This window comes from Ensifer sp. 4252, from assembly GCF_050434565.1.
In the GTDB taxonomy this organism is placed as follows: Bacteria; Pseudomonadota; Alphaproteobacteria; order Rhizobiales; family Rhizobiaceae; genus Ensifer.
The window spans coordinates 55,574-167,039 of sequence record NZ_JBNDIU010000015.1; the positions used below are offsets into that span (position 1 = coordinate 55,574).

The 111,466-nt window shown below is 62.2% G+C and carries 109 protein-coding genes and 1 tRNA gene; 64 read left to right on the forward strand and 46 right to left on the reverse strand.

Translation table 11 applies throughout. The features are described 5' to 3' along the window. The first annotated feature begins 214 nt into the window (after positions 1-214). The 4 genes from ABIE33_RS23765 (at position 215) to ABIE33_RS23780 (ending at position 6,077) form a co-directional block, all read left to right on the forward strand. Positions 215-592, forward strand: coding sequence for a response regulator (locus ABIE33_RS23765; protein WP_429130257.1), 378 nt, complete (start codon positions 215-217; stop codon positions 590-592). 210 nt (positions 593-802) lie between these two features. Continuing rightward, on the forward strand, positions 803-1,906 hold the full coding sequence (locus ABIE33_RS23770; protein ID WP_429130259.1) for an efflux RND transporter periplasmic adaptor subunit: 1,104 nt from the start codon (positions 803-805) through the stop codon (positions 1,904-1,906). Then, positions 1,903-2,982 carry an efflux RND transporter periplasmic adaptor subunit gene (locus ABIE33_RS23775; RefSeq protein WP_429130261.1) on the forward strand — a complete coding sequence of 360 codons (1,080 nt, stop codon included), beginning with the start codon at positions 1,903-1,905 and terminating at the stop codon, positions 2,980-2,982. Before ABIE33_RS23770 ends, ABIE33_RS23775 begins: the two co-directional genes overlap by 4 nt. Next, positions 2,979-6,077 carry an efflux RND transporter permease subunit gene (locus ABIE33_RS23780; RefSeq protein ID WP_429130263.1) on the forward strand — a complete coding sequence of 1,033 codons (3,099 nt, stop codon included), beginning with the start codon at positions 2,979-2,981 and terminating at the stop codon, positions 6,075-6,077. The genes ABIE33_RS23775 and ABIE33_RS23780 overlap by 4 nt, the downstream gene beginning before the upstream one ends. Before the next feature lie 42 nt (positions 6,078-6,119). Here the strand turns inward: ABIE33_RS23780 and cysQ are convergent, their stop codons facing one another. Then, complete coding sequence (gene cysQ, locus ABIE33_RS23785) at positions 6,120-6,896, reverse strand: 3'(2'),5'-bisphosphate nucleotidase CysQ (protein ID WP_429130265.1); 777 nt, start codon at positions 6,894-6,896, stop codon at positions 6,120-6,122. Positions 6,897-7,124: 228 nt separating this feature from the next. Between cysQ and ABIE33_RS23790 the strand changes: the two genes are divergently transcribed. The 25 genes from ABIE33_RS23790 (at position 7,125) to ureG (ending at position 30,355) form a co-directional block, all read left to right on the forward strand. Further along, entirely contained in the window at positions 7,125-8,375 is a 1,251-nt protein-coding gene (locus ABIE33_RS23790; RefSeq protein ID WP_429130267.1) for a sarcosine oxidase subunit beta family protein, read from the forward strand. Between the two features lie 81 nt (positions 8,376-8,456). Then, positions 8,457-8,735 (forward strand): sarcosine oxidase subunit delta, encoded by a 279-nt coding sequence (locus tag ABIE33_RS23795; protein WP_429130269.1) that lies wholly within the window; start codon positions 8,457-8,459, stop codon positions 8,733-8,735. Continuing rightward, positions 8,732-11,689 (forward strand): sarcosine oxidase subunit alpha family protein, encoded by a 2,958-nt coding sequence (locus ABIE33_RS23800; protein ID WP_429130271.1) that lies wholly within the window; start codon positions 8,732-8,734, stop codon positions 11,687-11,689. Before ABIE33_RS23795 ends, ABIE33_RS23800 begins: the two co-directional genes overlap by 4 nt. Before the next feature lie 10 nt (positions 11,690-11,699). Beyond that, positions 11,700-12,254: a sarcosine oxidase subunit gamma gene (locus tag ABIE33_RS23805; RefSeq protein ID WP_429130273.1), complete on the forward strand. Its 555-nt coding sequence runs from the start codon at positions 11,700-11,702 to the stop codon at positions 12,252-12,254. Positions 12,255-12,497: 243 nt separating this feature from the next. Next, a complete protein-coding gene (locus ABIE33_RS23810; RefSeq protein WP_429130275.1) occupies positions 12,498-14,924 on the forward strand; it encodes a GcvT family protein in 2,427 nt (808 codons plus the stop codon). Positions 14,925-15,216: 292 nt separating this feature from the next. Then, on the forward strand, positions 15,217-16,119 hold the full coding sequence (locus ABIE33_RS23815) for a branched-chain amino acid ABC transporter permease (protein ID WP_429130277.1): 903 nt from the start codon (positions 15,217-15,219) through the stop codon (positions 16,117-16,119). 4 nt (positions 16,120-16,123) lie between these two features. Then, on the forward strand, positions 16,124-17,509 hold the full coding sequence (gene livM, locus ABIE33_RS23820) for a high-affinity branched-chain amino acid ABC transporter permease LivM (protein ID WP_429130279.1): 1,386 nt from the start codon (positions 16,124-16,126) through the stop codon (positions 17,507-17,509). Next, positions 17,509-18,396, forward strand: coding sequence for an ABC transporter ATP-binding protein (locus ABIE33_RS23825; protein ID WP_429130281.1), 888 nt, complete (start codon positions 17,509-17,511; stop codon positions 18,394-18,396). The genes livM and ABIE33_RS23825 overlap by 1 nt, the downstream gene beginning before the upstream one ends. Then, positions 18,393-19,118, forward strand: a complete 726-nt coding sequence (locus ABIE33_RS23830) for an ABC transporter ATP-binding protein (protein WP_429130283.1) — start codon at positions 18,393-18,395, stop codon at positions 19,116-19,118. The genes ABIE33_RS23825 and ABIE33_RS23830 overlap by 4 nt, the downstream gene beginning before the upstream one ends. A gap of 24 nt (positions 19,119-19,142) precedes the next feature. After that, entirely contained in the window at positions 19,143-19,487 is a 345-nt protein-coding gene (locus ABIE33_RS23835; protein ID WP_429130285.1) for a DUF6867 family protein, read from the forward strand. Positions 19,488-19,602: 115 nt separating this feature from the next. Continuing rightward, positions 19,603-20,721: a branched-chain amino acid ABC transporter substrate-binding protein gene (locus ABIE33_RS23840; protein WP_429130287.1), complete on the forward strand. Its 1,119-nt coding sequence runs from the start codon at positions 19,603-19,605 to the stop codon at positions 20,719-20,721. Between the two features lie 226 nt (positions 20,722-20,947). After that, positions 20,948-21,922: a 2-hydroxyacid dehydrogenase gene (locus ABIE33_RS23845; protein WP_429130289.1), complete on the forward strand. Its 975-nt coding sequence runs from the start codon at positions 20,948-20,950 to the stop codon at positions 21,920-21,922. 117 nt (positions 21,923-22,039) lie between these two features. After that, positions 22,040-22,873: an urease accessory protein UreD gene (locus ABIE33_RS23850; protein ID WP_429130380.1), complete on the forward strand. Its 834-nt coding sequence runs from the start codon at positions 22,040-22,042 to the stop codon at positions 22,871-22,873. Positions 22,874-22,898: 25 nt separating this feature from the next. Next, a complete protein-coding gene (locus tag ABIE33_RS23855) occupies positions 22,899-23,201 on the forward strand; it encodes an urease subunit gamma (protein WP_429130291.1) in 303 nt (100 codons plus the stop codon). Positions 23,202-23,213: 12 nt separating this feature from the next. Next, positions 23,214-23,468: a DUF1272 domain-containing protein gene (locus tag ABIE33_RS23860; protein ID WP_429130293.1), complete on the forward strand. Its 255-nt coding sequence runs from the start codon at positions 23,214-23,216 to the stop codon at positions 23,466-23,468. An 18-nt stretch (positions 23,469-23,486) separates the two neighbouring features. Beyond that, positions 23,487-23,792: an urease subunit beta gene (locus ABIE33_RS23865; RefSeq protein WP_429130294.1), complete on the forward strand. Its 306-nt coding sequence runs from the start codon at positions 23,487-23,489 to the stop codon at positions 23,790-23,792. Between the two features lie 8 nt (positions 23,793-23,800). Beyond that, the gene (locus ABIE33_RS23870; RefSeq protein WP_429130381.1) at positions 23,801-24,217 is read left to right on the forward strand and encodes a lysozyme inhibitor LprI family protein; all 417 of its coding nucleotides are present in this window, start codon (positions 23,801-23,803) and stop codon (positions 24,215-24,217) included. A gap of 2 nt (positions 24,218-24,219) precedes the next feature. Then, on the forward strand, positions 24,220-24,867 hold the full coding sequence (locus ABIE33_RS23875; protein ID WP_429130382.1) for a Urease operon accessory protein: 648 nt from the start codon (positions 24,220-24,222) through the stop codon (positions 24,865-24,867). Between the two features lie 4 nt (positions 24,868-24,871). Then, the gene (gene ureC / locus ABIE33_RS23880; RefSeq protein WP_429130295.1) at positions 24,872-26,584 is read left to right on the forward strand and encodes an urease subunit alpha; all 1,713 of its coding nucleotides are present in this window, start codon (positions 24,872-24,874) and stop codon (positions 26,582-26,584) included. A 31-nt stretch (positions 26,585-26,615) separates the two neighbouring features. Continuing rightward, complete coding sequence (locus tag ABIE33_RS23885) at positions 26,616-27,299, forward strand: TIGR02117 family protein (RefSeq protein WP_429130383.1); 684 nt, start codon at positions 26,616-26,618, stop codon at positions 27,297-27,299. A 194-nt stretch (positions 27,300-27,493) separates the two neighbouring features. Continuing rightward, positions 27,494-28,033, forward strand: a complete 540-nt coding sequence (locus ABIE33_RS23890) for a peroxiredoxin (protein ID WP_429130296.1) — start codon at positions 27,494-27,496, stop codon at positions 28,031-28,033. A gap of 142 nt (positions 28,034-28,175) precedes the next feature. Continuing rightward, positions 28,176-28,472 carry a putative quinol monooxygenase gene (locus ABIE33_RS23895; RefSeq protein ID WP_429130297.1) on the forward strand — a complete coding sequence of 99 codons (297 nt, stop codon included), beginning with the start codon at positions 28,176-28,178 and terminating at the stop codon, positions 28,470-28,472. Position 28,473: 1 nt separating this feature from the next. Next, positions 28,474-28,947 carry an urease accessory protein UreE gene (gene ureE / locus ABIE33_RS23900; RefSeq protein ID WP_429130298.1) on the forward strand — a complete coding sequence of 158 codons (474 nt, stop codon included), beginning with the start codon at positions 28,474-28,476 and terminating at the stop codon, positions 28,945-28,947. After that, positions 28,940-29,611 carry an urease accessory protein UreF gene (locus ABIE33_RS23905; protein ID WP_429130384.1) on the forward strand — a complete coding sequence of 224 codons (672 nt, stop codon included), beginning with the start codon at positions 28,940-28,942 and terminating at the stop codon, positions 29,609-29,611. Before ureE ends, ABIE33_RS23905 begins: the two co-directional genes overlap by 8 nt. A 132-nt stretch (positions 29,612-29,743) precedes the next feature. Beyond that, entirely contained in the window at positions 29,744-30,355 is a 612-nt protein-coding gene (gene ureG, locus ABIE33_RS23910) for an urease accessory protein UreG (protein ID WP_429130299.1), read from the forward strand. Positions 30,356-30,560: 205 nt separating this feature from the next. Here the strand turns inward: ureG and ABIE33_RS23915 are convergent, their stop codons facing one another. The 9 genes from ABIE33_RS23915 to ABIE33_RS23955 all read right to left on the reverse strand — a co-directional run bounded on the left by ABIE33_RS23915 (position 30,561) and on the right by ABIE33_RS23955 (position 40,910). Then, positions 30,561-31,241 (reverse strand): Crp/Fnr family transcriptional regulator, encoded by a 681-nt coding sequence (locus ABIE33_RS23915; protein ID WP_429130300.1) that lies wholly within the window; start codon positions 31,239-31,241, stop codon positions 30,561-30,563. A 233-nt stretch (positions 31,242-31,474) separates the two neighbouring features. Continuing rightward, positions 31,475-34,780, reverse strand: coding sequence for an efflux RND transporter permease subunit (locus ABIE33_RS23920; protein ID WP_429130301.1), 3,306 nt, complete (start codon positions 34,778-34,780; stop codon positions 31,475-31,477). A gap of 14 nt (positions 34,781-34,794) precedes the next feature. Further along, entirely contained in the window at positions 34,795-35,982 is a 1,188-nt protein-coding gene (locus ABIE33_RS23925) for an efflux RND transporter periplasmic adaptor subunit (protein ID WP_429130302.1), read from the reverse strand. A gap of 541 nt (positions 35,983-36,523) precedes the next feature. Further along, a complete protein-coding gene (locus ABIE33_RS23930; RefSeq protein ID WP_429130303.1) occupies positions 36,524-37,516 on the reverse strand; it encodes an ABC transporter substrate-binding protein in 993 nt (330 codons plus the stop codon). Positions 37,517-37,567: 51 nt separating this feature from the next. Further along, positions 37,568-38,437: an ABC transporter permease gene (locus tag ABIE33_RS23935; protein WP_429130304.1), complete on the reverse strand. Its 870-nt coding sequence runs from the start codon at positions 38,435-38,437 to the stop codon at positions 37,568-37,570. Continuing rightward, positions 38,434-39,318, reverse strand: coding sequence for an ABC transporter permease (locus ABIE33_RS23940; protein ID WP_429130385.1), 885 nt, complete (start codon positions 39,316-39,318; stop codon positions 38,434-38,436). Before ABIE33_RS23940 ends, ABIE33_RS23935 begins: the two co-directional genes overlap by 4 nt. Positions 39,319-39,320: 2 nt before the next feature. Beyond that, a complete protein-coding gene (locus tag ABIE33_RS23945; RefSeq protein WP_429130305.1) occupies positions 39,321-39,656 on the reverse strand; it encodes a hypothetical protein in 336 nt (111 codons plus the stop codon). Next, positions 39,653-40,129 (reverse strand): N-acetyltransferase family protein, encoded by a 477-nt coding sequence (locus ABIE33_RS23950; protein ID WP_429130306.1) that lies wholly within the window; start codon positions 40,127-40,129, stop codon positions 39,653-39,655. The genes ABIE33_RS23945 and ABIE33_RS23950 overlap by 4 nt, the downstream gene beginning before the upstream one ends. Further along, positions 40,119-40,910, reverse strand: coding sequence for an ABC transporter ATP-binding protein (locus tag ABIE33_RS23955; protein ID WP_429130307.1), 792 nt, complete (start codon positions 40,908-40,910; stop codon positions 40,119-40,121). Before ABIE33_RS23955 ends, ABIE33_RS23950 begins: the two co-directional genes overlap by 11 nt. 121 nt (positions 40,911-41,031) lie before the next feature. On the opposite strand from ABIE33_RS23955, the gene ABIE33_RS23960 reads away from it, so the two are divergent. Beyond that, positions 41,032-41,445 carry a cupin domain-containing protein gene (locus ABIE33_RS23960; protein WP_429130308.1) on the forward strand — a complete coding sequence of 138 codons (414 nt, stop codon included), beginning with the start codon at positions 41,032-41,034 and terminating at the stop codon, positions 41,443-41,445. Between the two features lie 98 nt (positions 41,446-41,543). Here the strand turns inward: ABIE33_RS23960 and hydA are convergent, their stop codons facing one another. Beyond that, on the reverse strand, positions 41,544-42,998 hold the full coding sequence (gene hydA, locus ABIE33_RS23965) for a dihydropyrimidinase (RefSeq protein WP_429130309.1): 1,455 nt from the start codon (positions 42,996-42,998) through the stop codon (positions 41,544-41,546). A gap of 82 nt (positions 42,999-43,080) precedes the next feature. Next, on the reverse strand, positions 43,081-44,331 hold the full coding sequence (locus tag ABIE33_RS23970) for a Zn-dependent hydrolase (RefSeq protein WP_429130310.1): 1,251 nt from the start codon (positions 44,329-44,331) through the stop codon (positions 43,081-43,083). Between the two features lie 283 nt (positions 44,332-44,614). Here ABIE33_RS23970 and rutR point away from each other — a divergent pair, with 283 nt between their 5' ends. Continuing rightward, positions 44,615-45,268, forward strand: a complete 654-nt coding sequence (gene rutR, locus ABIE33_RS23975; RefSeq protein ID WP_429130311.1) for an HTH-type transcriptional regulator RutR — start codon at positions 44,615-44,617, stop codon at positions 45,266-45,268. 12 nt (positions 45,269-45,280) lie between these two features. Here rutR and ABIE33_RS23980 read toward each other — a convergent pair whose 3' ends face one another. From ABIE33_RS23980 to ABIE33_RS23995, 4 genes are all read right to left on the reverse strand, one after another. After that, the gene (locus ABIE33_RS23980; RefSeq protein WP_429130312.1) at positions 45,281-46,210 is read right to left on the reverse strand and encodes a DMT family transporter; all 930 of its coding nucleotides are present in this window, start codon (positions 46,208-46,210) and stop codon (positions 45,281-45,283) included. 48 nt (positions 46,211-46,258) lie between these two features. Next, positions 46,259-47,935 (reverse strand): adenylate/guanylate cyclase domain-containing protein, encoded by a 1,677-nt coding sequence (locus ABIE33_RS23985; RefSeq protein ID WP_429130313.1) that lies wholly within the window; start codon positions 47,933-47,935, stop codon positions 46,259-46,261. 139 nt (positions 47,936-48,074) lie between these two features. Continuing rightward, complete coding sequence (locus tag ABIE33_RS23990; protein ID WP_429130314.1) at positions 48,075-48,446, reverse strand: VOC family protein; 372 nt, start codon at positions 48,444-48,446, stop codon at positions 48,075-48,077. 63 nt (positions 48,447-48,509) lie between these two features. Next, complete coding sequence (locus ABIE33_RS23995; protein WP_429130315.1) at positions 48,510-49,409, reverse strand: LysR family transcriptional regulator; 900 nt, start codon at positions 49,407-49,409, stop codon at positions 48,510-48,512. 105 nt (positions 49,410-49,514) lie between these two features. Between ABIE33_RS23995 and ABIE33_RS24000 the strand changes: the two genes are divergently transcribed. Further along, complete coding sequence (locus tag ABIE33_RS24000; protein ID WP_429130316.1) at positions 49,515-50,537, forward strand: zinc-dependent alcohol dehydrogenase family protein; 1,023 nt, start codon at positions 49,515-49,517, stop codon at positions 50,535-50,537. 162 nt (positions 50,538-50,699) lie between these two features. Here ABIE33_RS24000 and preA read toward each other — a convergent pair whose 3' ends face one another. Further along, positions 50,700-52,013: an NAD-dependent dihydropyrimidine dehydrogenase subunit PreA gene (gene preA, locus ABIE33_RS24005; RefSeq protein ID WP_025428109.1), complete on the reverse strand. Its 1,314-nt coding sequence runs from the start codon at positions 52,011-52,013 to the stop codon at positions 50,700-50,702. 20 nt (positions 52,014-52,033) lie between these two features. Next, positions 52,034-53,395 carry an NAD(P)-dependent oxidoreductase gene (locus ABIE33_RS24010; RefSeq protein WP_429130317.1) on the reverse strand — a complete coding sequence of 454 codons (1,362 nt, stop codon included), beginning with the start codon at positions 53,393-53,395 and terminating at the stop codon, positions 52,034-52,036. A 315-nt stretch (positions 53,396-53,710) separates the two neighbouring features. Here ABIE33_RS24010 and ABIE33_RS24015 point away from each other — a divergent pair, with 315 nt between their 5' ends. The 9 genes from ABIE33_RS24015 to ABIE33_RS24055 all read left to right on the forward strand — a co-directional run bounded on the left by ABIE33_RS24015 (position 53,711) and on the right by ABIE33_RS24055 (position 63,727). Continuing rightward, complete coding sequence (locus tag ABIE33_RS24015; RefSeq protein WP_429130318.1) at positions 53,711-54,664, forward strand: sugar-binding transcriptional regulator; 954 nt, start codon at positions 53,711-53,713, stop codon at positions 54,662-54,664. Between the two features lie 209 nt (positions 54,665-54,873). Beyond that, complete coding sequence (locus tag ABIE33_RS24020; protein WP_429130319.1) at positions 54,874-56,184, forward strand: ABC transporter substrate-binding protein; 1,311 nt, start codon at positions 54,874-54,876, stop codon at positions 56,182-56,184. Positions 56,185-56,327: 143 nt separating this feature from the next. Beyond that, complete coding sequence (locus ABIE33_RS24025; RefSeq protein ID WP_429130386.1) at positions 56,328-57,200, forward strand: carbohydrate ABC transporter permease; 873 nt, start codon at positions 56,328-56,330, stop codon at positions 57,198-57,200. A 5-nt stretch (positions 57,201-57,205) separates the two neighbouring features. Beyond that, positions 57,206-58,036 (forward strand): carbohydrate ABC transporter permease, encoded by an 831-nt coding sequence (locus tag ABIE33_RS24030; protein ID WP_034794097.1) that lies wholly within the window; start codon positions 57,206-57,208, stop codon positions 58,034-58,036. 11 nt (positions 58,037-58,047) lie between these two features. Beyond that, positions 58,048-59,049 (forward strand): ABC transporter ATP-binding protein, encoded by a 1,002-nt coding sequence (locus ABIE33_RS24035; protein ID WP_429130320.1) that lies wholly within the window; start codon positions 58,048-58,050, stop codon positions 59,047-59,049. Continuing rightward, positions 59,046-59,819, forward strand: a complete 774-nt coding sequence (locus ABIE33_RS24040) for an L-iditol 2-dehydrogenase (RefSeq protein WP_429130321.1) — start codon at positions 59,046-59,048, stop codon at positions 59,817-59,819. The genes ABIE33_RS24035 and ABIE33_RS24040 overlap by 4 nt, the downstream gene beginning before the upstream one ends. A 40-nt stretch (positions 59,820-59,859) precedes the next feature. Continuing rightward, positions 59,860-61,344, forward strand: coding sequence for a mannitol dehydrogenase family protein (locus ABIE33_RS24045; RefSeq protein ID WP_429130322.1), 1,485 nt, complete (start codon positions 59,860-59,862; stop codon positions 61,342-61,344). 109 nt (positions 61,345-61,453) lie between these two features. Continuing rightward, entirely contained in the window at positions 61,454-62,122 is a 669-nt protein-coding gene (locus ABIE33_RS24050; protein ID WP_429130323.1) for an HAD family hydrolase, read from the forward strand. 21 nt (positions 62,123-62,143) lie between these two features. Beyond that, positions 62,144-63,727, forward strand: a complete 1,584-nt coding sequence (locus tag ABIE33_RS24055; protein ID WP_429130324.1) for an FGGY-family carbohydrate kinase — start codon at positions 62,144-62,146, stop codon at positions 63,725-63,727. 314 nt (positions 63,728-64,041) lie between these two features. On the opposite strand, the gene ABIE33_RS24060 is transcribed toward ABIE33_RS24055, so the two are convergent. Continuing rightward, positions 64,042-64,836, reverse strand: coding sequence for a response regulator (locus ABIE33_RS24060; protein ID WP_429130325.1), 795 nt, complete (start codon positions 64,834-64,836; stop codon positions 64,042-64,044). 135 nt (positions 64,837-64,971) lie between these two features. Here ABIE33_RS24060 and ABIE33_RS24065 point away from each other — a divergent pair, with 135 nt between their 5' ends. From ABIE33_RS24065 to ABIE33_RS24075, 3 genes are all read left to right on the forward strand, one after another. Further along, a complete protein-coding gene (locus ABIE33_RS24065; protein WP_429130326.1) occupies positions 64,972-65,166 on the forward strand; it encodes a NepR family anti-sigma factor in 195 nt (64 codons plus the stop codon). Between the two features lie 8 nt (positions 65,167-65,174). Further along, a complete protein-coding gene (locus ABIE33_RS24070) occupies positions 65,175-65,729 on the forward strand; it encodes an RNA polymerase sigma factor (RefSeq protein WP_077503295.1) in 555 nt (184 codons plus the stop codon). A gap of 148 nt (positions 65,730-65,877) precedes the next feature. After that, positions 65,878-67,386 carry a sensor histidine kinase gene (locus ABIE33_RS24075; protein WP_429130327.1) on the forward strand — a complete coding sequence of 503 codons (1,509 nt, stop codon included), beginning with the start codon at positions 65,878-65,880 and terminating at the stop codon, positions 67,384-67,386. Positions 67,387-67,471: 85 nt separating this feature from the next. Here the strand turns inward: ABIE33_RS24075 and ABIE33_RS24080 are convergent, their stop codons facing one another. From ABIE33_RS24080 to hemP, 7 genes are all read right to left on the reverse strand, one after another. Then, positions 67,472-67,903 (reverse strand): hypothetical protein, encoded by a 432-nt coding sequence (locus tag ABIE33_RS24080; protein WP_429130328.1) that lies wholly within the window; start codon positions 67,901-67,903, stop codon positions 67,472-67,474. A gap of 81 nt (positions 67,904-67,984) precedes the next feature. Then, a complete protein-coding gene (locus ABIE33_RS24085) occupies positions 67,985-68,353 on the reverse strand; it encodes a hypothetical protein (protein ID WP_429130329.1) in 369 nt (122 codons plus the stop codon). 169 nt (positions 68,354-68,522) lie between these two features. Further along, complete coding sequence (locus ABIE33_RS24090) at positions 68,523-69,314, reverse strand: heme ABC transporter ATP-binding protein (protein ID WP_429130330.1); 792 nt, start codon at positions 69,312-69,314, stop codon at positions 68,523-68,525. Positions 69,315-69,323: 9 nt separating this feature from the next. After that, positions 69,324-70,448, reverse strand: a complete 1,125-nt coding sequence (locus ABIE33_RS24095; protein WP_429130331.1) for a FecCD family ABC transporter permease — start codon at positions 70,446-70,448, stop codon at positions 69,324-69,326. Next, entirely contained in the window at positions 70,435-71,385 is a 951-nt protein-coding gene (locus ABIE33_RS24100) for a heme/hemin ABC transporter substrate-binding protein (RefSeq protein ID WP_429130332.1), read from the reverse strand. Before ABIE33_RS24100 ends, ABIE33_RS24095 begins: the two co-directional genes overlap by 14 nt. A 10-nt stretch (positions 71,386-71,395) precedes the next feature. Next, entirely contained in the window at positions 71,396-72,457 is a 1,062-nt protein-coding gene (locus tag ABIE33_RS24105; RefSeq protein WP_429130333.1) for a hemin-degrading factor, read from the reverse strand. A gap of 10 nt (positions 72,458-72,467) precedes the next feature. Continuing rightward, entirely contained in the window at positions 72,468-72,695 is a 228-nt protein-coding gene (gene hemP / locus ABIE33_RS24110; protein WP_429130334.1) for a hemin uptake protein HemP, read from the reverse strand. Positions 72,696-72,863: 168 nt separating this feature from the next. Here hemP and ABIE33_RS24115 point away from each other — a divergent pair, with 168 nt between their 5' ends. From ABIE33_RS24115 to ABIE33_RS24135, 5 genes are all read left to right on the forward strand, one after another. Next, positions 72,864-73,298, forward strand: a complete 435-nt coding sequence (locus ABIE33_RS24115; protein WP_429130387.1) for a hypothetical protein — start codon at positions 72,864-72,866, stop codon at positions 73,296-73,298. A gap of 62 nt (positions 73,299-73,360) precedes the next feature. Next, positions 73,361-74,278 carry an energy transducer TonB family protein gene (locus ABIE33_RS24120; protein WP_429130335.1) on the forward strand — a complete coding sequence of 306 codons (918 nt, stop codon included), beginning with the start codon at positions 73,361-73,363 and terminating at the stop codon, positions 74,276-74,278. A 237-nt stretch (positions 74,279-74,515) separates the two neighbouring features. Then, entirely contained in the window at positions 74,516-74,932 is a 417-nt protein-coding gene (locus ABIE33_RS24125) for a DUF2325 domain-containing protein (protein ID WP_429130336.1), read from the forward strand. Positions 74,933-74,999: 67 nt separating this feature from the next. Then, positions 75,000-75,269 (forward strand): hypothetical protein, encoded by a 270-nt coding sequence (locus ABIE33_RS24130; protein ID WP_429130337.1) that lies wholly within the window; start codon positions 75,000-75,002, stop codon positions 75,267-75,269. A gap of 10 nt (positions 75,270-75,279) precedes the next feature. After that, positions 75,280-75,594 carry an antibiotic biosynthesis monooxygenase family protein gene (locus ABIE33_RS24135; RefSeq protein WP_429130338.1) on the forward strand — a complete coding sequence of 105 codons (315 nt, stop codon included), beginning with the start codon at positions 75,280-75,282 and terminating at the stop codon, positions 75,592-75,594. A gap of 30 nt (positions 75,595-75,624) precedes the next feature. On the opposite strand, the gene ABIE33_RS24140 is transcribed toward ABIE33_RS24135, so the two are convergent. Both ABIE33_RS24140 and ABIE33_RS24145 read right to left on the reverse strand, forming a co-directional pair. Further along, positions 75,625-75,993 (reverse strand): DUF423 domain-containing protein, encoded by a 369-nt coding sequence (locus ABIE33_RS24140; protein WP_429130339.1) that lies wholly within the window; start codon positions 75,991-75,993, stop codon positions 75,625-75,627. 7 nt (positions 75,994-76,000) lie between these two features. After that, positions 76,001-76,393 (reverse strand): group II truncated hemoglobin, encoded by a 393-nt coding sequence (locus ABIE33_RS24145; RefSeq protein WP_429130340.1) that lies wholly within the window; start codon positions 76,391-76,393, stop codon positions 76,001-76,003. A 139-nt stretch (positions 76,394-76,532) separates the two neighbouring features. Between ABIE33_RS24145 and ABIE33_RS24150 the strand changes: the two genes are divergently transcribed. From ABIE33_RS24150 to ABIE33_RS24165, 4 genes are all read left to right on the forward strand, one after another. Further along, the gene (locus tag ABIE33_RS24150) at positions 76,533-77,093 is read left to right on the forward strand and encodes a TetR/AcrR family transcriptional regulator (RefSeq protein WP_429130341.1); all 561 of its coding nucleotides are present in this window, start codon (positions 76,533-76,535) and stop codon (positions 77,091-77,093) included. Between the two features lie 17 nt (positions 77,094-77,110). Then, positions 77,111-77,452 carry an SMR family transporter gene (locus ABIE33_RS24155; RefSeq protein ID WP_429130342.1) on the forward strand — a complete coding sequence of 114 codons (342 nt, stop codon included), beginning with the start codon at positions 77,111-77,113 and terminating at the stop codon, positions 77,450-77,452. 120 nt (positions 77,453-77,572) lie between these two features. Then, the gene (locus ABIE33_RS24160) at positions 77,573-78,358 is read left to right on the forward strand and encodes a ThuA domain-containing protein (protein WP_429130343.1); all 786 of its coding nucleotides are present in this window, start codon (positions 77,573-77,575) and stop codon (positions 78,356-78,358) included. Between the two features lie 5 nt (positions 78,359-78,363). Then, positions 78,364-79,407, forward strand: coding sequence for a Gfo/Idh/MocA family protein (locus ABIE33_RS24165; protein ID WP_429130344.1), 1,044 nt, complete (start codon positions 78,364-78,366; stop codon positions 79,405-79,407). A 9-nt stretch (positions 79,408-79,416) separates the two neighbouring features. Here the strand turns inward: ABIE33_RS24165 and ABIE33_RS24170 are convergent, their stop codons facing one another. Then, on the reverse strand, positions 79,417-80,433 hold the full coding sequence (locus ABIE33_RS24170; RefSeq protein ID WP_429130345.1) for a substrate-binding domain-containing protein: 1,017 nt from the start codon (positions 80,431-80,433) through the stop codon (positions 79,417-79,419). 332 nt (positions 80,434-80,765) lie between these two features. Next, the gene (locus tag ABIE33_RS24175) at positions 80,766-81,971 is read right to left on the reverse strand and encodes an alpha/beta hydrolase (protein WP_429130388.1); all 1,206 of its coding nucleotides are present in this window, start codon (positions 81,969-81,971) and stop codon (positions 80,766-80,768) included. 352 nt (positions 81,972-82,323) lie between these two features. Between ABIE33_RS24175 and ABIE33_RS24180 the strand changes: the two genes are divergently transcribed. From ABIE33_RS24180 to ABIE33_RS24205, 6 genes are read left to right on the forward strand one after another with little or no spacing between them, the layout of a single operon-like run. Next, positions 82,324-83,379, forward strand: coding sequence for a dipeptidase (locus ABIE33_RS24180; RefSeq protein ID WP_429130346.1), 1,056 nt, complete (start codon positions 82,324-82,326; stop codon positions 83,377-83,379). Between the two features lie 49 nt (positions 83,380-83,428). Next, entirely contained in the window at positions 83,429-85,069 is a 1,641-nt protein-coding gene (locus tag ABIE33_RS24185; RefSeq protein WP_429130347.1) for an ABC transporter substrate-binding protein, read from the forward strand. Positions 85,070-85,111: 42 nt separating this feature from the next. After that, a complete protein-coding gene (locus ABIE33_RS24190; protein ID WP_429130389.1) occupies positions 85,112-86,155 on the forward strand; it encodes an ABC transporter permease in 1,044 nt (347 codons plus the stop codon). Next, entirely contained in the window at positions 86,152-87,084 is a 933-nt protein-coding gene (gene nikC / locus ABIE33_RS24195) for a nickel transporter permease (protein WP_429130348.1), read from the forward strand. The genes ABIE33_RS24190 and nikC overlap by 4 nt, the downstream gene beginning before the upstream one ends. Beyond that, positions 87,081-87,914 (forward strand): ABC transporter ATP-binding protein, encoded by an 834-nt coding sequence (locus ABIE33_RS24200; RefSeq protein ID WP_429130349.1) that lies wholly within the window; start codon positions 87,081-87,083, stop codon positions 87,912-87,914. Before nikC ends, ABIE33_RS24200 begins: the two co-directional genes overlap by 4 nt. Further along, a complete protein-coding gene (locus tag ABIE33_RS24205) occupies positions 87,911-88,675 on the forward strand; it encodes an ABC transporter ATP-binding protein (protein ID WP_429130350.1) in 765 nt (254 codons plus the stop codon). Before ABIE33_RS24200 ends, ABIE33_RS24205 begins: the two co-directional genes overlap by 4 nt. Positions 88,676-88,851: 176 nt before the next feature. On the opposite strand, the gene ABIE33_RS24210 is transcribed toward ABIE33_RS24205, so the two are convergent. From ABIE33_RS24210 to ABIE33_RS24240, 7 genes are all read right to left on the reverse strand, one after another. Beyond that, positions 88,852-89,589, reverse strand: a complete 738-nt coding sequence (locus ABIE33_RS24210; RefSeq protein WP_429130351.1) for a hypothetical protein — start codon at positions 89,587-89,589, stop codon at positions 88,852-88,854. Between the two features lie 61 nt (positions 89,590-89,650). After that, complete coding sequence (locus ABIE33_RS24215) at positions 89,651-90,883, reverse strand: methyltransferase domain-containing protein (RefSeq protein ID WP_429130352.1); 1,233 nt, start codon at positions 90,881-90,883, stop codon at positions 89,651-89,653. A 7-nt stretch (positions 90,884-90,890) separates the two neighbouring features. Further along, a complete protein-coding gene (gene rfbG, locus ABIE33_RS24220; RefSeq protein ID WP_429130353.1) occupies positions 90,891-91,949 on the reverse strand; it encodes a CDP-glucose 4,6-dehydratase in 1,059 nt (352 codons plus the stop codon). Continuing rightward, the gene (rfbF, locus tag ABIE33_RS24225) at positions 91,946-92,713 is read right to left on the reverse strand and encodes a glucose-1-phosphate cytidylyltransferase (RefSeq protein WP_429130354.1); all 768 of its coding nucleotides are present in this window, start codon (positions 92,711-92,713) and stop codon (positions 91,946-91,948) included. Before rfbF ends, rfbG begins: the two co-directional genes overlap by 4 nt. A 214-nt stretch (positions 92,714-92,927) precedes the next feature. Next, on the reverse strand, positions 92,928-93,704 hold the full coding sequence (locus ABIE33_RS24230) for a cephalosporin hydroxylase family protein (protein WP_429130355.1): 777 nt from the start codon (positions 93,702-93,704) through the stop codon (positions 92,928-92,930). Between the two features lie 41 nt (positions 93,705-93,745). After that, positions 93,746-94,546 (reverse strand): NAD-dependent epimerase/dehydratase family protein, encoded by an 801-nt coding sequence (locus ABIE33_RS24235; RefSeq protein ID WP_429130356.1) that lies wholly within the window; start codon positions 94,544-94,546, stop codon positions 93,746-93,748. Next, entirely contained in the window at positions 94,543-95,031 is a 489-nt protein-coding gene (locus tag ABIE33_RS24240) for an acyltransferase (RefSeq protein ID WP_429130357.1), read from the reverse strand. The genes ABIE33_RS24235 and ABIE33_RS24240 overlap by 4 nt, the downstream gene beginning before the upstream one ends. Before the next feature lie 177 nt (positions 95,032-95,208). On the opposite strand from ABIE33_RS24240, the gene rfbC reads away from it, so the two are divergent. Further along, positions 95,209-95,742, forward strand: coding sequence for a dTDP-4-dehydrorhamnose 3,5-epimerase (rfbC, locus tag ABIE33_RS24245; RefSeq protein ID WP_429130358.1), 534 nt, complete (start codon positions 95,209-95,211; stop codon positions 95,740-95,742). Between the two features lie 92 nt (positions 95,743-95,834). Further along, a complete protein-coding gene (locus ABIE33_RS24250) occupies positions 95,835-97,547 on the forward strand; it encodes an adenylate/guanylate cyclase domain-containing protein (RefSeq protein WP_429130359.1) in 1,713 nt (570 codons plus the stop codon). Between the two features lie 98 nt (positions 97,548-97,645). On the opposite strand, the gene ABIE33_RS24255 is transcribed toward ABIE33_RS24250, so the two are convergent. Further along, positions 97,646-98,389, reverse strand: coding sequence for an SDR family oxidoreductase (locus ABIE33_RS24255; protein ID WP_429130360.1), 744 nt, complete (start codon positions 98,387-98,389; stop codon positions 97,646-97,648). Positions 98,390-98,487: 98 nt separating this feature from the next. On the opposite strand from ABIE33_RS24255, the gene ABIE33_RS24260 reads away from it, so the two are divergent. Beyond that, the gene (locus ABIE33_RS24260; RefSeq protein ID WP_429130361.1) at positions 98,488-99,393 is read left to right on the forward strand and encodes an AraC family transcriptional regulator; all 906 of its coding nucleotides are present in this window, start codon (positions 98,488-98,490) and stop codon (positions 99,391-99,393) included. A gap of 156 nt (positions 99,394-99,549) precedes the next feature. On the opposite strand, the gene ABIE33_RS24265 is transcribed toward ABIE33_RS24260, so the two are convergent. From ABIE33_RS24265 to xylF, 7 genes are all read right to left on the reverse strand, one after another. Continuing rightward, positions 99,550-100,230 carry a hypothetical protein gene (locus ABIE33_RS24265; RefSeq protein WP_429130362.1) on the reverse strand — a complete coding sequence of 227 codons (681 nt, stop codon included), beginning with the start codon at positions 100,228-100,230 and terminating at the stop codon, positions 99,550-99,552. 36 nt (positions 100,231-100,266) lie between these two features. Beyond that, on the reverse strand, positions 100,267-101,019 hold the full coding sequence (locus ABIE33_RS24270) for a hypothetical protein (RefSeq protein ID WP_429130363.1): 753 nt from the start codon (positions 101,017-101,019) through the stop codon (positions 100,267-100,269). A gap of 94 nt (positions 101,020-101,113) precedes the next feature. Beyond that, complete coding sequence (locus tag ABIE33_RS24275; RefSeq protein ID WP_429130364.1) at positions 101,114-101,944, reverse strand: terminase gpA endonuclease subunit; 831 nt, start codon at positions 101,942-101,944, stop codon at positions 101,114-101,116. Positions 101,945-102,023: 79 nt separating this feature from the next. After that, a tRNA-Arg gene (locus ABIE33_RS24280) sits at positions 102,024-102,100 on the reverse strand. Between the two features lie 324 nt (positions 102,101-102,424). Then, complete coding sequence (locus ABIE33_RS24285; RefSeq protein WP_429130365.1) at positions 102,425-103,210, reverse strand: ATP-binding cassette domain-containing protein; 786 nt, start codon at positions 103,208-103,210, stop codon at positions 102,425-102,427. A 15-nt stretch (positions 103,211-103,225) separates the two neighbouring features. Then, complete coding sequence (locus tag ABIE33_RS24290) at positions 103,226-104,554, reverse strand: sugar ABC transporter permease (RefSeq protein WP_429130366.1); 1,329 nt, start codon at positions 104,552-104,554, stop codon at positions 103,226-103,228. Between the two features lie 338 nt (positions 104,555-104,892). Then, positions 104,893-105,930 carry a D-xylose ABC transporter substrate-binding protein gene (gene xylF, locus ABIE33_RS24295; protein ID WP_429130367.1) on the reverse strand — a complete coding sequence of 346 codons (1,038 nt, stop codon included), beginning with the start codon at positions 105,928-105,930 and terminating at the stop codon, positions 104,893-104,895. A gap of 577 nt (positions 105,931-106,507) precedes the next feature. On the opposite strand from xylF, the gene ABIE33_RS24300 reads away from it, so the two are divergent. Both ABIE33_RS24300 and ABIE33_RS24305 read left to right on the forward strand, forming a co-directional pair. After that, on the forward strand, positions 106,508-107,722 hold the full coding sequence (locus tag ABIE33_RS24300) for an ROK family transcriptional regulator (RefSeq protein ID WP_429130368.1): 1,215 nt from the start codon (positions 106,508-106,510) through the stop codon (positions 107,720-107,722). Positions 107,723-107,860: 138 nt separating this feature from the next. Continuing rightward, entirely contained in the window at positions 107,861-110,227 is a 2,367-nt protein-coding gene (locus ABIE33_RS24305; RefSeq protein ID WP_429130369.1) for a bifunctional diguanylate cyclase/phosphodiesterase, read from the forward strand. Between the two features lie 74 nt (positions 110,228-110,301). Here ABIE33_RS24305 and iolG read toward each other — a convergent pair whose 3' ends face one another. Beyond that, positions 110,302-111,294: an inositol 2-dehydrogenase gene (gene iolG, locus ABIE33_RS24310; protein WP_429130370.1), complete on the reverse strand. Its 993-nt coding sequence runs from the start codon at positions 111,292-111,294 to the stop codon at positions 110,302-110,304. Positions 111,295-111,466 lie beyond the last annotated feature (172 nt).

Here is a 111,466-nt window from a genome sequence, read left to right on the forward strand (position 1 = left end):
AATGCGGCTCTCAGCCGTCAATGCGCCGCTTTCTACTGAACGCCCCGCTGCGCGCCTTGTTCCTTCGCATGGCGTGGTGGAGATGCGGCAAATCGCTAGGGGCGGCGACATGTCTTTTTTAAATGCCGGGCGGGTTGGCGGGGGCTATAGATCAAGGTTGAATGCGGCGGTCCGTTCTGTGGCCGGCGCATGGTTCTCGCGAAAGGTGGACCTTATGCCAACGATCGAGATTCCACCGTCGATCAGAACTGTGCTCGTTCTGGAAGACAATTTCATCATCGCGATGGATGCCGAAGAAATCCTGAAATCCATAGGTATCAGCGACGTCCAGATCGCTACCAACGCCGATCAGGCGATGAAGCTGATTACCGCGCAGTCCTTCGATTTCATCATGCTCGATGTCAATCTCGAGGATGAGACGAGCTTTGCCGTCGCGGATGCGATCCTCGCCCGCGGCTTGTGTTTCGGTTTCACCAGCGGCTACGGCGATGCCGAGATCTTCCCGGCGCATCTTCGTGGCATCCCGAGGATCGACAAGCCATTCAACGAGAGTTCGATCGGCAACCTGATCGCTACGGCCACCAGGCGGTAAGGCGGGTAAAGCCGCCGTCCCCCGTTCCCTTCATCGCGTGTGTCGAGCGACACTGCCACCATCGGTCGCAGCGCCGTTTGCTATTGCGGCCTTCCAGATGACGGCCAAGTATGCGACTTTGCTGCCATCCTTGTGATGAAGGCGAGACGCATCTTGTATCTTGAAGGGCAATGAAAAAAGCCCGATCAACACCGGAGCCGGATGGAGCGTATGACGCAATTCACATGCAGGATGCGGCATGGTGGTTGGGGCATCATGGTCGCCTGCACCGTTTTCCTGGCCTCGTGCCAGAAGCAGGAGGCCGAGGCCGGTAGGCCGGAAACGACCGTCCGGATCGTCGAAGCGCAACTCTCCGACTACCAGCAGACCGTCACCTTGACCGGCGAGGTCGTGGCCCATGTGCAGGCGAACCTTGCCTTTCGCGTCAGCGGTCAGGTGACGCAGTGGTTTGCCGATATTGGCGCCCATGTCGATGAGGGCGAGCTGCTGGCGAAGATCGACCCGCGCGAGCAGGAAGCCGATGTCCAGGCGTCCGAAGCGGCGGTGAAGGCTGCAGAAGCGCAGTTGCGACAGGCCTCGGCGACATTGACCCGGCAAAACACCCTGATGACGCAGGGCTTTACGACACGCCGTGATCTCGACCAGGCCGAGACTGCCGCGCGCACCGCGGCAAGTGCGCTCGATGCCGCCAGCGCGGAACTGGAGGCTGCACGGACCGCTCTTTCATATACCGAGTTGCGCTCGAGCGCTGCTGGCATCGTCACGGTGCGACATGCGGAGGCGGGGCAGGTGGTGCAGGCGGCGCAAACCATGTTCTCCGTTGCCAAGGACGGACCGCGGGACGCCATCTTCAACGTTCACGAAGGCCTGTTGTTCATGAAACCGGCGAGCGAGGACGTAACGCTCGCGCTGGTCAGCGACCCCTCGGTCACGGCGATCGCGCGGGTGAGCGAAATCTCCCCGACCATCGACGACAAGGCCGGCACGGTGCGGGTGAAGCTGGCGATGCGAGAGACACCGGATCGCATGACGCTCGGCTCGTCGGTGACGGGCGTTGCCCGCTTCGAGCCCGCCAAGGTCATCGCGCTGCCGTGGACGGCGCTGACGGCCGCGGACGGCAAGCCGGCGGTCTGGATCGTCGATCCGAAGGACAGCACGGTCAGCCTCAAGCCGATCGAGGTGAAGACCTATGAGAGCGGCCGCGTGCTGGTCGCTTCCGGGCTTTCGGTCGGCGACAAGGTCGTAGCGGAGGGGGCCAAGTTCCTGCGCCCGGGCCTGGCGGTGCATGCGGTGGCAGAGGAGCAGGCGAAATGAGTTGGTCGACATTCACGCGCCTGGTCATGCCGGTGGCTGCTCTGCTGATGGCCGGCTGCCAGAAGGAAGAGGAAAAGGCGCCGGATGCTGTTCGCCCGGTGCTGTCGATGGTTGTCAGCGAGCGCATCGACGCGGCTGCGAGTTTTGCCGGAACGGTGCAGCCGAAGGTGCAGACGGAGCTTGGCTTTCGGGTGATCGGCCGGTTGGTCGCCCGCGATGTTACGGTTGGTGATGCCGTGGTCGCCGGGGCGGAGCTTGCTGCCCTCGACCCGACCGCCTTCGAACTGGCGCTGCGGTCGGCCAAGGCCGATCTGGCAAGTGCCGAGGCAACGCTTGCCAACGCGGCTGCAGCCGAAGAGCGCATGACGGCCCTCCTGAAGACGGACACGGCGACACAAGCCACCGTCGACAGCGCCCAGCAAAGCCGCGAGGCGGCACAGGCGTCCCTCATCCGGGCAACGGCGGGGCTGTCGAAGTCCGAGGAGCAGCTCTCCTACACCAAGCTGAAATCCAATTTCGACGGCATCGTCACGGCGACCGGGGCCGAGGTCGGCCAGGTGGTGTCGGCAGGCGAGATGGTCGTGACCGTCGCCCGGCCCGGGGAGCGCGACGCGGTCGTCGACGTGCCCGACGGCATCGCGCTGTTTCCGATCGGCACGCCGTTTTCAGTCTCATTGCAGATCAATCCGGATCTGCGGGTCAACGGAACGGTGCGCGAGATCGCGCCGGCGGCCGACCCGGTCACCCGGACGCGGCGCGTGAAGATCGCGCTCGACAACCCGCCGGTGGGATTCAGGCTGGGAACGACCATCACCGCGACGCGCCTGGGCGCCGAACACGAACGCATATTCGTGCCGTCGACGGCGGTATTCGAGCGGGAAGGCAAGAGCTTCGTCTGGATCGTCAATGAACAGGGCGGCAGCGTCGCGGCGCGCGAAGTCGACGTCGGTGCCGAGGTCGGCGGCTTGCGGCCGGTCAACGCCGGGCTCAAGCCCGGGGAACGCATCGCCACGGCGGGCGCGCACAGCCTTGAAGAAGGCCAGAAGGTGAAGATTTCCGACGGAGCGCGTTCATGAAGAAGTTCAACCTTTCGGACTGGGCGCTCGATCACAGCTCCATGGTCTGGTACTTCATGATCGTCTTCGTCTTGCTCGGCATCACCTCTTACATCGAGCTCGGCCGCGAGGAGGACCCGTCCTTCATCATCAAGACGATGACGATCTCGGCCGCCTGGCCGGGCGCTTCGGTCGAGGAAACGACGCTTCAGGTCACCGAGCGGATCGAGCGCAAGCTCGAGGAACTGGAATCGCTCGATTACACCAAGAGCATGACGACGCCAGGCCAGACGCTGGTCTTCGTCAACCTGAAACAGGAAACGAAGGCGCGCAATGTGGCGGCGACCTGGGTCACGGTCCGCAACATGATCGACGACATTCGCGGCGAGTTCCCGTCGGGTGTCGTGGGCCCCGCCTTCAACGACCGCTTCGGCGACGTCTTCGGCAATATTTACGCCTTCACCGGCGACGGTCTCACCCAACGACAGCTGCGCGATTATGTCGAGGATGCGCGCCGCGATATCCTGACGGTGCCGAACATCGGCAAGGTCGATCTGATCGGTGCACAGGACGAGGTGATCTATCTCGAGTTTTCGCCGCGCCAGCTCGCAGCGCTGGGCATCAACCAGCAGCAGGTGATCGAGACGCTGCAGGCCCAGAACGCCGTGTCGCCCTCGGGCGTCATCCAGACTGAAGGCGAGCGCGTCAGCATCCGCGTCGGTGGGCAGTTTTCGTCGGAAGACAGCATCCGTTCCGTTAACCTGCAGGTCAACGACCGCTTCTTCCGCCTGAGCGATATCGCCACGATCAGCCGCGGCTATGTCGATCCACCGTCCGCCTTGTTCCGCTTCGAGGGTAAGGCGGCGATCGGGCTGGCGATCGGCATGAAGCAGGGCTCGAACCTGCTCGATTTCGGCAAGGCGGTGGAAGAGAAGATCGAGCTCCTGGAGCAGCGGCTGCCTGTCGGCGTCGACGTTCACCTGGTGTCCGACCAACCGCTCGTGGTCGAGGAGGCGGTCTCCGGTTTTACGCAGGCGCTGTTCGAAGCGGTGATCATCGTGCTTGCCGTCAGCTTCGTCAGCCTGGGCATGCGCGCCGGCCTGGTCGTGGCGCTTTCCATCCCGCTGACGCTGGCGATCACCTTTGTCTTCATGTCCTATTGGGGCATTTCGCTGCAGCGCGTTTCGCTCGGCGCGCTGATCATCGCGCTCGGCCTGCTGGTCGATGATGCGATGATCGCGGTGGAAATGATGGTGGCGCGGCTGGAGGTCGGCGATTCCCTGCGGAAGGCCGCGACCTACGTCTATACCTCCACCGCCTTTCCGATGCTGACGGGCACGCTCGTCACCGTTGCCGGTTTCATTCCGATCGGCCTCAACAACAGCGCGGCCGGGGAATTCACCTTCACGCTGTTCGTCGTCATCGCGATTTCGCTGCTGGTCTCGTGGATCGTGGCGGTGATCTTCGCGCCGCTTTTGGGCGTCACGATCCTGCCGAAGACGATGAAGCAGCATGCCGGCGAAAAGGGGCGGGTCGGGCGGTTGTTTTCAAAGCTGCTCGACCTTTGCATGCACTGGCGCTGGACGACGATCATTGCCACGGTCGCGGTGTTCTGCCTTTCGGTCTTCGCCATGGGCTTCGTGCAGCAGCAGTTCTTCCCGTCCTCGAACCGGCCCGAGATCATCGTCGACTGGTCGCTGCCGCAGAATTCCTCGATCGAGGAAACCAATGCGCAGATGGCGAAGTTCGAGAAGGAGAAGCTTGCCGGCAATCAGGATGTGTTGCGCTGGTCGAGCTATGTCGGCGAGGGCGCCGTGCGTTTCGTGCTGTCCTTCGATGTGCAGCCGCCGCATCCCTCCTTCGGCCAGATGATCATCGTCACCAAGGGGCTGGACGTCCGCGACAACGTGCGCGCCGATCTGCAGGCCTATCTCAAGCAGACATTCCCGGGAACGGACGCCTATGTGAAGCTGCTCGACATCGGTCCGCCGGTCGGGCGACCGATCCAGTATCGCGTCAGCGGACCGGATATCGACCAGGTGCGCAAACACGCGCTCGACCTCAGCACCGTGCTCGGACGCAACCCGCTGCTGGGCGAGATCGTCTACGACTGGAACGAGCCGGCGCGCATGATCAAGGTCGATGTCCTGCAGGACAAGGCCCGCCAGCTCGGCGTCACTTCGCAGGATATCGCGACAGCCCTCAACGGCATCGTCGGCGGCACGACCGTCACCCAGGTGCGCGACGACATCTACCTGATCGATGTCGTCGGCCGGGCGCGTGAATCCGAGCGGCAGTCGATCGAGACATTGCGCGACCTGCAGCTTCCCGGCGCCAGCGGCAACTCAGTGCCCTTGGCGGCGGTTGCCAACTTCCGCTACGAGATGGAGCAGCCGGTCGTCTGGCGCCGCTCGCGCCTGCCGACGATCACGGTCAAGGCGGCGATCAACGGCGCGGCACAGCCCTCGACGGTTTCGGCGCAGCTGGAGAAGGACGTCGCGGCGTTTGGCGCCGGGCTTCCGGACGGCTACAGGATCGAGATCGGCGGCACCATCGAGGAAAGCACCAAGAGTCAGGCGCCGATCGTCGCCGTCGTGCCGCTGATGCTGTTTGCCATGGCGACGATCCTGATGATCCAGCTGCAGAGTTTCTCACGGCTGTTCCTCGTTTTTGCCGTGGCGCCACTGGCGCTGATCGGCGTCGTCGCGGCGCTGCTTCCAAGCGGTGCGCCGCTCGGCTTCGTCGCGATCCTGGGCGTGCTGGCGCTGATCGGCATTCTCATTCGCAACTCAGTCATCCTCGTTGTGCAGATCGAGGATCTGCGCAAGGAAGGGGTGGCGGCCTGGGATGCGGTGCGCGAGGCGACCGAACATCGCATGCGGCCGATCATGCTGACGGCGGCGGCCGCAAGCCTCGGGCTGATCCCGATTGCGCGGGAAATCTTCTGGGGGCCGATGGCCTATGCGATGATGGGCGGCATCATCGTCGGAACAGTGCTGACACTTCTGTTCCTGCCGGCACTTTATCTCGCCTGGTTCCGCATCAAGCCACCGGTCGAGAGCGGCAGCACCGAAGGAGAGCCGACACCGAGCGATGGTGAGGCAGTGCCTGTGTAGCGTTCTGCGGGCGATGCGGCTTGCTTGGGGTCGGTGTCGGCCTCAGATTTTGCCGCGCGAAACAAACCAGGGATTGGCAAAATCGCTGTCGCCTTTCTGGTTGCGCTTGCCATAGGTGAGCGGCGTGCCTTCCATCGTCAGCGTTTCGCCGCCCGCTGCACGCAGGATGGCATCGCCGGCGGCCGTGTCCCATTCCATCGTGCGGCTGAAGCGCGGATAGACGTCGGCCAGCCCTTCGGCCAGCAGACAAAACTTGAGCGAAGAGCCGACAGCCTCGTAGTCGGTGATGCCGTGTTCGGCGAGATAGGCGACGGTCTCGGCACTGTTGTGCGAGCGGCTCGCCAGCGCCACCAGCCGATCGCCCCGGCTGCGACAGCCGATCACGATTTCCGGTTCGACCAGAAAGGCTTCCGTGACCACCGCTTTCAGGGCCTTGCCGCCGCTTGCGGCGTAGAGGATTCCGAGGGCGGGAGCGTAGACGACGCCGGCAACCGGCGCGCCGTTTTCGATCAGCGCGATGTTGACGGTGAAGTCGTTGTGGCGGCCGATGAATTCCTTGGTGCCGTCGAGCGGGTCGACGAGAAAGAACGATTTGCCAGAGATGTCGGGGATGGAGCCGGCAGCGACCGATTCCTCAGCCACGACAGGAATATCCGGAAAGGCAGCCGCGAGATCGGCCAGGATGATGCGCTCCGCACACGCGTCGGCGTCCGTCACCGGCGAACAGTCGGGCTTGTAGGTCACTGCCGGGCCGGCGTTGTAGATGTCGAGGATGGCACGCCCGGCGGCGATCGCGGATTTTTGCAGAATGTCGAGCATTGCTTGTCGTCTTTCAGGCGTTTGTCGCGCCATAGCACACTCGGCGGCGGAAGTTGCCCATAGTTTTCAACGGTTCGCGCGAAATGTGCTGTCGCGGGCGCTTGGCTGTCAACTTTTCACGCCTTGCGGCAAAACGGCAGCTTGATTTTTGCAACTGCGAGAAGCTTGCATCTTTGCTCCTCGCGTCGGCTGTGCAAATGTGCCGACGCAACTGAACTGGATGCCTTCATGCGTTATTCCGCGTACTCGATCGTCAGGAACGCCCTTTCCGGAAACCTGAACTGGAAACCGCAATGGCGACAGCCGCAACCGAAATCCCATTATGATGTGATCATTGTCGGCGGTGGTGGCCACGGTCTTTCGACCGCTTACTACCTCGCAAAGGAATTTGGCGTGAAGAACGTCGCGGTGCTCGAGAAGGGCTATCTCGGATCGGGCAATGTCGGCCGTAACACGACGATCGTGCGCTCCAATTACATGCTGCCCGGCAACGAACCCTTCTACGAGTTTTCGATGAAGCTCTGGGAGGGGCTGGAGCAGGACCTGAACTACAACGTCATGCTCTCGCAGCGCGGCGTCATCATGCTTTACCACAGCGACGCCCAGCGCGACGCCTATGTCAGGCGCGGCAATGCGATGTGGATGGAAGGGGTTGCGGCCGAACTGATCGAGCGCGACCAACTGAAGAAGATGATCCCCTTCCTCAATTACGACCATGCGCGCTACCCGATCCTTGGCGGCCTTCTGCAGCGGCGCGCGGGCACCGCCCGTCATGACGCCGTCGCCTGGGGTTATGCCCGCGGGGCGGACCAGCACGGCGTCGACATCATCGAGCATTGCGAGGTAACCGGCATTCGCCGCGAGAACGGCGTCGTGACCGGGGTGGAAACGTCGAAGGGCTTCATCGGTTGCGGCAAGCTGGCGCTGGCAGCGGCCGGCAACTCTTCGCGCGTCGGCGAGATGGCGGACCTGAAGCTGCCGCTCGAAAGCCATGTGCTGCAGGCCTTCGTGACAGAGGGGCTGAAGCCCTGCATCGATCACGTGATCGTCTATGGCGGCGGCCATTTCTATATCTCGCAGTCGGACAAGGGCGGATTGGTCTTCGGCGCCGAGATCGACGGTTACTCTTCCTATGCCCAGCGCGGCAATCTGGCGACGGCCGAGCATGTGATGGAGGAGGGGGTGTCGATGATCCCCGGCCTGTCGCGCGTCCGGGTGCTGCGCGCCTGGGGCGGCGTCATGGACATGAGCATGGACGGCTCGCCGATCATCGACCGCACCTCGATCGACAATCTCTACCTCAATTGCGGCTGGTGCTACGGCGGCTTCAAGGCGACGCCGGCGTCCGGCTATTGTTTCGCGCATCTGATCGCGAGGAACGATACCCACCCGGTGGCGCGCGCCCTGCGGCTCGATCGTTTCGCACGCGGTTATGCGGTCGACGAGGCCGGTGCCGGACCGCAACCCAATCTTCACTAGAGCGGCGCCCGTCGGATGACGACCATCCGGCTGACCAGGAAGCATGAGCGAGCCGCGTTGGGCTCCAGAATACGGAAGACAATGGCAAGCCTGATCACCTGTCCCCATTGCGGGGTCCGCCCGAAGGAAGAGTTCGCAATCCGTGGCGATGCGTCGCTCATTCGGCCAGCACCTTCAGCCCCGAATGAAGCCTGGCATGACTATGTCTATGTGCGCGCCAACCCACGGGGCCGAACGGTGGAACACTGGCATCATGTTGCCGGCTGTCGCCGGTTCCTGGTTGTCGAACGCGACACGGTCACCCATGAGGTCTATTCGGTCGTCGACGGTGCGGCCGCGGCGCGGGAGGCCCAACGGTGACCGCCTATCGCCTGTCCTCCGGCGGTCTTGTCGACCGCAGCAAGTCACTGAGCTTCACCTTCGACGGCCGGCCGTTGCGCGGCTTTGCCGGCGACACTCTTGCGTCCGCCCTGCTTGCCAACGACCAGATGCTGGTCGGCCGCAGCTTCAAATATCACCGGCCGCGCGGCATCGTCAGCGCCGGCCCATCTGAGCCGAACGCGCTCATGACCCTCGGCTCGGGTGCCCGCAGCGACCCCAATACCAAGGCAACCGTTGCCGAACTCTATGCCGGTCTGACCGCGCGCAGTCAGAACCGCTGGCCGTCGCTCGGTTTCGACGTCGGAGCGGTCAACGGCCTGCTTTCGCCGTTTCTCGGGGCCGGCTTCTACTACAAGACCTTCATGTGGCCGCGGCAGCTCTGGGAGAAGCTCTATGAGCCGGTGATCCGGCGGGCAGCCGGTCTCGGACGGGCGGTTCTCGAACGCGATCCGGAGAGCTATGAGAAGTCCTGGGCCTTCTGCGATCTGCTTGTCGTCGGCGGCGGCCCCGCGGGTTTGATGGCCGCCTTGACCGCCGGTCGCGCCGGGCTTCGCGTTATCCTGGCGGACGAGGACTTTCGTCTCGGCGGATCGCTGCTGTCGGAAATTGAAACGGTCGACGGCGCGTCGGCGCCGGCATTTGCAGATCGGGCCATTGCCGAGTTGCAGTCGCTCGACAACGTCACTCTTCTGCCGCGCACCACTGTCTTCGGCTGGTACGACGACAATGTCTTCGGGGCTGTCGAGCGGGTGCAGAAACATGTGGCCGAACGATCCGCCCAGCTGCCGAGCGAGCGCGTGTGGCGGATTGCGGCCAAGCGCGCCTTGCTGGCGACGGGCGCTGAAGAGCGGCCGCTGGTGTTCGGCGGCAATGATCGCCCCGGCGTGATGATGGCCGGCGCGATTGGCACCTACGCCCAGCGCTATGGCGTTTCTGCCGGCAAGTCGGTCGCGATCTTCACCAGCGGCAGCAGCGGCTATCGCACGGCTCGCGACCTGTCGGCGAAGGGTGTGTCGGTCTCGACGATCGTCGACAGTCGGTCGGAGGCGAGCGACGCAGCACCCGATGGCGTGCGGGTGATCCGTTCTGGCTCGATCGTCGACACCAAGGGGAGGCAGCGGCTGTCGGGCATTGTCGTCGAGCGCTCGGGTTTCGAGGAACTGGTCGCTTGCGATGCGCTCGGCATGTCCGGCGGCTGGAGCCCGGTCATTCATCTCGCCTGCCAGCGCGGCGCCCGGCCGGTGTGGTCGGATGCGTTGAAGGCATTCGCAGCACCGGATCTCGGCGATGCCCTTCGGGTGATCGGAGCGGCCAATGGCGTCTACACGCTTGCCGGCTGCCTGCGCGACGGCGCCGAGAAGGCGACGGCGGTCGCCGCTGAGCTTGGCTTTAACGCCGCCGCAGCACCACTGCCGGTGGCGGAGACCGCGGCTGAGCCTTCGGTTGCTGCCCTTTGGTATGTGCCCGGCGCCAAGTCGAAAGCCTTCGTGGATTTCCAGAACGACGTGCACGCGAAGGATCTCGGTCTCGCGCTGCGCGAGGGTTTCGGCCATGTGGAGCACGCCAAGCGCTATACCACCAGCGGCATGGCCACCGACCAGGGCAAGCTTTCCAACATCAATGCGGTCGGCATTCTCGCCGGCATGCGCGGGGTCAGCCCGGCCGAGGTCGGCACGACGACGTTCCGGCCGTTCTACACGCCGGTCTCCTTCGGTGCACTGGCGGGCACGTCCCGCGACAGCCACGCGACGCCGACCCGCAAGTCGCCGCTGCATGAATGGGCGAAGAAGAACGGCGCGACCTTTGTCGATTCCGGTCTCTGGTTCCGCTCGGCCTGGTTCCCGCGCGCCGGCGAAAAGACCTGGCGCGAAAGCGTCGACAGGGAGGTCCTCAACGTTCGTGCCAATGTCGGGCTCTGCGATGTGTCGACGCTCGGCAAGATCGAGGTTTTCGGGCCCGATGCGGCGGAGTTTCTCAACCGGCTCTATTGCAACGCCATGCTGAAGCTGCCGGTCGGCAAGGCACGATACGGGCTGATGCTGCGCGAGGACGGCTTCGTCTTCGACGACGGCACAGTGAGCCGACTTGCGGACGACCACTTCTTCGTGACGACGACCACCGCCATGGCCGGCGCCGTCATGTCCCATATGGATTATTGCGCCCAGGTGCTGTGGCCCGATCTCAAGGTGCGGTTCTGCTCGGTGAGCGATCAATGGGCGCAGATGGCGATTGCCGGCCCGAAGGCGCGCGACGTGCTGCAGCAACTGATCGACGAGGATATCTCGGAAACGGCCTTCCCGTTTCTGTCGGCACGCGCAACGGCGCTTCGTGGCGGCATCAATGCCCGGCTGTTTCGCATCTCCTTTTCCGGCGAACTCGCCTTCGAGCTCGCCGTTCCCGCCGGTTACGGCGAAGCGGTTGCCGAGCAGATCATGGAGGCGGGGCGTGCGCATGATATCTGCGCCTACGGCGTCGAGGCGCTGAACGTGCTGCGGCTTGAAAAGGGGCTTCTGACCCATGCGGAGTTCGATGGCCGGGTGACGCCAGACGATGCCGGGCTCGGGCGCATGTTTTCGGCGCAGAAACCCGACTTCATCGGCAAACATCTGTCCGCACGCTACGGCCTGACGGCGGCAGACCGTACGCAGCTTGTCGGGCTGAAGCCGGTGGACAAGGACAAGGATATGCGTGCCGGCGCTCATCTTCTGAAAGAAGGCATGAAGCCATCGACGCTCAACGATCAGGGCTGGGTCAGTTCCGCCGGCTATTCGCCGGTTCTCGGACACCACATCGCGCTTGCCTTCCTCAAATCCGGGCGCGAGCGCTATGGTGAGAAGATCGTCGTCTGGGACAAGCTCCGCGATCACGAGGTCATCGCGGAGGTCTGCGACCCGGTGTTCGTCGATCCCGAAAACAAGAAACTGAAAGCCTGAGGAGGCGTGGATGGTTCGCGACTACAACAACCGCCATGCGCTCGACCAGAAGCTGCGCGGCACGCCGAAGCCCGCGAATGCGGATCACCTTGAGGTCGGCCATTGGCGGGCGATTGCGACGGTGCTCGCCCATGTCGGGCTTGAAGCGGCGGTGCAGCGGGCGCTTTCGTCGACGCCTGAGCTGTCGTTGCGCTATTGCGGTCCGGGCGAGTGGCTGGTGGTGTCGGAGGTCGACACACCAGTCGGTCTCATGCGCCGTCTTGACATGCTTTGCGGCACGCAGGCGCATGTCATCGACCAGAGCGACGGCCGTGTTCTGCTGCGCCTCTCCGGGCCATCCGTGCGGCAGATCCTGGCCAAGGGCATCGGTGTCGATCTCCACGCTGCAGCCTTCGCACTCGGTGGCAGCACCAATGTGCTTTGCGGCCATATCGCCATCAACCTGGCGCGCACCGGCGAGGATGCCTTCGAGTTGATTGTTTCGCGCAGCCTTGCCGAATCGCTCTTCGACGACCTGATGGCGATGGGCCGCGCGTTCGACCTTTCGTCCGCTTTTTCCGACTAAAATCAAATGCGGCATCGAATGCCGCATTTGGGTCGCCGATCCGCCAACAGATGGCGGGAACGGACAAGCGTTCTTCGCAGCCACGTCTTTATCGCAGCCGTCTTTCTGACTAGGCTTTTCCCTGCTCGCCACTTGCCGTTCCCGTGCCGGAACAGACCTGGGCGGGCGACAGTCGTGCCTGATCCTTTTTCCTGAAAACTGAGCCGCGCTTCACCCGGATGCGTGGGAAAGCGGAGTGTGCGCATGAAAAGCCATGCCAGAGTCGTCGTGATCGGTGGCGGCGTTGTCGGTTGCTCGATCCTTTACCACCTGACGAAATTCGGCTGGACCGACGTGGTGCTGCTGGAGCGGTCGGAGCTGACCTCCGGTTCGACCTGGCACGCGGCCGGCGGCATGCACACGATCAATGGCGACCCCAACGTCGCCAAGCTGCAGAAATACACCGTCGAGCTCTACAAGGAGATCGAGGAATACTCCGGACAGGATATCGGCCTGCACATGACGTCGGGCATGATGCTGGCTGCGACGAGGGAGCGCTTCGACTGGATGAAGTCGATCCTCGCCAAGGGCCGCTACATGGGGCTCGAGGCCGAGCTGCTGACGCCCAAGGAAGCACACGACCTGATGCCGCTGCTGGATCCCGGTCAGTTCGTCGGCGCGGTGTTCGACCCGGTCGAGGGCCATCTCGATCCCTATGGAACGACCCATGCCTATGCCAAGTCGGCCAAGAAGAATGGGGCCGAGATCTATCTGCACACCAAGGTCGAGGATCTGGTACAGCGCGAGGACGGATCCTGGCGCGTCATCACCACTCAGGGCGAGATCATTGCTGAGCATGTGGTCAATGCCGCGGGCCTCTGGGCGCGCGAAGTGGGCCGCATGGTAGGGCTGGAGCTGCCTGTTCTTGCGATGGAGCATATGTATCTCATCACCGAGGATATGCCCGAGGTCATCGAGTTCAACCAGACGCGTGGCAAGGAGTTGATGCACTGCGTTGATTTCGACGGCGAGATCTACCTGCGCCAGGAGCGCAACGGCATGCTGATGGGCACCTATGAGAAGGCCTGCCGCCCCTGGTCACCGGTGACGACACCCTGGGATTTCGGCCATGAACTGCTGGCCGAGGACATCGACCGCATCTCGCCGGAACTCGAGGTCGGCTTCCGGCATTTCCCGGCATTCAACAAGGCGGGCATCAAGAAGGTCATCAACGGCCCCTTCACCTTTTCGCCGGATGGAAACCCGCTGGTCGGGCCGGTGCGGGGCCTGCGCAATTTCTGGTCGGCTTGTGCCGTCATGGCCGGCTTCAGCCAGGGCGGTGGCGTCGGTCTGGCGCTCGCCAACTGGATGATTGAGGGCGATCCCGGCTTCGATGTCTTTGCCATGGACGTGGCGCGCTACGGTGATTTCGCGACGCTTGCCTATACCAACGCCAAGGTGCGCGAGAACTATTCGCGCCGGTTCTCCATCCGTTATCCGAACGAAGAGCTGCCGGCCGCACGACCGCTGCTGACGACGCCGATCTATGACCGGTTGAAGGCGGCCGGTGCGGTGTTCGGCGCTTCCTACGGTCTGGAAACGCCGCTGTGGTTCGCGCCGCCCGGTATCGAGGATCACTTCTCCTGGCGCCGCTCGACCGACTTCGACGCCGTCGGCGATGAAGCCCGCGCGGTGCGCGCCGCTGTCGGGCTGATGGAGACTTCCGGCTTTGCCAAATACGAGATCAAGGGGGCGGGGGCGGAAGCTTGGCTCGACCGGATGCTCGCCTGCCGCATTCCGGCAACCGGCCGGATGTCGCTGGCACCGATGCTGAAAGACGACGGCAAGCTGATTGGCGACTACACGCTCGCCAAGCTCGGTGAGCAGGACTTCCTTCTCATCGGCTCCGGCATCGCCGAGGATTATCATATGCGCTGGTTCGAGGCGCACCTGCCGCAGGACGGCTCGGTCTCGATCCGTCCGTTGAAGCTGGAGCTGGTTGGCCTGTCGATTGCCGGACCGAAGGCGCGGGACGTGCTGGCGGCGCTGACACATCTCGACGTCGGTGATTCGGCCTTTGCGTTCATGGATATTCGCCGGATGGACCTGGGTATGGTACCGGCGATCGTCGGTCGGGTCAGCTATACCGGCGACCTCGGCTACGAGATCTGGATCAAGCCGGAATACCAGCGCTATTTGTTCGACCTGATCCTGGAGAAGGGGGCGGCTTTCGGTATCCGGCTGTTTGGTCTTCGCGCCCTCAATGCGCTCAGGGTCGAGAAATCCTTCGGCAGTTGGTCGCGCGAGTATCGGCCGCTCTACGGCCCGCTGGAGGCGGGCCTCAGCCGGTTCGTGGCGCTCGGCAAGCCGGCGGACTTCATCGGAAAGGCCGCGGCAATCGCCGAAAAGGCCGAGGGCGGGCAGCTTCGTCTGCGTACGTTCCTGCTGGAAGCGCGCGATGCCGACGTCATCGGCGACGAACCGATCTATTTCGACGGCGCCGTGCGCGGCTGGGTGACATCAGGCGGCTACGCCCATGCCAGCGGCGTGTCGGTGGCGCTCGGTTACGTGCCCAAGGAGATCGCCGATCAGGAGGAAGGTTGGGCGATCGAGCTGCTCGGCGAGATCCTGCCGGCGCGATTGCAGCCCTATCCATTGTTCGATGCAAGCGGTGCGCGCATGCGCGCCTGACGTGGGCGGATTCGGCACGCTGGTCTTGTTGCTTGCCGATTCATCCACAGCCGGGATTGCACGCGGTTTTAGACTAAAGTTGACTATGACGCAGGCGAGACGTGCATTTTTTTTGTTTTTTATGACTGCAAAAGCGTCAAATCGATTTTATCGGCGAAGATTTTGCCGCTCCCACGTTTTTTAGCTTTTCTTTTCGTTTGAAAGAGGTATGGAATCGATCAAACAGAACGCTCAACAATGAGCTCAAAAAACAAGAGACCGGACCTTAGGGATCTGGTCCAGGGGAAGATTGATGGAGTATTTCGTCCAGCAGCTCGTCAACGGGCTGACTCTTGGGTCTATTTATGGTATGATCGCAATTGGTTATACCATGGTCTACGGCATCATTGGCATGATCAACTTCGCCCACGGCGATATCTTCATGCTCGGCGGTTTTGCCGCTTTGATTGTCTTTCTGCTTCTCACAACATTCATGGCTGGCATACCGGTTGTACTTGCCCTCTTGCTGATGATGGTCGTCGGCATGCTGACGGCGGCGCTCTGGAACTGGACCATCGAGCGGGTGGCTTACCGGCCGCTGCGTGGCTCGTTCCGGCTGGCTCCGCTGATCACGGCAATCGGCATGTCGATCGCCCTGTCGAACTTCATCCAGGTCACGCAGGGGCCGCGCAACAAGCCGATCCCGCCGCTCGTTTCCTCGGTTTACGAGGTGTTCGGCATCACGATCTCGCTGAAGCAGATCATCATCATCATCATCACGGCGATCCTGTTGTCCGTGTTCTGGTACATCGTCAACAAGACGCCGCTCGGGCGCGCCCAGCGTGCAACCGAACAGGACCGCAAGATGGCGGCACTCCTCGGCGTTGACGTCGACCGCACCATCTCGGTAACCTTCATCATGGGCGCAGCGCTCGCTGCTGTCGCCGGCACCATGTACTTGATGTATTATGGCGTGGTCGTCTTTACCGACGGGTTTGTTCCGGGGGTCAAGGCTTTTACTGCGGCCGTTCTTGGCGGCATCGGCTCGTTGCCGGGCGCTGTTCTCGGCGGGCTGCTGATCGGCCTCATCGAGTCCCTTTGGTCCGCTTATTTCACCATCGACTACAAGGATGTTGCGACGTTCTCCATTCTCGCAATTGTCCTGATCTTCAAGCCGTCTGGCATACTCGGACGACCGGAAGTCGAGAAGGTATAAATCAATGGCAAACATTGCTTCTACATCTGCAAGCGCCGGCAGTGATCTGACGGCGCGGGCCCTGCGCGAGGCTGTCTTCGCGGGCCTGATCTCTCTCGGCCTCTTCGTGTTGTTCGTTGGCTTGAAAACCGACCAGAACATCCGCAACGAGTTGGTCCTCAATCAGCGCTGGGGTCTGCTCTCGATCTTCGTGATCGTTGCCGCCGTCGGCCGGTTCCTGATGGTCGCTTATATCCAGCCGGCGATGGCACGCCGCAAGGCCGCCAAGGCGGAAGCCGAGGACGTCGTCAAGGAAGAGAGCTTCTTCACGCGCAACTTCTCGAAGATCGCGATCATTGCGCTCGTTCTCTATCCGCCTGTGATCGTGGCGCTCGTCGGTGCGCAGGGGTCGCTGAAGTGGGTCGACAATTTCGGCGTCCAGATCCTGATCTACGTGATGCTCGCCTGGGGCCTCAATATCGTCGTCGGCCTCGCAGGTCTGCTGGACCTCGGCTATGTCGCCTTCTACGCGGTGGGTGCCTATTCCTACGCGCTGCTGTCGACTTATTTCGGGCTCTCCTTCTGGGTTCTGCTGCCGGTTGCCGGTATTCTCTCGGCCTGCTGGGGCATGATCCTCGGCTTCCCGGTCTTGCGGTTAAGGGGTGACTACCTGGCGATCGTGACGCTCGCCTTCGGCGAAATCATACGGCTTGTCCTCATAAACTGGACGGAAGTGACCAAGGGCACGTTCGGCGTCTCGGGCATCGCCAAGGCGACGCTGTTCGGCATCAAGTTCGACGCTTCCAAGGATGGTTTTGCAGCGATGATGGGGCTTCCCATGTCGTCGGCCTACTACAAGATCTTCCTTTTCTATTTGATCCTCGGCCTTTGCTTGCTGACAGCCTTCGTCACCATCCGCCTTCGCCGGATGCCGATCGGCCGCGCCTGGGAAGCGCTGCGCGAGGACGAGATCGCCTGCCGCTCGCTCGGCATCAACACAGTCACGACAAAGCTTACCGCCTTTGCCACGGGCGCCATGTTCGGCGGCATCGCAGGTTCGTTCTTCGCCGTGCGCCAGGGTTTCGTCTCGCCGGAATCCTTCGTGTTCCTCGAATCTGCGGTCATTCTGGCGATCGTGGTTCTCGGTGGCATGGGCTCGCTCACCGGTATCGCCATCGCCGCGGTGGCGATGATCGGCGGCACGGAAATCCTGCGCGAGCTTTCCTTCCTGAAGACGATCTTCGGACCGGACTTCACGCCTGAACTCTACCGTATGCTGATCTTCGGCCTGGCGATGGTCGTCGTCATGGTGTGGAAGCCGCGCGGTTTTGTCGGCTCACGTGAACCGACAGCGTTCCTGCGCGAACGCAAGGCGATCTCCGGCAGCTTCACCAAGGAAGGGCATGGCTGATGGCCCTCGAGACAACGACAATGACAAAAGACCCCATTCTCTCGGTTGAGCACCTGTCGATGCGCTTCGGCGGTCTCATGGCCATCAATGACTTCTCCTTCGAGGCATATCGCGGTGACATCACTGCCCTGATCGGCCCGAACGGAGCCGGCAAGACCACGGTGTTCAACTGCATCACCGGCTTCTACAAGCCGACGATGGGCATGATCACCATGAAGCAGAAGTCCGGTAAGGAGTATCTGCTGGAGCGCCTGCCCGATTTCGAGATCACCAAGCACGCCAAGGTCGCGCGCACCTTTCAGAACATCCGGATGTTCTCCGGTCTGACGGTGCTGGAAAACCTGCTGGTTGCGCAGCACAACAAGCTGATGCAGGCATCGGGTTATACCTTCCTCGGGCTGTTCGGTTTTCCCGCCTACAAGCAGGCCTCGAAGGAATCGATCGAGCTTGCACGCCACTGGCTGGAGAAGGCGTCGCTGATCGAGCGCGCCGACGATCCCGCCGGCGATCTGCCCTACGGCGCCCAGCGGCGGCTCGAAATCGCCCGCGCCATGTGCACCGGGCCAGAGCTTCTGTGCCTCGACGAACCGGCAGCCGGCCTGAACCCGCGCGAGTCGCTGGCGCTCAACGAGCTGCTGCGGGGAATCCGCGGCGAAACCGGTACCTCGATCCTGCTTATCGAGCACGACATGTCGGTGGTCATGGAGATTTCCGACCACGTGGTCGTTTTGGAGTACGGCCAGAAGATTTCCGACGGCAACCCGGACTTCGTGAAGAACGATCCGAGGGTCATTGCGGCCTATCTGGGTGTCGAGGATGAAGAGGTTGAAGAGGTGATCGAACAAATCGAGCAAATCGAAGGCGGGCAGGGAGGCTCCAAGCCATGAGCGCGCCTCTCCTGCAAGTAAAGGCCGTCGAGACCTACTACGGCAATATCCGGGCGCTGAACGGCGTCGACGTCGAAGTGCATCGCGGTGAAATCGTCTGCCTGATCGGCGCCAACGGCGCCGGCAAGTCGACGCTGATGATGACGATCTGCGGCAGCCCGCAGGCGCGTACCGGCGCGGTCATGTTCGAAGGTGCGGAAATCACCCGCATGCCGACGCACGAGATCGCGCGTCTTCGCATCGCTCAGTCACCGGAAGGCCGTCGCATCTTCCCGCGCATGACCGTGTTCGAAAACCTGCAAATGGGCGCGAGCCTCGATAACCTCAAACACTTCGACGAGGACCTCGAGAAGGTGTTCACGCTGTTCCCGCGGCTCAAGGAGCGCCAGGCTCAACGCGGCGGTACGCTTTCGGGCGGCGAGCAGCAGATGCTGTCGATCGCCCGCGCGCTGATGGCGCGGCCGAAGCTTCTTCTGCTGGACGAGCCGTCACTCGGCCTGGCGCCGCTGATCGTCAAGGGCATCTTCGAAGCCATCAAGAAGCTGAACAAGGAAGAGGGGCTGACCGTGTTCCTCGTCGAGCAGAATGCTTTCGGCGCCTTGAAGCTTTCCGACCGCGGCTACGTCATGGTCAACGGCCGCGTGACGATGAGCGGCTCGGGCAAGGAACTGCTCGCCAATCCGGAAGTCCGCGCGGCCTATCTCGAAGGCGGCCGCCATTGATGCGTCGCATCTGGAGTTTGTGACATGCAGGGTATTCTCTACGAAGAAGTGTCGATCTGGCAGTTTCTTTTCATTACCTGTGTTCTGGGCGGCTGGACCGCGTGGAGAACGGGAAAGAGCGTCGCCGAGGGCTGGGAGGAGCTTCCGCGCCTCTTCGTCTACGTGGCGCTGCTGGGGCTTGGCATCCGCTTCGTGCACCACGCCCTGTTCGAAGGTACGATGTTCAGTCTGCATTACTATATCGTGGACACGGTCGTACTTTTGTTGTTTGCTACCGCAGGTTTCCGGTACTACCGGACCAAGCAAATGACCAATAACTACTATTGGCTCTATGAGAAGGCTTCGCCTTTCTCCTGGAAAGCCAAATAAAGGGAACAGCGCGCGCCGGCCGCCGCGGCCGGTGCGAAAGAAACACCGGCGCAACTTATGGTGGGCATTGCGCAGGTTTGTAACGAGACCCGCTCGAATATTTGGGAGTAACAAGATGAAAAAGTCTCTTCTGTCGGCCGTTGCGCTGACGGCAATGGTCGCTTTCAGCGGCACCGCATGGGCTGATATTCTCGTTGGTGTCGCTGGCCCGCTGACCGGCCCGAACGCCGCCTTCGGCGCACAGCTGCAGAAAGGTGCCGAACAGGCCGCTGCCGACATCAATGCTGCCGGCGGTATCAATGGGGAACAGATCAAGGTTGTACTCGGCGACGACGTTTCCGACGCCAAGCAGGGCGTATCGGTCGCCAACAAGTTCGTTGCTGACGGTGTGAAGTTCGTTGTCGGCCACTTCAACTCGGGCGTGTCCATCCCGGCTTCGGAAGTCTATGCCGAAAACGGCATCCTGCAGGTAACGCCGGCCTCCACCAACCCGCAGTTCACCGAGCGCGGCCTCTGGAACACCTTCCGCACCTGCGGTCGTGACGACCAGCAGGGCGCAGTTGCCGGCGCCTTCCTTGCCGCCAACCACAAGGACGCCAAGATCGCCGTCATTCACGACAAGACCCCTTATGGTCAGGGCCTTGCCGACGAAACCAAGAAGTCGATGAACGAAGCCGGCCTCAATGAAGCCCTCTATGAAGGCATCAACACTGGCGACAAGGATTTCTCGGCCCTCATCGCCAAGATGAAGGAAGCCGGCGTTTCGATCGTCTATTACGGCGGTCTGCACACCGAAGCTGGCCTGATCATGCGCCAGATGAAGGACCAGGGCCTCAAGGCGACCCTGATGTCGGGCGACGGTATCGTTTCGAACGAACTGGCCTCGATCGCAGGCGACGCGGTTGACGGCACGCTGATGACCTTCGCTCCGGATCCGCGCAAGAACGCGGCTGCCAAGGAACTCGTCGAGAAGTTCCGCGCTGCCGGCTTCGAACCGGAAGCCTACACGCTCTATGCCTACGCCGCTCTGCAGGTCGTGGCTGAAGCTGCCAAGGCTGGCGGTACGACCGATCCGCAGGCCGTTGCCGAAGCGATCAAGGCCAAGGGCCCGTTCAAGACTGCAATTGGCGAACTCGGCTATGACGAAAAGGGCGACATCACCCGTCCGGACTACGTCATGTACACCTGGAAGAAGGGTGAAGACGGCAAGTACAGCTACTTCGAAAACGAGTAAGTCTCGCTTCGAGGTTCGCTGAACCACGTCAGAACTTCGAATGCCCGGCGAGCGATCGCCGGGCTTTTCGTTTCCGGGCGGGTGTCAACGGCGGATGGCGACGCTTCTCGTCGGACTTCGCCTCGGCAAGCATTGCACAGGACCTCTTTCGTGTGTCCGCGCCGGGCTGTCCCCCGCGGCCATTTCGTGCACTATCGCCGAACGATTCTGTTTCGGAGGTTGCCCCATGAGTTCCAAGCCGCGCATTCTCGTCACCCGCCGTTGGCCCGAAGCGGTGGAGCGCGTGCTGGCCGAGCGGTTCGACGTCGTGCTGAACGAGAAAGACGTACCGATGTCGGCCGATCAACTGGCACAGGCGCTGCGCGACTTTGATGCCGTGCTGCCGACGGTTTCCGATCGACTGCCGTCAAGCCTGTTCGACGGCGGCGGCATCAGGGCAAAGATCCTCGGAAACTATGGTGTCGGCTACAATCATATCGACGTTGCCGCCGCCAAGGCCGCCAATATCGTCGTTACCAACACGCCGGGCGTTCTGACCGATTGCACCGCCGACATCGCCATGACGCTGCTGCTTTCGGTCGCCCGGCGTGCGGGCGAGGGGGAGCGTCAGATCAGGGCCGGCGAATGGACCGGCTGGCGGCCGACCCACATGGTCGGCAGCAAGGTGACCGGCAAGACGCTCGGCATCATCGGTTTCGGTCGCATCGGCAAGGCCGTGGCAAAACGCTGTCATTTCGGGTTCGACATGGAGGTGGTGTTCTATAACCGCTCGCGTGTCGATGTGGCGGAAGCCGCACGCTATGGCGCACGCCAGCTCGATACCGTCGACGATGTGCTTGAGGTCGCCGACTTCGTCTCGCTGCATTGCCCAGGCGGCGGCGAGAACCGGCACCTCATCAATGCCGAGCGGCTGGCGATGATGAAAAAGGGCGCCTACCTCGTCAACACCGCGCGCGGCGATGTGGTCGACGAGTCCGCGCTGATCGAAGCGCTGAAGAACGGGGTGATCAAAGGCGCCGGCCTCGATGTTTTCGAGGCGGAGCCGAATGTACCGGAGGGCCTGAGGGCGCTCGAAAATGTCGTTCTGCTGCCGCATCTCGGCAGTGCGACCGAGGAAACGCGCGTTGCGATGGGCATGAAGGTGGTCGACAACATCACCGCGTTCTTCGATGGCCGAGAGCCGCCTGACCGCGTGGCGTGAGCACTTGGTCGCTCGGTGGGCATCGGCTGCTCATAAAGCAGTCATCCTGATGATTTTCTTTGCAAAACAATAGCTTGACTTCACGCCTCGAGATCCAGACGATATCGGCGCATGAACATGAACAATGCGGCCATCATCGCCCCCCAGCGGGCGTTCGGAAGAGGACGGCTGGTCGCGAAAGTGGCCGCCGGCCGCACGCGCATTGCCGAGCTTTACCAGGAAGGCTGCGCCAAGATCCGTCTGCCCAAAACCTTCGATGGTTCGATGGAGGCCGTGCTGATCAACTCTTCGGGCGGGCTGACCGGCGGCGACCGCATGCTCTGGGAGATCGAGGCCGGTGCGGCGACGGAGCTCACCGTCTCCACGCAGGCCTGCGAGAAGATCTACAAGGCGAGTGCCGGCACGGTCGATGTCGCAACACGCATCGCTGTTGCGGCCGGGGCACGGGTCGACTGGCTGCCGCAGGAGACGATCCTGTTCGACCGCGCGTCGCTGACGCGCTCGCTCGACGTCGAGCTTGACGACCGCGCGACATTTCTTGCCGTCGAGGCTGTGCTGCTCGGCCGCAAGGCGATGGGTGAAGCGATGCAGACGGGGCTCTTTCGCGATCGCTGGCGCATTCGTGTCGGCGGCGGGTTGCTGCACGCTGAAAACCTGACCTTTGCCGACGATATCGTCGCCCTTGTCGCCCGAGCTGCCGTCCTTGGCGGCAGCGTGGCATTTGCGACGCTGTTCTACACCGGACCCGATTGCGAATTGCTGCTGCCGCGGCTGCGCGCACTCGTCGAAACGCAAGCGGGGGCGGGCGTCAGCCACATCAAGCTCGGCGATCGCGACAAGCTGGTTGGACGCTTTGCGGCGGCCGACGTTTTCTCGCTCAGAAAAATCCTCATCCCAGTCATTTCGCACTTGCGCAAGCAAACGGCAGTGCCGAAAGTCTGGGTCCTCTAATCCGCAATCAAACCGGTGGCGACGCATGAATCTTACCCCGCGCGAAAAGGACAAGCTGTTGATTTCCATGGCTGCGACGGTCGCCCGCCGCCGCCTGGAGCGCGGCGTCAAGCTCAACCATCCCGAGGCGATCGCGCTGATTACCGACTTCGTCGTCGAAGGCGCGCGTGACGGCCGATCGGTCGCGGAGCTGATGGAGGCGGGCGCGCATGTGATCACCCGCGCGCAGGTGATGGAGGGGATCGCGGAGATGATCCACGACATCCAGGTCGAGGCGACCTTCCCGGATGGCACCAAGCTCGTCACCGTGCACGAACCTATCCGCTGAGGAGGCGAAGACATGCTGGCACTGCGCCCGAACTGCGAATGCTGCGACAAGGATCTGCCGCCCGAAAGCCTTGAGGCGATGATCTGCACGTTCGAATGCACTTTCTGCGTCGGTTGTGTCGAAGGCAGACTCGGCGGCACCTGCCCGAACTGCGGCGGCGAATTTACCCGCCGCCCGGTGCGCCCGGCCGCGCTGCTGGCGAAATATCCGGCATCGACCGAGCGGGTGTTGAAGCCACTCGGCTGCGCCGACGCCAACGCGGCCTGACAGGGAGAGGGAACTCGGATGATCCCAGGCGAAATCATTGCCGCAAGCGGCGATATCGAACTCAACCACGGACTTGAGACGGTGACGATCGAGGTCTCCAACACCGGCGATCGGCCGGTGCAGGTTGGCAGCCACTATCATTTTGCCGAGACCAATGCCGGGCTCGACTTCGATCGCCATGCGGCCCGCGGCAAGAGGCTCGACATTCCCGCCGGCACCGCTGTCCGCTTCGAGCCGGGACAGAAAAGACAGGTCACGCTCATCCCGCTTTCGGGCAAGCGTGAGGTCTTCGGTTTCCGCCAGCAGGTCATGGGAAAGCTTTAGGGATGACGATGCGAACGACGCTTATCGCGGGCACCTTGCTGCTCGCGGCCATCCCTGCCTTCGCGCAGGAGGACGATGTCGATTGCGCCAATGCGATGACGCAGGCGGATATGAACATCTGCTCCAACAAGGACTATGAGGCAGCCGACGCCGAACTCAACACGGTCTACAAGCAGACCGTTGCGGCGATGCGGGCCAAGGACAAGGAACTGGGTGACATCAGCGCCGACTATGTCGGTGCGGAGGAAGCGTTGAAAAAGGCGCAGCGCGCCTGGATCGGCTACCGCGACGGCCAGTGCGAACTCGCCGGCTTCGAAGCGCGCGGCGGATCGATGGAGCCGATGCTGGTGTCCGGTTGTCTGGCGCAACTGACCGCGGCCCGCACCACGGAACTCAAAGAGTTGCTCGAGCCGACGGAAAACTAACACTGATGTCTGGTCGCACTATCATGATCGTGGGGAATGGAGAGGCGCCCGAAGGCGCTGCCGCAACCATCGATGCGGCCGATGTCGTCATTCGTTTCAACGATTGCCGTTCCGCTGGCGCCGGCGGGACGAGAACAGATATCGTCGCCGTCTGCAATACGGGCCGGCCAGCGCTTGCCATGCTCGGCGGCGGGCACTGGAAGAACAGCGCCGCAATACGCCAGGCGCGCGAGATCTGGAGCGTGCGGTCGGCTGAAAAGTTTGCCGGCATGCGCGCGGCATTGGCCGAAACGCACCCCGATCTCGACGATTTCTGCGACGATTACACGGCCGGCTTCGAGAGTTTTACGACGGCAACCGGTCGGGTGCATCGGGTCATCTCCGTCGCTGCGCACGAGCAGTTGGACCGGGATTTGGCGCGGTTTGCGCCTACGCCTTACGTCGTTCCGTCGAGCGGCATGGTGGTGATTGCCGACGTTATTTCCGGTTTCGCCTCGGCCGACGACCACATTGTTCTGGCCGGTTTCGGTCACGCCGGTTGGGCGCTGCATCCCTTTGGCGCCGAGCGTCGGTATGTCGACGCACTTGTGGCCGAAGGCCGGCTTCGTCGTCTTCCCTCATCTTTTTCAGACTTGTCCCAAGGAGCCTGAACCCATGCCCTACAAGATGTCGCGCGCGGCCTATGCCAACATGTTCGGCCCGACGGTCGGCGACAAGGTTCGGCTCGCCGACACGGAGCTGTTCATCGAGGTGGAGAAGGATTTCACCACGTACGGCGAGGAAGTGAAGTTCGGCGGCGGCAAGGTCATCCGCGACGGCATGGGCCAAAGCCAGGTGACGCGGGCGGCGGGTGCCGTCGACACGGTGATCACCAATGCGCTGATCGTCGACCACTGGGGGATCGTTAAGGCGGATATCGGGCTCAAGGACGGGCGCATCGCGGCAATCGGCAAGGCCGGCAATCCCGATATGCAGCCCGGCGTGACGATCATCGTCGGCCCAGGCACCGAGGTGATTGCCGGTGAGGGCAAGATCGTTACCGCCGGCGGCATGGACAGCCACATCCACTTCATCTGCCCGCAGCAGATCGAGGAAGCGCTGATGAGCGGGCTTACCTGCATGCTTGGCGGCGGCACCGGACCGGCGCACGGGACGCTCGCGACCACCTGTACGCCCGGGCCCTGGCATCTCGCCCGCATGATCGAGGCGGCGGACGCCTTCCCCATGAACCTTGCCTTTGCCGGCAAGGGCAATGCCTCGTTGCCGGGCGCGCTGGTCGAGATGGTGCTCGCGGGCGCAACGTCTCTGAAGCTGCACGAGGACTGGGGCTCTACGCCGGCTGCCGTCGACTGCTGCCTCAGCGTTGCCGACGAATACGACGTGCAGGTGATGATCCACACGGATACGCTGAACGAGAGCGGCTTCGTCGAGGACACCATTGCCGCAATCAGGGGCCGCACGATCCATGCTTTTCACACGGAAGGGGCAGGGGGCGGCCACGCGCCCGACATCATCAAGATCTGCGGCCAGCCGAACGTCATCCCGTCGTCGACCAACCCGACCCGGCCCTACACCAAGAACACGCTGGCGGAACACCTTGATATGTTGATGGTCTGCCATCATCTGTCGCCATCGATCCCCGAGGATATCGCCTTTGCCGAAAGCCGGATCCGCAAGGAGACGATCGCCGCCGAGGACATCCTGCATGATATCGGCGCCTTCTCGATCATCTCGTCCGACAGCCAGGCGATGGGGCGCGTCGGCGAGGTGGCAATCCGCACCTGGCAGACGGCCGACAAGATGAAGCGCCAGCGCGGCGCGCTGCCGCAGGAGACCGGCGACAACGACAATTTCCGGGTCAAGCGCTACATCGCCAAATACACAATCAACCCGGCGATCGCCCATGGCCTCAGCCATGAGATCGGCTCCCTCGAAGTCGGCAAGCGCGCCGACCTCGTCCTCTGGAATCCGGCCTTCTTCGGCGTGAAGCCCGATATGGTGCTGATCGGCGGAACGATCGCCGCAGCGCCGATGGGCGACCCCAACGCCTCGATCCCGACGCCGCAGCCGGTGCATTACCGGCCGATGTTCGGCGCCTATGGCAAGAGCCGCACGAATTCCTCCGTCACCTTCGTATCGCAGGCCTCGCTCGATGCGGGGCTTGCTGCAAGGCTCGGCGTTGCCAAGCAGCTCGTCGCGGTCAAGAATACCCGCGGCGGCATCGGCAAGGCGTCGATGATCCACAACAGCCTGACGCCGCATGTCGAAGTCGATCCGGAGACCTACGAGGTGCGCGCCGATGGAGAGCTGCTCACCTGTGAGCCGGCGACCGTGCTGCCGATGGCGCAGCGCTATTTCCTGTTCTGAGCGGCAAACGGCATTGTCTCGAAGAAGCGGTATCTGGCGGGGGGTGAAGTGGACCGCCTATGGGGTGTTGGCGTTTGTCCTGGCCGCCGTTCTCGGGACGGTCGTCCCGCGACCGCTGCTACCGAAGACGGCTACAGCCGCCGCGGTCGCGTCGGTTGTCGCCGGCGAACGTATCCTGATCCTGTCTGGCCCGATCCACACCGATATCGCCATTCCGCTCAACGATGAAACCCGGGCGCGGTTTGCCTTTGCCGGCGAGGCAGGCGTGCCTTTGGACCACCCGGAGGCGCGATGGCTGATCTTCGGCTGGGGTGGCCGCTCGTTCTACCTGGAAACGCCGACATGGTCGGAGCTGAAACCGATGCCGGTCTTGCGGGCGCTGACGCTCGACCGCTCGGTCATGCATGTCGATATCGCCGGCCGGATCGTCGAGCCCCAGCCGTCGGTCGCGAGTGTGGACCTGGAACGTGCCGAGTTCGAAAAGCTCATGACTTTCATCTCCGGCAGCTTTGCCAGGAACGGGGGCGCCGTCGTTCCGGTCGAGCGTTTTTCCTATGGCTATGCGGATCGCTTCTTCGAGGCGGAGGGCAGGTTCAATGCACTGTTCGGATGCAACACCTGGACGGCGCGGGCGCTGAGAGAAGCCGGATTGCAGACCGGGTTCTGGAATCCCTTGCCTTCCACGCTCAGCCTGTCCTTGCGGCTCCACAATTGAGGCCTTGCCGGGTCTGATACGACACCGCCGCAGGCATGCGCCGGTCGCATGCCTGCCATGCATGGGCGTGAATCGAAGCCTTTCGTGCTGCACCGCAGCGGAATTTCCGGTAGGAAGCGGGCTGATATTTTCCTCGATTGCGACTGTCCCCCAAGGCTGCTCGCGATCGAGTGCCTGCACTGAAGGAGATGACCATGCTCGGCAGAAAAGTACCCACCGTAACGTTCCGTACCCGCGTTCGCGATGAAGCCGTCGGCGGCTCCAACCCGTTCCGTTGGCAGGACGTTTCCTCCGACGACTATTTCGCCGGCAAGCGCGTCGTCTTGTTTTCGCTGCCGGGCGCCTTCACGCCCACCTGCTCGACCTTCCAGTTGCCCGACTTCGAAAAGCTGACGGCCGAATTCAACGCTGAAGGCGTTGACGAAATCTACTGCATCTCTGTCAACGACGCTTTCGTGATGAATGCCTGGGGCAAGTCGCAGAACCTCGAAAACGTCAAGCTGATCCCGGATGGTTCAGGCGAGTTCACCCGCAAGATGGGCATGCTCGTCGCCAAGGACAATCTCGGCTTCGGCATGCGCTCCTGGCGCTACGCCGCCGTCGTCGACAATGGTGTCGTCGTGCAGTGGTTCGAGGAAGAAGGCTATTCCGACAACTGCGACAGCGACCCCTATGGCGTTTCCTCGCCGCAGAACATTCTCGAAACGCTGAAGTCGCAGAAGCTCGCAGCCTGATCCGGCCGACGGACTGACCGTCTTTTGAAGCCCCGGTGCGCGTGCCCGGCCCATGGAAAATCCAGCGGACTTTCGGGCTCGGTGCTAGCATCGGGGTTTTTTCTTGCTACACTGCCGGCCGGAAAAAGATGTCGAGGGTTCAATGGTTTACATTATCGCATATCTGACGGCTCACCCGGGTAAGGGCGCGGACGTGTTGTCGCTCGCCGGCCCTTTGATCGAGGGAACGCGGCGGGAGGCGGGGTGCATCAGCTACGAGCTCTATCATAAGCCAGCCGAGCCCGACGCGCTGGTGTTTGTCGAAACCTGGAAGGACAAGGCTGCGGTCGACGCGCATTTCGCCGAGCCGCATCTGAAGGCTTTCCAGGCCGCAATGGCAGACTTGCTGATCGAAGCGCGCATCGAACTCGTGCATCCGGAAAAGGTCGAGGTGCTCTGACATGCCCTATCGTTCGACCGAGGTGCTCTCGCCTGGACCCAAGGACCAGGCGCCGCTGCACAGCATCACCTTGGCGCATGATGCGCGGCATCTGCGCCGCAAGCTGCTGCATCTCGAAAACGACGATGTCGTCATGCTTGACCTGAAGGAAGCGGTGATGCTGGCCGACGGCGATCTGCTGGTGCTCGATGGCGGCGGCTATATCGGCATCGTCGCGGCAGCCGAGGCGCTCTACGAAATCCGGCCGCGCGATCCGCTGCACCTTGTCGAACTGGCCTGGCATCTGGGTAACCGCCACCTCCCGGCACAGATCGAGACAGGCCGTATCCTGATCTCCCGCGATCCGGTCATTCGGGCGATGCTTGAGGGGCTGGGTGCCACGGTCGTCGACGTTTCCGAGCCGTTCCATCCGCTGCGCGGTGCCTATCACGCGGCCGGGGGCCATGATCACGGCCACCACCATCACCATGGCTGAACGGGCCGACACTCAGGCGCTGCTCCGCCTCGTGACCTGGCTATCGCCGGCCTTCCCGGTCGGCGCCTTCTCCTATTCGAATGGCTTGGAGCAGGCGGTTCACGATGGTCATGTCACCGATGCCGAGAGCATGCGGCTGTGGCTGGAGACGCTTCTTTGCCACGGCTCCGGCTGGAACGATGCGCTGCTGTTTGGCGAGGCCTATCGGGCCTTCGATGCGCCGGCGCAGCTTCAATCCGTGATCGAGCTTGCCGAGGCGATGGCGGCAAGTCGCGAGCGGCACATGGAAACCATGCTGCAGGGCGAGGCTTTTCTGGCGGCAGCGCGGCATTGGCCGCATCCCGTACTTGATCGGTTGGGAGAAAGAACCGCCTATCCGGTCGCGGTCGGTGCGGTTGCCGGTGCCCACGCCACAGGCCTCGAGCCGGCGATTGCCGCCTATCTGCATGCGTCCGTGTCCAACGCCGTATCGGTGGCCATTCGCTGCGGGGTCAGCGGCCAACGCGACGGTGTGGGCCTGATCGCAACCCTTGAGCCGACCATCGCTGCAGTGGCGCGAAAGGCGAGCGCCGCATCGCTAGAAGACCTTGGCTCGGCCACGATCACCGCCGATATTTCATCTCTCAGACACGAGACCCTGCATTCGCGGCTTTTTCGCTCCTGAGCGTGCGTGCCGCCCTAGAGCGTTCCCGGTTTAAACGCAGCCGTAAAACCGCTCTATCTATTTGTTTTTACATATTCCTAACGGAAAACCGCTTCGCACTTTTCCTGGAAATGCTCTAGAAAGGAACGTTACATGGCATCAAAAAATGGCCCTTTGCGCGTCGGCATCGGTGGGCCTGTCGGTTCCGGGAAGACCGCGCTGACGGACAAGCTCTGCAAGGCGATGCGGGAGAAATACTCGATCGCTGTCGTTACCAACGACATCTACACCAAGGAAGATGCCGAGGCGCTGGTGCGCATGCAGGCGCTGCCGTCCGATCGCATCGTCGGCGTCGAGACCGGCGGATGCCCGCACACGGCGATCCGGGAGGATGCGACAATCAACCTGCAGGCGATCGCCGATCTCAATCGCCGTTTTCCCGATCTTGATGTCGTCTTCATCGAATCCGGTGGCGACAACCTGGCCGCCACCTTCTCGCCTGATCTGGCCGACCTGACGATCTATGTCATCTCCGTCTGCCAGGGCGAAGAGATTCCACGCAAGGGCGGGCCGGGCATCACCAAGTCGGATCTGCTTGTCATCAACAAGCGGGATCTTGCGCCCTATGTCGGCGCCGACCTCGACGTCATGAACCGCGACGCAACCCGGATGCGGGCGGAGAAGCCCTTCGTCTTCACCGACATGAAACGCGGCGAGGGCGTCAACCGGATCGTCGATTTCCTGACGTTGCATGGCGGGCTCTAGAGCAATTCCAGGAAAAGTGTGAAATGGTTTTCCGTCCGGAATTGCGTCATTTCAAAGAGTTAGATCATTCCACTGTTTCAACGAAACAATGAAATGATCTAGCTCGAGGTAGCGGCCGCGTCGAGCCGGGGCCTAGCGAGGGATGATCGTCCTTCGTGATCGCAGGCGACGAGATCCGCTTTCGCGTTGAGCCCTGTTGCGACCGCTAGAACCGTTCCAGCGCCTGACGGTCGTGGATTTCGATCATGCGTCCCTTGACGGTGACGCCGGAGCGGCGAAGAGCCGAGAAGGCGCGCGAAAGTGCCTCAGGCGCCAGGCCCAGCTTGCCGGCCAGCACATTCTTCTGGAACGGCAGCCGGAACGAGAAGGTCGTCGAGCCATCGGGGCAGTGGCCGAGAATGTAGCTCGCCACGCGTTGCGGAGCGGTCAGCAGACGATCTTCTGCCAGGCAATCCTCGGCCATCTGGCCATGTCGGCAGAGCAGCTCCATCAGCGACTGGGCGATATCCGGATGCTGCTCGGCGAGCTTGCGCAAATTGCGGCTGTCGAGGCGCGCGATCGTCGAGGACCCGATCGCCTGCGCGTTGGCGGTAGCGCGGTTGCCGAGGAACATGGCGCTTTCACCGAAAAGCTCTCCCTTGGGGAAAACGGCGATGTCGGCCTCGCGTCCATCCTTACCGAGCCGATAGACGCGAACGAGACCAGACAGGACGCAGAAGACGCTGTCGACGGGCTCGTCCTGGTGAAACAGGATGTCGTGTTCCTCGTGGTTCGAAACCACGGCGCCTTCGAGAATGGCATCGGATGCTGCCGCTGACAGTTTCTCGAAAAAGCGGGAGCCCAGCAGTACCGCTCTGTCATTCGAGTTCAATCGCAAGGTCTTCATCACACCGGCCCTGAGTAAAAGTCTAGAGCGTTTCCGCCTTAGAGGGAGCACGAAAACGCTCCGGCTCCTTGTTCTTACGCATCTCACGGAAAAACGCTTCGCACCTTTCCTGGATATGCTCTGGTGTCAGGGTAACCGGGCTTTTGAAACGTGAATTGACCTCGATCAAACAATTCTGACAAAAAAGCCCGCACCGGTGGGTGCGGGCCCGATTGCTAGCTGATTTGTGACGGCTATTCGGCGGCGAGCGCCGGATGATTGATCACCTTGCCCGTTTGCTTGCCTTTCGGCTGGGCGTCCTCGATCGTCTTCAGGCGCTCTTCCAGGCCCTCGATGGTCTTGCCCTGGTCGTTGACGAGTTCGGTCAGCGCCTCGCGGTCGAGCGGCAGGTTCTCCTCATCCTTCTTGCCGACGAAGCGGCCGAAAATCCGGGCAAGCAGGCGTGACAGGTCGTCCATGATCAGGAAGAAGGATGGCACGACGACAAGGCTCAGGATCGTCGAGACGATGATGCCGCCGATCACTGCAATCGCCATCGGCGCACGGAACGAGCCGCCTTCGCCGACGCCGAGCGCGGAGGGCAGCATGCCCGCCGACATGGCGATCGAGGTCATGATGATCGGGCGGGCGCGCTTGCGGCCGGCTTCGATCATCGCCAGCGTCCGGTCCATGCCGTGATGCATCATCTCGATGCCGAAATCGACGAGCAGGATCGCATTCTTCGTGACGATACCCATCAGCATCAGAATACCGATCAAGACTGGCATCGACAGGGCGTTCTGGGTGAGGATCAGCGCACCTGCCACGCCGCCGATGGCAAGCGGCAGCGAGAACAGGATGGTGAAGGGCTGGATCACGTCCTTGAACAACAGGATCAGCACCACCAGCACCAGCATCAGCCCGAGCAGCATGGCATTGCCGAAGCTCTGCTGCATTTCGGCCTGCACCTCGGCGTCGCCGCTTTCGAGGAACTGCACTGAAGACGGAAGCTCGGCGCCATCGGCGATCTGCTTGAAGCGGGCGGATGCCGTGTCGAGGGCAACGCCGATCGGCAGGTCGGCGCCCAGTGTGACCACGCGATTGCGGTCGTAACGTTTAATCGAGCTTGGGCCTTCGGAGTAGTTGATGTCGGCAACGCTGGACAACGGCACCGTCGAGCCCGAGGCCGTCTGGATCTTCAGATTGCGGATCGCGGCGATATCCGTGCGGAAGTCGCGGTTGATCTGCACGCGGATCGGGATGAGCCGACCATCGAGCGCGATCTTCGTCAGCGCGGCATCGATATCGCCGATGGTGGCCACGCGGATCACTTCCGAGATCTGCGCCGTCGTGATGCCGAGGCGCGACATCTGCTCGTCACGCGGACGGATCTGCAGTTCCGGACGGGGCAGGGCACCATCCGGGCTGACATTTGCCAAAAGCGGATCGCTGCGCAGCTTGGCTTCGAGTATTGCAACGGCCTGGTCGAGGTCTGCCTCGTTGTTGGAGAGCAGGTTGAACGCGAGATCTCGCTGGCCGCGGTCGTTGAGCTTGATGACCCGCACATCCGGGATCGCGCCGACGCGCGCGAAGATTTCCTTCTCGATTTGCGACTGCGGAATGATGCGGCCGGCCGGCGGTAGCTTCGGCAGGTACTGGCCGATGACCGGCAAGCCGCCGATGACGTCGTTGACGACCTTGTTGAGCAGCGAGTGGTCGAGCTTCTTCAGAAGCACGGTGACCGAAGCGCGACGCAGTTCGAGGTCGCCTTTCGGTGAAGCGCCGCCGAGCACAAAGACGCTCTCGACGCCTTCGAGATCCTTGACCCGTTTGTAGATCTCGGCGGTCGTCCGATCGGTATCCTCGAGCATCGCATCCGGCGGCAGCTCGATCGACAGGCTGACGCGCGAGGCGTCTTCCGGCGGCAGGAAGCTGCCCGGCACCTGGAACAGGAAATAGACGGAGATCACCAGGCTGGCGATGGCGGCAAGCAGCGTCGTGTAGCGCCAGCGGGTCGTCACCCGTATCAGCCCGACATAGAGCTTCATCAGGCCGCTGTCTTCGTCGCCGTGGTGGCTGCCCACATCAGACGCGCGCATCATATAGGCGGCCATCACGGGGGTGATCAGGCGAGCGACGAGAAGCGAGAAGAACACCGAAACGGCGACCGTCAGGCCGAACTGAATGAAGTACTGGCCCGGAATGCCCGGCATGAACGACACAGGCACGAACACCGCGATGATCGTGAAGGTGGTGGCAATAACGGCAAGGCCGATTTCATCCGCCGCTTCAATCGCCGCTCGATAGGGCGACTTGCCCATGCGGATGTGCCGCTCGATATTCTCGATCTCGACGATCGCATCGTCGACCAGAATGCCGGTAGCGAGTGTCAGAGCCAGGAAGCTGACGAGATTCAGCGAGAAGTCGAGCATGTCCATGATCCAGAAGGTGGGGATCGCGGATAGGGGCAAGGCGATGGCAGAAATCAACGTGGCGCGCCAGTTGCGCAGGAACAGCATGACGACGATGACGGCGAGCAGCGCGCCTTCGATCAGCGTGTGCAGCGCCGCTTCGTAGTTGCCATAGGTGAAGTAGACGGAATCGTCGACCAGCTCGATGGTGACGTCAGGGTTTGCCGCCCGGATCTTTTCCAGCGACTTGGCCACGGTCTCGGCAACGCTGACTTCGCTGGCGCCCTTGGCGCGGAAGACCGCGAAGGTCACGCCGGGATTGCCGTTGAAGCGCGAGAAGGAGCGGGGCTCCTCATAGGTATCGGTGACGGTTCCGAGTTCGGAAAGGCGCACGAAGCGCCCGCTCGGGACCGAGATCATCGTGTTGGCGAGCTGGTCGACATTGCGAGCGTCACCGAGCGTGCGGATCGCCTGCTCGCTGCCGCCGACCTGGCCACGGCCTGAACCCAAGTCCATGTTCATGCGGCGAAGCTGGCCGTTGACGTCGGCGGCCGTGATGCCGAGCGAGTTCAGTCTGTCCTCGTTGAGCTCGACGCGGACTTCCCGTTCGGCGCCGCCGTAGCGGTCGACGCGGCCGATGCCGCTCTTGCCCTGGATTTCACGCTTGATGACGTCATCGACGAACCAGGAAAGCTCTTCCAGCGTCATGCCGGGCGAGGAGACCGCAAAGGTCTGGATCGCCTGGCCTTCGACATCGACCTTGGAAACGATCGGTTCTTCGATCGAGGTCGGCAGATCGCCACGGATACGGTCGATCGCGTCCTTGACGTCCTGCACGGCCTGGGTCGTCGGCACTTCCATGCGGAAGATGACGGCCGTGGTCGAGGTTCCGTCGTTAATCGTCGATTCGATATGGTCGACACCGGTGATGCTGGCGACCGCGTCCTCGATTTCCTTGGTGACCTGCGTTTCGAGTTCGGCCGGCGAGGCGCCGCTCTGCGCGACGTTGATCGATACGATCGGGACGTCGATGTTGGGGAAGCGGGTAATCGGCAGGCCGACGAACGACTGATAGCCGAGAACCAGCAGCACGAAGAAGGCGAGGATCGGAGCAATCGGATTTCGGATGGACCAGGCTGAGAAGTTCATGGTCACGTTTCCTGTCAGTTGGTCGCTGGTTGCGCTGATTTGACGGGGTTGATGCGGTCGCCGTCGCGCACATAGGCGCCGGCCCTTGCCACGACCTGTTCGCCGGCTTTCAACCCGTCGACAACCTCGACGAACTTGCCGTCGGAGATGCCGGTCTTGACCGGCACGATGTTCACCACGCCATTGTCGACCTTACGGACGATGGTTTTGCCGTTCTCATTGGTAACTGCCGTTTGCGGCAGAACGACAGCCTGCTTCTCCTCGGCGGTGATGATGGCGTTGGCATACATGCCCGAGCGGGCCTTGGTGGTGTCCTTGAGGCTGATGAAGACGGTGCCGAGGCGCGAGACAGGGTCAACCGTTGGCGCGATCAGGCGAATGGCGCCCTCGACCTTGGTGTCTCCGCCCGCAAGCGTAATCGTCGCCGGCTGGCCGACCGCAAGCTTGATGATGTCGGCCTCGGCGACGTCGGCCTTCATTTCGATGGCGCCGTCGCGGATCATGGCAAACAACGGGTCGCCGCTGCCGTTGGCGATCGCGCCGACCTTGGCGTTCTTGGCGGATATGACGCCGGCGACCGGGGCCTTGACCTCGGTGCGGGTGAGGCGAAGATCGATGTCGTCGATCTGGGCCTGCGCCACCTTGATATCGGCCTTGGAGACGACAACGGCCTGTTCGGCCGAGCGGACGCGGGCACGGGTGGCCGCAGCAAGAGCGCGGACACGGTCGGCTTCTGCGGTCGAAACGGTACCGTTCTTGGCAAGCTCTGCGTTGCGGTCACTGACGCGTGTCGCTTCCTCGGCATTGGCCGTGGCCTCGCTGAGCTGGGCGTTAAGCTGCGCAAGCCCGGCTTCCGCCTTGGCGAGTGCTGCCTCGAGCTGGCTCTTTTCAAGCCGCAGCGCGTCGTCGTTGAGAACCACCAGCACGCTGCCTTCTTCGACCTTGTCGCCGATGTCGACATTGAGCGTGCGGATCGACAAGCCCTCGACCAGCGGCGCGACATAAATCTGCTCAACCGCCTGTATCGTCCCGGTTGCAACGACGCGATCGCTGATCGACTGATCGACTGCCTCGGTGACGACGATCGATGGCAGGCTCTGCGCGGGCTGGGCCTTGGTTGCTTCCTCGGCAAATGCACTTGAAAACGGGGCAATGATCATCGCAGCGCAAACGCTGAGAGCAGGTATTACTTTGTGAGCCATCGGCTTTACAATCCTGGCAACGGAAACGACATAAAAAGGATCTGCGCCTGCAAAGGCCGATCCCAATGCAATCAAGCGATTTTCAGTTTCGCCGACGCTTGTTTTCGCGGACAAGACGAAACAAGGCATAGGCGCACGGCCATTGTATTTCCTGCGCCGCTCGCACGGTATCAGACCGTGAGCACGGGCAGGACGGGGAGAGGCTCCCGCAGGCAAACCAATCGGAAAAATGAACTCCTCCGTGTGCTTGCCTCCAACAAACATCGGGGCCTATGTAATCTTCACATCATGTGCTTACAAGTGCAGTGAAGTGATGGTTCCTCAATATTTCCTCCGTTCTGCAATCTTGGTTGCAATCTCGACACGATCTTGACAATCGGGGTGCATCAACGCCCCGTTCGCCTCGAATTGCCACCCCCACGCCCGGAAATTCGAGGCAACCCTGGCGGGCGATGAACAGCCCTACGGAAATGGGAGAGGGCCGCGCGACGACTGTCGCACGACCCTCTTCTGCTGTTGCGTTATTTCATTTTATTTTATTTTATTTCAGAGCGGCGTCAGTGATCTCGTGCGTCCAGGCGCCTTCCGGCTCCTTGGAGATGACCGGATCGGAACCGCCGGAAAGCAGCGACTGCACGGTGCGCTTGTAGTCGGCTTCATCCAGGGCGCCGTTCGAGCCGGCGGTCAGCTTGGCCACTTCGCCCATCATGCGCTTCTGATGCTTTTCCGTTTGGGCGCCGGTTGAGTCGTTCTCGAGAACGATGTCGGCTGCTTCATCCGGATTCTGCTCGGCGTATTTCCAGCCCTTCATCGAGGCGCGCACGAACTTGACCATCTTTTCCTTGAAGGCCGCGTCCTTGAGCTTGTCTTCGAGCACGTAGAGGCCGTCTTCGAGCGTTGCCACGCCCTGGTCTTCATACTGGAAGGTCACGAGATCGTCCGGCTTGATGCCGGCATCGATGACCTGCCAGTACTCGTTGTAGGTCATGGTCGAGATGCAGGCCGCCTGCTTCTGGATCAGCGGATCGACGTTGAAGCCCTGCTTCAGAACGGTCACGCCTTCCGGGCCGCCGTCGGTCGGGATCTTCAGGTGCGACATCCAGGACAGGAACGGATATTCGTTGCCGAAGAACCAGACGCCGAGCGTGTGCCCCTTGAACTTGTCGGGGCTGGTGACGCCGCTCTCCTTGAGGCAGGTCAGCATCATGCCCGACTTCTTGAACGGCTGGGCGATGTTGACGAGCGGCACGCCCTTTTCGCGGGTGGCAAGGGCTGACGGCATCCAGTCGACGACGACATCGGCGCCGCCACCGGCAATAACCTGCGCGGGCGCGATATCCGGGCCGCCGGGCTTGATGTCGACGTCGAGCCCTTCTTCTTCGTAGAAGCCCTTGTCCTTGGCGACGTAGTAGCCGGCGAACTGCGCCTGTGTGACCCATTTCAGCTGCAGCGTCACCTTGTCGGCGGCTTCTGCCTGGAATGCTGCGAGCGAAAAGACGCCTGCGGCGAGAAGCGATGCAAGTCTCTTATTCATGTCAGTTCCCTCTTGTTTTTGCTTCATTGTCTTCGAACTACTGCGTCTTTCTCAGGCGCGCCCTCCGCGAATGGAGGGATGCCAGAAGGTGACGGCGCGCTCGATGAGCGCCACCACCCCATAGAAAGCCGAACCTGCCACCGCTGCGACGGCGATTTCGGCCCAGACCATGTCGACGTTCATGCGGCCCACTTCCGTGGAGATCCGGAACCCCATGCCGACAATGGGTGTCCCGAAGAATTCGGCGACGATGGCGCCGATCAGCGCCAGGGTGGAGTTGATCTTGAGCGCGTTGAAGATGAAAGGCCAGGCGGCCGGCAGGCGCAGCTTGACAAGCGTCTGCCACCAGGAGGCGGCATAGGTGCGCATCAGGTCGCGCTCCATGTGGCTTGACGCCGCCAGGCCGGCGATGGTGTTCACCAGCATCGGGAAGAAGGTCATGATGACGACGACGGCGACCTTGGATTGCCAGTCGAAGCCGAACCACATGACCATGATCGGCGCGACGCCGATGACGGGCAAGGCCGAGACGAAGTTGCCGAGCGGCAACAGCCCCTTTTGCAGAAACGGCGAGCGGTCGATGAGGATCGCAACGACGAAGCCGAGGCCGCAACCGAGCGCATAGCCTGTTAGCACCGCTTTCAGGAATGTCTGGCGGAAGTCTGCCGCCAGCGTCGGCAGCGAGTTGATCAGGCGCTGCCAGATCATCGACGGTGCCGGCAGCAGGACGGAGGGCACGGAAAAGCCGCGCACGATGCCTTCCCAAAGCACCAGGAGGGTGATGCCGAAGAGGAGCGGCACGGCGAAATGTGCCGCCCGATTGGCAACTTCGCTTTGAAAGCGCTGGCGCACCAGCCATTCGTTGAAGGCCCAGGCGGCAAGCCAGAAGACGACAGCACCAATCAGGATCGGAAGGTTCATGGCTTGGCCCCCATGCGCTTCAGGACGGCGGTGTGCGCAAAGCCGACGATCATGACCAGCACGGCCGCAAGTGCTGCCGCCATGAACAGAGCCGACCAGATCTGCACCGTCTGACCATAATAGGAGCCGGCCAGCAGGCGCGCGCCGAGGCCGGCGACGGCACCGGTCGGCAGTTCGCCAACGATCGCGCCGACGAGCGAGATCGCGACCGCTACCTTCAGCGAGGTGAAGAGATAGGGCATCGATGACGGCCAGCGCAGCTTCCAGAAGGTCTGCGCCTGCGAGGCGTTGTAGGTGTGCATCAGGTCGAGTTGGATCGCCTCGGGGCTGCGCAGGCCCTTCACCATGCCGACGACCACGGGGAAGAACGAGAGATAGGTCGAGATCAGCGCCTTCGGCAAAAGGCCGGAGATGCCGATCGCGTTCAGGACGACGATGATCATCGGCGCGATGGCGAGGATCGGGATCGTCTGGCTGGCGATCACCCAGGGCATCAGCGACCGGTCCATTGCGCGGTTGTGCACGATGCCGACGGCCAAGAGAATGCCGAGCACAGCGCCGATGCCGAAACCGAGCAGGGTGGCCGAAAGCGTGATCCAGGCGTGATAGACCAGGCTGCGCTTCGAGGTGATCGGCTTGTTGAAGGTCGTGTCCCAGATCTCGGCGATAACCTGATGCGGCGCTGGGAGAACCGGACGTTCCTGCGCCATGGTGTTGTGGACGATCTGGGAAAAACTGATCTCGGTTCCGGCGCGTGCCGCCGTATCGCGCTCGAAGGGCGCATTCAGGAACACGACTGCGATGTACCAGACCAAGATCAACAGCGCGACGACGGTGCCGACGGGCAAGAGCTTGTCCCGGAGAAAGCTTTCCTCGCGCATCGTCATGCCTTTCCGCTTGCCGGCAGCAACATCAGGCCCATGGCGGCGATGCCGAGCATAACGCCGGCCGCCTGGGTGAGGCTCAGCCTTTCGCCGAACACGGCAAAGGCGATGATGTTGACCAGAACCAATTGCACGATGGCTGACAGCGAGATCGCAAGACCAAGCCCGCCATCGCGCATGAGTTTCACCATGATGATGTTGCCGACCATGTAGAGCCCGAGTGCCAGAACAAACACGCCGATGTGGCTGTTGGAGACATAGGCGCGCGAGGCCGTCGCGCCACCGAGAAAGATGGTCGTGGCAAGCAACAGCCAGAGGGCATAGGCAAGGTTCATGGCCGACCCTCCGCTCCGCGCCAATGGTAGAGAATATCCGGTAGGCCCTCCTCGTTGTCGCCATCGGTCCGGCGAACGGCCGAAAAGCCCTGTTGTTCATAGAAGCGCTGGGCTTTGCCGTTTGCCTCGAACGTCCAGAGGTTCAACTCTGTTGCGGACAGTGACCTTGCGATCTTGAGCAGATCGCTGCCGACGCCGATGCCGCGGTGGGCGTCATCGACATAAAGCGCCGTCACATAATGATCGCTTGAGAGTGCCATGAACCCCGCGACCCGCTCGTCTCGCTCGGCAACGATCACGGTCCGTTCGGGAAAGACCGTCTCGACATAATATCGCTCGACGTCGGCATGGCCGTGTATCCGCGGCATCCACGGGGTCGCATCGATCCAGCGGTTGAGAATGTCGGCGCAGGCGCTCATGTCGGCCTTTGTTGCAGGACGGCAGATGGTCGAAGACGCCTGGCTATTCCTCATAGCTGTGCCCCGCTCTCAGGCCTTCGCGCACGCGGTGGGCGACCTCGAGAAACTCAGGCGTTTCGCGAATGCCGAGCGGGCGCTCGCGCGGCAGCGGCGATTCGATGATGTCGGTGACGCGGCCGGGGCGGGGGCTCATCACCACGATCCTGGTGGAGAGATAGACCGCTTCGGGAATGGAATGGGTGACGAAACAGATGGTCTTGTTGGTGCGGGCCCAGAGCTTCAGGAGCTGCTCGTTCAGATGATCGCGAACGATCTCGTCGAGCGCGCCGAAGGGCTCATCCATCAAGAGCAGGTCGGCGTCGAAGGCAAGTGCGCGGGCGATCGACGCACGCTGCTGCATGCCGCCCGACAGCTGCCATGGGTATTTCTTGCCGAAGCCGGTGAGGTTGACCAGGTCCAGCGTGCGGTCGATGCGCGCCTTCTGCTCCTGCCTGGAGTAGCCCATGATTTCGAGCGGCAGGGCGATGTTCTTCTCGATGGTGCGCCATGGGTAGAGGGCCGCCGCCTGGAAGACATAGCCATAGGCGCGCTGCCGCCGCGCTTCCTCGGGCGTCATGCCGTTGACGGTGATCGTGCCGGAGGTCGCCTTTTCCAGATCGGCGATGACGCGCAGGAACGTCGTCTTGCCGCAGCCGGAGGGGCCGATGAAGGAAACGAAATCCCCCTTGGTCACATCCAGATTGACGCCGGTCAGCGCGTTGACCGGGCCGTCAGCAGTCTCGAAGGTCAGGCAGAGGTCCCGGGCCGAAACCACGGATGCGGTATTGGACGTCATCGGCGAATACTCATTCTGGCTTGGCTGTGTCAGACTGCTATCCAGACCGGCAACATGCAATCGCGGATTTGTCACCGGAGCCGTTTGCTGCTGGTTTTTCAGGGAATTCTGGAGAACAGTCATGTCTCGATCATCCAATCCTGGCTGTCGTGTGGTTCGCCCCGGCAGCGGGCATGCCGGAAAGCAGGGGCTCAGCTATTTCGAGGGCATTGCGGCGGAAACCGTCGGCGCGACCGGCATCTGCATGCATCTGTTGACGATCCCGCCCGGCGCCCGTGCCAAGGCACACCTGCACGAGGGGCATGAGACGGCGATCTATGTGCTGTCGGGCGAGGCGCATACCTGGTTCGGGCAGCGGCTCGAGGAGCATGTCGTCGTTCGCGCCGGCGAGATGTTCTACATTCCGGCCGGCGTACCGCATCTGCCGGCGAACCTGTCCGACGCGCCCTGTTCGGCGGTGATCGCCCGCACCGACCCCAAGGGACAGGAAAGCGTCGTCCTCTTGCCGGAGCTCGACGCTCTCGTGCCTGGCTAACGCGGTTCGCAAACGCGCCGAAGCGTCCCGCCGGTTTGGCGGGACATGTCCGGTGGGACAGAGTGGTGTGACGACGTGCAGGCCGCGAAGCAACGAAATCACACTCCGGTTGCCGGGATGCCGCTGCGCTGGACGGCGCGGGGAGCGGTGACTTCCTTCCAGGTGGTAAGCGCGGTGCTGACGGCGGGGAACGGGTCGCGGCGGACGAATTCGCCATGGCCCTCGCGCGTCTTGACCGTGCTTTCCTTGATGGCGACGACGCCGCGCGTCAGCGTGTAACGCGGCAGGCCCTTCACTTCCTTGCCCTCGAAGACGTTGTAGTCGATCGCCGACTGCTGGTTCTTGGCCGAGATCGTCTTCGACCGCTTCGGATCCCAGACCACCAGGTCCGCGTCGGCGCCGACGAGGATCGCGCCCTTCTTCGGATAGATGTTGAGGATCTTGGCGATGTTCGTCGAAGTGACGGCCACGAACTCGTTCATGGTGATGCGGCCGGTATTGACGCCGTGGGTCCACAACATCGGCATGCGGTCTTCAAGCCCGCCGGTGCCGTTGGGGATCTTGGTGAAATCGCCGACGCCGGAGCGCTTCTGCTCGGACGTAAAGGCGCAATGATCGGTCGCCACCACCTGCAGCGAACCGGATGCAAGGCCGGCCCACAGCGAGTCCTGGTGCAGCTTGTTGCGGAACGGCGGCGACATCACGCGGCGGGCGGCGTGGTCCCAGTCCTTGTTGAAATATTCGGTTTCGTCGAGCGTCAGGTGCTGGATCAGCGGCTCGCCGAAGACGCGCATGCCCTTGGCGCGGGCGCGGCGGATCGCTTCATGCGCCTGTTCACAGGAGGTGTGGACGATGTAGACCGGGCTACCGGCCATGTCGGCGATCATGATCGCGCGGTTGGTTGCCTCGCCCTCGACTTCGGCCGGCCGCGAATAGGCGTGCGCCTCCGGACCGTTGTTGCCCTCTGCCAGCAGCTTCGCCTGCAATTGCGCGACCACATCGCCGTTTTCCGCATGGACGAGCGGCAGCGCGCCGAGCGCTGCGCAGCGCTGGAAGGACGAGAACATCTCGTCATCGTCGACCATCAGCGCCCCCTTATAGGCCATGAAGTGCTTGAAGGTGTTGATGCCCTTATCCCTGACGATGGTCTCCATCTCGTTGAAGACCTGCTCGCTCCACCAGGTGATCGCCATGTGGAAGGAATAGTCGCAGTTGGCGCGGGTCGACTTGTTGTGCCACATATCGAGCGCTTCGAGCAGCGACTGGTTGGGCGAAGGCAGGGCGAAGTCCACGACCATGGTCGTGCCGCCGGCGAGTGCCGCCCGGGTACCGCTCTCGAAATCGTCGGAGGAATAGGTGCCCATGAAGGGCATTTCGAGGTGGGTGTGCGGATCGATACCGCCGGGCATGACGAAACAGCCGCCGGCGTCGAGCGTTTCGTCGCCCTGAAGGTCCGGGCCGATCTCGACGATCCTGCCGCCTTCGATCTTTACGTCGGCCTTGTAGGTCAGGTCGGCCGTGACGATGGTTCCACCCTTGATGACAGTGCTCATTGATTTTCATCCTCGCGATTGTGCTTCCGGTGGCCTGGCGGCCGCCACGAAAAAGGGCGGAACTTTCGTCCCGCCCGCAAACTCATTCGACGATTTCGGCCGTTTCGACGACGGCGTGGAAGAGGACGTCGGCTCCGGCTCCGGCCCACTCCTTGGAGATGTCCTCCGCCTCGTTGTGGCTGAGGCCTCCGACGCAGGGGCACATGATCATCGTCGTCGGCGCCACCTTGGCGGCCCAGCAGGCGTCGTGGCCGGCGCCCGAAATGATGTTCATGTGGCTGTAGCCGAGACGTTCGGCGGCGTTGCGCACGGCAGTGACGAGTTTCGGATCGAAGGTCACCGGCTCGAAATGGCCGATGGCCTCGACGGAACAGCCGACGCCCAGCGCATCCGCGATGCCAGGTGCTTCTGCCTCGATCTTGGCGCGCATGCGATCAAGCTTGGCCTTGTCGGGCGAGCGGATGTCGACGGTGAAGACCACCTTGCCCGGCAGCACGTTGCGCGAGTTGGGCGAGAAGACCACCTGGCCGACGCCGCCGACGGCGCCTGGCTGGTTTTCCATCGCCACGCCCTGAACCATCTCGATGATGCGCGACATGGCAAGACCGGCGTTGACGCGCATGTTCATCGGGGTCGAGCCGGTATGCGCCTCGCGACCTGTCAGCGTGAACTCCAGCCACCACAGGCCCTGACAGTGAGTGACGACGCCGATGTCCTTGTTCTCGGCTTCGAGGATCGGGCCCTGCTCGATGTGATATTCGAAATAGGCGTGCATCCTGCGGGCGCCGACCTCCTCGTCGCCGACCCAGCCGATGCGCTTCAGTTCGTCGCCGAATGTCTTTCCTTCAGGGTCCTTGCGGCCATAGGCGAATTCCTGGCTATGGACGCCGGCAAAGACGCCGGAGGCGAGCATGGCCGGCGCGAAGCGCGCGCCTTCCTCGTTGGTCCAGTTGGTGACGACAACAGGGTGCCTGGTCTTGATGCCGAGGTCGTTCATCGAGCGCACGACTTCGAGGCCGGAGAGCACGCCCAGCACGCCGTCGAACTTGCCGCCGGTCGGCTGGGTATCGAGATGCGAGCCGACATAGACGGGCAGGGCGTCCGGGTCGGTGCCGGCGCGGGTGAAGAACATGTTGCCCATACTGTCGACGCCCATGGCGAGGCCTGCCTGTTCGCACCAGGACTCGAACAACCGGCGCCCTTCGGCGTCCGCATCGGTCAGCGTCTGGCGGTTGTTGCCGCCAGCGACACCAGGGCCGATCTTGGCCATTTCCATAAGTGAATCCCACAGGCGGTCGGCGTTGACGCGCATGTTCTCGCCAGGTGCAGCCACGGCGGTCTCCTCATCTTTTTCAGGGCGTTGCCTTAGATGGCGAGCCCTCCTGTTCCCGTGGTCAAATCCAGGCTTGGTTTTTTCTGGTGCCCTTCGATCAGTCGTTGCCTTTGCTGGCGAACTGGCTGATAATTTGACCGGTTGGTAAACATTACAACTTCCATTGCGGCACTCAAGCCGGAAAAACAAAAAAACGAAGTTGTTGCCCAAAAAGATGGCGGCGCCGAAATTTGGGCAGATACGACCTGTGCGGATCAACGCGCAGGCACCGGCAGGGGGCGAAATGGTACTTCCGAGAGCGGCCAGGACCCAGAGGCGTACACGTATCCAGGAGGAGAAGGAAGAGCGCATTCTGGAGGCGGCGCTGGAAGTGTTTTCGGCCCACGGCTTTCGCGGCGCAACCGTCGACCAGATCGCCGATGTGGCCGGCATGTCGAAGCCGAACCTGCTCTATTATTTCCGCACCAAGGAAGCGATGCACCGGGCGCTGATCGATCGCGTGCTGGATACCTGGCTCGATCCGTTGCGCGCCTTCGACGCTGAGGGCAACCCGGTTGCCGAAATCCGCAGCTACATCAGGCGGAAGCTGGAGATGGCGCGGGATTTCCCGCGCGAAAGCCGCCTCTTTGCCAATGAAGTCCTGCAGGGCGCGCCACATATCGAGGACGAACTCAAGGGGCCGCTGAAGGAGCTCGTCGACGAGAAGGCGGAGGTTATCCGCGCCTGGACCAAAGCCGGCAAGATCGCCAAATGCGATCCCTACCACCTGATCTTCGCAATCTGGTCGACGACGCAGCATTATGCCGACTTCGACGTGCAGGTGCGCGCCGTGCTCGGGCAGGGCAATTCCGGCGAGGGGCGGTTCGAGGACGCAGCGCGTTTTCTCGAACGCCTGTTCGTCGACGGGCTGCAAGTGAGCGAGCAGCCGATCTCCTGAATGCTGTCACGATCAGTCAGGCAGTAACGCCATCAGCGCCAGCCCGCAGGCCGTCGTCAGCGCGCCGGCGAGAACGGGCAGGCTGACCCAGCCGTGCCCGAGAATACCTTCAAGCAGAATGATGAAGCTGGGCGTCAGGTAGCCGTAGCCGAGCACCTTCGACGACGGCAGGCGTAAGGACGCGAACTGCAGCAAGAGGAAGGTGATCGCTGTGGTGACAACGGCGAGATACACGACGGCAATCCACACGATCGCCGGCAGGCTTGAAAAGTCCGTGCTGGCAAGGCCGGCGGCGCCGGGAACCAGGAGCCACGGCACGGTGCAGGCGGCAACCCAGAAGCCGAAGGCGAAGGGGTTTTCCTTGCGGTCGAACTTGCGGATCAGCGGCACGTAGATCGCGTGGCAGATGACGCCGACGAAGAAGATCAGCTCGCCCTGGCCGATGTCGAACGCGAGGATCGCCTGGATGTCGGCACGAAAGATCACCCAGACGGCGCCAAGCGCCGCGATGATCAGACCGGCCAGCACGCCGGGGCGAGTGTGCTGGCCGAGCAGCAGAAAGGCAAAGCCCGCGCTCAAAAGCGGCATCAGCGTGAAGACCGCGCCCGTCGACACCGGGTCGGTGAACTCCAGCGCCTTGAACATCGTCAGCATGTAGACGGCGATCAGCCCGCCGAGGATGAGGAAGCGCCACAACTGCCTGGGGATCTGAAAAGGCACCCTGGCATAACCGAAGGTCAGCATACCCAGCACGACGACGGTCAAGAGGTATCGCCAGAGTGTCAGCGGGCCGGCGCCCATATGTTGCGCTGCCAATCCGCCGAAGGAGAAGGAACCGGCAATCAGCGCCGAAAAGGTCAGCATCGCCAGATGCGCCTTGAGCTTTTCGACGCCCTTGGCGTGGCTTTGGTGCGCCGCTTTCGGCGAGACATCCTGTTTCATGCTAACTTCCGGACCTGGAGATGGCGAGGGGTACGTGCCCGCACGCACCTAAGCCGGAGCCGGTGAGGGTTGCAAGGCCTTGGCGATATCTCCGGCATCCTCGACGATCCAGGTTTCGAGGGTGGCCTGGCGTCCGCGAAGGCTGATGTCGAGCCGCTTGTGCGCTTCCATCACCACCCCCGCTCGGTTGACGAGTTCGGCCGAGACGGCGAGCTGTGCATCGTGCTCCTTGGCAAGGCCTTCGAGCCGGCTTGCCGTGTTGATGGTGTCACCGACGGCAGTCAGCGATGTTGCCTGGCCGTAACCGATCTCGCCGATGATGGCAGGGCCGGCATGCATGCCGATCGCGATCCGCAGGGGCTCGTCGAGTTCGCCCTCGAAGGTCTGGTTGAGGGCATCGATGCCCTTGGAAATGCGCACGGCGGCGGCAAGCGACTGCTGGCAGGCTTCGGTAAAGGAACTCTTCAGGCCGAAGATCGCGAGTGCGCCATCGCCGATGAACTTGTCGATGACGCCGCCGGAATCTTCGACCGCCTCGCCGACCATCCCGAAATAACGGTTCAGAAGGAAGACCGTATCGAAGGGCAGCTTGTGCTCGGCGATGCTGGTAAAGCCGCGCAGGTCGCAGAAGAGCACGGCAATACGCCGCTCGCGACCTTCGCCGTCCTGGCGCACGAGCTGCTTCTTGATGCCGATGCTGTCGGTATCGAGGATCGGCACGACGGTGACGTTGTGAACAGGGCGGAACTGGCAGGCAAGGCGGACATTGTCGGGCGCGCCGATCCGCGTCAGCGTCGTCAGTTCGGCATCTTCGGCCCCCGGCTGGCCTTCGAGGCCCTGAATCACCCGCACGCGGCAGGTGGAGCAGCGGCCCCGGCCGCCACAGACGGAGACATGCGGAATGCCGGCGGCGCGGCTTGCCTCCAGCACGCTGAAGCCGATATTGACGGTGGCGACACGGCCATCGGGATAGCGCACGCGGATGCGCCCACCCTTGGGCAGGGCACGCAGAGCGAAGGTTCCGGCGATCAGGCCGGCAAAGCCGAAATACAGACCGAGCCGGATATTCTCGAGCAGGTCGACGTCGTAGGCCGGCTTGACCTGAGCGCTGTCGCCATAGCCGCCATGCTCGGCATAGACGCGATCGAGCGAGCGCGCGCCGCTGAAAAAGCCGAGAAGTGCGAAGATCGGGACGAGAATCGCGATTGTGTAGAGCAGGATCTCGTAGCGTGGAAACCAGGTCCGTCCGCGCATCCAGAACCAGGCGCCGAGGCAGCCGTGGCTCCAGGCGAGCAGCAGGGCAAGAGACTGGCGGGTTGCATTGATCCAGCTAGACCAGAGTGCGCGAAGCATTCCGGGATAATCGGCTCCCACGCCGGTCAGCAGCGGTTCCACGCGCGCGGCGGTCACGTGCCCGATCAGCAGGAAGGGCAGACTGAGGCCGAAGGCGATCTTGAGCGCCTCGCGCATCGGCATGCGCAGCGTCTGGCGGCGATAGAGGCTATCGAGCGCCATGGCGAAATGCGCCAGCAGCGCGCCATAGAGCAGGATCGTGCCGGGCACGCTGTGCCAGACGACGTTGAAGACCTTGCGGCCGGCCTCCATCGCATCGATGGAAATCAGGCCGAGCGAATGGTTGAGAAAATGGGCAAGGATGAACGTACCAAGCACTGCCCCGGAAACGAGGTGTATGCGCTTGCGTCTATTGGCGGAAATGATCGTCAAATAGCGAGCCCAGCTCTGCCGGCGGAACACCGGCTTCGGTTATTCCCCCCTTTATTATCCAGATCGCATACGCCGACAACTTACCTTTTCTACACAATCTGTTTCGTTATCGTGTCTTGCGCGTCATTGGCCGCCGGCGCTATTCGGCGGGGTTCGGCTGCCAAAGCTCGATCGGGTTGCCCTCGGGGTCGTAAAGCCTGGCGAAGCGGCCATTCGGGTAGGTTTGCGGATCGCTTGTGACCTCGATGCCGGCAGCGCGAAGCTGCTCGGTCATGGCGTCGAGATCGTCGACGCGAAAGTTCACCATCCAAATCTGCTTGGCTCGGCCGAAATAGTCGGTGTCGCGCTTGAACGGGGCGAAGACGGTGCTGCCGGCGCGCTGCTGCCAGCAGCTGTCGTCATAGCTCGACGGCACGGTGTCGATGTCGAGATGGGTCTGGTACCAGGCGGCGAGCCTCTCGGGATCGTCGCTGCGGAAGAAGAGCCCGCCGATGCCTGCCACTTTCTGCATGTCGATCGCCTCCCTGGCTTAAGCCGTTGATGGCTAAGCTCGCAACGGCGGCTGCCGCCGCGGTCATTCCATCATGGGCGGCAGGCGCGCGGCAAGCGTATCGATGAGCAGCCGCAGCTTTGTCGGCATGTATTGGGTTTTCGGCCAGACGACATAAGTGCCGTAGGACAGGGCAGGCGCATCGGTCAGCATCCGCACAAGCGAGCCGGAGGCGATGCGGTTGCCCACGAGCCAGCACGGCAGCCAGGCGATGCCGAAGCCATCGGCCGCGGCATCGGCGATCGATGTCAGGTCGTCGAGCCGCAGTCGCGCCGGTGGCGTGACGGCCTGCGTCTGGCCGGACTTCACCGGGAAGGACCAGGCGAGGGGCTGGCCGCTGCGGCGGTAGAGGATCGCCTGGTGCGCCATCAAGTCTTCGATCGTCTTCGGTTCCCCGTTCGCCTCGATATAGGCGGGAGAGGCGCAGACGGTCATGCGCTGGTCGGCGATCTTGCGCATTATCAGCTCGGGGTCGCCCTTGAGCGGTCCGGTGCGGATTGCAAGATCGAAGCCGTCCTCGACAAGGTCGACGTTGCGATCGCTGAAGTTGAGGTCGAATTCCAGGCGAGGGTGTTGCCGCAGCAGCTCCGACAGCAGCGGCATGATGCATTGGCGGCCGAAATGCACGGGCATCGACAGGCGCAGACGTCCCTGTATCTCCTGCTTGCCGGATTCCAGCAGCGCTTCGCCGGCCCTGATTTCGCTGAGCGCCCGCAGGCAGTTCTCGTAGAACAGCTGGCCTTCATCGGTCAGGCTCTGGGTGCGGGTGGTGCGATGGAACAGGCGAACGCCCAGCCTTTGTTCCAGCTTGGCAACCGTCTTGCCGACGGCGGAACGCGACAGGTTGAGCCTTTCGGCGGCTGCGGAAAAACCGCCTGCGTCGGCCGCTTCCACGAACACCGAAACGCCGTTCAGGTAGCTCATTTTGTATCTCTCAGGGAACCAATATGGCGAAATCATATCGCAACTGGAGAGATAATTTCAACGCTATGTTTTCTTCATCAGATCAATTCGATGAAAGGAAAGACCATGGCGAGACTGATGAAGGAATGGACCATCGATGCGTTCGGTGCTCAGAACCTCAAGCTCACGGAGCGGCCCGTCCCGCAGGCGGGGCCGGGCGAGGTGCTGGTGCGCACGACCGCCTTTTCGCTCAACTTTCGCGACAAGCTGGTGCTCGAAAATGGTATGGGCATGCCGCTCGCCTTCCCCTTCGTGCCGGGTTCGGACATGGCCGGCGTGGTCGAAGCGGTCGGCAGCGACGTGACGCGCTTTCGGGCCGGCGATCGCGTCATTTCGGTCTTCGACCCCACTTGGATCGACGGTCAAAAACCGGGCACGGCCCGTCGGCCGACCTCGTTTGCGCTCGGCGGTCTCAACCCCGGCGTCGCATCGGAATATGTCGCATTCCCGCAGGACTGGTTCGTGCAGGCGCCAAAGAGCCTTGACGATGGCGAGGCGAGCACGTTGCCTTGCGCCGGTGTGACAGCCTGGTTCGCGCTGGTCGAGAAGGGGCGCCCGAAGGCTGGCGACCGCGTCGTCGTGCAAGGGACTGGCGGTGTTTTGCTGTTCGGTCTGCAGATCGCCAAGGCGCATGGGGCCGAAGTCATCGTGACGTCGTCAAGCCGGGACAAGCTCGACCGCGCCCTCGAGCTCGGTGCCGACCATGGCATCGACCGCCTGTCGGAAGACTGGGTGGAGCGCGTTCTCGAGATCACCGGCGATCACGGCGCAGACCATATCCTGGAGCTTGCCGGCGGTGCCAATCTCGGCCGGTCGCTGCAGGCGGTAGCCGTGCAGGGGCGCATCTCGGTCATCGGTGTGCTCGAAGGTGCGGAGATCTCGGCGCCGGTGCCGCCGGTGCTGTTGAAATCGCCTATCATTCAGGGCATCGGCGTCGGTCATCGCCGGGCGCTGGAGGATCTGGTGGCGGCTGTCGATCAAACCGGCCTGAAGCCTGTGGTCGATGCGCGCTATCGGTTTGAGGACTTCCGCGAGGCACTGGCGCATCTCGATCACGGTGCCTTCGGCAAGGTGGTTGTCGAAGTCTGATCGGGCATTACAGCGCCGCGCGTCAAATATGACGCGCTAAGGACGCTGTAACACTTTAAACTTGCTGCATAATTTTATCCTTAAATCGGATCCGGTTTAAGGAGTTATGCAGTCATTCGAAACGACGCCGCCGGACGAGAAATCCGGCGGCGTCGTCTTTGGTTATTCCGCGGCCTGGCGGGCCATCGGGTTGTTGGGATGCGTCGTCCAGTTGGCGTAATTCGGATCGACCGGCTTGCCGGTGCGCTGGTCCATGGCACCTGCCGGCAGCTCTTCCATGGTGATGCAGTTCTCGACGGGACAGACGCTGACGCAGAGATTGCAGCCGACGCACTCGTCGTCCATTACCTCGAAGTGGCGCACGCCGTTGACGAACTGGGTGATCGCCTGGTGCGAGGTGTCCTCGCAGACGATGTGACAGCGGCCGCACTTGATGCAGGAATCCTGGTCGATCTTGGCCTTGGCGATATAGTTGAGGTTGAGGTACTGCCAGTCGGTGACATTCGGCACGGCGCGGCCGGTGATGTCGTCGAGGTTACGGTGTCCCTTGGCATCCATCCAGTCGGACAGGCCGGAGATCATTTCCTGGACAATCTTGAAGCCGTAGGTCATCGCCGCGGTGCAGACCTGCACGTTGCCGGCGCCAAGCACCAGGAACTCGGCCGCATCGCGCCAGGTGGTTATGCCGCCGATGCCGGAGATCGGCAAGCCGTAGGTTTCGGGATCGCGGGCGATTTCGGCGACCATGTTGAGTGCTATCGGCTTAACCGCCGGGCCGCAATAGCCGCCATGGGTGCCCTTGCCGCCGACCGTGGGGTTCGGGGCGAAGTTGTCGAGATCGACGGAGACGATCGAGTTGATCGTGTTGATCAGCGACACGGCGTCGGTGCCACCAGCTTTGGCGGCGCGAGCCGGCTTGCGAACGTCGGTGATATTCGGCGTCAGCTTGGTGATGACGGGCATGCGCGTGTACTGCTTGCACCAGCGTACGACCATTTCGATGTATTCCGGCACCTGTCCAACCGCAGCACCCATGCCGCGCTCGGACATGCCGTGCGGACAGCCGAAGTTGAGCTCGATGCCGTCGGCGCCGGTTTCTTCCACCAGCGGCAGGATCGCCTTCCACGCCTCTTCCTCGCAGGGCACCATGATCGAGGCGATCAGGGCCCGGTCCGGCCAGTTCATCTTGACCTGCTTCATTTCCCGCAGGTTCACATAAAGGTCGCGATCGGTGATGAGCTCGATATTGTTGAAGCCCAGCAGCCGGCGGTCGGCACCCCAGATTGCGCCGTAGCGCGGGCCGTTGACGTTGACGACAGGCGGCCCTTCCTCGCCGAGCGTCTTCCAGACGACGCCGCCCCAGCCAGCCTTGAAGGCGCGCTCGACGTTATAGGCCTTGTCCGTCGGCGGCGCGGACGCCAGCCAGAACGGGTTGGGGGATTTGATGCCGACAAAATTGTTGCGAAGATCAGCCATTGTTCTGTCCTCCCGATCCGTTATGCAACGGCGCTCGCGCGCGGCAAGGCCGCGGCGAAAGCCCGGTTGATCGCTTCAGCGGCATCGCGGCCCATGGCGACGGCGGAAACCGTCAGGTCCTCGCCGCCCAGCACGCAGTCGCCGCCGGCCCAGACATTGGCAGCTGAGGTCTTGCCTTCGGCGTCCGTGACGATGCGCCCGGCCTCGAAGGCAAGCGATCCGAGGCCGGACGCCTCAAATGTCTGACCGATCGCCTTGAAGATCTGGTCGGCGGCAATGATACCCGTTTCGCCCGTTGTCGTCAGCTTTCCATCTTCGAGCGTGGTGTATTCGAGCTCGATGCCGGCGACCTTGCCGTCCTTGAGCGCGATACGCTTGGGCTGCAGCCAATGGCGGATGGTGACGCCCTTTGAGGTGGCGAGATCCTGCTCGAATTCGGAAGCGTTCATGTGCTCCTTGCCGCGACGGTAACAGATCGTCACTTCCTCGGCGCCGAGCAGCTTGGCCTGAACGGCGGCGTCGATGGCGGTCATGCCGCCGCCGAGAACGACGACCCGGCGACCGACGGCAATGTCGGCCTTGGTCTTCGACTGGCGTAGGGCGGCGATGAAATCGACCGCGTCGTCGAGCCCTTCCGCGTTTTCGCCTTCGATGCGCAGCGCGTTGACGCCGGCAAGGCCGAGCCCGAGGAAGACGGCGTCATATTGCTCGGTCAGATCGCCGAGCGAAAAATCGCGGCCGAGTGCCTGGCCGTGGCGGACTTCGATGCCACCGATCGACAGCACGTAGTCGACCTCGCTCTGGGCGAAATCGTCGACGGACTTGTAGGCGGCGATGCCGTATTCGTTGAGGCCACCGGATTTTTCACGGGCGTCGTAGATGACGACCTCGTGGCCCTTGACTGCAAGGCGGTGGGCGCAGGCAAGCCCGGCCGGTCCGGCGCCGACGACGGCAACTCTTTGGCCGGAGGTCGCAGCGCGGGTGTAGAACTGCTTGTTCTCCTGCATCGCGATGTCGGTTGCATAGCGCTGGAGGCGGCCGATCTCGACGGGACGCTCCTCGGCCGTGTTGCGCACGCAGGCCTGTTCGCAGAGCGTTTCGGTGGGACAGACGCGAGCGCACATGCCGCCCAGAATGTTCTGGTCGAAGATGGTCTTGGCCGAGCCGATGGGGTTGCCCGTCGATATCTGCCGAATGAACAGCGGGATATCGATGGAGGTGGGACAGGCCGTCATGCAGGGTGCATCATGACAGAAATAACAGCGGTCGGATGCGACCAATGCCTCGTGCCTGTCGAGGGCTGGATGGAGGTCGGAGAAATTGGTTTCGTACTCCGCGAGCGGCAGGCGGCCGCCGAGGATCCCAGATCGCGTCGTTCCCATTTTTGGCTCCCAATGTTTTCTCAGGATGATGGAACGGTAACACGCTTTATTTTTTTATCAAACGGTAAAAGTTTGGCATCGAAATGCTGGAAAAGCCTTGCGATCCGGGGCTTTTCGGCAGACCTGCCAAGTCCTTGTTCTTGGCCGCTGTTTGACAGGGCAGGGCAAATAGTGGCAGCAAATTAGAGCGGGATGAGGAAAAGTGCGTGCGGTTTTCCGCCCGCATCCCGCCCTAAGTTAGGGGAAGCGATCGTGATGTTTTTGGGTTGATTCGACCCAAAAACATCACGATCGCGGGGGGAATGGAGAAGTGGCATGGCGCGCAGGGCTGAGGCGAACAACAGGCTGGACGATGCTGCCCGCGCGGGCTGGCTATACTATGTCGCCGGCCGCACCCAGGACGAGATCGCCACGGTCATGGGCATCTCGCGCCAATCAGCTCAGCGGCTGGTTTCGCTCGCCATGGCGGAGCGCCTGATCAAGGTCCGGCTCGATCATCCGATCGCCGCATGCCTGGAGGCTGCCGAAAGGCTTCGGGAAAAATACGATCTGAAGCATGTCGACGTGGTGCCGAGTGATCCTGGATCGAACTCGACCACGGTCGGTATTGCCGAGGCGGGGGCCGCCGAGATCGAGCGCTGGCTCAAGTCACCGGAGCCGCAGGTGCTGGCGATCGGTACGGGCCGCACCCTGAAGGCGGCGATCGACCAATTGCCGGCGATGGAATGTCCGCAGCACCGCATCGTGTCACTGACCGGCAACATCAGGCTCGACGGCTCGGCCGCCTATTACAACGTCATCTTCAGCATGGCCGATGCCGTCAAGGCACGGCATTTTCCGATGCCGTTGCCGGTGCTCGCCTCCTCGCCGGAGGAACGCGCGGTGCTGCACAGCCAGAGCCTCGTCCAGGTGGCGCTCAAGCTTGGAGCCGAAGCCAATGTCGCCTTTGTCGGTGTTGGCGAGCTCGGCGCCGAAGCGCCGCTTTGCCAGGATGGATTTCTGTCACAGGACGAAATGGGGGAACTGACGAAGTCGGGCGCCGCCGGGGAAATCTGCGGCTGGATGTTCGATCACGACGGCGCATTGCTGGCCGGCAGCTTCAACGACCGCGTCGCCTCGGTTCCGCTGCCGTCGCGCGACAACGCGTCGGTGATCGGGCTTGCCAAGGGACGGCGCAAATACGAGGCGCTGAGGGCCGCGCTCAAGGGCCGGATCATCAACGGCCTTATCACCGACGAGGCGACTGCCGCCTATCTGCTCAACGCCTGATCGCAGCGAATCCGTTTGAAGAAGGCCGGCCATGCGCCGGCCTTTTGGCGTTCATATGACTGCTTGCTGATAAAAAATCGACAATCAAAACAGCTTCGTAACGTCTCTGGTTGCAGCGCAGCAACGAAAGCGGATTGACATTCTTTCGCGATAGGTGAGTAATTGCCCATGAGCAAGGCAAATGCTCAATTTCTTCTGGGAGGAAGTCGATGAATTTGAGAACTTTCCTGCTGGGCACATGCTCGGCAGTCGCACTGGCAGGTCTGGCCCAAGCAGAAACGCTGACCATTGCGACCGTGAACAATGCCGACATGATCCGTATGCAGAAGCTGACGGATGATTTCACGTCCAAGAATCCAGACATTACGCTCGAGTGGGTAACGCTCGAGGAAAACGTGCTGCGTCAGCGCGTGACGACGGACATCGCGACGAAGGGCGGCCAGTACGACATCATGACCATCGGCACCTATGAAGTGCCGATCTGGGCCAAGCAGGGGTGGCTGGTGCCGCTCGACAATCTCGGCGCCGACTACGACGTCGACGACCTCTTGCCGGCGATCCGCTCGGGCCTGACCATCGACGACAAGCTCTATGCCGCACCGTTCTACGGCGAAAGCTCGATGGTGATGTACCGCAAGGACCTGTTCGAGAAGGCCGGGCTCACCATGCCCGACGCGCCGACCTGGGACTTCATCGCCGATGCGGCGCGCAAGATCACTGACAAGGACGGTGAAATCTACGGCATCTGCCTGCGCGGCAAAGCGGGCTGGGGCGAGAACATGGCCTTCCTGACCGCGACCGCGAACGCCTTCGGCGCCCGCTGGTTCGACGAGAACTGGAAGCCGCAGTTCGACCAGCCGGAATGGAAGAACGCGCTCGACTTCTACGTCAAGCTGATGAACGACGCCGGACCGCCCGGGGCATCCTCAAACGGCTTCAACGAAAACCTGTCGCTGTTCCAGACCGGCAAATGCGGCATGTGGATCGACGCGACGGTGGCCGCGTCCTTCGTGACCAACCCGAAGGAATCGACGGTTGCCGACAAGGTGGGCTTTGCGCTTGCACCGGACACCGGCCTTGGCAAGCGGGGCAACTGGCTCTGGGCCTGGACCCTCGCGATCCCCGCGGGCTCGCAGAAGGTGGAAGCAGCCGAGAAGTTCATTTCGTGGGCAACCGGCAAGGACTATCTGAAGCTCGTTGCGGACAAGGAAGGCTGGGCCAACGTTCCTCCGGGCACGCGCACCTCGCTCTACGCCAATGCCGAGTACCAGAAGGCGGCGCCATTCGCGAAGATGACGCTCGACTCGATCAATGCTGCCGATCCGAAGAACCCGTCGGTCAAGCCGGTGCCCTATGTCGGCGTGCAGTTTGTGGCGATCCCTGAATTCCAGGGTCTCGGCACGGCGGTCGGGCAGCAGTTCGCGGCGGCCCTTGCCGGTCAGATGAGCGTCGACGATGCGCTTGCCAGCGCCCAGAAGCTGACCGAACGCGAAATGACCAAGGCCGGTTACATCAAATAGCGCTCCCAAGGGCCCGGGGTGCCGGCCGCAAATGGCGGGCGCCCCGGTAATTCCCGGAGGCAGCCACAGGGCTCGCGCGGTCGAACGCGCCGGCCCGACCCGATCTCGAAACAGCGATGAATTCCGTCATTTGGGGGGACGCCATGGCGACCTTGCACACTCGCTCCGCCGCGCGCCTGATGATCGCGCCCTCGGTGCTTCTGCTTCTGGCCTGGATGATCGTTCCGCTGGCCATGACAATCTACTTCTCGTTCCTGCGCTACAACCTGCTGATGCCGGGAATGGAAGAGTTCGCGGGCTTCTCGAACTACATCTACTTCCTCACCGATCCCGCCTTCTTCCAGGCGATCTTCAATACGCTCGCCATCGTGCTCGGCGTGCTCTTCATCACCGTCGTCGGCGGTATTGCGCTGGCGCTTCTCCTGGATCAGCCGATGTTCGGGCAGGGGATCGTGCGCATCCTGGTGATCGCGCCGTTCCTGATCATGCCGACGGTCGCCGCGCTGGTGTGGAAGAACATGTTCATGAACCCGGTCAACGGGCTGTTCGCCTGGTTGGCCAAGCTTTTCGGACTGCAGCCCTTCGACTTTCTCGCCAGTGCACCCTTGATGTCGGTGATCCTCATCGTCGCCTGGCAATGGTTGCCCTTTGCCACGCTGATCCTTTTGACAGCGCTGCAATCGCTCGATGAAGAGCAGAAGGAGGCAGCCCAGATGGACGGTGCCAGCGCCTGGAGCCGCTTCATCTATCTCGTGTTGCCGCATCTTTCCCGCGCCATCACGGTGGTCATCCTGATCCAGACGATCTTCCTGCTCTCGGTCTTTGCGGAAATCCTGGTGACGACCAATGGCGGGCCGGGCACGCAGAGCACTAACCTCACCTTCCTCGTCTATGCACAGGCCCTGCTGCAGTTCGACGTGGGCGGCGCATCCGCCGGCGGCATCATCGCCGTCATCCTCGCCAACATCGTCGCATTCTTCCTGATGCGCATGATCGGCAAGACGCTGGAGGCTTGATACTCATGGCACGCAACGTCTCCACTCAAAGAAAGATCGTCGTTACCGTCGTCGCCTGGACGATCGGCATCCTGATCTTCTTCCCGATCCTCTGGACGTTCCTGACGAGCTTCAAGACCGAGGCGGAGGCGATCGCCTCGCCGCCGTCCCTGTTCTTCTTCGATTGGACGACGGAGAACTACCACGAGGTGCAGAGCCGATCGAACTACTTCCTGCACTTCATGAACTCTGTCGTCGTCTCCTTCGGCTCGACGCTGATCGGCCTGATCATCGCCATTCCGTCCGCCTGGGCGATGGCATTTTCGCCGACCAAGCGCACCAAGGACGTCTTGATGTGGATGCTCTCCACCAAGATGATGCCGTCGGTGGGCGTGCTCGTGCCGATGTACCTGCTGTTCCGCAACACCGGCCTGCTCGACACCCGTACCGGCCTCGTCATCGTGCTGACGCTGATCAACCTGCCGATCATCATCTGGATGCTCTACACCTACTTCAAGGAGATCCCCGGCGAGATCCTCGAGGCGGCGCGCATGGATGGCGCGTCGCTGTCCAAGGAGATCATCTACGTGCTGACGCCGATGGCGATCCCCGGCATCGCCTCGACGCTGCTGCTCAACATCATCCTTGCCTGGAACGAGGCGTTCTGGACGCTGAACCTCAGCGCCGCGAAGGCGGCGCCGCTGACGGCCTTCATCGCCTCCTATTCGAGCCCCGAAGGCCTGTTCTACGCCAAGCTTTCGGCGGCCTCGACCATGGCGATTGCCCCCATCCTCATACTCGGCTGGTTCTCGCAGAAACAGCTCGTGCGCGGCCTCACCTTCGGCGCGGTCAAATAAGGGATACGACAATGGGAAACATTACGCTCAGAAACGTCTCGAAGGTCTTCGGCGCCCATGCCGTCATCCCGTCGATCGACCTCAGCATCAACGATGGCGAGTTCGTCGTCTTCGTCGGCCCATCGGGCTGCGGAAAGTCGACGCTCTTGAGGCTCATCGCCGGGCTCGAGGATGTCAGTGACGGCGAGATCGTCATCGACGGCAAGAACGCCACCGAACTGCCGCCGGCGCAGCGTGGGCTGTCGATGGTGTTCCAGTCCTATGCGCTCTACCCGCATATGAGCGTGCGCTCGAACATCGGCTTTCCGCTGAAAATGGCGAACGAGGACAAGGCGGTCATCGACAAGAAGGTGACCGATGCCGCCCGCGTGCTCAATCTGACCGACTATCTCGACCGCAAACCCCGGCAGCTTTCCGGCGGCCAGCGTCAGCGCGTCGCCATCGGCCGTGCGATCGTGCGCCAGCCGAAGGCGTTCCTGTTCGACGAGCCGTTGTCGAACCTCGATGCAGCGCTGCGCGTCAACATGCGGCTGGAGATCAGCCAGTTGCACCAGGATCTGAAGACGACGATGGTCTATGTCACCCACGACCAGGTGGAGGCGATGACCATGGCCGACAAGATCGTGGTGCTCAATCGCGGGCGCATCGAGCAAGTCGGCTCGCCGCTCGACCTCTATCACAAGCCGGACAATCTCTTCGTCGCAGGCTTCATCGGTTCGCCACGCATGAACTTCGTTTCGGGTGCGCCGGCCACCGCGTACCAGGCGCACACCATGGGCATCCGGCCCGAGCATCTGGTGCTTTCCAAGGAAAACGGCACCTGGGCCGGCACGGTCGGCGTTGCCGAGCACCTCGGCTCGGACACGTTCCTGCATGTCAATGTCGACAATATCGGAACGATGACGGCGCGCGTCAGCGGTGATTTCGCCGTCACCCATGGCGACCGGGTGTTCCTGACGCCCGACCCCCAGCGCGTCCACAGGTTCGACGACAAGGGACTGGCAGTTCGATGAAACGTCTTCACGAGAAAAGCGCGCTGATCACCGGATCCGCGCGGGGTATCGGTCGTGCCTTCGCCGAAGCCTATGTGCGCGAAGGCGCCAGGGTGGCGATTGCCGACATCAACCTGGCGCGGGCCCGCGAGACCGCATCGGAAATCGGCCCGAGCGCCTATGCCGTCGAGATGGATGTGACGCAGCAGGGGTCGATTGATGCAGCAATCGCATCGGTCGTCACCGAGGCCGGTGGGCTCGATATCCTCGTCAACAACGCCGCGCTTTTCGATCTCGCGCCGATCGTCGAGATCACGCGCGAAAGCTATGACCGGCTGTTTTCGATCAATGTTTCGGGGACGCTGTTCACGATGCAGGCGGCTGCCAAACAGATGATCGCCCAGGGCAGGGGCGGCAAGATCATCAATATGGCGAGCCAGGCAGGCCGCCGCGGCGAAGCACTGGTCGCCATCTATTGCGCCACCAAGGCGGCGGTCATCAGCCTGACCCAGTCGGCGGGGCTGAACCTGATCAAGCACGGTATCAACGTCAACGCCATTGCGCCCGGCGTCGTCGACGGCGAGCACTGGGACGGCGTCGACGCACTGTTTGCCAAATACGAGAACCGCCCGCGCGGCGAGAAGAAGAGGCTCGTGGGAGCGGAAGTGCCCTATGGGCGCATGGGAACGGCCGAGGATCTCACTGGCATGGCGATCTTCCTCGCATCGGCCGAGAGCAATTACGTCGTTTCGCAGACCTACAACGTCGATGGCGGCAACTGGATGAGCTGAGGCCCGTCTCCGAACGATGCCTCGATAAGGAAACGAGACCATGACGACCAAACTCTCTCTTGCCGCGCTCGACGCAGTGAAAGCCAGGGCCGGTGTGCCGAGCTACGATCGCGCCGATCTGAAGGCCGGGATCGTGCATTTCGGTGTCGGCAATTTTCACCGAGCCCATCAGGCCGTTTATCTCGACGATCTCTTCAATGCCGGCCACGACCACGACTGGGCGATCGTCGGCGCCGGTGTGCTGCCCTCCGACGAACAGATGCGGGCAAAGCTTGAGGCGCAGGATTTCCTGACGACGGTGGTCGAGCAGGACAACAACCGCACTGGCGCGCATGTGACCGGCGCGATGATCGACTATTTGAAGCCCGGCGATGTCGCTGGCATCGTCGCCAAGCTCGCAGACCCGGCGATCCGCATCGTTTCGCTGACGATCACCGAGGGCGGCTATTTCATCGATCCGGCCTCGGGCGTCTTCAATCCCACCCACCCGGCCATTGTCGCCGATGCGCAGAATCCGGCTTCGCCGAAGACGGTTTTCGGCCTGATCGTTGCCGGGCTGAAGGCGCGCCGCGACAGCCGCATCCCGCCGTTCACGGTGATGTCCTGCGACAACATTCCTGGTAATGGCGAGGTGACCCACGCTGCGATTTCAGGCCTTGCCCGGCTGTTCGATCCCGCCTTCGCCGACTGGATCGACGCCAATGTCGCCTTTCCGAACGGCATGGTGGACCGCATCACGCCGGCGACCGGCGCGCGCGAAATCGGCATCGTGGCTGCGGACTACGAGATCGAGGACGCCTGGCCGGTGTTCTGCGAAGAGTTCAAGCAATGGGTGCTGGAGGATCATTTTCCACAAGGACGCCCGGCGCTCGAAAAGGTCGGCGTGCAGTTCGTGCCCGATGTCGCGCCCTACGAGCACATGAAGATCCGCATCCTCAATGGCGGCCACGCGGCAATCGCCTATCCCGCGGCCCTGCTCGACATTCATTTCGTCCACGAGGCGATGGAGGAACCGCTGATCCGCGATTTCCTCGCCAAGCTCGAGCATGACGAGATCATTCCGGTCATCCCGCCGGTGCCGAACACCGATCTCGGCGATTACTACAAGCTGATCCAGACGCGTTTTTCCAACCCGAAGATCGCCGACACGATCCCGCGGCTGGCGCAGGACGGTTCCAACCGGCAGCCGAAATTCATCCTGCCCTCGACGGCTGACCGGCTGGCGCGCGGCGAAGACGTCGTGGGCCTGGCGCTGGTCTCGGCGCTCTGGTGCCGCTACTTTGACGGCACGACCGATAGCGGCAGAGAGATCGACTTCAACGACCAGAACGCCGAACGGCTTCAGGCGGCAGCCCGTGCCGCCAAGCAGGATCCGACGGCTTTTCTGGCGCTGTCGGACATTTTCGGCGAGGTCGCGCAATCCGATCTTTTCCGCAATCGCTTCATCCACGCATTGAAAACCCTAAGGGAAAAAGGTACGCGCGCTACGCTCCAGCTTTATCTGGATGGCAAGCTTACTGCATAATTCCTTGGAGCGGAGCCGATCTAAGGATGAAATTACGCAGCAATTCAAAGTGTTATGGCGACCTCGGCGCGTCTTAAAGGACGGGCGGCGCTGTAAGGGGTAGTGTGTTATGGCGGATGGCGCGTCCAGGTTGGTGATCTTCGATTGCGACGGCGTGCTGGTCGACAGCGAGCCGATCTCGCTCGAAGTCCTGGTCGACGTGCTGGCCGCCGCCGGCGTCTCGATGACCACGGAGGAGGCGACCGAACGGTTTCTCGGACGCAGCCTGAAAAGCATGTCTGCCATACTCCATGACGAATATGGCCTGGCGACAGACGACGCCTTTCTTGAAGATATGCGCACGCGGCTCTACCAGCGTTTCCGTACGGAGCTGCAGCCGATCGCCGGTATTCGCCGGACGGTCGAAGAACTTGGCGTCGCCTGTTGCGTCGCCTCGTCCAGCCAGCCGGAACGCATCCGACTGTCGCTGACCGTCACCGGTCTGATCGATCTTTTCGAGCCGAACATCTTCTCTGCAACGATGGTCAAACATGGCAAACCGGCGCCCGACCTGTTTCTGCTGGCGAGCCGGGAGATGGGCTATGCGCCCGAGGACTGCATTGTCGTCGAAGACAGTCCGGCCGGCATCGAGGCGGCGCGCGCCGCCGGCATGCGGGCTTTTGCTTTCGCCGGTGGCGGACATGCGCGCAGCGACCGTCATCGACAGACACTGGCCAAACTCGATCCCGACGTGCTGTTTGACGACATGGGCGAATTGTTACAGTTTGTCCGCCGATAACAGGGACGGGGACCTCCATTGATGCGTGAATTCGTCGTTGCGGTCGATGTCGGTACCGGCAGTGCCCGCGCCGGTATCTTCGACCGGAATGGCAGGCTGCTGGCGCGTGCCGACCTGCCGATCGCCATGAACCGGCCGGAGGAAAATCATGCCGAACACGATTCGGAAGATATCTGGAGAGCTGTCTGCGGTTCGGTGAAAGCGGCTAGAGACAAGGCCGGCATCGCAGCGGAAGACATCGCCGCCATCGGCTTCGACGCGACATGTTCGCTCGTGGTTCGCGACCGGGACGGAGCACCGCTTTCCGTCAACCGAAAGGGCGAGGCGCGCTGGGACACGATCGTCTGGCTCGATCACCGGGCGCTGGCGGAAGCGGATTTCTGCACCGCAACCAAACACCCGGTTCTCGATTTTTCCGGTCGCGTCATGTCGCCGGAGATGGAGATGCCGAAGCTGATGTGGCTGAAGCGGAACCTGCCAAGCCAATGGGAGAAAGCAGGCTTTTTCTTTGATCTCGCCGACTATCTCTCCTGGCGGGCGACCGGCAGCGCGGCGCGATCGCGCTGCACATTGACGGCGAAATGGAACTATCTGGCGCACGAACAGCGCGGCTGGCAGGCGGACTATCTCGCGCGGATCGGCCTTGAGGATCTGCTGGCGCGGGGCGGATTGCCGGAGGAAACGCTGCCGGTCGGAAGCTCGGTCGGCGGCCTGTCGGCGGAGGCTGCCACGGAACTCGGGCTTGATACCGGCTGCCAGGTGGCGCCCGGTCTGATCGACGCCTATGCCGGCGCACTCGGTGTGCTCGGCGGTTTTGCTGGAGAGCCGGAAAAGCTCGAGCGGCAATTGGCGTTGATCGCCGGGACCTCGAGCTGCATCGTGGCCTTCTCCAAGGATATGAAGCCCGGTTTCGGCATGTGGGGACCCTATTTCGAAGCGGTGCTACCCGGAGCATGGCTGATCGAGGGTGGCCAGTCGGCAACCGGCGCCCTGCTCGACCACATCGTGCGCATTCATGGCGGTGGGCTGGAGCCGACGACCGAGACCCACGGCCGGATCATTGCACGTGTCCAGGAACTGCGCGCCCTGCACGGAACGCAGTTCGCCGAGCGGCTGCATGTGCTGCCGGATTTCCACGGCAATCGTTCGCCGCTTGCCGATCCGCACGGGCTCGGCGTCATCAGCGGCCTGCCGTTCGATTCGTCGTTCGATGCGCTGTGCCGGCTCTATTGGCGCACCTGCGTGGCGATCGCTCTCGGCATCCGCCATATCCTCGAGATGATGCGTGAGGTCGGCTACGAGCTCGACACGCTCCACGTCACCGGCGGCCATGTGCGCAATGCGCTTCTCATGGAGCTTTATTGCGATGCCACGGGTTGCCGGGTCGTCGCGCCCGATGCGCCTGACGCCGTTCTTCTCGGAACGGCGATGGCGGCAGCCGTTGCCGGTCAGGTTCACGTCGACATCGCCGCAGCCGGTGCGGCGATGGCGTCCGGTGGGCGCGAGCGGCTGCCGAACGACGCCATGCGTGACATCTATGATCGCGACTACCGCCGCTTCCTTGCGCTCTACCGCCATCGCGACGAACTCGACGCGCTCCCATAAAAAATGATCGGCAAACGCGAAACCCGGGAACCTTTGTCTGCGTCATGCATTTTATTGGAGACCGGACGGTGGCGCGCATCGCCCCCAATGTGGCGCCGGAGGTAATCCGCCGGTTTACAACTCACACTCCCCCGGTGAGTTGAACAATGTCAGCCAGTGCCTTCCCTCGGCACTGGCTGTTTTGTTTTGATCACTCTAGGGCGGCGGGCGTTTCGCGTCGGACATCAGTGACGACAGGAGAGGAGGGAGACGGCGGCAAGTGGACAACGAAGGCCGGCGACCGAGGCCGCCGGCGATAAAGGCTGTGTCGATGATCAGGCTGCGGCCTTGGTCGACTCGTTGAAGAACAGCGCCTGGCTGATCAGCGCCTTCACCATGTCAGGATTGAAAGGCTTGGTGACCAGGAAGGTCGGTTCGGGGCGTTCACCGGTCAACAGCCTCTCCGGGAACGCGGTAATGAAGATCACCGGGATGGCGTTGGCCTTCAGGATATCGTTGACGGCGTCGATACCGGAGCTGCCGTCGGCAAGCTGGATATCGGCAAGCACCATGCTCGGACGGGTCTCCTGGTAGAGCGCGATCGCCTCATCACGGGTGCGGGCAATGCCGGTGACACGATGACCAAGGCTCTCGACCATGTTTTCGATATCGATGGCGATCAGCGGTTCATCCTCGATGATCATGATATCGGTTGCGACCTGTCGCGAGATTTCCTGCGAAGCGCGGTCGAGAAGGGAACCGATCTTGTCGTCGTCGACGTCAAGGATTTCACTGGCTTCCTCGGGCCGGAAACCTTCCACCGAGACGAGAAGGAAAGCCTGGCGGGCAAGCGGCGATACGTTTGCCAGATTGACCGAGGCGCGCTGCTCCCAGGCAAAGGGCGAAACCGGTTCGGGAACCAAGACCGACGAGGAGCCGAAGAGCGACGTATAGAGCCGGAACAGCGAGACCCGGTCGTTGCTGGCCTCCGGGAAAATGGAGGTGTCGGCAATCAGGGCTTCAAGTACGGCGGCCACATAGGCGTCGCCTGACGTCTGCGACCCGGTCAGTGCGCGCGAGTAGCGGCGCAGATAGGGCAGAAGCGGCGCGATCCGTGTGGACAATGTCATGGAGTACTCCCTCGAGAATAAAATCTTGCAGTGACGTCTCAAAACGTTTCACGCAAAAAAAAGTTCCAGGAGGGAACATTTCATTTTTCAGACGCGTTAAGGCGGTAATGAACACCACAAGGCGACAGATTGACAATGAAGTATAAAACAGGGGCGGGGCGCACTTCCGGTACGACCTCATGGACCGAAGACCCAAACACGCAGATCGCGGCCAAGTTAAAGGCGCTCTATCAGTCCGTTCAGGAAGAAGCGATACCTTCGCGTTTTCTCGATCTTCTGGAAAAACTCGACGCAGCCGAGCAGCAATCGGTTCTGCAGGGCAGGGAGTGAGCGCCGGAATGTCGTCTGAAAAGAATGATTTTAAGCGAGAGATGCTCGCCGCCCTGCCGAGCCTTCGCGCCTTTGCCATGTCCCTCATCGGTCGTCATGACCGGGCCGACGATCTTGTCCAGGACACGATCATGAAAGCCTGGGCCAAGCAGGATCACTTCCAGATGGGCACGAACATGAAGGCCTGGCTGTTCACGATCCTGCGCAACGAGCTCTACAGCCAAATGCGCAAGCGCGGACGCGAGGTCCAGGACAGCGACGGCCATTTCACCGAGTCGCTTGCCCACCATCCGGAACAATATGGTTCGCTCGACCTGCAGGATTTCCGCAGGGCATTGGAGACGCTGCCCCCGGATCAGCGCGAGGCGATCATACTCGTCGGTGCGTCGGGCTTTTCCTATGAGGAAGCGGCAACGATCTGCGGCTGTGCTCTCGGCACGATCAAGAGCCGGGTGAATCGCGCTCGCCAGCGCCTTCAGGATATCCTCCAGGTGCAGGGCGAAAACGACTACGGTCCGGACGAAACGTCCGCTCCCATTACCTCACGGGCATTCGTTTCCTGATCCGAAAGCTCTTTTTGGCCGCCAGAGCGTTGCAAATCGAGAGCAGCCCTGCTTTCAGTGGCGGCCTGAACGCCTCCGCCGAGGCGCGCCGTGCGCCAATGGCAATCGGCGCCGGCCGACGGGTGCGGCAGTTTGGAGTTAAGGCCGGATGCGCGAAAAAAGAGAAGAAAAGACCGCCCTGCCGGAAATATCGTTGCTCGACGCGCCCGAGCGCCTGAGCGTGCTGCATGCGACGGTGCCGGATATGGCGGTACCCGACACGGATTTCGACGGCATTGCCGAGATCGCTGCCCGCCTCTTCGATGCGCCGATCGCGCTCGTCACTCTGCTTGATCGCGAGTGGCAATGGTTCAAGGCGGCAGTCGGCACGACGGAGACACGGGCTTCATCGGAAGATTCGTTCTGCGTGCATGCGGCGGCGGATGCGGGAGGCAACGGCCTTGTCGTTTTCGACGCCTCAGTCGATCTGCGTTTTCGCAATCGGCCGCTGGTTGCCGGCACGCCATTCCTGCGGTTTTACGCTGGTGCGCCCGTCGTTCTCGATGGCCAGCCGGTCGGCACGGTCTGCGTGCTCGACGTCGCCGCGCGCAGCGAGGTCGCACCGCATCTGATGGAGCAGCTGCGCCGGCTTGCCGGTCTTGCCGCAGCGCTGTTCAAGCTCAAGGACGAGGCGCGACGGCGTGCCATCAAGGAGGCAGCGCTTTCCCGCGAGGAACAGCGCCACGCGATGGCGCTCGAGGCTGCCAATATCGGCAGCTGGCTCTGGGACGTCCGCTCCGGCGTGATCGCCGGCAACAGCGCCTTGATGCGCATGTTCGGCCTGCCGGCCGATCGTTCGTTCGGCGCCAGGGAAATGTTCGGCGCCATCCATCCCGACGACCGCGGCGCAACCTTTGCCAAGCTTCGCCAGGCGATGAAGGCGAATGAGGAATATGACGGCATGTTCCGGGTCGGAAACACCGGCCGTTGGCTGCTCGGCCGCGGGCGGGTGCATGATCGGGACAGCAAGGGAAGTCCGTTGACCTTCATCGGCGTCACCATCGATGTCACCGACCAGCAGGCATCGGTCCAGCGGACGCGATTGTTGCTCAAGGAGCTCAATCACCGGGTCAAGAATACGCTGGCGATGCTGCAGTCGCTCGCCCGCCAGACCCTGCGCCAGACCAGCGATCCCGCCGAATTCATGACCGCCTTTGCCGGACGACTTCAGGCGATCTCCGAGGCGCATGGGCTTCTCTCTGACCATGAGTGGGGCACGATCCGGCTTGCGGACCTGATCTCCAAGCAATTGATGCCGCATGTCAGCGTCTATGCGGACCAGATCGAACTGCACAAAGATGAAGTGTTGCTGGGCCCCGACCAGGCGGTCGGACTTGGGCTCGTGCTGCACGAGCTTGCGACCAATGCAGTGAAGTACGGCTCGTTGTCGGTGTCGGGCGGCAAGGTGGTGCTGACGGCGCGCAACGTCGTCGAAGAAGGCGAAGCGGTGTTGCATCTGACCTGGACTGAGGTTGGCGGGCCGCCGGTGCGCGAACCGAAACGTCGGGGCTTCGGCTCCATCCTGATAGAGCGTAGCCTCGACAAGGTTCTCGGCAGTTCGGTGAAGGTCGAGTACATGGCAGCCGGCGTGACCGCCCTGATCCGCTTGCCGCTTTAGGGGCGCTGCCGTTTCGGTAGCGCCGCACCTCGTCTTGGCGCTTTCCGGACGGAAAGCGGCTACGTAGTTTTTGTAGGAATGCTTGTTAGGGTTCCCGCCGCGGCCTGCGTTTCTTGCCTGTGCCGAGCAAGGCGCCGATGGCCAGCGCAGTACCGACAGCGAGCAGCGGTTGCTTGCGCAGAAGGCTTGTCGCAGCCAGTATCGTCAGATTGGTTTGCATCATCGACCGTCGCCGACGTTCTTCGGCCAGGCGCCGATCCCGACCTTGCAGGGCGATCATCACGATGATCAGCACCAGGGCTGTCAGGATGAGCGCTGCCGCTATCGATGCGGCTGCGACGACCGGCGAATAGGTGGCGCTGAGATAAAGCGCGATCGCAATCAGCGCGAATACGTAGGCGGTGACAAGCAACACGGCGACGACGGCGCATAAGGCGGCGTTGCGCTTGAAACGTGATGCGGTGGCGCCGATGTCGGCGGCCAGCAAGGCGGACAGGGCAGCCCCAAGTGGTCCCATGCGCATTTACTCCCTGGTAACACGTCAAAACGGGTGGGCCGCATCTTGCGTTCCCACCCCGTTGCAAGGTCCGCACTTGTCCTAGCGCCGCAGAAGTGCCGCGGCGATCAGGCCGATGAGAGCTGCCGTGCCAAGTGTTGCGAACGGGTGTTCGCGCACCGCATTGCGAAGCTGCTTTTCCGTGCCCGCGTAACGGTCGCGCAGGTCGCCTATCAGTTCCTCGCCGCTTGCGATGAGGTCCTGAAGGCCGGCTTCCGCCTGCTCGCGCACATCGTGCGCCTTGCTGCGTGCCTGTTTCGATGCGCCGGCACCGCGGTCGGCAAGCAACGCGACGAGTGCCGCCATGTCGCTGCGCAGTTCGCTGAGCTGGTCTTCGACGGAAATGTCAGCGAGCGCGCCGTTGCGCTTGCTCGACCGTGAACTGGAACCTGAGAAGAGGCCTGAAGCCATGATTGGTCTCCCTTTCGCTGCAACGCCGGCCAAGGGCGACCGGCGTGATTGCTCGAACCGCGGCCATGGCAAGCTCATCGCCACGGCCAGTCCTTCGAGGAGAACAACGCACGAGTGCGCAAATTGTTTCGATAAATCTTGAAGTTGGCGCGATTTGCAGCCGTGGCGGCTAGAGTGTCGCGGTCTGCGGCAGCACGAAAGGCACGCCGGCTGCCGGCATGGCGCTGACCTGCATGCGGCAGCCGAACACCGCCTCCATCGTCTCGTCGGTCAGCACGTCTCGCGGAGCGCCGCCTGCCCGGATCTTTCCGGCCTTCATCATGATCATCCGGTCGGCGAACATCGCCGTCAGGTTGAGATCATGCATGACGGCGATGACGCCACCGCCCCGCTCGCAGAACCGGCGTGCCAGCTGCATGATCGTCAGCTGGTGGCGGATATCGAGGCTCGACACCGGTTCGTCGAGCAAGAGGTAGCGCGGCTCACCATCTGCGACAGGGTCGGAAATCTGACAGAGGACGCGGGCGAGCTGGACGCGTTGCTGTTCGCCGCCCGAAAGCTCCTGGTAGAAGCGCCCGGAAAAACCGCCGAGATCGACGGCTTCAAGCGCCTCGGCGGCGATGCGGTCATTGGCCTTGGGATCTGATGTCGCGCCTGCGGTCAGGCCGAGCCGCACCACTTCGCGCACGGTGAAGGGAAACGAAATCACCGTCGATTGCGGCAGCACGCCGCGTTTCAGTGCGAGTTCCCAAGGCTTCAGGCCCTTGAGATTGCGGCCGTTGATGCTGACCGATCCGCTTTCCGGCGGCAATTCGCCGGAGATCGCCTTCAGCGTCGTTGTCTTGCCGCAGCCATTCGGGCCGACGATCGCGGTCAGGGCGCCCGGCTCGGCCTCAAGCGAGATGCCGTGGATGACCTGGCGGCCGCCAAGCTGGACGGAGAGGTTGGATGCCTTGATCATGGTTTCTTCTCACAGTCCCATGGTCGTGCGACCGCGCAGCAGGATCCAGAGGAAGAACGGCGCACCGATGAAGGCGGTGACGATGCCGATCGGCAACTCTGCGGGCGAGGCAATCGTGCGGGCGATCATGTCGGCCAGGATCAGCAATGTTCCGCCCAAAAGCGCCGATGCCGGCACGAGATAGCGGTGATCGGGTCCGATGACGAGGCGCAGCAGATGCGGCACGACGATGCCGACGAAACCGATGCCGCCACTGACGGCAACCGACGCGCCGGTTGCCGCGGCGACGCTGACGATGGCGATGTTCTTCATGCGTTGCACCGGAATGCCCATGTGGAACGCGGCTGCTTCGCCGAGCGTGATGGCGTTGAGGCCGCGCGCCAGGAAGGGCGTGACCGCGAGCGACAACAGGATGATCGGCGCCGCTGCGGCGATCTTCGTCCAGTTGGCGCCGGCAAGCGAGCCGAGACCCCAGAAGGTGACGTCGCGCAATTGCTTGTCGTCGGCCATGAAGATCAGCACGCCGGTGAAGGCGCCGGTCAGCGCGCCAAGCGCAATGCCGGCGAGAAGCAGCGTGGCAATCGAGGTCTGCCCGCCGCGCGTGGCGATCCGGTAAAGCAGGAGCGTGGTGACGAGGCCGCCGATGAAGGCTGCGACCGGCAGGGCATAAAAACCGAAGAGCGCGAACAGTGGGCCGAACACCGCCGAGCCGAGCACGATCAAAAGAACCGCGCCAAGGCTTGCACCGGAGGAGACACCGACAAGGCCGGGATCGGCCAGCGGGTTGCGGAACAGCCCCTGCATGACGACGCCTGAGACGGCAAGCGATGCGCCGACGAGCATGCCGAGCACGGCGCGTGGCAGCCGAATGTCGAGAATGATGATGCGGTCGCGAATGCTCAGGACCTGATCCGCATCGCTCGCGCCCAGAAGCCAGCGCACGACGTTGGACAGCGAGGCGTCGGCTGCACCCGTCATGATCGAACCGATGAAGGTGGCGCCGGCGAAAACGACGAGCAGCGCAATGACGACGCGGGCCAGCCGCGCGCGATTGCCGGACCGCCATTCGGCCCGGATATCGGCGGAGAGGGCGGTCAGACGCATGCCGCGGGCCACTGCCTCACTGCGAGGCATTGGCCTTCTTTCCGTAGATTGCGGCGTTGAGCTCGCGGATGGCGCTTGCGGTGCGCGGGCCGAAACCGAGCAGGTGCAGGCCGTCCATGCGGATCAGCGCCTTGGTCTTTGCGGCAGGCGTCAGGCTCAGCGACGGCAGGGCGAAGAGTTCGTCCGCCTTGGCGCTGTGTTCGCCACCGCGATCCATCATCAGGATGACGTCGGGCTTGGCTTCGATGATCGCCTCGTCGGTCAGGGCCTTGTAGCCTGGGAATTTTCCGGCGGCGTTGATCGCGCCGGAAAGCTCGATGATGCCGTTGGCAGCCGTGCCGGTGCCCGACGCCATGATCTTGCCGCCCTGGGTGCTGAGCACGAAAAGAACGCGCTTGCGTTCGCTTTCCGGGCGCTTGGCACCATCGGCGATGGCGGCGGCAAGGTCGGCTTCCACCGACTTTGCCAGCGTTTCCGCCTTGTCGGGCACATTGAGGAAGGCGCCGACAGAGCGGATCTTTGCCGGGATGCTGTCCTTGTCGAAGGTTTCCGGCACGCTGGTAAAGGCGATGTTGGCATCCTTCAGGATGGCAAGCGCCTCCGGCGGCCCGCTGCCTTCGACGGCGATGATGGCGCTCGGATTGACCGCGATGATGCCTTCCGGGGCGAGCTGGCGCATGTAGCCGACGTCAGGCAGCTTGGTTGCAGCTTCCGGATAGGTGCTCGTCGAATCGCGGCCGACCAGCCGGCCTTCCTCGCCGAGTGCGTAGATGATCTCGGTAATCGCACCGCCAACCGAAACGACGCGCGAGACGTCCGGCTGCTGCATGGTCTCTGCCATGGCCGGGCGAATGAACGACGGCGCCCCCGGCGCCACGGCGGGCAGCAGGAACGGAGCCGAAACCGCAAACGCGGCCAGAGCCAGCTCCCAGCGGCGAAGGCGGCGGAAGTCGAGACCGTTGATCATCACGCTGTCCTTAAGCTGCGACGGTGGTGTCGAGGCGTGCGAGGCCCTCGGCGATATCGCGCCATTCAGGGCGCTCGGCAAAACCTTCCTTACGCTTGCCGAAGAACTGGATGATCATCTCGCCCTTGGCGTCGAGCGCCTCGATCGAGGTGACGTGACCGTCGACAGTCGGCTTGCGCACGGCCCAAAGCTCGGCGATGTGATCGGTGCGCAGGTGCAGATGGAAGGTCGGGTCCATGACGTTGAGCCACGGGCCCATCGGGGCGATCTTGGCGATCGGGCCGGAATGGATCTGGATCATGCCGCGATTGCCGACGAAGCACATGATCGGCAGTTCGACCTCGGCGCTGGCACGCATCATCGTTTCGACGCTCGACGGGTCGAGGCGCCAGGCGAAGTCGTCGCCGATATGCTGCAGCGCCTGGCGGCGGCCGATCTTCAGCTTGCGCAGCAGGCCGTGGAACTGGTGCGTGTCGGTCATCTTGGTCCAGCGGTCACGCAGTTCGGTGACGTCGACGACGCTCTCCTGCTTGTCGTCGGCAACCGGTGCGCTGGCGTCCGCAACAAAGGTCTGCGACTGGTCATCGAGACGGAAGTCTTCGACGATCTTGTCGTAGGCGGCGACATTCGACGCCGGGCGCAGATGCAGCTTGTGGACGGCATTGCCCCATTTGTCGAAGAACTGCAGGCTCTTGCGTGCTTCGCCGCTGTCGTCGGTCTTGGTCACGGCAAAGGCATGCGCCCAGGCGCTCGGGAAGACGCGCAGGTCGATCTGCTCGCCAAGCACGATGCTGGCCATCTCGCCGGTGGTGATCTTTTCGTAGACGCCGATCTTTTCGTGAACGGCGCTTTCGTTGCGGGTCAAAGCCATGACCTCGCCCAGTTCCTCGGCGCGCAGCAGGAAGCGGTTGGCATCCGCGTCGATGCGCACGGCGGTCAAACCACATTCGGCGGCCACGAGAGCCGCTTCCGAAACGCCGAGCTGAGCCGCGATGTCGCGCTCGCGCATTTTCGGGTTCTCAGCGCGATAGGCACGGATTTCGGACGGGGTGGGACGGAGGCTCTCGGTCATTGTCATTTGCCTATTTGTTCAGGATCAGTTTGCCTTGACGGGTGATCTTCATGCGGTAGATCGCCCCGTCGTGGGAAATGAGGATCTCGCTTTCGCCGCGAAACAGGTCTCGGCTCTCGACGACCCGTTGGGCACGCTGCATGGAGGCCGCAGGTTGCGAAAGTCGCGCGTGATCGGTGTCGTCGGCTGCCACGGTTCGGTCGTCTCGAGATGGCGGGAGGCGGTGTTTTTCCCGCATTTCCTGCCGTGCAATTCGTTTACTATCTTGACTTCATTACTCATATTTCTTTATGGACGCAATACCGGATCGCCACACTCAACTTAGACGCTCCGCGCTTGTGGATAGATGGCGACGACTTCAACGCTCCCAAGGTTCGGAGCGCCGATCGTGAGTGGTATTAGAATGATGCACCTTTCCCGTATGGTTGTTCCCGTGGCCTTCGCACTTGCGCTTGCAGCAGGCGGTGCAGCCGCTCAGGACGCTGCGCCCGCTGGCGCGCTCAACATTGAACTCAACGAGGTCGCGCCATCGCAGAAGGGCTGCAAGCTCACCTTCGTCGCCGGCAACGCGTTCGCGCAGAATTTGAGCAAGGTTTCCTTCGAGTTCGTGATCTTCGACCAGAAGGGCTTGGTCGAGCGCATGGCGGTGCTCGACTTCCGCGACCTGCCTGCGGGCAAGACCAAGGTTCGCCAGTTCGATCTTCCCGGCACCAATTGCGAGGCGGTGAGGAGCCTGCTGATCAATGACGCGCCGGCCTGTGTCGGCGATGGCGTCCAGGGCGACGCCTGCATGAAGGGCCTTAAGACCGGCTCGAAGTCGCCGGTCGAGCTCAAGGGCTGAGGTCGTTTTTTCGCATTGAGTACTGCGTTGGCGTCGCGGTTTGCGGCGAAGGTTAGGCTAAGATGAAGCATACCGTGAAATGGATCGGCGCAATCGCCTTCTCCCTCGTGGCGCATACCAGCGTTGCCATGTACCTTGCCTCGTCTACGCCGGAAAACGAGCCGGATCTCATGATTGGCGGCGTGGCGACCGAAGTTGCGCTTCTCGGTGACGCCTTCGACGAAACGTTGCAAGCCGGGGATCCATCCGAAATCGTCGAGCCGACCGAAGACGTTCCCGATGAAGTGAAGCCAGAGGAAATTAAGCCGGTTGAAGAGGTAACCTCGACCGTGCCTGAGATCGCGGCGGAGCAGCCGCACGATCTGGTTGCGACGGAAGCCGACGTCATCCTGCCGGCGGACCAGGTGCCGACCTTGCAGGTGGCCGAGGCGGTTGTTACAGCCAGCGTCGCGCCGATCGAGACCGTCGTGCCCGAGGAGAAGCCGGAGATCCGGGAGCCCAAGAAGGAGAAGGTTGAAAAGCCTGAACCCAAGAAGGACCCGGTCAAGAAAAAGAAGGTTACCCGCAAGAAGACGGGCGACAAGGGAGAGCAGGCGCAGAGCCAGGTCAAAGGTAAGGCTGATGGTTCGGAGACTGCCAATTCCAATGTGGCATCCGGAAACGGCAAGGTAGCTCAGGCGGATGGCAATGGTTCCTTCGAGAACTATAAGGGCAAGGTGCGCACCAAGGTGATGAGGAAGCATCGCTATCCGTCCCAGGCGAAGCGCCAGGGTATCACCGGTACTGCAACCGTGAGCTTTGTCGTTACGGCGGACGGGGGGCTTTCGGGTCTCCGGCTAGCAGGAAGTTCCGGATCGTCGGTTCTCGATCAGGCGGCACTGGAAACCGTGCGCCGGGCAGCGCCATTCCCTAAAATACCTGCCGATGCCGGCCGCAGCAGTTGGACGTTTAATTTGCCGATCGCCTACAATCCGGGCTGAGACGACCAATTCATGCCGTTTGTTCAGCCTTAACGGCAGGCGTATCGATTCAGGGGTGCGTCTGCGGGAAGCCCGGAATAAATATGATTAGAAAACTCATGTTTATACTTTACTCTGATAATCAAGTTTAATAAGTTCCCGCCGTGACGCAACCGAGTGGTGTGTGTCGAGATCATATCCCAATGCGATCAGTTGCCATGAGGGCCGCCGACGCAGCAACGAGGCGGAGAAGATTGCATGGGCGGCAAGCGTCACCATAATGCGGCCAAGAACGGCAAGGGTCGTTCCGGCTCCGAACGGACAGTGGTCCGCGAAGAGGTAGAGGTCGCCAAGACGACACTCGAAGGCCGCAGCTTCCTCTATGTCGGCGGGCGCGACTGCCAGGTTGCCCATCTGCGCGAAATCGCCAGCTCCTTCGGCGCCGAGCTTCTTCACCACGATGGCGGTCTTCGCGAGGCAGTGTCGCGCATCGACCGTGTCCTCCCCTCCGTCGACTGTGTCTTCTGCCCGATCGATTGCATCAGCCACGACGCTTGTCTTCGCGTGAAGACCGGCTGCAAGAAGTGGGGCAAGGCCTTCGTGCCGCTGCGTAACGGCTCGAAGTCGAGCCTCGAGCGGGCGCTGCAGGACCTGACCAACAGCCGCAACGACTAAAACCACCCAAGAATATGACGCGCGGCGACGGCGATGGGCCGCTCGCGCGCCTGGAGATTTTTTCGAGATGAATGAAGACCGTCCGGACAAGTGCATGATGATCGGCCTGCACAAACTGGCAGCACAGAATGGCGACGGGCTTGTGCCCGAACTCTACGAATTGCTGGTGCGGCGTTCCCGCATGCTCGAGGAAAACCCCAACGTCACCGAGTTCCCTTCCTGGAAAACGCGCCGCCCGGGTCGCGATCCTTTCGGGCTTGCAGAGCCGCAGGAGGGCACTATTCTGGCCTTCCCGAGAGCCGCGAACGACGCGGTTCGCAAGAAAGACAGCGCATAAGAGGCAGGCCATGTTCTTCGCAATGAACCGTTTTCGTATCGCCATCGGCCAGGAAGAGGCTTTCGAAGCCGTCTGGAAGGGCCGCGATTCAAGCCTTGCGGAAATGCCGGGTTTCGTCTCGTTTCATCTTCTGAGGGGCGAAAGCGTGCCGGAGGAGGGCTATACGCTCTTCGTGTCGAATTCGACCTGGAAAGACAAGGATGCCTTCTCCGCCTGGACGAAGTCGGAGAACTTCCGGGCTGCACACAAGAATGCCGGTGACAACCGCTCGATGTATCTCGGCCCGCCGAAGTTCGAGGGCTTTTCCGTCGTCGAAGGCGCCTGATCTCAACTGCGTGAACTGGCGCGTTGGGCGTCACGGCGCCTTTCGTGGAAGGAAGGCGCCGAGCGAAACAGCAAGCCAGCCGGCCATGATCGTCGTGCCGCCGAGCGGCGCCGACATCGGAAACAGGCCTTGCCCCGTCACGTGACGCATGGCGAGGTCGGCGGAAAACAACGCCGTTCCAAAAGCGATCAGCACGGCTGCGACCGGAGCCGTGCGGAAGCTCGGCCAGGCCGCATAAAGCGCGACGAGCGCCGGCGCATGCGCCAGGCAAATGGCCGAGATCCCGGCGAGCAGCCTGGGGTCGGCGCCATGCGAAGCGCCGGCGGCACTGACCACCCCGGCAATTCCCATCAATCCGGCGACAAAAAGTGTCGTTGCGCGCAGTCCACTGGTCGGCATGGTCAGGTCATTCCTTGTTCTGCATGTGCAAGGCGAGGCGGGTGATCGGGTCGAGAATGACCTGCCGCAATTTCGGGTGGGCCACCGTTTCTTCCAGCGCACGGGTAAAGCACAGCAGCCATTCGTCGCGCTCTTCCGGCCCGATCTCGGCAACGAAATGCCGGCGCCGCAGCATGGGGTGGCCGCGCTTCTCCACATAGATCGGCGGGCCGCCGAGCCAACCGGTCAGATATTCGTAGAATTTTTCCTCGCTGCCCGAGAGATCAGGCGGATGAACCGCGCGGCAGCGCGCGGCTTCGGGCAGTGTATCCATCAGCTCGTAAAAACGACGGGTCAGCGCGCGCACCGTCTTATCGCCGCCGATCGCTTCGTAGAGTGTCGTCGTTTCCGGTTTTGCCATCGCCGCTTCCTTTGTCCCCGAAGTCCTAGCTCGCCAGGACCTTGCGGACAACGGCTTTCCATTTCTCCCTTTGCGGCGTTTCGGCGCGGTTCAACATATTGATCTTGACAAACCGTCCAGACGGTATCTTTAGTGAGGCATGACAGAAGCCCATCGTCGCAAGAAGCAACCCGAGCAGGTCCGCCAGCAATTGCTGGAGGTGGCCGCGCGCCTTTCGCACGAGCAGGGGGTGGCAGGGATCACGCTCGACGCGGTGTCGCAGGCGGCCGGCGTCAGCAAGGGTGGGCTGCTGCATCATTTCCCCAACAAGTCGGCGCTGCTCGATGGCTTGTTCGACGATCTGGTCGCGCGTTTCGATGCGGCGCTCGAGGCGGCGATGGCTGACGATCCGGTGGCGCAGGGGCGCTTTACCCGCGCCTATATCGACGTCTGCTCGAAGCTTGACCCCGAGACGGACGTGCCGGGTTGGCGGATGTTGACGATCGCGCTGATTGCCGAGCCGAACCTGAAAATCCGCTGGCGTGAATGGGTCAATCGTCGGACTCGGGAGTTCGCCGAAACCGACGGCTCGCCCAACTGTGTGCTCGCCCGGTTTGCCGCCGACGGTCTCTGGCTTGCCGATCTGATGCAGAGCCATGAACTCGATGTCGAGGCGCGGATCGCCCTGGCAGACAATCTCAAAGCGCTTTCGGCGCGATAGGTCGGATGGAGACCAAGATGAACCCCGCCATGCTCTATGCCGTCCTGGTCGTTGCGATCGTCTTCGAGGTGCTCGGCACTTCGGCGATGCAGGCCGCACAGCATTTTACCCGGCTTGTGCCGACCGTGACGATGGTCGTCTGCTACGCAGTCGCCTTCTTCTTCCTGTCCTACACCTTGCGCTACATCCCGGTCGGGATCGCCTATGCGGTCTGGAGCGGTCTCGGCATCGTGTTGATTTCGCTCGTCGGATACTTCGCCTTCGGCCAGAAGCTGGATCTCGCCGCTATCCTCGGGCTTGGCCTTATCATCGCTGGCGTCGTTGTTCTCAACGTCTTCTCGAAATCCACGTTCCATTGATGTCTGGCCACTGACGTCTGAGAGGGCAAAAAGCTCTTGCAAAGGCGCCGGCGTGTCACTAGCCTTATAAATTGAAACCGCTTTCAATTTTAACAGCTGCGCATAAACGGGAGTTTGCCGATGTCAATCCGGACAGTCGTATGGGGCGAGAACATTCATGAGCAGACCAATGAGGTGGTCAGGAGCATCTATCCCAACGGAATGCACAACACGATCGCGGCGGCACTGAACACCGATGTTTCGATCGAGGCGACGACGGCGACGCTGCAGGAGCCGGAACATGGCCTGAGCGAGGAGCGGCTGGCTAAGACCGATGTGCTCCTGTGGTGGGGGCATCAGAATCACGGTGCGGTCAGCGATGAGGTCGTCGAGCGCGTCGCCAAGCGCGTCTGGGAAGGCATGGGCCTGATCGTTCTGCATTCCGGCCATTTCTCCAAGATCTTCAAGCGGCTGATGGGCACGCCCTGCGCCTTGAAGTGGCGCGAGGCCGGCGAGCGTGAACGTCTCTGGGCGATCAACCCGCGCCACCCGATCGCCGAGGGCATCGGGGAGAACTTCGTGCTCGAAAACGAGGAGATGTATGGCGAGCAGTTCTCCGTGCCGGAACCGCTGGAGACGGTGTTCATCTCCTGGTTTGCCGGTGGCGAAGTGTTCCGTTCGGGCCTGACCTGGCGCCGCGGCGCCGGCAACATCTTCTATTTCCGCCCGGGTCACGAGACCTATCCGACCTATCATGACGCCAATGTCCAGAAGGTTCTGCGCAATTCGGTCAAGTGGGCCTACAACGCCGACAATCGCTACACCGCCATCCATGAGGCGCCGAACGTGCCTGTCGAAAATGCGCTGGAGCCGATCGTCGAGCGTGGGCCGAAGCTGCACCAGGCCGGCGAAGCGGGTTACAGGTGAGCGCCATGCGTCTTCTCGTTGTTGGAACCGGCGGCATGGCCAACAGCCATGCCGAAGCCTTCGCTGAGATCGAAGGGGTGGAAATGGTCGGCGCAGTTGACGTCGACCCCAAGCGCGCCAAAGACTTTGCCGAGAAACACGGTATCGCCAATACATTCACCTCGCTCGACGAGGCGATTGCCTGGGGCAAATTCGATGCAGCGACGAACGTGACGCCCGACAAGGCGCATCACCCGACGACGCTGGCATTGCTTGCCGCCGGCAAGCATGTGCTGTGCGAAAAGCCGCTTGCAGAAAACTACGCCAAGGCTGCGGAAATGGCCGATGCGGCGGAGCGATCGGGGCTGGTGACCATGGTCAACCTGACCTATCGCAACGTAGCGCCGCTGCAGAAGGCAAGGGCGATGGTGCTCGCCGGCGAGGTCGGCAAGCTGCGTCACCTCGAAGCCTCCTACCTGCAGAGCTGGCTCGTCTCCAAGGCCTGGGGCGACTGGGCGACGGAATCGCAGTGGCTGTGGCGGCTGTCGACCAAACACGGCTCGAACGGCGTTCTCGGAGATGTCGGCATCCATATCCTCGATTTTGCGGGCTATGGAGCCGGCACCGACGCCGAGCGGATCTTCGCGCGGCTGAAGACCTTCGATAAGGCGCCGGGAAACCGCATCGGCGAATATGACCTTGACGCCAATGACAGCTTCGTCATGACGGCCGAATTCGGCAACGGCGCCATGGGCGTGATCCATGCCAGCCGCTGGGCGACCGGTCATCTCAACGAGCTGCGCCTGCGGCTTCATGGCGAAAAGGGTGCGATCGAGGTGGTCCATACGCCCGATGGGTCGACGCTTCGCGCCTGCCTCGGTACTGACGTCGAGACGGCAACCTGGCGTGATATCGATGCCGGGACGGTGCTGACCAACTATCAGCGTTTTGCCGCCGCCGTTAAGGATGAGAAGACGGTCGAGCCCGGCTTCCGCCATGCGGCGAACCTGCAGAAGGTGCTTGATCTGGCGTTGGAGACCGAGGCTGAGCGACGCGAACTCTCGGTTTAATCAAATGCTTCAGCCGGCCGGCGGCGCGGTGGAGTTGCGCATGACCAGCTCCACCGGCCAGACCTCGCGCAGGTCGGCGGCCGGTGTGCCCTGAAGAAGGTCCAGAACCATCTCGGCGACCCGCATTCCGGCAGCGCGGATCGATGAGCGCGTGGTGGTGAGCGTCGGGATCAGGTTGTCCGGGCTCAGATAGGGAAAGACGTCGTCATGGGCGATCAGCGAGATGTGCTCGCCGACCGTCATTCCGGCACTGCGGATTGCCCGCATGGCGCCGAGCGCCGACATCATCGAACCCGCCAGCACCGCCGTCGGCCGGTTCTCCTGCGCCAGAAACCCCTGCATCAGGCGAAAGCCCATCTCGTCGGTGAAATCGCCGTTGCCGAGCAGGTTGGGATCAATGTCGATGCCGCGTGCGCCAAGTGCTGCCGCATACCCATCTTGCCGGTGCTCGGTAAAGGTATAGCCGCGATGCCCATTGACCAGAGCGATACGGCGATGGCCAAGCGCCGTCAAAAGGTCGGTTGCCTGGCGGATCGCGCCGAAATTGTCGATATCGAGAAAGGCGAAGTCGCCCGCCGTCTCTGTTCGCCCGTGCAGAACGAAGGGCAGCCGCAGGTCGGTCAGCAAGGCGATGCGCGGATCGTCGACGGCTGGCGAATGCAGGATCACCGCATCGACGCGCTTGCTGGCCGCAAGCCGCCGATAGGTCGCAAGCTCCGCTTCAGGCGTGTCGACGGTCGAAAGCAGGATATCGACATCAGCCTGTTGCAGCCGGCTGCCGAGCCCACCCATGAACTCGCTGGTGTGCGGGCCGAAATCACCGCCGCCGCGAAAGACGATGCCGATGGTGCCGACACGTCCGGTCGCAAGGCCGAGCGCGCTAGTGTTCGGTCGGTAGCCAAGTTCGGCTGCCGCCTTCAGCACTCGTTCGCGCGTCGCTTTCTTGACTTCCGGATAACCGCTGAGCGCGCGGCTGACCGTCGTTTGAGACAGCCCCAGCCGACCTGCGAACTCCTTGAGATTCATTTCTTTTTCCCGTTGCCCCAGGGTCAGGACCTATCAAATTCATCCATTCTGCGCGGTGGATTTGGTGTCTGACAAGGAGGGAAGATGCAGGAAATGCGCAAACATTTTCAAATCATTCCGGCGCGGTCAGGCGCGAAATCCGCCTCGCCCTTCGGGTTCAGCTCCGTGGGCCGTCTGATCGAAAACAATGCTCGACAAGACCTGTTGGTCTTGCCTTGCGCTTGTTTCCATCCATCCAATCCCATGGACCTGAACAGAATGGATGAATTTGATAGGTCCTGACCCTAGAGATCATAGCCTACCGGGGTTTGTCCAGGCAACAAGGAGTGGCGTCAGGGGGCGACAGTCGATCCGACGGTATTTTCCACCGATTGCCCAAGGCGGCGGACCTGATTGCCGTAGTTGGCGCGGGTGCGCGGGTCGAAGATCATGATCGGCGTGGACACCGCGATGCTTGCGGCGCTCCCGACGGTCTGGGCCGTGCCGAGCGCCACCGCGCCGACGCGTTCGCCGAGGCCGACATCGGAATCGGTCACCGTCTGCCCGGCGATCAGCCGGTTGCCCAGCAACTGCACAACCTCCGGGCTTTCGGCGAATTTGCCGTGGTTCAGCTTGTCGCCGCCTTTCAGCGCCGTCAGGTCGAGAACGGTGATGCCGGCGGTCTCAAGCTGGGTCCGGTAGGGCTCTACCGTCGGGTCGATCTGCCCGAGCCGGTCGATATTGCCGGAGATCCGGCGCGAAAGGTTGAGCGCACGGTCGTCGCGCGACACGAACAGCGTGAACTTCGGCCGTGCCTTGCCCATGGCCTGGATCTGCTTGCCAAAGACGTCGACGTCGAGGTCGGGGGAAGCGAGAATGACGTCGGTAATCTTCGGCGTGATGCGGCCGTCACGGATCGCCATCTGTCGCAGCGCCTCGACGGTGACCCAGGATCCCATCGAATGGGCCATGACGGTGATTTCACCGACCTTCGGGTCGCGCGCTGCGCGGTGCAGCAGATCTTCCAGCGCATCGCGGGAATAGTTGGTGCTTTCCTTGTCGTAGTTATAGTCGAAGATGCTGGCACGCGAGGGCCAGGTGAAGATCACCGGCGCGACATCCGTTCCTGAATCGTGGACGATCTGGGCGTAACGATAGACCGCATCCTCATAGCGGTTGTTGAAACCATGAACGAAGATCAGCACGCGCCGGCTTTTCGGCAGATTGCCCTTGAGCCAGGACTGCGCGTCGTTGTCGCCCTTCAACGGCGTCACGCTGACCGTTGAAAACTCGCGTTCAGGATTGGCCGGCAGTTTCTTCGGCCATTGCACCTGACCGACCTCGCGGTTCTTGGCGGGCGGGATCGAGACGACGATTTCGGTCAATGAGAGTTCGTCCGCGCGCTCGCCGCTGAAAAGCACGCCCGGCTCAGTAGAGGGCGCACGGGTGGTTGCGACCAGCAGATCGACTTCCGAAGCGCCACCAGCCGTTCCGGAGGGAACGAGCACGCCGACGGGTCGGCTGGCGCAGGCTGAGAGGATGGATGCCAGGACCAGCATGGTGGCGACGCGGCTGATTTGGCCCGGTCGGCCAGCCAGAGAAAGCAAACGCAGCAACAAAACCCCCAATGCCGCATCATGCGGCGTGCCGATCCGTCATCGGAACCAGGCAATTCTCATGCCCTAGCAATGGCAGAATTTCTGCCCTCGGCATAGCTTTTCGGCCCTTTCGCGCCTTTTCTGACGTCGCACGTGCGGCAAACATGCAACATTTCGCGACAGCCGGCCCTGGGTAAAACCCCTCGATATTCATTGAAAAGGTATCGACCTTTCAATAGCATCCCACCGACCCACCTTGGGTGCGGCATCGAATGCCTCATCCGATCTCCCTGAAATCATAAGGAAATCCGGAATGCAGGCGGTTTTCGATGGCCATAATGACGTGCTTTTGCGGCTGTGGCAGAACGCGCGCAAGGGAAGCGACCCGGTTCGCGAGTTCGTCGATGGCACCGATCAGGGGCATATCGATGCGCCCCGCTCGAAAAAGGGCGGTCTGGTTGGCGGTCTCTGCGCCATCTACGTGCCTTCGGGCGATCTGGTCTTGAAGGGTCCGGACGAGAATGGCCACTACGTCACGCCGCTCTCGGCACCGCTCGAGCATTTGCCGTCGCTCGGCGTCGCCGTCGAGATGGCCGACATCGCGGTTCGCCTCGATCGGGGCGGGGCGTGGAAGCTCTGCCGGTCGACGGCAGAGATCCGCGGTGCGATCGGGCAGGGCGCTTTTGCATCCGTTCTGCACATGGAGGGCTGCGAAGCCATCGGTGCTGATCTGTCCGCGCTTGAAACCTTCTACGCCGCGGGCCTGCGTTCGCTTGGGCCGGTCTGGAGCCGCCACAACGTCTTTGCGCACGGCGTGCCCTTTGCCTTCCCGATGTCGCCCGATACGGCGCCGGGCCTGACCGACGCCGGCTTCGAACTGGTGAAGGCCTGCAACCGCTTGGGCATCCTCATTGATCTCGCCCATATCACCGAGAAGGGCTTCTGGGACGTCGCCAAGACGAGCGACCAGCCGCTGGTCGTCAGCCATTCGAACGCCCATGCGCTGACGGCGGTTGCGCGCAACCTGACCGACAGGCAGCTCGATGCCGTCAGCGAAAGTAAGGGTCTCGTCGGCCTGAACTACGCGACGACGATGCTGCGCGCCGATGCGCAGGAAAATGCCGCGACGCCGCTTTCCGACATGGTCCGCCACATCGACTACATGGTCGAGCGAATGGGCATCGATTGCGTCGGGCTCGGTTCGGACTTCGACGGCGCGACGATACCCGAAGGCATCGCCGACGCGGCGGGCAATCAGAAGCTCGTTGCTGCGCTTAAGAGTGCCGGATATGGTGACGTCGAACTGGCAAAGATATGCCGGGAGAACTGGCTGAGAGTTCTGGGGCAGGCTTGGCACGAGGCCGCCTGATCCATGAAGAAGAGCCCCAAAAGGGCACAAACGAGGGAACTGCAAAAAAATGATGCACAAGCTCAATGGACGTCTTCGTCTTCTGACCGCTTCGGCGGCGCTCGCCATGGTGATGGCCGCGACGGCACCGGCCTTTGCCGAAACGCCGAAGGACACGCTGGTCGAAGCCTTTGCGATCGATGACGTCATCTCCATGGATCCGGGCGAAGCTTTCGAGCTGACCGCCGCCGAAATCACCGGCAACACCTACAGCATGCTGGTGCGCCTCGACATCAACGACACCACCAAGGTTGTCGGCGATCTGGCCGATAGCTGGACCGTTTCCGACGACGGTCTGACCTATACGTTCAAGCTGAAGTCTGGCCTGAAGTTCGCCTCCGGCAACCCGGTAACCGCCGCTGATGTCGCCTGGTCGTTCGAGCGTGCAGTCAAGCTCGACAAGAGCCCCGCCTTCATCCTCACCCAGTTCGGCCTCAACGGCGACAACGTGACGGAAAAGGCCAAGGCCGCTGATGAAACGACCTTCGTCTTCACCGTCGATCAGCCCTATGCGCCGAGCTTCGTCTTGAACTGCCTGACGGCGACCGTTGGTGCGGTGCTCGACAAGAAGCTCGTGCTCGAGAACGTCAAGCCCGTCACGCCGACGGACGAGTACAAGTACGACAACGACTTCGGCAATGAATGGCTGAAGACCGGCTATGCCGGTTCGGGCCCGTTCAAGCTGCGCGAATGGCGCGCCAACGAGGTTATCGTGCTTGAGCGCAACGACAACTACTATGGCGAACAGGCCAAGCTCACCCGCGTCATCTATCGTCATATGAAGGAAAGCTCCGGCCAGCGCCTGGCGCTGGAAGCCGGCGACATCGACATCGCGCGCAACCTGGAGCCGGGCGATTTCGACGCCGTTTCGAAAAATGCCGACCTCGCCACGACGAATGCGCCGAAGGGCACGGTCTACTACATCAGCCTCAACCAGAAGAACGAGAATCTCGCCAAGCCCGAGGTGCGCGAAGCGTTCAAGTATCTGGTCGACTATGATGCGATCGGCTCGACGCTCATCAAGGGCATCGGCGAAATCCACCAGAGCTTCCTGCCGAAGGGCGTGCTCGGTGCGCTCGACGAAAACCCCTACAAGTTCGACGTCGCCAAGGCGAAGGAACTGCTGGCCAAGGCTGGTCTCGCTGACGGCTTCACCGTCACCATGGACGTGCGCAACGGCCAGCCGGTCACCGGCATTGCCGAATCCTTCCAGCAGACGCTCGGCCAGGCCGGCGTGAAGCTGGAGATCATCCCCGGCGACGGCAAGCAGACGCTGACGAAGTACCGTGCCCGTAACCACGACATGTATATCGGTCAGTGGGGCATGGACTATTTCGACCCGAACTCGAATGCCGAAACCTTCACCGCCAACCCCGACAACTCCGACGAAGGCAAGAACAAGACGCTTGCCTGGCGCAATGCCTGGGATGTTCCGGAGCTGACGAAAAAGACCAAGGATGCCCTGCTCGAGCGTGACAGTGCCAAGCGCGCCGAAACCTACAAGGAACTGCAGAAGACCGTTCTCGGCGAAAGCCCGTTCGTGATCATCTTCCAGCAGACCGAAGTCGCCGGCTACCGCGGCAACGTCAAGGGCCTGAAGCTCGGCCCGAGCTTCGACACCAACTTCGTTGCTGGCATCTCGAAGGAATAACCCGAAAGGATAGTTCCCTTGAGCATGAGCGGAACAGAACGGATGGGCGGGCGCCGACGCGCCCGTCCGGCGAAGATCATGGGCGCCGTGTTGCGCTTTCTCGTGATCGTCGTCACCACCTATCTTGGCCTTCTGGCCGTTACCTTCTTCATCGGCCGGGTGATCCCGATCGACCCGGTGCTCGCCGTCCTCGGCGACCGGGCGCCGACGCACGTCGTCGAAAGGACGCGCGAGGCGATGGGGCTGAACCTGCCCCTTTATCAACAATTCTTCATCTACGTCCGCCAGGCGCTGACCGGCGACTTCGGCATTTCGGTGCTGACGACCAATCCTGTCATGACCGATATCCGCCGCGTCTTTCCGGCGACGATGGAGCTAGCGACGCTCGGCACCCTGATCGGCGCCATCTTCGGCGTGCCGCTCGGTGTTCTCGCTGCCGTCAAGCGTGGCAGCATCGCCGACCAGATCGTGCGCATCATCGGCCTTGTCGGCTATTCCGTGCCGATCTTCTGGCTGGCGCTCCTGTCGTTGCTGGTCTTCTACGCCCGGTTGAAGTGGGTCGCCTATCCCGGCCGCATCGATATCGTCTTCGAATATACGTTCACGCCGATCACCGGCTTCTACCTGTTCGACGCGCTCTGGCAGCGACAGTGGGACGTGCTCTGGGACGTCTTCCGCCACATCATCCTGCCGGCGTCGCTGCTCGGTTATTTCTCGCTTGCCTATATCAGCCGCATGACGCGCAGCTTCATGCTGAACGAACTGCAGCAGGAATACATCGTGGCCGCCCGTGCCAAGGGCCTTTCGGAAACCCGCATCATCTGGGGCCATGCGCTGCGCAATGCCGCCGTGCCGCTCGTCACCGTGATCGCGCTTTCCTATGCCGGCCTGCTCGAAGGTTCTGTCCTGACCGAAACCGTCTTCGCCTGGCCGGGCCTTGGCCTTTACATCACCAATTCGCTGCAGAATGCCGACATGAACGCCGTTCTCGGTGGCACCATCGTCATCGGTTCGGTCTTCATCGGCATCAATCTCCTGTCCGATCTTCTCTACCGGACGCTTGACCCGAGGACGCGCCAGCGATGAGCACCGTCACTGAAACACGCCCGATGACACGCCGCGAGTGGCTGTTGTCCGACCGGCCACAATCGCGCACGCAGGCGCGTCTTGGCCGCGCCTACATGACCTGGCAGCGCTTTTCCGCCAACAAGCTGGCCGTTCTCGGCCTGTTGATCCTCCTGGCGCTCGTCTTCGTGGCGGCCTTTGCCGGCGTGCTCGCGCCGCATTCGCCTTATATCGGCGATCTCGCCAATGCCCGCCTGATGCCGCCCGGCAGCGAGGGCCATCTGCTCGGCACCGACGATCTCGGCCGAGACATTCTCTCCCGGCTGATCCACGGCTCGCGGCTGACGCTTGCCGTCGTGCTGCTGGTCGCGATCATCGCCGCACCCGTCGGTCTCATCGTCGGTGCGGTCGCAGGCTACGCCGGCGGATGGGTCGATGCGGTGCTGATGCGCATCACCGATATCTTCCTCGCCTTTCCGAAGCTGGTGTTGGCGCTTGCCTTCGTGGCGGCACTCGGCCCGGGCATCGAGAATGCCGTCATCGCCATCGCCATTACCTCTTGGCCGCCCTATGCGCGCATTGCGCGGGCGGAAACGCTGACGGTGCGCAATTCCGACTATATCGCCGCCGTGCAGCTGATGGGCGCATCGCCGACGCGCATCGTCTTCCGGCATGTGATGCCGATGTGCATGTCGTCCTTGATCGTGCGCGTCACGCTCGACATGGCCGGCATTATCCTGACGGCCGCCGGTCTCGGCTTCCTCGGCCTTGGCGCGCAGCCGCCGTTGCCGGAATGGGGTGCGATGATTGCTTCCGGTCGCCGCTTCATCCTCGACCAGTGGTGGGTTGCCACCATGCCGGGCGTCGCGATCCTGATCGTCAGCCTCGGCTTCAACCTGCTCGGCGACGGACTGCGCGACGCGCTCGACCCGCGGGAGAGCGGACAATGAACCCGCTTTTGACCGTTGACGATCTCAAGGTTTCGTTTCCGACCCGCACCGGGGTGATCGAAGCTGTTCGCGGGGTCACCTTCACGCTCGGCCGCGAGCGCCTGGGTATTGTTGGCGAGAGCGGTTCCGGCAAGTCGCAGACCGGGCGGGCAATCATGGGGCTGACACCGGCGCATGCGCAGGTGACGGCCAAGACGCTTTCCTTCGAAGGCATCGACCTGCTTTCGGCCGCGCCGAAGGTGCGCCGGGACCTGAGGGGAAAGCGGATCGCCATGATCCTGCAGGACCCGAAATACTCGCTGAACCCGGTGATGAGCATCGGCCGGCAGATCGTCGAGACGCTCAAGCGCCACGAGAGCGTCAGCCGCGCGGAAGCGCGCGAGAGGGCGCTCGACATGCTGGAGGCCGTGCAGATCCGCGACCCCGGACGCGTCTATGATCTCTACCCGCACGAGGTTTCGGGCGGCATGGGACAGCGCGCGATGATCGCGATGATGCTGGTGGCCGGCCCGGAGCTTCTCATTGCCGACGAGCCGACCTCGGCGCTCGATGTGACGGTCCAGCTCGAAGTGCTTGGTATCCTCGACAAGTTGGTAGCCGACCGTGGCATGGGGCTGATCTTCGTTTCGCACGACCTGCGGCTGGTGTCGTCGTTCTGCGACCGCGTCATCGTCATGTATGCCGGCAAGATCGTAGAAGAGCTTGCCGCTACCGATCTCGCAAACGCCAAACATCCCTATACTCAGGGGCTGTTGAACTGCATGCCGGCGATCGGCTCCGATCGCCATCCCCTGCCGGTTCTTGATCGCAAACCGGAGTGGGCCCTATGACGACCGCCACCGTATCCGTCGAAAATCTTGTCGTCATCTATGACGAGTTCAGGGCGCTCGACGATGTCAGCATCGATGTCGCGCCCGGCGAATCCTTCGGGCTCGTCGGCGAGTCCGGCTCGGGCAAGTCGACCTTGCTTCGCGCGGTCGCCGGCCTTGCGCCGGTGACGTCAGGCAAGATCCGCGTGCATGATCGGGTTCTGACAGGCAACCGCCGCGACAAGGCGTTCTATCGCGACGTGCAGATGGTGTTCCAGGACCCCTATGGTTCGCTGCATCCGCGCCAGACGATCGACCGGCAGTTGCTGGAACCTCTGGCCATTCACGGCGTTGCCGATGGCGAGCGGCGGATTCTCAAGGCGCTCGATGAAGTCGGCCTGGGTTCGGGCTTCCGCTTCCGCTATCCGCACCAGCTATCGGGCGGCCAGCGCCAGCGCATTGCGATCGCAAGGGCGCTGATCCTCGAGCCGTCGGTCCTGCTTCTCGACGAACCGACTTCGGCGCTCGATGCCTCGGTGCAGGCGGAAGTCCTCAACCTGCTCGAACAGGTTCGGCGCGATCGCAAGCTCACCTTCATCATGGTCAGCCACGATCTCGGCGTCGTCACGCACATGTGCGACCGGCTGGCGGTGATGCAGAACGGGCGGGTGGTCGAACGGCTATCGTCGGCCGATCTCGTCGCCGGGCGGATCGGCGAAGAGTACACGCGCAACCTGATGGTTGCGAGCAAGGGCTTCCAACGCAAAGGCGCTGCTGCCTGATCTTCGGGGGGGGGGCGCAGTCGGGCCTGACGGGGCCTGGCTGCAGTCTCAGCAGGTGGCATGAGCCGGTGTCGTTGCGGCGGGCAGCGCCGTGCATCATTTATCGACGCGGTCGCGCTTGAGTTCGTGGCAAGATTTTCTCCCGGGGCCGGTTCCAATCCGGGGGGACTATGGCGTCAGCTTGCCTTTTCCCAGATCGATGTGGCGTTGGTGATGACCTTGCGGATGTTGCGCTGCTCGCGCCACTCGCGTCCCATGTCGCGAATGACCGGCTTTTCTTCCGGCGAGAAGATGTAGTTGCGGTAGCCCGCGACGTAGCCTTCCAGTGCCGGGTTGACACCGGAATAGAACTGCTTTTCCGGGTCGCGCGAAAGGTCCATCATCCCCGCACAATGGCGCGCAAACGTCCCGCGCAGGATAGATGGCGAGGTCGTGAATTTCGGGAAGGTGCGGAAAAGCGGGATCTTGACCCCAAGCAGGCGGCCATACTCGTTACGCCGATGGAAGTGTCCTTTGCGGCGGATATCCCAGTTCTGGTCGGCGGTGTGAAACGACACCTGCATGATGGACGGATCGGCAAAGGGGGCAAGCAACTCCTCGCCCATGTCGCACAGCGCGACCCAGTCGTCTTCCAGATGGAAGACATAGTCTGACGTGGTTGCGGTCCATACTCTTGCGACTGCGGCGCAAAAACCCGGATGCTGCGGTTCGGAGATCGTCGCGTCGGGGAAGTGGCCGCGAACGATGTCGACGCAGGCGGCATGATCCTCCGGCGAGCCGAAGACGGGATCGAGATTGAGATGGGCGGTCCCCACGTCGAAACGGCAGAGGACCTTTTCACAGAAGCTGTTCAGCGTCGCTGCAAGCAACGCCGGTCGCCTGGTCGCGACGATGCAAAGATCGATCCTGGACATTGTACTCCTGCTCGATGCCGTTTCCTTCGCGGTTATCGCGGAGTGCGGGGGAAGAGCAAGCCTAAATGATGCGAACTAACGGTATCGCGACGACGAACCGGCCGCCCCAGGCGCGGATGGCGGCATTGTCAGCGACGATCTCGTCGGTCAGGTTCCAGGGAAGGATCACGAGATAGTCCGGCTTGGCCACCTTCAGGTGGCTCGGCGCATGCACCGGGATGTGGGTGCCGGGCAAAAGCTTGCCCTGCTTGAGGTCGTTGCGATCGACCGCAAAGGCAATCTCGCCGGGCTTGACGCCGCAGACATTGAGGAAGGTATTGCCCTTCGCGGCCGCGCCGTAGGCAGCGACCGTCTTGCCCTCGGATTTGGCGCCAGCGAGGAACTCACGGAATCCCTGGCAGACCGCGGCGATGCGCGTGTCGAATTTCGCGTAGGTCCCCATCTGCGTGAGGCCAGCGGCCTCTTCGCTCGCACGTATCGCCTCCAGGTTTTCCGTCGTCGACCGGGTGCCGGTTTCGGGCTGGGCAAAAACCCGCAGGGAACCGCCATGGGTCGGCAACTCTTCGACATCAAAGACCTTCAGGCCGGATGCTGCAAAAATGCGTTCCACCGCCGCCAGCGAGAGATAGGAATAGTGTTCGTGATAGATCGTGTCGAACTGGACGCCTTCTATCAGGCGCAGGAGATGCGGAAACTCGAACGTTGCGACGCCATCCGGCTTCAGCAGAATGGCAAAGCCGGCGACGAAATCGGCGATGTCTGGCACGTGCGCCAGCACATTGTTGGCGGCGGTCAGATCGGCGCGGATGCCGCGGGCAACCAGATCCGTTGCCGTCTTCCGGCCAAAGAAGGCGACCTCTGTCGGAACGTTGCGCGCCTCGGCAATCTTGGCCGCGTTGGCTGCGGGCTCGATGCCCAGAACCGGAATATCCTTGGCGACGAAATATTGCAGCAGGTAGCCGTCATTGGACGCGATCTCTACCACCTGCGAGGTTCCATCGAGCCGGAAGCGCTCGGTCATGGCATCTGTGTACCGGCGGGCGTGATCGAGCCAACTGCTCGAAAAGGAAGAGAGATAGGCATAGCCATCGGTGAAGATTTCATCCGCCGGCACGGTTTCGGTCGTCTGGACGAGCAGGCACTCGGAGCAGACCATTGCCTTTAGCGGGAAGGCACGCTCACGCGCGATCGCTTCCTCGGTCGGCTCCAGGAACGAGTTGGACCAAGGGGTCGATCCCAGATCGGCGACGACGGTCTTGAGTGGGGTCGAGCAGAAGCGGCAGTTGTAGGACATTGGGTCGTCAGCCTTTCATGAATGCGTCGATCTGGTCGAGCGTCAGAGCGCGGGCGTCGCCGCCCTTGCGCCAACCATCGTACCAGTTTGCCGTCCAGGCGATTGCTTCGTCCTGCGAAAGCCGGGAGGCCCAGGAAAGCGTCTTTGCGGCAAGCGCCGGATCGAGCCCGAGTGTCTGCATTTCCCGGGGCTGGTCGGTCGAGGATACATCGCGCCATTGCGGCGCCAGGCCCATCGCCGCCTGGACGGATGTCGCGACGTCACGGACGGGGATCTGGCGCTCGGCCGGCGAGGGGCCGAAATTCAGGGCATCGACGGAAGTCTCGCCGCCATAGAGCGCTTCGGCATAGACGAAATAGCCGTTGAGGCAGTCCAGCACATGCTGCCACGGCCTCGTCGCCATCGGGCTGCGAATATCAAGCGCCTTGCCGGACTGGGCAGCGCGGACAATGTCGGGCACCAGCCGGTCGGAAGAAAAATCGCCGCCGCCGAGCACGTTGCCGCCGCGCGCTGTCGCCACCCGGATGCCGCGCTCACGCAGGAAGGCATCGCGCCATGTCGAGACGACCAGTTCGCAGGCGGCCTTGGAACCGGAATAGGGATCATGTCCGCCGAGCGTCGCGTCTTCCGGAAAGTGCCGGCCGCTTTCGTCGTTGCGGTAGACCTTGTCGGTCGTGATCACGACGATCGCCTTCAATGCCGGAACATTGCGCGCGGCCTCGAGCAGGCGCAGGGTGCCCATGACATTGACATCGAATGTTTCGGCAGGGGTTCTGTAGCTTTCGCGCACCAGCGGCTGCGCCGCCATGTGCAGGATGATCTCGGGATTGCTCTTTTGCACTGCGGCGCTGAGGGCATCGGCATTGCGGATGTCGCCGAGATGGCCGTCTGCCGCTCCAAGCAGGGCGTGCAACGATGGCTCGGTCAATGGCGGCAGTGCATAGCCCGTGACGTCGGCGCCCATCTGCTTGAGCCACAGCTGCGCCCAACTGCCCTTGAAACCGGTATGCCCGGTCAGAAAAACGCGTTTGCCCGCCCAGAAGCTCCGGTTTGCCAGCCGGCTCATGCCCAGATTTTCCACGGTGCCGAACCCTGCTGCCATAGTTCTTCGAGCTGGTTCTTGTCGCGCAAGGTATCCATCGGCCGCCAGAAGCCATCATGCGTGAAGGCCATCAGTTGCCGGTCTCTGGCAAGGCCTTCCAGCGGCTTGCCCTCGAAGGACGTGCCGTCGCCCTCGATGCGATCGAGTACGCTTCGGTTCAGCACGAAGAAGCCACCATTGATGCGACCGTTGTCGCCGGCCGGCTTTTCCGTGAAGCTTCGTACTTCGCCGTCCTGGATTGCCAGAGCACCGTAACGCCCGGGCGGCATGACGCTGGTCACCGTCGCTTCTCTGCCATGGCCAAGATGAAAATCGGTCAGCGCCTTGATATCGACATCGGCAACACCGTCTCCATAGGTGAGGCAGAACGTGTCACCCAGATGATCGGCCACGCGCTTCAAGCGGCCACCGGTCATCGATTCCGTGCCCGTATCCACGAGTGTCACGCGCCAAGGCTCGGCTTTGTTCGAACGGAAAAGCGTTTCGCCCGTCGCCATGTCGTAGGTAACGTCGGACGAGTGCAGGACGTAGTTGGAGAAGTATTCCTTGATCATATAGCCGCGGTAGCCCAGGCAGATCACGAAGTCCGAGAAGCCGTAGTGGCTGTAGATCTTCATGATGTGCCAAAGGATCGGCCGCCCGCCGATCTCGATCATCGGCTTCGGCCGCAAATGGCTCTCTTCCGAGATGCGTGTGCCGTAACCACCTGCAAGAATGACGACTTTCATACGACTGCCTCTTGACGCAGTTTACGATATGGATAGGACGAAGGATCGCTCCCATGGCGCTATCTGCCGCGGACGGACCCTCTATATCAGCAGCCGCTTACTCGATCTACATCTGCAATCGCTTATGCACTTTCGGTCTGTTTGCAGCGAGAAAGCGCTTTTCTGACGCACACTGTCGGTCGCCACACTCAGGAGTGGGTTCTCCAACGGGTTGCTAGGCCCTAAGAAGAAACCCCTCCGGAGCCACCGTTACCAGAAGCTTGCCGTCGATTTCGCCATTGACGCTGAATTCCGGGTGGTTCGCCAGATAGGCGCGCACGGCTGTCTTGGGGTTGTCACCGACGTTCCATGGACGGTCCTTGAAGAAGTCCCGAGGGACATCCTCGACAAATGTATCGAACACCACGCAGTAGCATCCCGAGGTCACGAGCGGGGCGTAGGCTTCCAGTTCGGCGAGCACGTGATCGTGCGTGTGCATGGAGTCGAGGCACACCATCACCCGTTCGTATCCTTGAGCGGCGTGCCGAACCTGGTCAACGACGTCCTTGGCGATCGAGGAACCTTCGATCAGCTGGATTCTCGATGCCATTGGATGCTCCTCAATCGCCTTGCGATTGTGCTTGCGGATGTCGATGTCGATGCCGACGACCTTCCGGTTCGAGACCTTTGGATCAATCGTGACACCTTTTTCGATCGCATCGCACATATCCAGCATCGCTAGCAGCGAGGCGCTCAGAACGATCGAGCCGCCATGCGCGATGCCGGTCTCGATGATCAGGTCCGGTTTTGTCGCCCAGACCAGTTCCTGCATCGCCTGGATATCCTGCGGATACTGGATGATCGGGCGTCCCATCCAGTCGAAATTATACACATAGCGTTTGTCCATCGACATCTGTCGCCATTGCGACGACAGCGCCGTGAACGCCTCGTCGGCGCCGTAGCTGGTAATGGCCGCCTTGCGCTCTGCGGAGAATTGCTTGATCGGGTCCATCCGAAGTCCTTTCGGTCGATGCTGAGGATCACCAGCGTATTTCAAGAGGCAAGCGAGAGTATATCCGCAATTCTGTCGATAACGCGCTCTGGTTTGAACGCGAACTCCGACCGTATGCGATCGATGTCTATGGGAGGGAATGTGATGGTCGGGGCATGCTCGGCGACGTCAACCCGGCAGCCCGTGTGTTGCGCCAGGCCAGTCGCCCAGTCAGCATTGCTGGTTTGCTGACCACTCGCCACGTTGTAGATCGTATCCTGACCATTCTCGGCAATTTGCACCAGAAGTTTCGCCACGTCGTCGATCCAGACGTAGTCCTTGGCCGACGCCATGCTGCTCTGCAGCCTGATGCGACCGGCTGCTGCTTCCCGACAGAGGTCGCCGATGAAACTCTCCGACGTGGCCGATGCTGGCCCGACGACGTTGGACAGGCGGGCGATGCGCGCATTTGCGCGGCCGGATGCGTTGCAGATTGCTTCACCGGTAAGCTTGGAGAGATTATAGAGATCCGACGGGTTGCCGGGACAAACGGTCAAAGCTGCCGATTCATCCGTGTTGGTGCTGCCGGCATAGACGCGCGTCGACGACAGATAGAGAAACGACGTGAAGTCGCAGTCTCGCAGCAGTTCGGCGGCCAAGCTAACATGGGCCTCGATGGTATCGAAAGGTCTCTGCCGAAAGTCGGCCGTTAGCCCTATGGCGTAGATCACGTGCGTGCCATCACAGGCGTCGGTCAGGCGGGCGTCGCGCGCAGGCGCGATCACCTCGTGGCCGAGCGATGTCAGATACGTCAACAGGTGGCGCCCGACAAAACCGTGGGCACCGAGCAGGGTGAATCTCAAGTTCGGTATCCCAGGGTTCTCAATGGACTTCCGCCGTTGATCGAATAGGCTTCGACCGTGCCGCGCACGATACTGCCTGCCGCGACTATGCAGCCCTTGCGCAGGATGCTGCCATCGAGAAGCACACAATTGGCCCCAAGCCAGACATCGTCCTCGATGACGATTCCGCCTCTGCTCGGCTGAAAGCCCTGCTCACGTATCGCGCTGTTCTTGTCTCGGAATTCATGGTTGACGGGTGCGAGCGTACAATTCGCGGCGATCAAGACGTTGTCGCCAATGGTTATGCCGTGACCGCTGTAGAAAACGCATCCACTGTTGATCGTGCAGTTGCGGCCGATCGTGATATCGCCCCTGCCGCCTGCCGGCTTGAACTTGACGAAACTGTCGATGACCGAGTTCTCGCCGATCACATATTTCGAACCGCGCACGGAGGCTTCCAGGTCAGCCAGGTCGCTTATCCGCGCCGTGAGGTGGGCCTCGATCATTGTTCAAGCCGTTCGTTCTGCACGGCTTGCACCAGTCGCGCCCTGCATGGTCGCGCTACGCTTGTCCGTGCTTGCATTTCTGCGTGTCTTATGTCCTGAGAAGTTGTTGGCCGTCAATATCTGCGGGCTGGAACACGATCCTCGTTCAGTCCGCCAACCCGTTCCGCGAGAAAGCCGATGCCGCGTTTCAATCGTATCGCCACCCCGATCCCCGATCTTGTGGTCATCGAGCGTCAGCGCTTTGGCGACGAGCGCGGGTTCTTCTCGCGCTTCTTTTGCCGCGAAGAGCTTGCCGATTTCGGCGCCAGTGGGACGATCGCCCAGATTAACCACACGATGACGCACCTCAAGGGCACGATCCGCGGGATGCACTTTCAGCGCGCGCCGCATGATGAGGCCAAATTCGTGTCTTGCCTCGCCGGCTGCGTCTTCGATGTCGCCGTCGATCTACGCCCGGGTTCGCCCAGCTATCTGCAATGGCATGGCGAAGTGCTGAGCGCGGAGAACGGGCGCTCGATGATGATCCCTGGTGGATTTGCGCATGGGTTTCAGACGCTGACAGAGGATTGCGAACTGATCTACCTGCATGACAAGCCCTATGCGCCGGAAGCGGAGGGTGGGCTCAATGCGCTCGATCCCAAGCTTGCGATTGACTGGCCATTGCCTGTCGCCCAGATGTCGGCGCGCGACGAGGCACTCGCCCTCATATAAAGCTATGGCTAAAACAGCGGTTGCTGTCTGATTCGTTGCATCATTGTGCTATCCTCCCGCGCTGGCGGCCGAGTGTCGGCGAGGCGATGGAGATGCAGCGCAAGCTGGTTGCGATCATGGTGGCGGATTTCGTCGGGTCGACCGCGGCGATGGAATCCCATGAGGAAGAAGCCGTGGAGTGCGTCTCCGCGTGCCTCAGGGCGGTGGGTGACACGGTCGTGCGACACGATGGCCGGGTCTTCAACACCGCCGGCGACGCCGTCCTTGCCGAGTTCATAAGCCCGGTCAACGCCCTTCGCGCCGCGATGGAAGCGCGCAGTTCGCTTGCGGCCATCCCCGATGCCACGCCGAACCACATGCGCTTCGGATTGCACCTTGCCGATGTGCTCGCCGTCGACGGTGATCTCAGAGGCAATGGCGTCAATCTTGCCGCCAGGCTGCAATCGAGCGCGGCCGCCGGCGAGATCGAGGTTTCCGAAGCACTGTATGAACAGGTGCGCCGGGTCTCTCCCTGCGCCTTTGAAGAGATCGGCGAGCGTCGGTTCAAGGGGGTCACCGAGCCGATGCGTGTCTACCGGGTCGGGACGACCATCGACAGGCATCGGTTTCTCTCGGCGCCAACGCGGGAGGCACCACCGGCCGCGATGCGGCCGAATTCGGTGATCGTCACGCCCTTCGTCGCTTTCGCTTCCGGCCATGATGACCAGTCATTCCTGACGGAGGGGCTGACCGACGACCTCACCTTGGAGCTCGGCCGGCTGAAGAGCCTGTTCGTCAGTTCACGCTCGGCCTCCGTGGTGCTTGCCATCCGCGATCCCGTTGAGGTGGGCAGGGCGCTAGGGGTCCGTTATGTCGTTTCGGGCTCCGTGCGCAAGCTGGGTAACCTCGTGCGGCTCAACGTGTCGCTCTGCGAGACTGCGCAGGGGCATCTCGTCTGGTCGGACCGGATCGAGCGGCCGTTCGAGGAGCTGCTTGCCGTGATCGACGAGGTGACGGCCCGCATCGCCGCGACGGTGGCAGGGCGGATCGAGCAGGCGGAGCTGATCGCCGCGCGGCTGAAGCGGCCGGAAAACATGTCGGCCTACGAATACTATCTGTTGGGCCTCGACCACCATCGCCTGATCGGCGTTGCCGACAGGCACATCGGCGAAGCCATGCGCTGGTTCGAGCGCTCGATGGATGCGGACCCGACCTTCGGCCGCCCTGTCGCCATGCATGTGTGCGCCTGGAGCAACCTGCCGGATTTCGACCTTTCGGCCGGCGAGCGGCAGGTCGCCCACGCGCTCGATCTCGATCCCACCGACCCGGACTCCCATCGCATCATGGGCGCGATCAAGTGCATGGAAGGTGACTTCGTGGCGTCGCGGCATCACCATGAGCGGGCGATCGACCTTGCACCCAACGATGCCTACATCGCCGGCCGTTGTGCGGCTTTCTACACCTACGCGAACGAGGCGGAGCGGGCGCTCGAGCTGCTCGACCGGGCCGAGATGCTGGATCCATTCCTGCCGGTGTGGATTGTGGAGGAGCGCGTCGCCTCGCTCTATGTGCTCGGCCGACACGACGAGCTCTTTGCCGTGGCGCGGGCGCTTCCCTATCAGACCCGGCGCACGCTGATCTATCGGATCGCCGCGCGGATGGCGCGCGGCGATACCGATCGGGCGCGCCAGCTGGTGGCGCAGATCCAGGCGCTCGATCCAAAACTGTCGGCCGGCTATATCCGCACCCAGGAGTTCTTTAGGGATCGAGCGATCACCGAAGCGCTTGTCAACAGCGTACAGGCCGCGGGCCTGCCGTTAACCTGACGGTTGCCGTCGGGAAATAGGGCTTTTGTAGTTTTGCGTCCGTCAAAAAAAGTTGGCGCCTTGCCGCCGTGCGCCGCGCTGGTCGGCGCCAGCGGCTTTCAGCTTGCGCGCGCTAACGCCACCGCATCGGCCCCCGCCGGGAAATGCAGCTGTTCCGACACATCATTGGCCGCGTGCCAGACTGCTTCCGCAACGTCCGTCTCCTTGGTGATCAGAGCCGGATTGGCGAAAGCGGCGAAGATCGGCTGCGCGAACGCGGCATAGGTCTCAGGGATCAGATCTTCGATGCGCACGCCGGTGTTCTGCGAAAACCGCGTGCTCGGAGCGTAGCCGGGCTCGACCAGCTTGGCGCGCACGCCGAAGGCGCGAAGCTCGTGGACGAGCGATCCGGTGAACCCCTCGATCGCCGTCTTGCTGGCGGTATAGGCGGCGGCAAGCGGCATGGCGGCGAGCGTCACGCTGGACGTCACGTTGACCACGACGCCCGACCGCCTGCTGCGCAACTGCGGGATCACCGCCTGGGTCATCGCCATGACGCCGAACGTGTTGGTCTCGAAGATCTTGCGCACATGCGCCATCGGTGTTGCCTCGAACGCGCCGACCACGCCGATGCCGGCATTGTTGACGAGCGCATCGATCGGGCCGCTGGCTTCCAGTGCCGCCAAAATGTTGTCGGGGTCGGTCACATCCAGCTGCAGCACGCGCAGGCGTGCCGATCGCGGCAGGATATTCTCGCGCGGCGTGCGCATGGTCGCAACCACGTTCCAGCCCTTGGCGTGAAAGAGGCGGGCGGTCTCAAGGCCGTAGCCGGACGAGCAGCCAGTGATCAATACGGTTTTCATGACGATTTCCTTGGTTGGTTCTAATCGTGCCATGATACCGAGCGAAATTCGGACGATATATAATTGAAAGTCCGTATTTGATTTGCGATAGTCCAGATATGATTGATCCACTCTCCGAAATCATCACGCTGCTGCGGCCACGTGCGGTGTTTACCAAAAGCATCAGCGGTGCTGGCCGCTGGGGCGTGCGCTATTCCGAGTTCGGTCATCCCGGCTTCTGCACCGTCCTCGAAGGCGCCTGCCGCCTGGCCGTCGACGGTCAGGATGTGCTGACGCTCGAGGCGGGCGATTTCGTCCTTTTGCCGACGACGCCCGGCTTCACCATGTCGGGCTTCGAGCCCGTCACCCCTGTATTCATCGATCCGAAGGCAACGCCTGCTCCGGGCGACGAGGTTCGCCACGGCGATCCCGATGGACCGCCAAGCGTGCGGCTGCTCGGCGGCTACTTCGTCTTTGAAACGGAGGATGCGGGATTGCTGGTGTCGCTGCTGCCGGCGCAGGTGCATGTGCGCGGCGCCGAGCGGCTTTCCATCCTGGTTCGGTTGCTGACAGAAGAAGCTGCCGAACAGCGCGCCGGTCGCGATCTGGTGCTGGCGCGCCTGGTCGAAGTGCTGCTCATCGAGGCGTTGCGGTTGACCCAGCGGCCGGATGCCCCGCCGGGCTTGCTGCGCGGGCTTGCCGATCCGCGTCTGGCAGACGCGATCAGGGCGATGCACGGCAATCCGGCGCGATCCTGGACAGTGGCCGAGCTTGCGAAGGCGGCCGGGCACTCTCGCTCGGCGTTCTTCGAAAGGTTCACCCGCAACGTCGGCCTGGCGCCGATGGAATACCTGCTCGCCTGGCGCATGGCGATGGCAAAGGATCTGCTGCGCAGCCACAACGCCGAAATCTCCGATGTCGCCGAACGGGTCGGTTACGGCTCGGCCAGCACCTTCAGCACCGCCTTCAGCCGGCACGTGGGACAGGCGCCGGGACGGTATGCGCGGGCGGGAGCAGGGGGGTAGGCGGCTTGCGCCGTGACGGAGCAATGTCTGACAGCAAAATCAATGGGAGAAAATGGCGCACCCGACATCCGCCAATTTATTTGCTCTCTGAGATTAAGCTAATGAAAAATAACAATAAAAAAGTTTAGCTGTTTGTAGGTTGTGTTGCAAAATGTGTTACGTCACGCGACGATAGAAGCCGTCGAATGTCACGCCCGATCCGTATTGCCCGCCAATATCCTCTTCCCATATCGTCAAGTGACCGTCGTCAGTGAATTTAAGTTCAGTAGTCGCCGGCCCCTGAATTACGAGCGACGGGCGACTGTAGAACAACGATATTTCATCTATGATTTCAGAGAAGAAATCTAAGGAGCCCATGTTAGGTCCGTGCTCGCGTGAGACGCCGTGGTAGGCCGTGCCCGTAACGAAGTATCTTGGCTGCCCATCGGCTTCGTCGGGCAAGGGAATGATTTGAAGTTCAGCGGGGCTTTCATTGCTGCCTAGCCGCACCCATTGACCTGCGTACGGGTCTCCATCTGGTAGAGATAGAATGCCGAAGTGGACCTTTTGCACTAGCGCTGACCCTAACCAGTCAAGCAGCTCTTCCTTATATTTCTTTACCTCCTGAACCTTGAAACCCTTCCTCTGAGAGGTGGTCGTGTCGTACTCGTCATGATGTTGCAAACAGAGGAATGCCAAGTTTGCGGGGGAGTGATTAGAGTTATTGCGATCCAGGTGGGCGATCTGGCCTGCTTTTATCTCCGAGTCTCGGTTCAAGGCGAAACAAATACAGCATCGCCTACGGCTTTCGACGAGCGCAGAGGTTTCGTTTTCAGTTGGCATCCGTGAACGCGCCATTCTTCCTCCAAACGCTCGAAAATCTCGTATCTCAGTTCATTGACCAGCAGGCGGCTCATAGCGTTGGTTTCTGCGAACGCCAGTCACCACTGACGCTGGCAGTAAGTCCAATTGATCCTGCTCCGTTCGTGAGGTGAAGGGACCAAGTTGCGCCTCAGTGTAGTCGTGCCAAGCTCGGCCAAAATCGTTTATGAATTTTTGGAGGTTATCCGACGCGAGAGGGGCGTATCTGGGACGCCAAAGAAGTAGAGCGTCGGGGCTGTCTGGAAGCTCAATATAGTGATTTGTTATATAGACGTAAGCACGTATGCTACGAAAATTAGTCCCGGTAAGTATGTCGCTAATCAAAGCCTCAATGATTGCCGGTGGAATGCCTTTATAGTTGTCGTTTACGCAGAGCAAAACTCCCTCAAATCCCGTCAAGCCGAGTTCTTGCTTTGTCTCTCGTATCTGTGTGTTTGCCTTTTTTACGATGCGCTGCAAGGGCGCGCGTAAGATATCGACAGCCCCTCTAAACATAAGGCGGGTCGCGTCTTCTTCGCTAAGGTCGGCGCATCTTTCCCTGATGATAGCGAATTTCTTTTCAGCTTCGGCGGATTGTGCGAACTCGGTCTCTAGCACTTTAAGTTCTGCAACGACGCCAGCGTCTCGAAAAAGATAGTCAGCCTTCTTCACGCCCATGCGGGTTATCAGATTATCAATCCGTTCGCCACCAACACGACCAATACACTGATCGAAATGCTTTTCTTCGGCAACGCCCTTCAGTTTACTGTAGTCATTCTCTTCCACGGTGGTGTCCTGCTCCCTTCTTGAGAGTTTCTTCTATCTCGGGGCGTACATCGCGGCAACAACGTGAGACATTTCATGTAAACTAAGTTTCGTTCTATCGGGCTAGAAACGCGGACCTAAAAACTGTCTTTCCGACCTTCGGTCGCGGCGGCGCTGGAAAGCTCGGATTCTCGTCTGTCGAGATCGATATTGATGAGGCCGCGAGCCGCGAGGCTATAGGTGAAAGCGTCCAGGCACTCGGCTCGCCTGCCAAGGATACGCTCGAGGCTCGCGTCGGTTGACCTCTCGTATAGCGGACGATCCGCCGTTCGCTGACAAGCTCCTCGAAGAACCGCGCTTCGAGGGAGCCGGCAAATCGGATGCTCTTGCCTGCCGACAGGCGATTGAAGATCGAATTTTTGATGGCATCGCTGCCGACGATAAAGACCGACTGACCTTTGACGTTCGAGCGCTGCAACGGCGGTCGGCTGAAACCCGCCATGCCCTTCGAGGCTGCGACCTTGCGACCGAATCGTGGGCGAGCAAAGGCATAGACGTGCGGTTGATGCTCCCCGTCGCCAGAATCGATCAGCGCCGCAGATATGCCAATGTGAGCGCCGCGAGGGTGTTGCCATATCGTCTTGAGGAGATCATCCACTTCTGCCCAAAGGTCATCCGAGTCGAACCGCCCATATATCTGCCCATTGGCGAGCACGAACGTCTCGGTTCGGCTATGGCCGGTCAGCACCCAATCCGCCCATTGGTCTTGCAGGTCGATGCCTGCCGTGACGAAAAGGATATCGGGTGGCAAATCCGCGAGGCCGAACGGCTCGGTGCGGCTTCGAAGCTCATCCTCGTCCAGTTCGTCGCCCCCGTCTCGGAAGCCCTTGCCATGCCGAATAGATATCGCTCGGCAATTGCGCTCGCAACCTGCCCATGTGTGCAAAATGGGTTACGAAATGTGTTACAAAAAATCGGCCTAGGATTCTTAACTAGCTGATTTCATTGCGTAATTTTGTGAAAAATGGCGCACCCGACAGGATTCGAACCTGTGACCTTTGGAATCGGAATCCAACACTCTATCCAGCTGAGCTACGGGTGCATCCGTTTGCAGCAAGGCCGCCGAAGCGGGCTGTGAGCGGTTCATAGCTTAGCTTGCGCGCCGCTTCAATGGTGAAATGACGGAGTTCGCAGGGGAATTTGCGTTCGGCTCACAAATTGATGCGCAAGTCGCCGGCCGGTCAGGCCTCTGTAGCATGCCTTGCGATGCATCGGACAGGGACGATTGAAAGCTCCGACAGCGCGCGAGGCGCGGTGGAGTAGGCGAGTGTGGCAGGCGCCGCAGGGCGTGTTGCGACGAGGCAAGGTGAAGGACCAAGTCAGCAAAAAGATGGCCCGGCAATTGCCGGGCCATTCGGTATCGTTGTTACGCCGTCTGCATGGCGCCGGGGCCGGGGATCGCCTTGGGCGGTACCTTACCCATGATGATCATGCCGAGCACTTCATCCTTGGTCACGTCCTCGGTGCGGGCCTGGCCGACGACCTGGCCGTTTTTCATCACCGAGACGCGGTCGGCGAGGTCGAAGACGTCGTGGATGTCGTGGCTGATCAGGAAGATGCCGATGCCTTCGCGCTTCAGCTGCTTGATCAGTTCGCCGACCTGGGCGGTTTCCTGGGGCCCGAGGGCCGCCGTCGGTTCGTCCATGATCAGGATGCGGGCGTCGAAAAGGATCGCGCGGGCAATCGCCACCGACTGCCGCTGGCCGCCCGAAAGCGCCTTCACCGGTTCCTTGAAACGCTGGAAGTTGGGGTTGAGACGCCCCATGACTTCGCGGGCCTTGGCTTCCATCGCCACGTCGTCGAGCGTGCCCCAAGGGGTGCGCAGCTCGCGGCCGAGATAGAGGTTTGCGGCTGCGTCGACGTTATCGGCGACGGCCAGCGTCTGGTAGATCGTCTCGATGCCGTACTTCTTGGCGTCGCGCGGATTGCTGATGTCGGCGGCTTCGCCATTGATCAGGATCTCGCCGGCGTCGCGCCTGTAGGCGCCCGACAGGATCTTGATCAGCGTCGACTTGCCGGCACCGTTGTGGCCGAGAAGCGCCACCACCTCGCCGGGGTAGAGGTCGACGGAGGCGTTGTCGACCGCATGGATGCCGCCGAAGGAGATGGAAATGTTCTTCATTTCCACGAGCGGAGTGCGTTGGTCTTTCATTGGTCGGACCCCTTCTTACTTGGCACGGGCGCGGTAGATCGTGTCGAGCCACACGGCGACGACAAGAACCACGCCGACGACGATGCGCTGGAACGGCGAGTCGATCCCCAGCAGCACCATGCCCGACTGCAGCGATTGCATGACGAGTGCGCCGATCATCGCGCCGGCGATCGTGCCGACGCCGCCGGCAAGCGACGTGCCGCCGATAACGGCGGCTGCGATCGTGTAGAGCTCGTCGAGCTCCCCTTGCGCGTTGGTCGCGGCATTGAGGCGGGCGGTCGAGATTGCCGCCGCGATGGCGCAGAGCACGCCCATCAGCATGAAGATCTTCACCGTGACCCAGCGGGTCTTGATGCCGGCAAGTTCGGCCGCCTCGGGGTTGCCGCCGAGCGCGAAGACATACCGGCCGAAGCGCAGGCGGGTGGCGATGAACGTCATGACGATGCCGACGGCGATGGCGACCAGCACGGGGATGGCGATGCCGTGCGGGATCAGCAGGCCACCGTCCGGCCAGGCGATGCCGTTGGCGTCGGCATATTTGCGGGCGATGTTGACCGGCCAGTAATAGTGGTTGGCGATGGCGATTGCGCCCATCACCAGGATGCAGCCGAGGATGCCGAGGAAATACTCGGCCCAGACCGGCCGCAGCGGAAAGCCGAAACGCTTGCGCTGCTTGCGCGAGTTGAGGATGGCCCCGACGATGGCGATACAGGCGATGATGCCGACGATCCAGCTGGCCGTCGCCCCGATCGACCCCTCGGTGCCGCCGCCCATCAGGCGGAAGGTGGCGTTCATCGGCGCGACGGTCTGGCCGCTTGTCACGAACCAGGTGGCGCCGCGCCAGACGAGCAGGCCGCCGAGCGTGACGATAAAGGCCGGCACATTGAGGAAGGCGATGATCGAGCCCTGGAGCGCGCCGATCGCCGCACCGACGGCGATGCCGCAGGCAAGCGTAATGATCCAGATCGCGGGATGCTCGAGCCCGAGATATTGCGGCAGGACCTTGACCTGCATGACCCCCATGATCATGCCGCAGAAGCCGAGCACGGAGCCGACCGACAGATCAATGTTGCGGGTGACGATGATCAGCACCATGCCGGTCGCCATCACGGCGACGGACGAGGTCTGAACCGTCAGGTTCCAAAGGTTGCGCGGCGTCAGAAACAGGCCGCCGGTCATGATCTGGAAGCCGAGCCAGATGATGGCGAGTGCACCGACCATGCCAAGCAAGCGGGTGTCGATCTCGGTGGCGCGGAAAAAGCGCTTCACCGGGTTCTCGTCGGCATTGCGGGCACGATGGGCCTCGGTGCTCTGTGTCTGGTTGCTCTGTGTGATGTCGGCCATGGACGTGCCTTCCCCCCACTTTCTGTTGATGTCACCGCGTCCGCCGGCGCTAAACGGCCGGAATGGGACGCGACAAGTCTGATGATGAAGACAGCTGTCGAGCGCTTCTCGTTCGTGCCAATGCGTGCCCGAAGGCTTACAGCGCCGCGTGTCAAATATGACGCGCTAAGGACGCTGTAAAACGTCAAGCATGCTGCATGATCTTCTCCTTAAATCGGTTCCGATTTAAGGGATTATGCAGCAGGCATTGTCCGCCCCGGCCACACCTTGCGCAAGCGCCGCAACGGGGTGCGTTGCGGCGCTTGTCGAAGGTTAGAGCTCAACCCTGTCCGGGCGGCTTACTTGCACGCAGCGACGTCGCCCTTGACGCCCTGGCAGGCTTCATCCTTGGAGATCCAGCCGGCGTCGATGACGACGTTCAGATTGTCCTTGGTGATCGGAAGCGGTGCGAGGAAGACCGACTGCATGGCAACACCCTTGGGGCCGCCATTGAAGGCCGTCACGCCGGCGATTTCTTCCATCTTCTTGCCGCTCGCCAGTTCGGCGGCGATTTCGGCCGCACGCTTGCCGAGTTCACGCGAGTCCTTCCAGACCGAAACGGTCTGGGTGCCGAGTGCGACGCGGTTGAGGGCTGCCTTGTCGGCGTCCTGGCCGGAGACCGGAACGGAGCCGGCAAGCCCTTGAGCGTCGAGCGCTGCGATCGCACCGCCGGCGGTGCCGTCGTTGGAAGCGACGACCGCATCGACCTTGTTGTCGTTGGCGGTCAGGAACTGCTCCATGTTCTTCTGGGCATTTTCCGGCTTCCAGCCGTCGGTGTAGGCTTCACCGACATTCTTGATCTTGCCGGCGTCGACGGCTTCCTTCAGCACTTCCATCTGTCCGGAGAACAGGAAGTCGGCGTTCGGGTCGGCAGACGAGCCCTTGATGAAGACATAGTTGCCTTCCGGCTTGACCTTGAACACTTCGCGAGCCTGCATGCGGCCCACTTCCTTGTTGTCGAAGGTGATGTAGAAGGCGGCCGGATTTTCGATCAGGCGGTCGTAGCCGACGACCGGAATGCCTTCGGCAGCAGCCTTTTCGATGGCCGGGGCAATGGCGTCGCTGTCCTGTGCCAGCACGATCAGGGCGTTGGCGCCCTGGGCGATCAGCGACTCGACGTCGGTCAGCTGCTTGGCAGCGGAAGACTGGGCGTCGGCGGAAATGTACTTGTCGCCGGATGCCTCAAGCGCTGCCTTGATGGCGGCTTCGTCGGTTTTCCAACGCTCTTCCTGGAAGTTGGACCAGGAAACGCCGACCACCAGATCCTTGGCGATAGCGGCGGAATGCATCGACGCGATGATGGCAGCCCCTGCCATCAGCTTCAAAACGGATTTCATTTCATCCTCCCGAGTGGCGGCCGGCTGAGCGTGCGAACCTCCCGCACCATCCTCGACCAGCCTTGCAACGCTGTCGAAATGCCACCGTAAACTTCGTCCGGTTTTATTTTCTCGACAGTCGAGAAAATGAATGTCAGAGAATCCGGGGCCTGTCAACACGGCCAACCCGGTTGCGTATGGCCTGTCGATGCGCCCGTTTCCGGCGCTTGTCGCCGGGGATGCGGTGAGGGCCTGGGTGATACGGACGCAGGCTGGAAGGGGATTGTTATGTCATATCAACAGTTCCGGCCGCTAAACCGAGGGTGGGTCTCGGGTGCTTTGCCCGCGACCCTGATGGGTCTTGTTCGATGGCCGTGCCGTTCAGCTCTGGTGACAGCCTTCTCGCTCAGCTCCGAGCAAGTTCATTGCCGTCGCCTGGCTCCCAAAATGGCCTGTGGATTATTTCTCGACAGTCGAGAAAATCAGTGGCAGAGATTGGCAAGGCTGTCGACGAGGCCGTCAGCGCCTTGCCTCGTCGTGCAACAGATGCTTTGGGAGGGCATGTGTTCGAAGGATCCGCCACCTGCAAGGACGTATGATGCTGACCAAGTCCAGCACTGAGCTCGTGCGTCAGCAGAACAGCGCTCTGGTTCTTGCCGCGCTCAGGCGCGCCCGCAATCTCTCCCATACCGAAATTTCTGCCGCCACCGGGCTTGCCTCGGCGACCGTGTCGGCGATCACCGCCGAGCTCGAACGGGCCGGCGTGATCGCCAAGGCGGAACAGCAGGTGCAGGGCGGGCGAGGGCGTCCGCGCGTGCTGTTCACGCCGCGCCGCGACTGCGGCTATGTCATCGTCGTGCGCATCTCTTCCGATGTGGTGCAGTATTCGCTGACCGACTATGGCGGCACTCTGCTCGACCGCTTCGAGGAGGGGCGCAATCACGATCAGCGCGGCACGGCCGCATTTGCGCAAACCTTCGTCGATGCGCTGGAGCGCTTGCTGCAACGCTCGCGCCTGACGCGTGACCGTGTGCTCGCCGTCTCTATCAGCAGCAAGGGGCTGGTCGACGCCGATACGGACGCGGCACGGCTCATCTGGTCTCCGGTGTTCGGCAGCGAGCAGCTCGACTTTGCCGCGTTGCTTGCGCCCGAGTGGCGGGCGAAGGTGATGCTCAACAATGAGACGCTGCTGGTGGCGCAGGCGCTGGCGGCGCAAGCGGAGCGCGCGCCGGAGGGTGGCTTCCGGTCGCTCGCCGCCATCTCGCTCGGCCACAGCATCGGCCTCGGGGTTGCCCGCAAGGGCAGGTTCGGCGAGATCGACGTGACGGCGCCGAACTTCGGGCACATGCTGCATGCGCCATCGGCGGGGCTGTGTCGGTGCGGCGCCTATGGCTGCATCGAAGCAGCGGCCGGTTTCTACGGCATCCTCAGGGCAGCCTTCGAAGTGCCGCCCGACACGATCCCGGCGAAGTTCGTGCCGATTGCCGAGATGGACAAGATCGCAGCGAGTGCGCGCCAGGGGCACCGCATGGCCGGCTATGCCTTTCGCCAGGCCGGCCTTGCGCTCGGCAACGGCATCTCGCGTATGCTCAGTCTTTACGAACGCATGCCGATCTATGTCACCGGCCCCGGCACGCGCTACTTCGATCTGTTGCGCGGCGGATTGGAGGAGGGCGTATCGCAGTCGCTTCAGCTCCGGCTTCAGGGCGCACCGGAAATATCGGTCGTGCTCGACGAGCAGCGGCTTGTTTTCGACGGACATCTCGAGCGTGCCCTGGGCGTGATCGACAGCGATATTGCCGCGGCCGGGTAGCCCCGAACAGCGGCCGCCTCGACGGCGCAGGCGAGGCAACCTTTTTTGGGGTTGTGCCGAAGGAGAACAATCACGGTAATACAATTTACAGTTATTTAGCAACTCCTTGTCAATGTGTCATTGACGCGGGAGACGATCATGTTTTCAGTGATTGCATGCATACGCGATGACCACGATTGGCGTCTGGTTCTGGTTGCCGCCGTGGTTTGCCTGGCCGGTTGCGTCGCAACCATGCTGTTGCTGCTGCGCGCCCAGCGAAGCGAAGGCAGCCAGCGCGGGCTTTGGACCGCGGCTAGCGGTTTTGCATGCGGTATCGGCGTCTGGTCGACCCATTTCATTACCATGCTCGCCTATGATGGCGGTATGACGGTTTCCTATGGCGTCTGGGGGACAACGCTGTCTATCGTTCTCGCGATAGCTGCGGCATGGGTTGCTTTCACCGTCGGGCTTGGTGCGCGGTCGCATTACGCAATGGCATCAAGCGGCGTCATCCTGGGCGTCGGCATAGCCGCCATGCACTTTACCGGTATGCAGGCGCTCGAGATGCCGGGACACGTTGTCTATGACGCAAGGTTCACGGTTTTCGCCATGGTCGTCGGCACCTTGCTGGCGATCGCAGCGCTGCATGCGTTTCATGTGCTGCGCAATGTCCGCCGGCTCGTCGTCTCGAGCCTGCTACTCGTCGTTGCCATCTGCGTCCTGCACTTCACCTCGATGAGCGGCGTCACGCTGGTGCCGGCACCGGATATTCCGGCAGCCGACATCATCCATCCGGCCTGGCTTGCCGGCGGGGTCATCGCTGCCTCGACCATGTTGATCATCCTGGCCTTCGGCGCGCTGTTCGTCGATCGACATCTGACCGACCTGCGCGGGCTTGCCAATGCATCGCTGGAAGGTATGGCCATCGTGCATGAAGGCCGCATCATCGACGCCAATGAGCGTTTTGTGCGCCTGACCGGATGGAAGGTTTCGGAGCTTGCCGGCAGAGATCCGGCGGCGGTTTTCGCTTTCGGTGAGGAAGGGCTGCAGGGCCATCATCGCGGCGACGGCCCCGGGGAAATCGATCTGATCAATGTGGCCGGCCAGTCCGTACCGGTCGAGTTCATGTGCCGGACGATCGAATATCGTGGGCGCGAATGCGAGGTGATCTTCGTGCGCGACCTCAGCGCGCGCAAGGAAGCCGAACGCACGATCGAGCATCTGGCGCACCACGATGCGCTGACCGATCTTCCCAATCGTGGCTTCTTCAACCGGCGCCTGGCCCAGGTCATGGCGGCTGCGGCGGCGAAGAACGAGCAGCTTGCCATCCTTTACCTCGACCTCGACCGCTTCAAGGCAGTCAACGATATCTTCGGCCATAGCGAGGGAGACCGTATCCTCATGAAGGTCGCCGACATCCTGCGCAAGGCTGCCGGCGACGGCGATACCGTCGCTCGGCTCGGCGGCGACGAATTTGCCATTCTTCAGGTGGGCGGCGAACAGCCGGAGGCGGCACGTCACCTGTCAGACCGCATCCTGACGTTTTTTGCCGCTGAGATGGATACGAACCGCGATCCGACCGCCGTCGGCGTCAGCATCGGTGCTGCAATCTACCCTGCTGATGGCGACACCGGCGACCGGCTGCGCAACAATGCCGACACCGCTCTCTACCGCGCCAAGCAATCCGGCAAGGGGATTGCCTGCTTCTTCGACACGGAGATGGACGAAGCGGTGCGCACGCGCCGGCAGATCGAAAACGACCTGCGCCACGCCGTGCTTCGCCGGCAGCTCTTCCTTGAATATCAACCTATCGTCGATCTGCGCGGCGATCGGATCCTGGGCTACGAAGCGCTCTTGCGCTGGATGCACCCGGAGCGCGGCCTGATCAGCCCCGATGTCTTCATCCCGATCGCCGAGCAAAGCGGTTCGATCATCCAGATCGGCGAGTGGGTGCTGGAGCAGGCCTGCAGGGAGGCGGCGAAATGGAACGAGCCCTTGCCGGTGTCGGTCAACATCTCGCCGGTGCAGTTCCTGCTTCCCAATCTTTTCGACCAGATTTTCGGCATCCTGCGGCGCACGGGTCTCGAGCCGCGCAGGCTTGAGCTGGAAATCACCGAAGCGGCCCTTCTGCACAATCGCGAAGACGTTCTCGCCACCCTCGGACGACTGCGGATCCATGGGGTGCGCATCGTCATGGATGATTTCGGCACCGGGCATTCCTCGCTCAGCAACCTGCAGACCTTCCCCTTCGACAAGCTGAAGATCGATTGCAGCTTCACCGCCGTGATCGACAAGGACCCCTCGGCGCACGCGATCGTGCGGGCGATCATCGCACTCGGTCACAGCCTCAACCTGCCTGTCGTGACCGAGGGTGTGGAGACGGAGCGGCAGCGTCAGATCCTGGTCGACGAGGGCTGCCTGCAGGTCCAGGGTTTCCTCACCGGCCGGCCCGGCGTTGCGCCGAGTACCGGACAGGAGGAGCAAGCGGACGAATGGGCGAATGCGCCGTTGCGCGCGGACGGCTGAAACGACTGGCCTGAAAATGCATATGGCCGAGCGTGATGCGCTCGGCCATTGGTTTTTGGGGTCTTGCCTGCGTGTCAGGCCACGCTAATCTGCCGCTTTTCTGTGACCGACTTTACGGCCGCGTCGGCCAGCGCCAGTGCTGCCAGACCATCCTTGCCCGACGGCGTGATTTCCGTGCCCTTTTCGATTGCGGAGATGAAGCTCTCGATTTCGTTGGCATAGGCTTCGGTGTAGCGAGTCATGAAGAAATCGTGCAGCGGCGGGCGCGTATAGCCGTCGCCATTGGCGATCTCAATCGAAACCGGGCGCTGGTTTTCGGCCGAGACGACACCCTTGGAACCGTGCACCTCGATGCGCTGGTCGTAGCCATAGGTGGCACGACGCGAGTTGGAGATGATCGCCTGCTTGCCGGATGCGGTCTGCAGGATGACCGAAACGCTGTCGTAGTCGCCGGCTTCGCCGATCGCCTTGTCGACGAGGACGGCGGCGGTTGCCGTTACCGATACCGGCTCTTCACCGAGCAGGAAGCGGGCCATGTCGAAGTCATGGATCGTCATGTCGCGGAAGATGCCGCCCGAACGCTTGATGTAGTCGACCGGCGGCGCGCCGGGGTCGCGGGACGTGATCGTCACCATCTCGACGTCGCCGATCTTGCCAGCGTCGATGGCCTTGCGAACGGCCATGAAATGCGGGTCAAAGCGGCGGTTGAAGCCGACCATCAGCTTGCCCTTGGTTTCGGCCACCACCTTCATGCAGGCCCTGACGCGATCGACATCGAGATCGATAGGCTTTTCGCAGAAGATCGCCTTGCCGGCGCGGGCGAAACGCTCGATCAGGTCGGCATGGGTGTCGGTCGGCGTGCAGATGACGACGGCGTCGATATCGGCTGATTTTTCGATCGCCTCGATGGTGCGGACCTGACAGCCATAGGCCTTGGCGATGGCATCGGCGGCGGCTGGAAAGGCATCGGCCACGGCGACAAGCACGGCATCCGGATTGCCGCTGACGGCCTTTGCATGAACCTTGCCGATGCGCCCGGCGCCCAGAAGACCAAATCTCACTGTCATCTCTGTCTCTCTCGAAATCCGGTCCTTGACCGGGAAGGTGCGTGATGATCGGCGCTCATCGCGCAAAGGCGCCGCGGAGAGGCAATTCCGCGAATCGGTTGCGAGGTTTCTGTCGGCAATGCTGCGCCGGCGGATGCCGCGCGCCTTCCTCTCCCTCGCTCGACCGCCTCGA

What these genes read in the sequence shown, in the direction of transcription:
- ABIE33_RS24305 (WP_429130369.1), top strand. Translation starts at nt 107,861, where the DNA reads ATGTTTTCAGTGATTGCATGCATACGCGATGACCACGATTGGCGTCTG.
- xylF (WP_429130367.1), bottom strand. Translation starts at nt 105,930, where the DNA reads ATGAAATCCGTTTTGAAGCTGATGGCAGGGGCTGCCATCATCGCGTCG.
- ABIE33_RS24075 (WP_429130327.1), top strand. Translation starts at nt 65,878, where the DNA reads ATGCGCGAAAAAAGAGAAGAAAAGACCGCCCTGCCGGAAATATCGTTG.
- ABIE33_RS24160 (WP_429130343.1), top strand. Translation starts at nt 77,573, where the DNA reads ATGTCAATCCGGACAGTCGTATGGGGCGAGAACATTCATGAGCAGACC.
- ABIE33_RS23855 (WP_429130291.1), top strand. Translation starts at nt 22,899, where the DNA reads ATGAATCTTACCCCGCGCGAAAAGGACAAGCTGTTGATTTCCATGGCT.
- ABIE33_RS23810 (WP_429130275.1), top strand. Translation starts at nt 12,498, where the DNA reads ATGAAAAGCCATGCCAGAGTCGTCGTGATCGGTGGCGGCGTTGTCGGT.
- rfbC (WP_429130358.1), top strand. Translation starts at nt 95,209, where the DNA reads ATGCCGCGTTTCAATCGTATCGCCACCCCGATCCCCGATCTTGTGGTC.
- ABIE33_RS23835 (WP_429130285.1), top strand. Translation starts at nt 19,143, where the DNA reads ATGCAGGGTATTCTCTACGAAGAAGTGTCGATCTGGCAGTTTCTTTTC.
- ABIE33_RS24180 (WP_429130346.1), top strand. Translation starts at nt 82,324, where the DNA reads ATGCAGGCGGTTTTCGATGGCCATAATGACGTGCTTTTGCGGCTGTGG.
- ABIE33_RS23890 (WP_429130296.1), top strand. Translation starts at nt 27,494, where the DNA reads ATGCTCGGCAGAAAAGTACCCACCGTAACGTTCCGTACCCGCGTTCGC.
- ABIE33_RS24115 (WP_429130387.1), top strand. Translation starts at nt 72,864, where the DNA reads ATGCACCTTTCCCGTATGGTTGTTCCCGTGGCCTTCGCACTTGCGCTT.
- ABIE33_RS23960 (WP_429130308.1), top strand. Translation starts at nt 41,032, where the DNA reads ATGTCTCGATCATCCAATCCTGGCTGTCGTGTGGTTCGCCCCGGCAGC.
- ABIE33_RS23995 (WP_429130315.1), bottom strand. Translation starts at nt 49,409, where the DNA reads ATGAGCTACCTGAACGGCGTTTCGGTGTTCGTGGAAGCGGCCGACGCA.
- hemP (WP_429130334.1), bottom strand. Translation starts at nt 72,695, where the DNA reads ATGCGGGAAAAACACCGCCTCCCGCCATCTCGAGACGACCGAACCGTG.
- ABIE33_RS24255 (WP_429130360.1), bottom strand. Translation starts at nt 98,389, where the DNA reads ATGAAAACCGTATTGATCACTGGCTGCTCGTCCGGCTACGGCCTTGAG.
- ABIE33_RS23950 (WP_429130306.1), bottom strand. Translation starts at nt 40,129, where the DNA reads ATGAGGAATAGCCAGGCGTCTTCGACCATCTGCCGTCCTGCAACAAAG.
- ABIE33_RS24170 (WP_429130345.1), bottom strand. Translation starts at nt 80,433, where the DNA reads ATGAATCTCAAGGAGTTCGCAGGTCGGCTGGGGCTGTCTCAAACGACG.
- ABIE33_RS24290 (WP_429130366.1), bottom strand. Translation starts at nt 104,554, where the DNA reads ATGGCCGACATCACACAGAGCAACCAGACACAGAGCACCGAGGCCCAT.
- ABIE33_RS23770 (WP_429130259.1), top strand. Translation starts at nt 803, where the DNA reads ATGACGCAATTCACATGCAGGATGCGGCATGGTGGTTGGGGCATCATG.
- ABIE33_RS24050 (WP_429130323.1), top strand. Translation starts at nt 61,454, where the DNA reads ATGGCGGATGGCGCGTCCAGGTTGGTGATCTTCGATTGCGACGGCGTG.
- ABIE33_RS23840 (WP_429130287.1), top strand. Translation starts at nt 19,603, where the DNA reads ATGAAAAAGTCTCTTCTGTCGGCCGTTGCGCTGACGGCAATGGTCGCT.
- ABIE33_RS23930 (WP_429130303.1), bottom strand. Translation starts at nt 37,516, where the DNA reads ATGAATAAGAGACTTGCATCGCTTCTCGCCGCAGGCGTCTTTTCGCTC.
- ABIE33_RS23980 (WP_429130312.1), bottom strand. Translation starts at nt 46,210, where the DNA reads ATGAAACAGGATGTCTCGCCGAAAGCGGCGCACCAAAGCCACGCCAAG.
- ABIE33_RS24095 (WP_429130331.1), bottom strand. Translation starts at nt 70,448, where the DNA reads ATGCCTCGCAGTGAGGCAGTGGCCCGCGGCATGCGTCTGACCGCCCTC.
- ABIE33_RS24035 (WP_429130320.1), top strand. Translation starts at nt 58,048, where the DNA reads ATGGGAAACATTACGCTCAGAAACGTCTCGAAGGTCTTCGGCGCCCAT.
- ABIE33_RS24250 (WP_429130359.1), top strand. Translation starts at nt 95,835, where the DNA reads ATGCAGCGCAAGCTGGTTGCGATCATGGTGGCGGATTTCGTCGGGTCG.
- ABIE33_RS24040 (WP_429130321.1), top strand. Translation starts at nt 59,046, where the DNA reads ATGAAACGTCTTCACGAGAAAAGCGCGCTGATCACCGGATCCGCGCGG.
- ABIE33_RS24210 (WP_429130351.1), bottom strand. Translation starts at nt 89,589, where the DNA reads ATGTCCAGGATCGATCTTTGCATCGTCGCGACCAGGCGACCGGCGTTG.
- ABIE33_RS23805 (WP_429130273.1), top strand. Translation starts at nt 11,700, where the DNA reads ATGGTTCGCGACTACAACAACCGCCATGCGCTCGACCAGAAGCTGCGC.
- ABIE33_RS24025 (WP_429130386.1), top strand. Translation starts at nt 56,328, where the DNA reads ATGGCGACCTTGCACACTCGCTCCGCCGCGCGCCTGATGATCGCGCCC.
- rfbF (WP_429130354.1), bottom strand. Translation starts at nt 92,713, where the DNA reads ATGAAAGTCGTCATTCTTGCAGGTGGTTACGGCACACGCATCTCGGAA.
- ABIE33_RS23935 (WP_429130304.1), bottom strand. Translation starts at nt 38,437, where the DNA reads ATGAACCTTCCGATCCTGATTGGTGCTGTCGTCTTCTGGCTTGCCGCC.
- ABIE33_RS23925 (WP_429130302.1), bottom strand. Translation starts at nt 35,982, where the DNA reads ATGGCTCACAAAGTAATACCTGCTCTCAGCGTTTGCGCTGCGATGATC.
- ABIE33_RS23850 (WP_429130380.1), top strand. Translation starts at nt 22,040, where the DNA reads ATGAACAATGCGGCCATCATCGCCCCCCAGCGGGCGTTCGGAAGAGGA.
- ABIE33_RS24140 (WP_429130339.1), bottom strand. Translation starts at nt 75,993, where the DNA reads ATGCCGACCAGTGGACTGCGCGCAACGACACTTTTTGTCGCCGGATTG.
- ABIE33_RS23945 (WP_429130305.1), bottom strand. Translation starts at nt 39,656, where the DNA reads ATGAACCTTGCCTATGCCCTCTGGCTGTTGCTTGCCACGACCATCTTT.
- ABIE33_RS24230 (WP_429130355.1), bottom strand. Translation starts at nt 93,704, where the DNA reads ATGGACCCGATCAAGCAATTCTCCGCAGAGCGCAAGGCGGCCATTACC.
- ABIE33_RS23815 (WP_429130277.1), top strand. Translation starts at nt 15,217, where the DNA reads ATGGAGTATTTCGTCCAGCAGCTCGTCAACGGGCTGACTCTTGGGTCT.
- ABIE33_RS23830 (WP_429130283.1), top strand. Translation starts at nt 18,393, where the DNA reads ATGAGCGCGCCTCTCCTGCAAGTAAAGGCCGTCGAGACCTACTACGGC.
- ABIE33_RS24010 (WP_429130317.1), bottom strand. Translation starts at nt 53,395, where the DNA reads ATGGGAACGACGCGATCTGGGATCCTCGGCGGCCGCCTGCCGCTCGCG.
- ABIE33_RS23865 (WP_429130294.1), top strand. Translation starts at nt 23,487, where the DNA reads ATGATCCCAGGCGAAATCATTGCCGCAAGCGGCGATATCGAACTCAAC.
- ABIE33_RS24215 (WP_429130352.1), bottom strand. Translation starts at nt 90,883, where the DNA reads ATGTCCTACAACTGCCGCTTCTGCTCGACCCCACTCAAGACCGTCGTC.
- ABIE33_RS23955 (WP_429130307.1), bottom strand. Translation starts at nt 40,910, where the DNA reads ATGACGTCCAATACCGCATCCGTGGTTTCGGCCCGGGACCTCTGCCTG.
- ABIE33_RS23990 (WP_429130314.1), bottom strand. Translation starts at nt 48,446, where the DNA reads ATGCAGAAAGTGGCAGGCATCGGCGGGCTCTTCTTCCGCAGCGACGAT.
- ABIE33_RS24100 (WP_429130332.1), bottom strand. Translation starts at nt 71,385, where the DNA reads ATGATCAACGGTCTCGACTTCCGCCGCCTTCGCCGCTGGGAGCTGGCT.
- ABIE33_RS24155 (WP_429130342.1), top strand. Translation starts at nt 77,111, where the DNA reads ATGAACCCCGCCATGCTCTATGCCGTCCTGGTCGTTGCGATCGTCTTC.
- ABIE33_RS24055 (WP_429130324.1), top strand. Translation starts at nt 62,144, where the DNA reads ATGCGTGAATTCGTCGTTGCGGTCGATGTCGGTACCGGCAGTGCCCGC.
- ABIE33_RS24190 (WP_429130389.1), top strand. Translation starts at nt 85,112, where the DNA reads ATGGGCGGGCGCCGACGCGCCCGTCCGGCGAAGATCATGGGCGCCGTG.
- ABIE33_RS23795 (WP_429130269.1), top strand. Translation starts at nt 8,457, where the DNA reads ATGGCAAGCCTGATCACCTGTCCCCATTGCGGGGTCCGCCCGAAGGAA.
- ABIE33_RS24065 (WP_429130326.1), top strand. Translation starts at nt 64,972, where the DNA reads ATGAAGTATAAAACAGGGGCGGGGCGCACTTCCGGTACGACCTCATGG.
- ABIE33_RS24060 (WP_429130325.1), bottom strand. Translation starts at nt 64,836, where the DNA reads ATGACATTGTCCACACGGATCGCGCCGCTTCTGCCCTATCTGCGCCGC.
- ABIE33_RS24150 (WP_429130341.1), top strand. Translation starts at nt 76,533, where the DNA reads ATGACAGAAGCCCATCGTCGCAAGAAGCAACCCGAGCAGGTCCGCCAG.
- ABIE33_RS23905 (WP_429130384.1), top strand. Translation starts at nt 28,940, where the DNA reads ATGGCTGAACGGGCCGACACTCAGGCGCTGCTCCGCCTCGTGACCTGG.
- ABIE33_RS23940 (WP_429130385.1), bottom strand. Translation starts at nt 39,318, where the DNA reads ATGCGCGAGGAAAGCTTTCTCCGGGACAAGCTCTTGCCCGTCGGCACC.
- ureC (WP_429130295.1), top strand. Translation starts at nt 24,872, where the DNA reads ATGCCCTACAAGATGTCGCGCGCGGCCTATGCCAACATGTTCGGCCCG.
- ABIE33_RS23825 (WP_429130281.1), top strand. Translation starts at nt 17,509, where the DNA reads ATGGCCCTCGAGACAACGACAATGACAAAAGACCCCATTCTCTCGGTT.
- ureG (WP_429130299.1), top strand. Translation starts at nt 29,744, where the DNA reads ATGGCATCAAAAAATGGCCCTTTGCGCGTCGGCATCGGTGGGCCTGTC.
- ABIE33_RS24105 (WP_429130333.1), bottom strand. Translation starts at nt 72,457, where the DNA reads ATGACCGAGAGCCTCCGTCCCACCCCGTCCGAAATCCGTGCCTATCGC.
- ABIE33_RS24045 (WP_429130322.1), top strand. Translation starts at nt 59,860, where the DNA reads ATGACGACCAAACTCTCTCTTGCCGCGCTCGACGCAGTGAAAGCCAGG.
- ABIE33_RS24090 (WP_429130330.1), bottom strand. Translation starts at nt 69,314, where the DNA reads ATGATCAAGGCATCCAACCTCTCCGTCCAGCTTGGCGGCCGCCAGGTC.
- ABIE33_RS24265 (WP_429130362.1), bottom strand. Translation starts at nt 100,230, where the DNA reads ATGGCGCGTTCACGGATGCCAACTGAAAACGAAACCTCTGCGCTCGTC.
- ABIE33_RS24185 (WP_429130347.1), top strand. Translation starts at nt 83,429, where the DNA reads ATGATGCACAAGCTCAATGGACGTCTTCGTCTTCTGACCGCTTCGGCG.
- ABIE33_RS24070 (WP_077503295.1), top strand. Translation starts at nt 65,175, where the DNA reads ATGTCGTCTGAAAAGAATGATTTTAAGCGAGAGATGCTCGCCGCCCTG.
- ABIE33_RS23920 (WP_429130301.1), bottom strand. Translation starts at nt 34,780, where the DNA reads ATGAACTTCTCAGCCTGGTCCATCCGAAATCCGATTGCTCCGATCCTC.
- ABIE33_RS23780 (WP_429130263.1), top strand. Translation starts at nt 2,979, where the DNA reads ATGAAGAAGTTCAACCTTTCGGACTGGGCGCTCGATCACAGCTCCATG.
- ABIE33_RS24020 (WP_429130319.1), top strand. Translation starts at nt 54,874, where the DNA reads ATGAATTTGAGAACTTTCCTGCTGGGCACATGCTCGGCAGTCGCACTG.
- ABIE33_RS24300 (WP_429130368.1), top strand. Translation starts at nt 106,508, where the DNA reads ATGCTGACCAAGTCCAGCACTGAGCTCGTGCGTCAGCAGAACAGCGCT.
- nikC (WP_429130348.1), top strand. Translation starts at nt 86,152, where the DNA reads ATGAGCACCGTCACTGAAACACGCCCGATGACACGCCGCGAGTGGCTG.
- ABIE33_RS23870 (WP_429130381.1), top strand. Translation starts at nt 23,801, where the DNA reads ATGCGAACGACGCTTATCGCGGGCACCTTGCTGCTCGCGGCCATCCCT.
- ABIE33_RS24000 (WP_429130316.1), top strand. Translation starts at nt 49,515, where the DNA reads ATGGCGAGACTGATGAAGGAATGGACCATCGATGCGTTCGGTGCTCAG.
- livM (WP_429130279.1), top strand. Translation starts at nt 16,124, where the DNA reads ATGGCAAACATTGCTTCTACATCTGCAAGCGCCGGCAGTGATCTGACG.
- ABIE33_RS24205 (WP_429130350.1), top strand. Translation starts at nt 87,911, where the DNA reads ATGACGACCGCCACCGTATCCGTCGAAAATCTTGTCGTCATCTATGAC.
- ABIE33_RS24015 (WP_429130318.1), top strand. Translation starts at nt 53,711, where the DNA reads ATGGCGCGCAGGGCTGAGGCGAACAACAGGCTGGACGATGCTGCCCGC.
- cysQ (WP_429130265.1), bottom strand. Translation starts at nt 6,896, where the DNA reads ATGCTCGACATTCTGCAAAAATCCGCGATCGCCGCCGGGCGTGCCATC.
- ABIE33_RS23775 (WP_429130261.1), top strand. Translation starts at nt 1,903, where the DNA reads ATGAGTTGGTCGACATTCACGCGCCTGGTCATGCCGGTGGCTGCTCTG.
- ABIE33_RS24260 (WP_429130361.1), top strand. Translation starts at nt 98,488, where the DNA reads ATGATTGATCCACTCTCCGAAATCATCACGCTGCTGCGGCCACGTGCG.
- ABIE33_RS24080 (WP_429130328.1), bottom strand. Translation starts at nt 67,903, where the DNA reads ATGGGACCACTTGGGGCTGCCCTGTCCGCCTTGCTGGCCGCCGACATC.
- ABIE33_RS23790 (WP_429130267.1), top strand. Translation starts at nt 7,125, where the DNA reads ATGCGTTATTCCGCGTACTCGATCGTCAGGAACGCCCTTTCCGGAAAC.
- ABIE33_RS24135 (WP_429130338.1), top strand. Translation starts at nt 75,280, where the DNA reads ATGTTCTTCGCAATGAACCGTTTTCGTATCGCCATCGGCCAGGAAGAG.
- ABIE33_RS23895 (WP_429130297.1), top strand. Translation starts at nt 28,176, where the DNA reads ATGGTTTACATTATCGCATATCTGACGGCTCACCCGGGTAAGGGCGCG.
- ABIE33_RS23860 (WP_429130293.1), top strand. Translation starts at nt 23,214, where the DNA reads ATGCTGGCACTGCGCCCGAACTGCGAATGCTGCGACAAGGATCTGCCG.
- ABIE33_RS23915 (WP_429130300.1), bottom strand. Translation starts at nt 31,241, where the DNA reads ATGAAGACCTTGCGATTGAACTCGAATGACAGAGCGGTACTGCTGGGC.
- ABIE33_RS23845 (WP_429130289.1), top strand. Translation starts at nt 20,948, where the DNA reads ATGAGTTCCAAGCCGCGCATTCTCGTCACCCGCCGTTGGCCCGAAGCG.
- hydA (WP_429130309.1), bottom strand. Translation starts at nt 42,998, where the DNA reads ATGAGCACTGTCATCAAGGGTGGAACCATCGTCACGGCCGACCTGACC.
- ABIE33_RS24165 (WP_429130344.1), top strand. Translation starts at nt 78,364, where the DNA reads ATGCGTCTTCTCGTTGTTGGAACCGGCGGCATGGCCAACAGCCATGCC.
- iolG (WP_429130370.1), bottom strand. Translation starts at nt 111,294, where the DNA reads ATGACAGTGAGATTTGGTCTTCTGGGCGCCGGGCGCATCGGCAAGGTT.
- rfbG (WP_429130353.1), bottom strand. Translation starts at nt 91,949, where the DNA reads ATGAGCCGGCTGGCAAACCGGAGCTTCTGGGCGGGCAAACGCGTTTTT.
- ABIE33_RS24145 (WP_429130340.1), bottom strand. Translation starts at nt 76,393, where the DNA reads ATGGCAAAACCGGAAACGACGACACTCTACGAAGCGATCGGCGGCGAT.
- ABIE33_RS24175 (WP_429130388.1), bottom strand. Translation starts at nt 81,971, where the DNA reads ATGCTGGTCCTGGCATCCATCCTCTCAGCCTGCGCCAGCCGACCCGTC.
- ABIE33_RS24200 (WP_429130349.1), top strand. Translation starts at nt 87,081, where the DNA reads ATGAACCCGCTTTTGACCGTTGACGATCTCAAGGTTTCGTTTCCGACC.
- ABIE33_RS23765 (WP_429130257.1), top strand. Translation starts at nt 215, where the DNA reads ATGCCAACGATCGAGATTCCACCGTCGATCAGAACTGTGCTCGTTCTG.
- ABIE33_RS24240 (WP_429130357.1), bottom strand. Translation starts at nt 95,031, where the DNA reads ATGATCGAGGCCCACCTCACGGCGCGGATAAGCGACCTGGCTGACCTG.
- ABIE33_RS24125 (WP_429130336.1), top strand. Translation starts at nt 74,516, where the DNA reads ATGGGCGGCAAGCGTCACCATAATGCGGCCAAGAACGGCAAGGGTCGT.
- preA (WP_025428109.1), bottom strand. Translation starts at nt 52,013, where the DNA reads ATGGCTGATCTTCGCAACAATTTTGTCGGCATCAAATCCCCCAACCCG.
- ABIE33_RS24285 (WP_429130365.1), bottom strand. Translation starts at nt 103,210, where the DNA reads ATGAAAGACCAACGCACTCCGCTCGTGGAAATGAAGAACATTTCCATC.
- rutR (WP_429130311.1), top strand. Translation starts at nt 44,615, where the DNA reads ATGGTACTTCCGAGAGCGGCCAGGACCCAGAGGCGTACACGTATCCAG.
- ABIE33_RS24130 (WP_429130337.1), top strand. Translation starts at nt 75,000, where the DNA reads ATGAATGAAGACCGTCCGGACAAGTGCATGATGATCGGCCTGCACAAA.
- ABIE33_RS24120 (WP_429130335.1), top strand. Translation starts at nt 73,361, where the DNA reads ATGAAGCATACCGTGAAATGGATCGGCGCAATCGCCTTCTCCCTCGTG.
- ABIE33_RS24030 (WP_034794097.1), top strand. Translation starts at nt 57,206, where the DNA reads ATGGCACGCAACGTCTCCACTCAAAGAAAGATCGTCGTTACCGTCGTC.
- ureE (WP_429130298.1), top strand. Translation starts at nt 28,474, where the DNA reads ATGCCCTATCGTTCGACCGAGGTGCTCTCGCCTGGACCCAAGGACCAG.
- ABIE33_RS24085 (WP_429130329.1), bottom strand. Translation starts at nt 68,353, where the DNA reads ATGGCTTCAGGCCTCTTCTCAGGTTCCAGTTCACGGTCGAGCAAGCGC.